Annotated in this window: 77 protein-coding genes, 2 tRNA genes and 1 pseudogene; 22 read left to right on the top strand and 58 right to left on the bottom strand. The window is 68.0% G+C overall.

The genetic code is table 11. The annotated features are described in order from the left end of the window. Positions 1–198: 198 nt before the first annotated feature. The 14 genes from D107_RS0112100 to rnr form a co-directional block, all read right to left on the bottom strand. Positions 199–1,041, bottom strand: a complete 843-nt coding sequence (locus tag D107_RS0112100) for a ferritin-like domain-containing protein (RefSeq protein WP_026280809.1) — start codon at positions 1,039–1,041, stop codon at positions 199–201. Between the two features lie 19 nt (positions 1,042–1,060). Next, a complete protein-coding gene (locus D107_RS0112095) occupies positions 1,061–3,565 on the bottom strand; it encodes a heavy metal translocating P-type ATPase (protein WP_018881570.1) in 2,505 nt (834 codons plus the stop codon). Between the two features lie 11 nt (positions 3,566–3,576). Next, positions 3,577–3,708, bottom strand: coding sequence for a hypothetical protein (locus D107_RS14240; protein WP_255349391.1), 132 nt, complete (start codon positions 3,706–3,708; stop codon positions 3,577–3,579). Between the two features lie 108 nt (positions 3,709–3,816). After that, positions 3,817–4,173, bottom strand: coding sequence for a hypothetical protein (locus D107_RS0112085; protein ID WP_018881568.1), 357 nt, complete (start codon positions 4,171–4,173; stop codon positions 3,817–3,819). 105 nt (positions 4,174–4,278) lie between these two features. Beyond that, complete coding sequence (gene cls, locus D107_RS0112080) at positions 4,279–5,751, bottom strand: cardiolipin synthase (RefSeq protein WP_018878329.1); 1,473 nt, start codon at positions 5,749–5,751, stop codon at positions 4,279–4,281. A gap of 27 nt (positions 5,752–5,778) precedes the next feature. Continuing rightward, positions 5,779–6,969, bottom strand: a complete 1,191-nt coding sequence (locus D107_RS0112075) for an O-succinylhomoserine sulfhydrylase (RefSeq protein ID WP_018877088.1) — start codon at positions 6,967–6,969, stop codon at positions 5,779–5,781. 40 nt (positions 6,970–7,009) lie between these two features. Next, complete coding sequence (gene alr / locus D107_RS0112070) at positions 7,010–8,119, bottom strand: alanine racemase (protein WP_018878328.1); 1,110 nt, start codon at positions 8,117–8,119, stop codon at positions 7,010–7,012. Between the two features lie 8 nt (positions 8,120–8,127). Next, on the bottom strand, positions 8,128–9,492 hold the full coding sequence (gene dnaB / locus D107_RS0112065) for a replicative DNA helicase (protein ID WP_018867241.1): 1,365 nt from the start codon (positions 9,490–9,492) through the stop codon (positions 8,128–8,130). Between the two features lie 79 nt (positions 9,493–9,571). Then, the gene (gene rplI, locus D107_RS0112060; protein WP_018867240.1) at positions 9,572–10,021 is read right to left on the bottom strand and encodes a 50S ribosomal protein L9; all 450 of its coding nucleotides are present in this window, start codon (positions 10,019–10,021) and stop codon (positions 9,572–9,574) included. Between the two features lie 67 nt (positions 10,022–10,088). Next, positions 10,089–11,024: a hypothetical protein gene (locus tag D107_RS0112055; RefSeq protein WP_018878326.1), complete on the bottom strand. Its 936-nt coding sequence runs from the start codon at positions 11,022–11,024 to the stop codon at positions 10,089–10,091. Positions 11,025–11,055: 31 nt separating this feature from the next. Next, on the bottom strand, positions 11,056–11,280 hold the full coding sequence (gene rpsR / locus D107_RS0112050; protein WP_017940974.1) for a 30S ribosomal protein S18: 225 nt from the start codon (positions 11,278–11,280) through the stop codon (positions 11,056–11,058). Between the two features lie 42 nt (positions 11,281–11,322). Beyond that, positions 11,323–11,727 carry a 30S ribosomal protein S6 gene (gene rpsF, locus D107_RS0112045; RefSeq protein WP_018867237.1) on the bottom strand — a complete coding sequence of 135 codons (405 nt, stop codon included), beginning with the start codon at positions 11,725–11,727 and terminating at the stop codon, positions 11,323–11,325. 149 nt (positions 11,728–11,876) lie between these two features. Further along, entirely contained in the window at positions 11,877–12,644 is a 768-nt protein-coding gene (gene rlmB / locus D107_RS0112040; protein ID WP_018867236.1) for a 23S rRNA (guanosine(2251)-2'-O)-methyltransferase RlmB, read from the bottom strand. Positions 12,645–12,747: 103 nt separating this feature from the next. After that, the gene (gene rnr, locus D107_RS0112035; RefSeq protein ID WP_018881567.1) at positions 12,748–15,399 is read right to left on the bottom strand and encodes a ribonuclease R; all 2,652 of its coding nucleotides are present in this window, start codon (positions 15,397–15,399) and stop codon (positions 12,748–12,750) included. 378 nt (positions 15,400–15,777) lie between these two features. On the opposite strand from rnr, the gene D107_RS0112030 reads away from it, so the two are divergent. Continuing rightward, positions 15,778–15,864, top strand: a tRNA-Leu gene (locus tag D107_RS0112030). Between the two features lie 262 nt (positions 15,865–16,126). Here the strand turns inward: D107_RS0112030 and D107_RS0112025 are convergent. The 18 genes from D107_RS0112025 to rpoE all read right to left on the bottom strand — a co-directional run bounded on the left by D107_RS0112025 (position 16,127) and on the right by rpoE (position 32,020). Then, positions 16,127–17,428 carry an adenylosuccinate synthase gene (locus D107_RS0112025; protein WP_018877083.1) on the bottom strand — a complete coding sequence of 434 codons (1,302 nt, stop codon included), beginning with the start codon at positions 17,426–17,428 and terminating at the stop codon, positions 16,127–16,129. Beyond that, a complete protein-coding gene (locus tag D107_RS0112020) occupies positions 17,428–18,612 on the bottom strand; it encodes an ATP phosphoribosyltransferase regulatory subunit (protein WP_018881566.1) in 1,185 nt (394 codons plus the stop codon). The genes D107_RS0112025 and D107_RS0112020 overlap by 1 nt, the downstream gene beginning before the upstream one ends. A 131-nt stretch (positions 18,613–18,743) precedes the next feature. Further along, positions 18,744–19,628: a protease modulator HflC gene (gene hflC, locus D107_RS0112015; RefSeq protein WP_018881565.1), complete on the bottom strand. Its 885-nt coding sequence runs from the start codon at positions 19,626–19,628 to the stop codon at positions 18,744–18,746. Next, positions 19,628–20,845, bottom strand: coding sequence for an FtsH protease activity modulator HflK (gene hflK, locus D107_RS0112010; protein ID WP_018881564.1), 1,218 nt, complete (start codon positions 20,843–20,845; stop codon positions 19,628–19,630). Before hflK ends, hflC begins: the two co-directional genes overlap by 1 nt. A gap of 126 nt (positions 20,846–20,971) precedes the next feature. Further along, positions 20,972–21,352 carry a holo-ACP synthase gene (acpS, locus tag D107_RS0112005; RefSeq protein ID WP_018878829.1) on the bottom strand — a complete coding sequence of 127 codons (381 nt, stop codon included), beginning with the start codon at positions 21,350–21,352 and terminating at the stop codon, positions 20,972–20,974. A 5-nt stretch (positions 21,353–21,357) separates the two neighbouring features. Beyond that, positions 21,358–22,125, bottom strand: a complete 768-nt coding sequence (gene pdxJ, locus D107_RS0112000) for a pyridoxine 5'-phosphate synthase (RefSeq protein WP_018881563.1) — start codon at positions 22,123–22,125, stop codon at positions 21,358–21,360. Between the two features lie 35 nt (positions 22,126–22,160). Next, positions 22,161–22,820: a DNA repair protein RecO gene (locus tag D107_RS0111995; RefSeq protein WP_018867228.1), complete on the bottom strand. Its 660-nt coding sequence runs from the start codon at positions 22,818–22,820 to the stop codon at positions 22,161–22,163. Between the two features lie 16 nt (positions 22,821–22,836). Continuing rightward, positions 22,837–23,760, bottom strand: a complete 924-nt coding sequence (gene era, locus D107_RS0111990; protein ID WP_018881562.1) for a GTPase Era — start codon at positions 23,758–23,760, stop codon at positions 22,837–22,839. Continuing rightward, a complete protein-coding gene (gene rnc, locus D107_RS0111985; RefSeq protein WP_018867226.1) occupies positions 23,757–24,434 on the bottom strand; it encodes a ribonuclease III in 678 nt (225 codons plus the stop codon). Before rnc ends, era begins: the two co-directional genes overlap by 4 nt. Before the next feature lie 43 nt (positions 24,435–24,477). Then, positions 24,478–24,834 (bottom strand): DUF4845 domain-containing protein, encoded by a 357-nt coding sequence (locus D107_RS0111980; protein ID WP_018867225.1) that lies wholly within the window; start codon positions 24,832–24,834, stop codon positions 24,478–24,480. Positions 24,835–24,897: 63 nt separating this feature from the next. Further along, entirely contained in the window at positions 24,898–25,668 is a 771-nt protein-coding gene (gene lepB, locus D107_RS0111975; protein ID WP_018878317.1) for a signal peptidase I, read from the bottom strand. Positions 25,669–25,735: 67 nt separating this feature from the next. Then, positions 25,736–27,544: a translation elongation factor 4 gene (lepA, locus tag D107_RS0111970; protein WP_018867223.1), complete on the bottom strand. Its 1,809-nt coding sequence runs from the start codon at positions 27,542–27,544 to the stop codon at positions 25,736–25,738. Then, positions 27,541–27,780, bottom strand: coding sequence for a glutaredoxin family protein (locus D107_RS0111965; protein ID WP_017940958.1), 240 nt, complete (start codon positions 27,778–27,780; stop codon positions 27,541–27,543). The genes lepA and D107_RS0111965 overlap by 4 nt, the downstream gene beginning before the upstream one ends. Positions 27,781–27,867: 87 nt before the next feature. After that, positions 27,868–29,292, bottom strand: a complete 1,425-nt coding sequence (locus D107_RS0111960; RefSeq protein WP_018867222.1) for a DegQ family serine endoprotease — start codon at positions 29,290–29,292, stop codon at positions 27,868–27,870. An 82-nt stretch (positions 29,293–29,374) separates the two neighbouring features. Next, the gene (locus tag D107_RS0111955) at positions 29,375–29,863 is read right to left on the bottom strand and encodes a SoxR reducing system RseC family protein (protein ID WP_018878315.1); all 489 of its coding nucleotides are present in this window, start codon (positions 29,861–29,863) and stop codon (positions 29,375–29,377) included. A gap of 18 nt (positions 29,864–29,881) precedes the next feature. Then, complete coding sequence (locus D107_RS0111950) at positions 29,882–30,856, bottom strand: MucB/RseB C-terminal domain-containing protein (RefSeq protein WP_081619385.1); 975 nt, start codon at positions 30,854–30,856, stop codon at positions 29,882–29,884. 6 nt (positions 30,857–30,862) lie between these two features. Next, positions 30,863–31,426, bottom strand: a complete 564-nt coding sequence (locus D107_RS0111945) for a sigma-E factor negative regulatory protein (protein ID WP_018881561.1) — start codon at positions 31,424–31,426, stop codon at positions 30,863–30,865. A gap of 12 nt (positions 31,427–31,438) precedes the next feature. Continuing rightward, complete coding sequence (gene rpoE, locus D107_RS0111940) at positions 31,439–32,020, bottom strand: RNA polymerase sigma factor RpoE (protein ID WP_018867218.1); 582 nt, start codon at positions 32,018–32,020, stop codon at positions 31,439–31,441. 144 nt (positions 32,021–32,164) lie between these two features. On the opposite strand from rpoE, the gene nadB reads away from it, so the two are divergent. After that, positions 32,165–33,805, top strand: a complete 1,641-nt coding sequence (gene nadB / locus D107_RS0111935; protein WP_019592816.1) for an L-aspartate oxidase — start codon at positions 32,165–32,167, stop codon at positions 33,803–33,805. A gap of 206 nt (positions 33,806–34,011) precedes the next feature. Here the strand turns inward: nadB and D107_RS0111930 are convergent, their stop codons facing one another. From D107_RS0111930 to D107_RS0111920, 3 genes are read right to left on the bottom strand one after another with little or no spacing between them, the layout of a single operon-like run. After that, positions 34,012–34,740: a ferredoxin--NADP reductase gene (locus D107_RS0111930; RefSeq protein ID WP_018867216.1), complete on the bottom strand. Its 729-nt coding sequence runs from the start codon at positions 34,738–34,740 to the stop codon at positions 34,012–34,014. After that, positions 34,737–35,669 (bottom strand): nucleoside triphosphate pyrophosphohydrolase, encoded by a 933-nt coding sequence (mazG, locus tag D107_RS0111925; protein WP_018881560.1) that lies wholly within the window; start codon positions 35,667–35,669, stop codon positions 34,737–34,739. Before mazG ends, D107_RS0111930 begins: the two co-directional genes overlap by 4 nt. A 43-nt stretch (positions 35,670–35,712) precedes the next feature. After that, positions 35,713–36,465, bottom strand: coding sequence for an MBL fold metallo-hydrolase (locus tag D107_RS0111920; RefSeq protein WP_018867214.1), 753 nt, complete (start codon positions 36,463–36,465; stop codon positions 35,713–35,715). Between the two features lie 228 nt (positions 36,466–36,693). On the opposite strand from D107_RS0111920, the gene D107_RS0111915 reads away from it, so the two are divergent. The 6 genes from D107_RS0111915 (at position 36,694) to lipA (ending at position 41,445) form a co-directional block, all read left to right on the top strand. Beyond that, positions 36,694–36,933, top strand: coding sequence for a BolA family protein (locus D107_RS0111915; RefSeq protein ID WP_018867213.1), 240 nt, complete (start codon positions 36,694–36,696; stop codon positions 36,931–36,933). Positions 36,934–36,951: 18 nt separating this feature from the next. Next, positions 36,952–37,356, top strand: coding sequence for a hypothetical protein (locus D107_RS0111910; protein ID WP_018877071.1), 405 nt, complete (start codon positions 36,952–36,954; stop codon positions 37,354–37,356). Then, positions 37,353–37,907: a hypothetical protein gene (locus D107_RS0111905; RefSeq protein ID WP_018877070.1), complete on the top strand. Its 555-nt coding sequence runs from the start codon at positions 37,353–37,355 to the stop codon at positions 37,905–37,907. The genes D107_RS0111910 and D107_RS0111905 overlap by 4 nt, the downstream gene beginning before the upstream one ends. Positions 37,908–37,994: 87 nt before the next feature. Continuing rightward, positions 37,995–39,206 (top strand): HDOD domain-containing protein, encoded by a 1,212-nt coding sequence (locus D107_RS0111900; RefSeq protein ID WP_018867210.1) that lies wholly within the window; start codon positions 37,995–37,997, stop codon positions 39,204–39,206. Positions 39,207–39,212: 6 nt separating this feature from the next. After that, positions 39,213–40,418: an HDOD domain-containing protein gene (locus tag D107_RS0111895; RefSeq protein WP_018867209.1), complete on the top strand. Its 1,206-nt coding sequence runs from the start codon at positions 39,213–39,215 to the stop codon at positions 40,416–40,418. Positions 40,419–40,488: 70 nt separating this feature from the next. Next, positions 40,489–41,445, top strand: coding sequence for a lipoyl synthase (gene lipA / locus D107_RS0111890; RefSeq protein ID WP_018877067.1), 957 nt, complete (start codon positions 40,489–40,491; stop codon positions 41,443–41,445). Positions 41,446–41,753: 308 nt separating this feature from the next. On the opposite strand, the gene D107_RS14205 is transcribed toward lipA, so the two are convergent. The 10 genes from D107_RS14205 to ppa form a co-directional block, all read right to left on the bottom strand. Beyond that, entirely contained in the window at positions 41,754–41,957 is a 204-nt protein-coding gene (locus D107_RS14205) for a hypothetical protein (protein WP_081619384.1), read from the bottom strand. Positions 41,958–42,347: 390 nt separating this feature from the next. Next, on the bottom strand, positions 42,348–43,058 hold the full coding sequence (lipB, locus tag D107_RS0111885) for a lipoyl(octanoyl) transferase LipB (protein ID WP_018881559.1): 711 nt from the start codon (positions 43,056–43,058) through the stop codon (positions 42,348–42,350). After that, the gene (locus tag D107_RS0111880; RefSeq protein ID WP_018877094.1) at positions 43,055–43,321 is read right to left on the bottom strand and encodes a YbeD family protein; all 267 of its coding nucleotides are present in this window, start codon (positions 43,319–43,321) and stop codon (positions 43,055–43,057) included. The genes lipB and D107_RS0111880 overlap by 4 nt, the downstream gene beginning before the upstream one ends. Next, entirely contained in the window at positions 43,318–44,205 is an 888-nt protein-coding gene (locus D107_RS0111875; RefSeq protein WP_018881558.1) for a D-amino acid aminotransferase, read from the bottom strand. Before D107_RS0111875 ends, D107_RS0111880 begins: the two co-directional genes overlap by 4 nt. Before the next feature lie 14 nt (positions 44,206–44,219). Then, positions 44,220–45,479, bottom strand: coding sequence for a D-alanyl-D-alanine carboxypeptidase family protein (locus D107_RS0111870; RefSeq protein ID WP_018881557.1), 1,260 nt, complete (start codon positions 45,477–45,479; stop codon positions 44,220–44,222). A gap of 83 nt (positions 45,480–45,562) precedes the next feature. Further along, on the bottom strand, positions 45,563–46,555 hold the full coding sequence (locus tag D107_RS0111865) for a septal ring lytic transglycosylase RlpA family protein (RefSeq protein WP_018881556.1): 993 nt from the start codon (positions 46,553–46,555) through the stop codon (positions 45,563–45,565). Continuing rightward, the gene (gene mltB, locus D107_RS0111860; RefSeq protein ID WP_018881555.1) at positions 46,512–47,543 is read right to left on the bottom strand and encodes a lytic murein transglycosylase B; all 1,032 of its coding nucleotides are present in this window, start codon (positions 47,541–47,543) and stop codon (positions 46,512–46,514) included. The genes D107_RS0111865 and mltB overlap by 44 nt, the downstream gene beginning before the upstream one ends. Continuing rightward, positions 47,540–48,658 (bottom strand): rod shape-determining protein RodA, encoded by a 1,119-nt coding sequence (gene rodA / locus D107_RS0111855; protein WP_018881554.1) that lies wholly within the window; start codon positions 48,656–48,658, stop codon positions 47,540–47,542. The genes mltB and rodA overlap by 4 nt, the downstream gene beginning before the upstream one ends. Beyond that, positions 48,655–50,526 (bottom strand): penicillin-binding protein 2, encoded by a 1,872-nt coding sequence (gene mrdA / locus D107_RS0111850; protein WP_018881553.1) that lies wholly within the window; start codon positions 50,524–50,526, stop codon positions 48,655–48,657. Before mrdA ends, rodA begins: the two co-directional genes overlap by 4 nt. 113 nt (positions 50,527–50,639) lie before the next feature. Then, positions 50,640–51,176, bottom strand: a complete 537-nt coding sequence (gene ppa / locus D107_RS0111845; RefSeq protein WP_018867199.1) for an inorganic diphosphatase — start codon at positions 51,174–51,176, stop codon at positions 50,640–50,642. Between the two features lie 271 nt (positions 51,177–51,447). Between ppa and D107_RS0111840 the strand changes: the two genes are divergently transcribed. From D107_RS0111840 to D107_RS14200, 9 genes are all read left to right on the top strand, one after another. Beyond that, positions 51,448–52,089, top strand: a complete 642-nt coding sequence (locus D107_RS0111840) for an adenylate kinase (protein WP_018880121.1) — start codon at positions 51,448–51,450, stop codon at positions 52,087–52,089. Positions 52,090–52,096: 7 nt separating this feature from the next. Then, positions 52,097–54,349 carry an LPS-assembly protein LptD gene (locus D107_RS0111835; RefSeq protein ID WP_018881552.1) on the top strand — a complete coding sequence of 751 codons (2,253 nt, stop codon included), beginning with the start codon at positions 52,097–52,099 and terminating at the stop codon, positions 54,347–54,349. Then, positions 54,333–55,772, top strand: coding sequence for a peptidylprolyl isomerase (locus D107_RS0111830; RefSeq protein ID WP_018881551.1), 1,440 nt, complete (start codon positions 54,333–54,335; stop codon positions 55,770–55,772). Before D107_RS0111835 ends, D107_RS0111830 begins: the two co-directional genes overlap by 17 nt. Further along, the gene (gene pdxA / locus D107_RS0111825; RefSeq protein WP_018867195.1) at positions 55,738–56,808 is read left to right on the top strand and encodes a 4-hydroxythreonine-4-phosphate dehydrogenase PdxA; all 1,071 of its coding nucleotides are present in this window, start codon (positions 55,738–55,740) and stop codon (positions 56,806–56,808) included. Before D107_RS0111830 ends, pdxA begins: the two co-directional genes overlap by 35 nt. Further along, complete coding sequence (rsmA, locus tag D107_RS0111820; RefSeq protein WP_018867194.1) at positions 56,805–57,608, top strand: 16S rRNA (adenine(1518)-N(6)/adenine(1519)-N(6))-dimethyltransferase RsmA; 804 nt, start codon at positions 56,805–56,807, stop codon at positions 57,606–57,608. Before pdxA ends, rsmA begins: the two co-directional genes overlap by 4 nt. A gap of 34 nt (positions 57,609–57,642) precedes the next feature. After that, complete coding sequence (locus tag D107_RS0111815; RefSeq protein WP_018867193.1) at positions 57,643–58,620, top strand: ROK family protein; 978 nt, start codon at positions 57,643–57,645, stop codon at positions 58,618–58,620. A 37-nt stretch (positions 58,621–58,657) separates the two neighbouring features. Next, positions 58,658–59,056: a Co2+/Mg2+ efflux protein ApaG gene (apaG, locus tag D107_RS0111810; protein WP_018867192.1), complete on the top strand. Its 399-nt coding sequence runs from the start codon at positions 58,658–58,660 to the stop codon at positions 59,054–59,056. A gap of 13 nt (positions 59,057–59,069) precedes the next feature. Next, on the top strand, positions 59,070–59,903 hold the full coding sequence (locus D107_RS0111805) for a symmetrical bis(5'-nucleosyl)-tetraphosphatase (RefSeq protein WP_018881550.1): 834 nt from the start codon (positions 59,070–59,072) through the stop codon (positions 59,901–59,903). Positions 59,904–60,297: 394 nt separating this feature from the next. Then, complete coding sequence (locus D107_RS14200; protein WP_018875836.1) at positions 60,298–60,504, top strand: hypothetical protein; 207 nt, start codon at positions 60,298–60,300, stop codon at positions 60,502–60,504. Positions 60,505–60,831: 327 nt separating this feature from the next. On the opposite strand, the gene ilvA is transcribed toward D107_RS14200, so the two are convergent. After that, positions 60,832–62,346, bottom strand: coding sequence for a threonine ammonia-lyase, biosynthetic (ilvA, locus tag D107_RS0111795; protein WP_018875837.1), 1,515 nt, complete (start codon positions 62,344–62,346; stop codon positions 60,832–60,834). 102 nt (positions 62,347–62,448) lie between these two features. Here ilvA and rpiA point away from each other — a divergent pair, with 102 nt between their 5' ends. Together rpiA and D107_RS0111785 are read left to right on the top strand one after the other, a co-directional pair. Then, positions 62,449–63,111: a ribose-5-phosphate isomerase RpiA gene (rpiA, locus tag D107_RS0111790; RefSeq protein WP_026279276.1), complete on the top strand. Its 663-nt coding sequence runs from the start codon at positions 62,449–62,451 to the stop codon at positions 63,109–63,111. 18 nt (positions 63,112–63,129) lie between these two features. Then, a complete protein-coding gene (locus tag D107_RS0111785) occupies positions 63,130–63,339 on the top strand; it encodes a DUF2905 domain-containing protein (RefSeq protein WP_018867188.1) in 210 nt (69 codons plus the stop codon). A 105-nt stretch (positions 63,340–63,444) separates the two neighbouring features. Here the strand turns inward: D107_RS0111785 and D107_RS0111780 are convergent, their stop codons facing one another. From D107_RS0111780 to D107_RS0111735, 10 genes are all read right to left on the bottom strand, one after another. After that, on the bottom strand, positions 63,445–64,278 hold the full coding sequence (locus tag D107_RS0111780; RefSeq protein ID WP_026279275.1) for a rhodanese-like domain-containing protein: 834 nt from the start codon (positions 64,276–64,278) through the stop codon (positions 63,445–63,447). Positions 64,279–64,447: 169 nt separating this feature from the next. Then, positions 64,448–68,290, bottom strand: coding sequence for a DUF3683 domain-containing protein (locus tag D107_RS0111775; protein ID WP_018881549.1), 3,843 nt, complete (start codon positions 68,288–68,290; stop codon positions 64,448–64,450). A 152-nt stretch (positions 68,291–68,442) separates the two neighbouring features. After that, positions 68,443–68,592, bottom strand: a complete 150-nt coding sequence (locus D107_RS13905) for a DUF3096 domain-containing protein (RefSeq protein WP_018867185.1) — start codon at positions 68,590–68,592, stop codon at positions 68,443–68,445. A 31-nt stretch (positions 68,593–68,623) separates the two neighbouring features. Next, positions 68,624–69,541 (bottom strand): MBL fold metallo-hydrolase, encoded by a 918-nt coding sequence (locus D107_RS0111765; RefSeq protein WP_018867184.1) that lies wholly within the window; start codon positions 69,539–69,541, stop codon positions 68,624–68,626. Positions 69,542–70,508: 967 nt separating this feature from the next. Next, positions 70,509–70,582 (bottom strand) — tRNA-Gln (locus tag D107_RS0111760). A 43-nt stretch (positions 70,583–70,625) separates the two neighbouring features. Then, the gene (rpsI, locus tag D107_RS0111755) at positions 70,626–71,018 is read right to left on the bottom strand and encodes a 30S ribosomal protein S9 (protein WP_018867174.1); all 393 of its coding nucleotides are present in this window, start codon (positions 71,016–71,018) and stop codon (positions 70,626–70,628) included. A gap of 31 nt (positions 71,019–71,049) precedes the next feature. Further along, positions 71,050–71,478: a 50S ribosomal protein L13 gene (rplM, locus tag D107_RS0111750; RefSeq protein ID WP_017940583.1), complete on the bottom strand. Its 429-nt coding sequence runs from the start codon at positions 71,476–71,478 to the stop codon at positions 71,050–71,052. Between the two features lie 238 nt (positions 71,479–71,716). Beyond that, the gene (locus D107_RS0111745; protein ID WP_018867173.1) at positions 71,717–72,238 is read right to left on the bottom strand and encodes a DUF4168 domain-containing protein; all 522 of its coding nucleotides are present in this window, start codon (positions 72,236–72,238) and stop codon (positions 71,717–71,719) included. Between the two features lie 297 nt (positions 72,239–72,535). Then, the gene (locus D107_RS0111740; protein WP_018875842.1) at positions 72,536–73,963 is read right to left on the bottom strand and encodes a sigma-54 dependent transcriptional regulator; all 1,428 of its coding nucleotides are present in this window, start codon (positions 73,961–73,963) and stop codon (positions 72,536–72,538) included. Then, positions 73,960–75,435: an ATP-binding protein gene (locus D107_RS0111735; protein ID WP_018880130.1), complete on the bottom strand. Its 1,476-nt coding sequence runs from the start codon at positions 75,433–75,435 to the stop codon at positions 73,960–73,962. Before D107_RS0111735 ends, D107_RS0111740 begins: the two co-directional genes overlap by 4 nt. 382 nt (positions 75,436–75,817) lie before the next feature. On the opposite strand from D107_RS0111735, the gene D107_RS0111730 reads away from it, so the two are divergent. Next, complete coding sequence (locus D107_RS0111730; protein WP_018875844.1) at positions 75,818–76,498, top strand: MBL fold metallo-hydrolase; 681 nt, start codon at positions 75,818–75,820, stop codon at positions 76,496–76,498. A 79-nt stretch (positions 76,499–76,577) separates the two neighbouring features. On the opposite strand, the gene htpX is transcribed toward D107_RS0111730, so the two are convergent. Both htpX and parC read right to left on the bottom strand, forming a co-directional pair. Continuing rightward, positions 76,578–77,465, bottom strand: a complete 888-nt coding sequence (gene htpX, locus D107_RS0111725) for a protease HtpX (RefSeq protein ID WP_018867169.1) — start codon at positions 77,463–77,465, stop codon at positions 76,578–76,580. 111 nt (positions 77,466–77,576) lie between these two features. Further along, positions 77,577–79,838, bottom strand: a complete 2,262-nt coding sequence (parC, locus tag D107_RS0111720; RefSeq protein WP_018881548.1) for a DNA topoisomerase IV subunit A — start codon at positions 79,836–79,838, stop codon at positions 77,577–77,579. A gap of 143 nt (positions 79,839–79,981) precedes the next feature. Between parC and D107_RS0111715 the strand changes: the two genes are divergently transcribed. Continuing rightward, on the top strand, positions 79,982–81,403 hold the full coding sequence (locus tag D107_RS0111715) for a phospholipase D-like domain-containing protein (RefSeq protein ID WP_018881547.1): 1,422 nt from the start codon (positions 79,982–79,984) through the stop codon (positions 81,401–81,403). A 196-nt stretch (positions 81,404–81,599) separates the two neighbouring features. Then, a pseudogene (locus D107_RS13900) lies at positions 81,600–81,842 on the top strand (hypothetical protein); the annotation flags it as partial. Positions 81,843–82,120: the final 278 nt, after the last annotated feature.

Below are 82,120 nucleotides of genomic sequence, written 5' to 3'. Positions count from 1 at the left end.
ACAGCGGGCCGGGGTCGCGGCAGTCGGGCGTGTTTCTTGGTGACTTCTTTGCACGAGCAAAGAAGTCACTCGGGGCGCGCTGGCGAGTCAGCGCCAGGCAGTATGCGGACCGAAGGCACCGTAAACACCGGATGCCGAACCAGGACCAGCCACTGCCAGGCCTGACCACAAAACGGCGCAGAGCCGATCCGCTCGAATCTATGGCGACGAATCGGTGGCGGCCTGGGCCTCCAGTTGCGCCATCTCGGAGTCGGTGAAACCGGCGGCGCGGCGGGCGGCGTGGGCGAAGGGCGGGCGTACGCGGCCCGGCATGTACTCTGCCAGCAGCTCGAGGAAGAGCGGCTCGGCATCGAGCCCGCGCGCGTGGGCCAACTCGCGGAACCAGCGCGTGCCGATCGCCACGTGGGCGACCTCCTCGCGCTGGATGATCTCGAGAAGCGCCACGGTCGCGTGATCGCCCGCTGCTGCCAGGCGCTCGATCATGCCCGGGGTCACGTCCAGCCCGCGCGCCTCCAGCACGCGCGGCACCAGGGCCATGCGGATCATCACGTCGTGGTCGGTCGCGAGTGCGGCCTCCCACAGCCCGTTGTGGGCCGGCAGCTCGCCGTAGTCCGCCCCCAGCTCGTTGAGCCGCGCGCGCAACAGCCGGAAATGGCGCGCCTCCTCGGCCGCCACCTGCAGCCAGTCGCTGACGAACGGCGCCGGCATGTCGCGAAAGCGATACACGGCATCCAGCGCCAGGTTGATCGCGTTGAACTCGATATGCGCGACGGCATGCACCAAGGCCACTCGCCCGGCCGTCGTGTGCAGCCCGCGCCGCGGCAGGTCCTTCGGGTGCACCAGCACCGGCCGTTCCGGACGCCCGGGCACCTCCAACCGTTCCGGCCCGGAGCTGGCGACAGCCTCCAGCTCATCGGCCCACCAGTCGTCCATCAGCGCCAGCACGCGCTCGCACTTGGTCTCGGGATCGCACTCGCGCAGCGCCATTTCGGCCGCTCGGTAGAGATCCGAGCTCACGGGATGGGTGATCGGCTGACTCATGGCGGCCAAGGATACCCGTTCAGCGCTCGTCGGTCGGCATGCTGCGACGCAGCAGGATGGAGTTGCCGATGACCGACAGCGAGCTGGCGGTCATGGCGATCACGCCAATCATCGGGTGCAGCAGGCCGACCGCGGCGATGGGGATGGCGGCACTGTTGTAGCCCCAGGCCCAGAACAGGTTCTGCACGATCTTGCGAAAGGTCAGGCGCGAGAGTTGCGCGGCCTCGACGACCTTGGTCAGCTCGCCGCGCACCAGGGTCACGTCGGCGGCCTCGATGGCCACGTCCGCGCCGGCCCCGATCGCGATGCCGACATTCGCCTGCTGCAGGGCCGGGGCGTCGTTGATGCCGTCGCCCACCATCGCCACGTGGTCGCCGTACTCGGCCTGCAGTTCGCGGATCGCCTCGACCTTGCCCTCCGGCAGCACGCCGGCGCGGACCTCGTCGATCCCGACCTGCGCGGCCACCGCGTTGGCGGTGCGCTCGTTGTCGCCGGTGACCATCACGCAGCGGATGCCGAGGGCATGCAGCTGTTCGATGGCGGCCTGCGACTCTTCCTTGAGCGTGTCGGCGACCGCGACGATGCCAGCCGGCTGATCACCAATGGCCACCAGCATCGCCGTCTTGCCGGCATCCTCGAGCCGCCGCAGCGATTCCAGCAGGCCGGACGGATCCAGGCCCTGCTCCTCCAGCAGCCGCTGGCTGCCGACCAGGACGCGTTCTCCGCCGAGGTGGGCCTCCACTCCGCGCGCGGTGTGCGACTGGAACCGGTCGACCTCGGCAATCTCCAGTTCACGGTCGCGCGCGCCCTGCACGATGGCCTCGGCCAGCGGGTGCGCGGAGCCGGCCTCCACGGCCGCGGCCGCTTGCAACACGCGAGCGTCATCGAAGCCCTCGGCCGCGATCACGTCGGTCAGTGCCGGCTGCCCGCGGGTGATGGTCCCGGTCTTGTCGAGCACGATCACGCGGATGTCCTTCAGCGTCTGGATCGCGGAGCCCGAGCGGATCAGCACCCCGCGCTCGGCCCCCATGCCGGAGCCGACCATCAGGGCGGTGGGCGTGGCCAGCCCCAGCGCGCAGGGGCAGGCGATAACCAGCACGGCAATGGCCCCGAGGATAGCCAGCACGATCGGCGGGCGCTCCGAGTCGACCCAGGGCAGGAAGCCCTCGCCCCAGATCAGGATCGGCTGCAGCGCCCCGGAGAACGCCAGCCAGGCCGCGAACGCCGCCAGCGCGATGACCAGCACCGCCGGCACGAAGCGCGCGGTGATGCGGTCCGCCAGCTCCTGCACCGGCACCCGCGAGCCCTGGGCCTCGTTCACCAGCCGGATCACCTGCGACAGGAAGGTGTCGGCCCCCACGCGGGTCGCACGCACCTTCAGCCGCCCCTGCTGGTTCAGGGTCGCGCCGAGCACGCTATCGCCCTCGCCCTTGTCCACCGGTACCGACTCGCCGGTGGCGATGGATTCGTCCACGGTGCTCTCGCCGGAGACCACCTCGCCATCGGTGGGGACCTTCTCGCCCGGGCGCACGATCATCACCTCACCCACCTGCAGCGATTTCACCGGCACCTCGATTTCTTCGCCATCGCGTTCGACCCGGGCCGTCTTCGCGCCCAGGTCCAGCAGCTTGCGGATCGCGGAGGAGGCCTCGCCCTTGGCGCGGTACTCCAGATACCGCCCGAGCATGTGGAAGGCCATGATGGTCGCGGCCATCTCGATGAACGAGGTCATCGGGTAGACGAAGCCGATCAGCCCCAGCAGATAGGGCGGCAGCGAGCCCATGGAGATCAGCACGTCCATGTTCAGGCTGCGGCTTTTCAGCGCCCGCCAGGACGAACGGTGAGTGGCCGCGCCCCCGGCCAGGAACACCACCGGGAAGGCCAGTACGGCGACGATCAGCAGGTAGCCGGGGATTTCCTGCCAGAACATGTGCGGCATCATCAGCACCATGATCGCGATGGTCGGGATCATCGCGAACCACAGCCGGCGCCAGGCCTGCTTCAGATAGGCCGCGTCAATCTCGGCATCGTCCGCCTCGCTGCCGGCCTCCTCGGTCTCCAACGCCGCCACGTCATAGCCGGCCCCCTCGACCGCGGCGCGCAGGGCCTCGGCGTCGGGGCCACCGGGACCGGGTTCTATGGTCACACGGTGATCACCGATGTTGGTGCGCACCGCCTGGATGCCCTCCAGCTTCTCGATCGCACCCCGCACGATCCCCGCGCAGTGGTCCGACCCCATGCCGGGTACCACCAGACGCACCGTACCGGCGGCGCCCGTTTCGCCCTCGACTTGGGCGACGTCGTAGCCAGCCCCCTCGACCGCGGCCCGCAACCCCTGCGGGCCCACCTGCTCGGGGTCGTATCCCACGGTCACCCGGTGGCGGGCGATATTGGTCCCCACCGAGGCCACGCCGGGGGTCTTCTCCAGCGCCGCGCGCACGATCCCCGCGCAGTGGTCCGACCCCATGCCGGGGACGATCACCACCGCCTCGCGGGTGTCCGCTGGCCTCGCTTCCGTCGTCATCGCGCGCCTCCTCAGCGATTGCCGAACGGGTACTTGATCAGGGCGGCGATCCCGAGGATCAGCAGCACCAGGACGAGCAGCCCGATCAGGCCCCCGCCAAGACCCATACCGCCCATCCAGCCAAAACCTTGTTCATTCATCATGATGTAGTCCTCCCCGGGACAGAGTGAAAGACGCAAAGCGCGGTAATGCGCAGTGCGTGGGTGATGCGCGATCACCCGGGGCCGGGTGGAACCCCGGCCAGGGAGGAATCAGAGGGGTGGGCGCAGATCCGGTGCCGCGGGGGTACCGGGGCCCATGGCGACGGGAAGGGAAACCAAAACGGGCGCGGCCGCCGTGACCGGCGTGCCGGCGGGTGAAGGCAAACCCGAGACCCCGCAGACGCCACAGACCGCGCAGGGCATCTCGCAGGCCGAAGGCTCGGCTGGGATCACGAAGTCTGCAGACAAGGACTCCGACGCCGATCCGGCACCCTCACCCGCGCAGTGGTCCGCCGCAGTCATGCTGTCCGCGGCATCGCCGTGCATCATCCCGGCACCGGCGATCGGCGCCAGCAGCAGGGCGGCGACGATCAGCAGGTTCAACAGATGGTGCAGGGCTCGCGACACGGGCTGGCCTCGAACAGGTATTCTGCCTGCAAGTCTAGCAGCCGCTCCGGCTTTCGGTGTGACACAGATCAAGCCGCCCGAGCGTGTACGTTGATCCGTGTTTCCCTACAACACCGGCGCCAGCAGATAGGCAGCCCTTGCGGCCACCCGTCGCCAAAGCGGCAGGTCGTCCACATCCTGCCGGGTCATCTCGCGCGAGCGGGCAAAGTCGGCTTCAAACATGCGCGCCGTCTCGCGAGCGAAGGCCGGATCCATCACCAGCGCGGTGACCTCGAAATTCAGCCGGAACGAGCGGTTGTCCAGGTTCACGGTCCCCACCGCCGCGCCCATGTCGTCCACCACGAAGGCCTTGCCGTGCAGGAAACCCTCCTGATAGCGGTAGATGCGCACGCCGGCATCCAGCAGCGGACCCAGAAAGGCATAGGCCGCATGCGTGGTCAGCGGGTTGTCGGTGACCTCGGGGATCAGCACCCGTACGTCGACGCCACTGAGCGCGGCCAGTTTGAGCATGCCCTGCACGCCCTCGTCCGGCACGAAGTACGGGCTGGCGATCCAGATACGCCGATCCGCCGCATGGATAACCTGTTGCATCATCAGGCTGGCGGTCTCGAATTCGTCCGCCGGGCCGGAGGGCAGGATCAGCACCGGGACGCCATCGTCCGCCATGATCGCCGGCTTCCATTCCAGCTCCGGGATGTCTTCGGTCGCCCAGTGCCAGTCCTCCAGGAACACCGACTGCAGGGCCAGGGCGGACGGCCCCTCGATGCGCAGGTGGGTATCGCGCCAGGGGCCGATCTTCGGGTCCCGCCCGAGGTACTCATCCCCCACGTTCAGTCCGCCGACCCAACCCTGTTCGCCATCGGCCACCACGATCTTGCGGTGATTGCGGAAGTTCAGCTGGAAGCGATTACCGCGCCCGCGGGTCGAGTGAAAGTGCTGCACATGCACCCCCGCCTCGCGCAGGGCGTCGAGATAGCTGCCGGGCAGGCGGTAGCTGCCGATCTCGTCGTAGAGAAAATAGACCTCGACCCCGTCCTGCGCCCGCTCCACCAGCCGCCGCTTGAGTTCGCGCCCGATCGCGTCGTCGCGCACGATATAGAACTGCACCAGCAGGTAGCGCTCGGCCTGCTCGATCCCCTCGAAGATACTGTCGAAGGTCGCCTCGCCATCCACCAGCAGCTCGACCTCGTTGCCGTGGAGAAACGGCCAGCGGGCCAGCCGCTGCACCCCGTCCAGGTGCTTGCTCGGCTCTTGCGCGATGTACTGGTGGGACCACAGCTCCTCTGTCTTCGGCTGCAGGGCCCGCGCCAGAGCGGAGTCTTCGTCACGGCGCGCGACCACGTAGCCGCGAAACTCGCTGGCGCCGAATACCCAGTAGGCCGGCACGGCCACATAGGGAACGGTGTTGAGCGACACGATCCAGGCCACCGCGCCCTGCGGCGTCCGCGTGGACATCAGCGCATCCAGCGACGACAGGAACCCCAGCAGGTGGAAGCCAATAACGACCGTCAGCAGTACGCGCCAGCGCGGACGCCGGCGCGGCTTCGGATGGACATCACCGGATGCGGGTCTGGACATATCCGTGCGGTCGACCCGGGAGCCGCGTCAGAGCGCGTCGAGCCCGCGGGCCAGGTCGCGCTGGATGTCGGCGACCGCCTCCAGCCCCACGGCGACCCGCACCAGGGCCTCGGTAATGCCCTGGGCCTCGCGCCTGTCCGGGTCCACGCGGCCGTGGGTAGTGGTGGCCGGATGGGTGATGGTGGTCTTGGTATCGCCCAGATTTGCGGTGATCGACAGGAATTTCGTGGCGTCAATCACCGACCAGGCGGCCTCACGCCCGCCGGCGACCTCGAAACTCAGCACCCCGCCGAAGCCGCTTTGCTGGCGCTTCGCGATTGCGTGCTGCGGGTGGGACTCGAGCCCCGGGTAATGCACGGCCGTGACCTGCGGGTGGGCCTGCAGCCACTGCGCCAGGGCCAGGGCGTTCTCGCTGTGGGCGCGCATGCGCAGGGCCAGGGTCTCCAGCCCCTTCAGGAACACCCAGGCGTTGAACGGCGACAGGGTCGGCCCGGCGGTGCGCAGGAAGCCGTAGACATCCTTGCCGACGCGCTCGGCGTCGCCGACCACCGCGCCGCCCAGACAGCGGCCCTGGCCGTCGAGAAACTTGGTCGCCGAGTGGATGATGATGTCGGCGCCCAGATCCAGCGGGCGCTGCAGGATCGGCGTGCAGAAGCAGTTGTCCACCGCGAGCAGGGCGTCGTGCCGATGCGCGATCTCCGCCAGCGCGGCAATGTCCACCACCTCGCCCAGCGGGTTGGACGGCGTCTCGCAGAAATACAACCGGGTATTCGGCTGGGTGGCGGCCTCCCAGGCCTCGAGGTTCGACAGCTCGACGTAGGTCACCTCGACACCGAAACGGCCGAGGTAGTTGTTGAAAAGCACCGTAGTCGTGCCGAACACCGAACGCGAGCAGACCACGTGATCGCCGGCCTTCAGCAGGCCCATCATGGTCGCGAGGATCGCCGACATCCCGGAGGCGGTGGCCACACAGGCCTCGCCCCCCTCCAGCGCGGCCAGGCGGTCCTGGAAGGTACGCACGGTCGGGTTGGTGAAGCGCGAGTAGATGTTGCCGGGCGACTCCCCGCCGAAGCGCGCGGCGGCCTCCGCGGCCGAGCCGAATACGAAGCTGGAGGTCGGGAAGATCGCCTCGGAGTGCTCGCCCTCGGGCGTACGCTGGTAACCGTGCCGGATGGCTACAGTCTGCGGGTCGTAATCAGCGGGGTCGAAATCGGTCATCGGGGCATCCTTGGCTGCGGGATGCCACAGTGTACCGGGCTCAGTGCGCCGGCTGCAGGCGATCCGCCACGCGGGTCAACAGCTCGTAGCTGATGGTGCCAGCCGCGCGCGCGACCCGCTCCACCGGGAGCCCCTCGCCCCACAGTGTCACCTGGTCGCCAACCTGCGCGGCAGGCACCTCGGTCAGATCCACCGCCAGCATGTCCATGGAGACGCGCCCGATCAGCGGGCAGATCCGGTCACCGACCCGCACCGGCGTGCCCGACGGGGCATGACGCGGATAGCCGTCGGCATAGCCCATCGCGACGATCCCGGCGCGACCCGGTCGATCGGCCGTCCAGGTGGCGCCATAACCCACGCGGCTGCCCGGCTCCAGCTGCTGGGTCGCGATGACCGGGGCCTGCACCGTCATCGCCGGGCGCAGCTCGCCCTCCGGCCCCTCGGGCGGACGATCCGCCGGCGCGGAGGCCGGGTGTGCCCCGTAGAGCATGATGCCGGGCCGCGCCCAGTAGTCGCCGGGCGCGGCCCCCTCACCGCCCGAGCCCCAGCCGGCGAACAATGCAGCGGAGTTAGCCACGCTGCGGTATCCCGGCCACGCCCCGACGGCGCCGGCAAAGCATTCCAGTTGGTGAGTATTCTGCGGGTGGCCGGGCGTGTCGGCGCAGGCCAGGTGTGTCATCCAGTGCAGCCCCTGCTGCCCGTGCCCGGCGGCCTGGAGGCGCATCGCCACCTCGCCCGCCTGGCGCGGCTCGAAGCCCAGGCGGTTCATGCCGGTGTTCAGCTTGACCCAGACCTCGGGGAGGCGGATGCCAGAGGCATCCAGATGATCGAGCTGAGCCGGGTCATGCAGGACCGGCTGCAGGGCGAACTCGGCACAGGCGCGTGCGTCGCTGGCATCGTGCGGACCCTGCAGGACCAGCACCGGACCGTCGAAGCCGGCCGCGCGCAGCGCCCGGGCCTCGCCGACCTGGGAGACGGCGAGCCCGTCGCTGGCCGCCGCCAGGGCCTCGGCGGCCCATAGCAGCCCATGGCCGTAGCCCTCGGCCTTGATCACCGACCACATCGGGACACCGGGCGCCAGGCGTCGCGCCACGGCCAGGTTGTGCCGCAGGGCCTCGGGGTCGAGCTGGATGGTCGCCGCTCGCTTCACGTCCCGGGTCAGGCCTCGTGGCCGATCTCGCCGTAGACGTCGGGGGCGTAGTTCTCGAAACGGGTGAACTGCCCGCGGAAGGTCAGGCGCACGGTGCCGATGGGGCCGTTACGCTGCTTGGCAATGATGATCTCCGCAGTACCCTTGTCCGGCGACTCGTCGTTGTAGACCTCGTCGCGATACACGAAGGCGATGATATCCGCGTCCTGCTCGATGGCCCCGGACTCGCGCAGGTCGGACATCACCGGGCGCTTGTTCGGGCGCTGTTCCAGCGAGCGGTTGAGCTGCGACAGCGCGATCATCGGGACACTCAGTTCCTTCGCCAGGGCCTTCAGCCCGCGCGAGATCTCGGAGATCTCGTGGGCCCGGCTCTCGCCACTGCCGGGAAACTGCATCAACTGCAGGTAGTCGACGACGATCAGACCCAGCCCCTTGTGTTCGCGCATCAGGCGGCGGGTGCGCGCCCGCAGTTCGGTGGGCGACAGCGCCGGTGTGTCGTCGATGAACAGGGGCGCCTCGGAGAGCATCTGCACCGCGCTCGTCAGACGCGGCCAGTCGCCGTCCTCCAGGCGCCCGGAGCGCAGCTTCTGCTGGTTAATCCGGCCCATGGAGGACAGCAGGCGCATGGCCAGCTGCTCGCCGGGCATCTCCATGGAGAAGATCGCGACCGGCTCGGAGTTCTTCATCGCCACGTACTCGGCGATGTTCATCGCGAACGAGGTCTTGCCCATGGACGGACGCCCGGCGACGATCACCAGATCGCCCGGGTTCAGTCCGGAGGTCAGGGCATCCAGATCCTGATAGCCGGTGGCCACCCCGGTAATCGGGTTCTGGCTTTCGTAGAGATACTCGATCTGGTCGACCGCCGCGGTCAGCAGCGGCTTCATCCCGCGAAAGCCCTGGGCCCCGCGCGCGCCCTGCTCGGCGATGCGGAACACCTTCTGCTCCGCCACGTCCAGCAGTTCCTTGGAGTCGCGGCCCTCGGGGGTATAGGCCGAATCGGCGATCTCGGTGCCCACCGAGATCAGCGACCGCAGGATGGAGCGCTCGCGGACGATATCGGCGTAGGCCACGATGTTCGCGGCACTGGGGGTTTCCGCTGCCAGGCGGCCGAGATAGGCCATGCCCCCCGCGGATTCCAGCTCCGCGGTACGGTCCAGCTGCTCCGACACGGTGACCATGTCGAACGGGGCATTGCGATCCGCCAGCGTGGACACCGCCCGGAAGATCAGGCGGTGGTCGTGGCGATAGAAGTCTTCTGCGGTAATGCGGTCCGCCACCCGGTCCCAGGCGGCGTTATCCAGCATCAGGCCTCCGAGGACTGCCTGTTCGGCCTCCTCGGAATGCGGGGGGACCCGCGGATTCGGGGTCATGGGCGAGTTCATGCGACGAACCCGCCCACCTGCCGGGTATCAGCGACCCGGTGGGGCCACCCTCCCGACATCCGACGGATCACTCTTCGCCGATCACAACGACGCGAATGTCCACATCCACGTCCGAGTGCAGGTGCAGCCCGACCTCGAATTCGCCGGCGGTACGCAGCGGGCCTTCCGGCATGCGCACTTCCTTCTTCTCGACTTCGGTGCCCTTGGCGCTCAGCGCGTCGGCGATGTCCGCCGGGCCGATGGAGCCGAACAGCTTGCCTTCGCCACCGGCCTTCGCGGTGATCTCGAGCACGGTGCCGTCCAGCTTTTCCTTGCGCGCCTCGGCGGCGGCGAGGGCCTCGGCGGCGGCCTTCTCCAGTTCGGCGCGACGCGCCTCGAACTCGGCGATGTTCTCGGCGGTGGCGAACGTGGCCTTGCCCTGCGGCAGCAGATAGTTCCGCGCGAAACCGGGACGCACGTTGACACGGTCACCCAGGGTGCCGAGGTTATCGATCTTTTCCAGCAGAATGACTTCCATCTTTGTATTCCTGTAACGTTTGATCAGCGCCCGAAGGCACGCATTCTACACCGGTCTCGGACCGGTCTCACGGATTGTTGTCGCCGCCCTGCCCACCCGATGCGGAGCCGGGGCCCAGCCGCGAGCGGATGTCCGCCCAGGCGTCGATGACGCCGATGGTGGCGAGCAGCAGGAACATCTGCGGCATCGCCAGCGCCAGCAGGACGTACATCCCCACCAGCCAGAAGCTGCTCATGCCCTGACGGAAGGTCAGCGCGTGCATCAGCGCGATCCCCTGCAGGAAGAACAGCACCGCGAGGATGAACGCCAGTTCGGTCGCCAGCGGCACCGGGCCCAGATGGCCGATCCCCGCCAGCAGCAGCGTGGCCGCGCTTGTGGCGCGCCCGAACTGCAGTGCCCGAAACTCCTCGCCGAACGCCCCCGGGTTGTACAGCAGCGCCTGCCAGTAGCGACCCAGGAGCACCGAGAGCGTGAGGCTCAGCAGCAGGATCCCGGCAAACAGCCCGGTCAGGTACGGGGCGGCGCGGCGCAACGCCGCCTCGAGTTCCTGCGGACCGGTCTCGCTACCTTCGACCAGGGGCCCCAGCAGTCTCATCCCGGCCTCGGCCCAGGTGGACTCGAGATCCGGGACGAGCATATGGACGGCCAGCACCCCGAACCCGGCGACCCCGGCGGCGGCCTGCAGCGTGCTGCGCCACGAGACGGTCCGTCGCAGCAGCTCCGCCAACAGCGCCACCGGCGCCCATTGCACCACCCCGGCCACCACCCCCGCGAACAGCGGGGCCTCGGGCATCAGGGCAAACATTGCGACCCCGAGCACGAGCGCGGACAGCGCGATCACCAGCAGTGCCTGCCCGAGGCCAATGCGCAGCCCGACCAGGGCGACCAGCGCGCTGCCAAGCAGCGCCACCGGCGGCAGAAACAGCCCCGCCACACCAAAACCGGAGACCGCGCCCACGGCGCGGCCCCGGCTCTTCATCGCGAATTCGGCCAGTGCGCGCATGGCGACGGCCCCCGGCGAACCGGTACGAGACTTAGTGGTTGTCGCTGTACGGCAGCAGGGCGAGGAAGCGCGCGCGCTTCACGGCGGTGGCCAGCTGACGCTGGTACTTCGCGCTGGTGCCGGTCACTCGGCTGGGGACGATCTTGCCGGTCTCGGTGACGAAACCCTTGAGCAGGTTCAGGTCCTTGTAATCGATGTAATCGATGCCTTCGGCGGTGAACTTGCAGTACTTGCGGCGACGCGGAAAACGGGCCATCTCAACTCTCCTTCAAAAATTCGGTCAACGAACGGGCGGGACTTATTCGGCAGCGGCCGAATCATCGGAGGCGGACTCGCCGCCCTCGTCGTCACGCTCGCGGCGACGGCCCTTGGAGCCTTCCTCTTCCTGGCCCTTGGCCAGCGGGGAGGTCTCGGTCACAGCCTCTTCCATGCGCATCGCCAGGTGTCGCAGCACGGCATCGTTGAACCGGAAGGCGCTGGCGAGCTCTTCCATCGCCTCTTCCGAGGCCTCGATGTTCATGAGCACGTAGTGGGCCTTCACCAGCTTCTGGATCGGGTAGGCCAGCTGACGGCGGCCCCAGTCTTCCAGGCGATGGATCTTGCCTTCGTGGCCTTCGACCAGGCCCTTGTAGCGCTCGATCATCGCCGGGACCTGCTCGCTCTGGTCCGGGTGGACCAGGAATACAACTTCGTAGTGACGCATCGGGAACTCCTTTCGGGTATCAGCCTCCCGTCCACGCGGTGAGGCAAGGGTTCAACCCCGCGGGCGCGCCCGCGGGGCAGAAAGGCGCGATACGATAACCGAAGCGGGCGACAACAACAAGCGACGAACAGGCCAGGCGGCCGACGCCCTCAGTCCGGCGCGCCGGCCTGGCGCTGGCGCACCGCCTCGAACAGGGTTACCCCGGTGGCCACGGAGACATTGAGGCTCTCCACCGTCCCGTGCATGGGCAAGGCGGCCAGGTGGTCGCAGGCCTCCCGGGTGAGCCGGCGCAGGCCCTCGCCCTCGGCCCCCATCACGATCGCGGTCGGCGGGCGCAGGTCCAGCGCGTAGAGGCTTTCCCCGGCCTCGCCCGCGAGGCCGACGGTCCACATACCGGCCTGCTTGAGCGAGGCGAGCGTCCGCGCGAGATTTCCGACCGTTACCACCGGCACGGTTTCGGCCGCGCCCGAGGCCACCTTGATGGCCGCCGGGGTCAGGGCGGCGCTGTGGTGGCGCGGCATGATCACCGCGCCGGCCCCCGCCGCATCGGCGGTGCGCAGGCAGGCGCCGAGGTTGTGGGGGTCGGTCACCCCATCGAGAATCAGCACGAGGTCCAGACCATCGCGCACCCGCTGGATCAGGGTCTTTTCATCCACCACCGGACGCGGGGTGCAGTGCACGATCACGCCCTGGTTCTGGAACCCCGGATGCTGCTGATCCAGGCGCTCGCGGCCCACCCGCTCCACCGCGAGACCGCAGGCGCGGGCACGATGCAGCAGGCGCTCCAGCGCGGGCTCGACCGGGTCGGTCGCGAGCTGCAGGCGCTTCACCCGTTCCGGGGCACGCTCCAGTACCGCCGCCACCGCATGAATACCGCCGAAGGTCTCCGCGCGGCTACCCTTGCCACCCTTGCTCACCGCCTCCCTCCACGGGACACAACCGGCGGCGAACCCGCCGCGCGCTTGCGCGGGGATGCCGCGCCTCGCGATGGATGGCCCTGCGCACTCACCGGGCGGTACCTCAGGACGAGGAGGGACGCCGGCGCCGGCTGCGGCGACGGCCGGAACCTGCGGGCTTCTTGCCCGCCCCCTGGGCTTGCGGCTCCGACTCGACGATGGTGTTGCCGTCCTTGTCGGCCTCCGGTCGCGGCGGCGGGACCGCCTCGTTGCCGGGTTCCGGGGCATCGGGAATACCCTCGTCAGGGTCGGACACCGGGGCCGCCTCGTTCCCCGGCTCGGGGGCCGGGTCCGGGGTCGTGTCACCGGAGGCCGAACCACGGCGGCGACCGCCGCGACGGCGACGCTTCTTCTTCGGTGCCGGGGCCTCGTCGTCGGCGGCGGGTGCCTGCGGCTCGGCCGGAGCCGGGTCCGCCGCAGCTTCGGCCGGCTGGGTCTCGTCCGCCGGGGTGGCGGCCGGGGCGGTCTCGGCATCCTTGCGGCGCTTGCTGCGGCGGCTGCGCTTCTTCGGTGGCGCGTCCGTCGGCTTCGGCTTGCCCGGTTCCCCGGCCAGCGCGAGGTCGATCTTGCGATCATCCAGACTCACCCGGGCCACCTGCACCTGCAGTTCGTCCCCAATACGGAACACCCGTCCGCCGCGCTCGCCGGTCAGGGTGTGACGGGTCGGGTCGAAGTGGTAGAAGTCATTGTCCAGGCTGGTCACGTGGACCAGGCCCTCGATGTAGACATCCTTGATCTCGACGAACAGGCCGAACCCGGTTACGCCGGAGACCACGCCGGTGAAGGTCTCCCCGACCTTGTCCTGCATGTACTCGGCCTTCAGCCAGGCCTCGGCATCGCGGGTGGCATCGTCGGCGCGCCGCTCCGCCATCGAGCAGTGCTCGCCCAGCGATTCCATGTCGCTGTGCGAATACGGGAACGCCTTGCCACTGCCCTTGCGCAGCACATGACGAATGCCACGATGCACCAGCAGGTCGGGATAGCGCCGGATCGGCGAGGTAAAGTGCGCGTAGTCGTCCAGCGCCAGACCAAAGTGCCCGTCCAGTTCCGGGGCGTACACCGCCTGGCTCAGCGAGCGCAGCAGCACCGTCTGGATCAGCTGCTGGTCCGAGCGCTGGCGGGCGGCCTTCAGCACGGCCGTGTAGTCGGCCGGTGTGGGTTCGGCCCCGCCGCCCAGGCTCAGGCCCGCGCCATTCAGGAACTCGCGCAGCTCCTCGACCTTCTCCGCCGGTGGCTGGTCGTGGATACGATAAAGCGCCGGCACCTTGTGCTTCTTCAGGAACCGCGCCGCCGCGACGTTCGCCATGATCATGCATTCCTCGACCAGGCGATGGGCATCGTTGCGCTCGGTCGGGACGATCTGCTCGATCTTGCGGTCCTCGCCGAAGACGATCTTGGTCTCGGTGGTGTCGAAGTCGATCGCGCCGCGGCGATTGCGGGCTGCGTGCAGGGACTTGAAGACCTTGTGCAGGGTCTCCAGATGCGGCATCACATGGGCGTTCTGCTCGCGCAGGGCCGTGTCGCCGTCGAGCATCGCCGCAACATCGTCGTAGATCAGACGCGCGTGCGAGCGGATCAGGCCCTCGTGGAAGCGATAGCTCTTCAGCGCCCCGCGCGCGCCGATCTCCATCTCGCAGACCATGCTCAACCGATCCACCTTCGGGTTCAGCGAGCACAGGCCGTTGGACAGGGCCTCCGGCAGCATCGGGATCACGTTGTCGGGGAAGTACACCGAGGTGCCGCGGGTACGGGCCTCGCGGTCCAGGGCCGCATCGCGTTCGACATAGTGGGACACATCGGCGATCGCGACCCACAGGCGCCAGCCCTTGCCCTCCGGCTCGCAGTACAAAGCGTCGTCGAAGTCGCGGGCATCACTGCCGTCGATGGTGACAAACGGCTTCTCGCGCAGATCCAGACGGCCCTTCTTGTCCTTCTCGGCGACCTCGGCACCCAGTGCGTCGGCGGCGGCCGTGACGTCGTCCGGCCACTCGTGCGGCAGGCCATGGGCACGGATCGCGATGTCGATCTCCATGCCCGGGGCCATGTGTTCGCCCAGGACCTCCAGCACATCGCCCTTCAGGCGTGCGGTGCGCGAGGCGGATTCGCGGATACGCACCACCACGATCTGGTCGTCCTGCGCCTCGCCCAGGCCGTCCGGCGGCACCAGGATGTCGTGGGTAATCCGCTTGTTGTCCGGGGTCAGGACACCGACCCCGTCCTCGATCTTCAGGCGCCCGACCACCTGGGTGGTGTTGCGCTCGAGGACCTCCACGATCCCGCCTTCACGGCGGCCGCGGCGATCCATGCCCATGACCCGGGCCAGCGCCCGGTCGCCATGGAATACGCCGCGCATCTGCTTGGGCGACAGGAACAGATCGTCGTCCTGCTCGTCCGGCACCAGGAAGCCGAAGCCGTCCGGATGCCCGATCACACGGCCGCGGATCAGATCTTCCTGGTTGACCGGCAGATAGGCCCCTCGGCGATTGCAAAGGGCCTGGCCGTCGCGCTCCATCGCCTTCAGGCGGCGGCGCAGGGCCTCGAGACGATCGTCATCGTCGATCTGCAGCCGCTCCGCGATCTCGTCGTAGGACAGCGGGTTGTCGGCTTCCTGCAGGAGCCCGAGGATGAACTCGCGGCTGGGGATGGGGTTGTCGTACTTCTGCGCCTCGCGCTCGAAGTTGGGATCGGCGGGGGTCTTGCGACGTTGTCTTGGCATTCAGTGAACTCTGTGGATGTTGCAATGGGCAGCCCTTCGCCGGGAACCGGCCGGGCGCGCAAGGGAAACGCTGATTCAGGTGCCCGCTCCCGCTCGAGCCGCTTTCCAGCGTGCGATCAAGGCGCGGTGAGTGCAGTGTAGCGGAGCGACACCAGCGGACCGCAACACCAGCGGGTACATGAATCGGCGCTTCCCGAAGCGCCCATTATGAGGCATGCAGAATTTTGTTGCGCAGCGCGGCTTCGCGCCGGCCCGCCGGCGCCCGTCCCGGACGGCGACTTTCGGCCCCCGGGGCGTTGACAGCCTCGCGGGCGCGCACTATATTGCGCGCTCCTGAAGCGCAGGACACTCGGTTTTCACCGCTGTGTCGTCCCTCGTGCCGAGGTGGCGGAATTGGTAGACGCGCTAGCTTCAGGTGCTAGTGGGGGTAACCCCGTGGAGGTTCAAGTCCTCTCCTCGGCACCATTTTTCTGCTTCAACACACTCCCTGAACCACCCCGTAACGCGCGACATCCACATGGATGGCGTGGGTTTTTTCGTGGGCGCTGCCTTCGCGGGCGCGGCCCGTGGAGCATTCACCCGGGCCATTCGCATACCACATGGGCAAACCTCGACGCCGCTTCATACGCACGCGTCATGCGCACCCGCGTGCACAGGCGCCGGACCCCCGGGCCGGGACATCACCGAAGCCCGCGCTTGGTGACGCCCCGACCGTCCGGGCGGGATATCAGCTGTCGAACGGGTCGCGCAGCACCAGGGTTTCGTCGCGATCCGGGCCGGTGGAGACCATATCCACCGGGACCCCGACGACCTCGCTCAGCCGCTCCAGATAGGCGCGCGCATTCGCCGGCAGCTTCGCGTACTCGCGGATCCCGACCGTGGACTCCGCCCAGCCCGGCATCTCTTCGTAGATCGGGGTGCAGGCCGCATAGGCCTCGGCCCCGGAGGGCGGCACCTCGCGGCGCTCGCCACCACAGTCATAGCCGACACAGATCTGCACACTCTCCAGCCCGTCCAGCACATCCAGCTTGGTCATGCACAGGCCGCTGATCGTGTTCACCTGGACCGCCCGCTTCAGCGCGACCGCGTCAAACCAGCCGCAGCGCCGCGCACGCCCGGTGGTCGAGCCGAATTCGTTGCCCTGGCGCGCAAGGTGCTCGCCCATGTTGTCGAACAGCTCGGTGGGGAACGGCCCCGCCCCCACGCGCGTGGTATAGGCCTTGGTAATCCCCAGCACGTAGTCGATGTCCCGCGGGCCCACCCCGGAGCCGGTGGAGGCGCCCCCCGCGGTGGTGTTCGACGAGGTCACAAACGGATACGTGCCGTGGTCGATGTCCAGCAGCGTGCCCTGGGCGCCCTCGAACATCACGTCCTTGCCCTGCTCGCGCAGCGCGTGCAGCCGCCCGGCCACGTCCGTGACCATCGGCTGCAGTCGTTCGGCGTGCGCCAGGCACTGCTCCAGCACTTCCTGCTGATCGACGGTCGGCGCCTTGAAGTAGTGCTTCAGCGCAAAGTTGTGATAGTCCATCACCTCGCCCAGCTTGGCCGCCAGGCGTTCGCGGTGGAACAGGTCGTCCAGACGCAGGCCGCGACGCGCCACCTTGTCCTCGTAGGCCGGCCCGATGCCGCGCCCGGTCGTCCCGATGGCCGCCTTGCCGCGTGCCTTCTCGCGCGCATGGTCCAGTGCCACGTGGTAGGGCAGGATCAGCTGGCAGGCATCCGACAGACGCAGGCGGTCGGCGACCGGCACCCCCTTGGCCTCCAGCTCCTCCATCTCCGTGATCAGGGCCTCGGGCGAGAGCACCACCCCGTTGCCGATCATGCATTCCACGCCTTCGCGCAGAATGCCGGACGGAATCAGGTGCAGAACGGTCTTCTCGCCGCCGATCACCAGGGTATGGCCGGCATTGTGCCCGCCCTGGAACCGAACCACCGCGGCCGCATCCTCGGTCAGACGATCGACGATCTTGCCCTTGCCCTCGTCCCCCCACTGGCTGCCCAGCACGACTACAAAACGTCCCATCGTCATCAATGCTCCACTACCGTCCATTCGCCGTCGCGCTGCTCCAGACGCGCGCCGGCGGGTGATTCATTGTCCTGGCCATCCAGCTCGCGCACCACGCGCACCCCGCGTGCGCGCAGGTCCGCGATCGCGGCCTCCAGCGCCGCATCGCCGCTGGCCGGCGCACGCACGCTTTCCCGGGCCGGGGCCGCCACCCCGCCTTCGCGACGCACGAAGGCGCGCAGATCGGTACTGAACCCGGTCGCCGCCCGCGCCCGGCCGAATACCCGCCCAATGTCGTTATACCGCCCCCCACGGGCGATGGCCTGGCCGGAACCCGGGACGAAGGCGGCGAACACCAGCCCCGTGTGATAGGCGTAGCCGCGCAGTTCCGCAAGGTCCAGGTGCAGGTCCAGCCCCGGCTCGCCCGCCTCTAGGCGCGCGACCACGGCCTGCAGGTGATCCAGCGCCGCCTGCACCTCGGTCGGTGCGCCGTCCAGGGCCCGGCGGGCCTCGTCCAGTACCGCGGCGTCCCCGTTCAGATCGACCAGCGCACGCAGGCGCGCGCAGGCGACCGGGTCCATGCCGGAGGCCTGCCAGGCCGCCAGGGTCTCGTCGATCTCGGGCACACTCTTGCGCTGGAGCTGGTCGAAGAAGTCCTGCTCCTGGCTTTCGTCGAGGCCGGCGTCGCGCGCCAGGGCGCGATAGATCCCGACATGGCCGAGATCCATGCTCGGGCGGTCCACGCCGCAGACGGTCAGGGTGGCCAGCATCAGACGGATGATCTCGAGATCGCTGTCGATCCCGTCGTGGCCGAACAGCTCGGCACCCGCCTGCAAGGGGCTGCGCGAGCCGGACCATTCGTCCGCGCGGGTACGCAGAGCGGTACCCACGTAACACAGGCGATTCGGCCCCTGCACCCGCAGGCGATGCGCGTCGATACGTGCCACCTGCGGGGTCAGGTCCGCGCGCACACCCATCATGCGCCCGGTGAGCTGATCGGTGAGCTTGAAGGTCTGCAGATCGAGGGCATGCCCGGCCCCGGTCAGGAGGGATTCCAGATACTCGGCCAGGGGCGGCATCACGAGGTCGTAGCCCCAGGTGTCGAACTGGTCCAGCACACGGCGCCGGAGCGCCTCCAGACGCCGCGCGGCATCCGGCAAGGCCTCCTCCAGGCCATCCGGCAGCAACCAGCGGTTGATATCGGTCATGTCATCCCTGTCCTTGTCCTGTCATCCACCACGCCCGGCCCGCCGTCCGGCAAAAGTCGGGCCCGGATACCTCCGGGCCCGTTCAAACGGCGACCTTCGGGGCGGCCGCAGCCACCCGGTTCCCGCCCCGCTCAGCGGGTCGGCAGCGGCGCCGGACGTTCGCCCCCGGGGGCATTGAAGTACTGGAAGAACTCGGAGTTCGGTTCCAGGATGAAGGTACTGTTATCGCCGCTCATGCTGTTGCGATAGGCAATCAGGCTGCGATAGAAGCGGAAGAACTCCTGGTCCTCGCCGAACGAACGCCCGAGGGTCTCGGTCGCCCGGGCGTCACCGGCACCGCGGATCTCCTCGGAGTCGCGATAGGCATTCGCCAGGATTACCGTGCGCTCGCGGTCGGCCCGCGACCGGATACGCTCGGCCTCTTCCTGCCCGCGGGCCCGGAAGTCCTGGGCCACGCGCTGACGCTCGGCCCGCATGCGCTCGTACACCGACTCGGATACCTCGTCGGGCAGGTCCATGCGGCGGATGCGCACATCCACCAGATTGATGCCCAGCTCCTGAGCGGTCTCCAGTGCCGTCTGACGCACCGCGCCCATGATCGTCAGGCGCTCGCCAGCGACCACATCCTGCAGTTCGAAGCGGGCGAACTCGTTACGCATCCCGTCGCGCAGGATCTGCGCCAGGCGCTCCTCGGCCAGACGCTCGTCGCCGCGCGTGGCGCGGTAGAACTGTCCGACATCGTCGATCCGCCACTTGGCGTAGAAATCGACGATGATGTTCTTCGCCTCGGAGGTCAGGAACCGATCCGGCGGGATATTCAGCGTCATGATCCGGGCGTCGAACTTCTCGACGTTCTGGATCAGCGGGAACTTGAAGTGCAGGCCCGGGGCCGGGTCGACCTCGCGGATCTCCCCCAGGGCAAACTTGATCACGCGTTCGCGTTCGTCAACGGTGTAGGTCGACAGGGCAACGACGATACCGAGCACGACCACGGCAATACCGGCTATGCGGAGCATTAGCGCACCTCCCGCGAACGCTGGGCGGCCGGGTCGCGATCACCCAGCCGGCTGCTCGTACCCGAGCCACTGTTGAAGACACTGCGGCTGGTATCCAGCGGCCGCGGTGTCGGTGTGTCGCCGGAGCTGTTCCCGCTGCGCGCGGCGCCCTGGAACAACTGATCCAGCGGCAGCATCATCAGGTTGTTGCTGCTGCCCACGTCCAGCATCAGCTTGCGCGAATCCTCGAGCACGGCCTCGACCGCCTCCAGGTAGAGACGATCCCGGGTCACATCCGGGGCCTGCTGGTATTCGGCCAGCAACTGGTCGAAGCGCGAGGCATCACCCTCGGCCCGGGCGATCACCTGATCGCGATAGCCCTCGGCCTCCTCGATGATGCGGGCGGCCTGACCACGGGCCCGCGGGATCACGCCATTGGCGTAGGCCTCGGCCTCGTTGCGGAAGCGCACCTCGTCCTCGCGGGCGCGGATCGCGTCGGCGAAGGACTCCTGCACCGGTTCCGGCGGCTGCGCCTGCTGCATGGACACGGCGGTGACGATGATGCCGGCACCGTAGGCGTCCAGGTTCTCCTGCATCACCACGCGCGAGGACGAGGCGATCTCGCCACGCCCCTCGCCGAGAATGAATTCGAGGTTGTTCTTGCCGATGCGCTCGCGGATCGCCGACTCCATCACCCGGTTCACCGTGGCGTTCGGGTTGCGGACATTGAAGAGATAGTCGACCAGGTCGAGGATGCGGTACTGCACCGCGATATCGACATCGATGATGTTCTCGTCGCCGGTCAGGATCAGCGCGCGATGCTCGAGCGTCCGGACGTTGTCGACGTTCTCGATCTCGATGCGCTCAATGGGATAGGGCAGATGCCAGCCCGGCCCCGGGTTCTTCACCTGCTGGAACTCGCCGAAGCGCAGCACCACGCCGCGCTCGCCTTCCGAGATGATGTGGAAGCCGGACGCCAGCCAGACCACCAGCGCGATAATCAGGCCGAGGCTGACCAGGGCCTGGGCACCCCGGCCCATGCCGCCACTGCCGGAACCGCCCGAGCCGCCGCTGCCGCCCCCGCCGAAGATACCATTCAGCTGACGCGACAGCTTGCGCATCATCTCCTCGAGGTCGGGGGGCTGATTGCCACCCCCGCCGCCACCGCTACCGCGCTGGCCGCCGCCACCCCCACTCCAGGGGTCGCGGTTGTTGTTTCCCGGTTCGTTCCAGGGCATTGACTGGACTCCGTCGCTCGCTCAGGGCTGGCCTGCCGCGGCATCCGCGGACACCGGCAGGCATAAGGAGCCACATTCTAGGGAGCCGCCCCAACCCGGGCAACCTCGCCCGGAGGGAAAGGCGGGTTACTCGCCACCTTCGAGGACCACGAAGGCCTGGGCGTATTCGCGTTCGTCGCTGATGCTGAGATGGATCGCGCGCACACCGAGGCGGTCTGCCGTGGCCCGGGCCCGCCCGGCCAGCACGAATTCGGGGCGCCCGCGAGCGTCATGGGTCACCCCCGCCTCCGCCAGCGCCATGTCAGCCCCGACCCCGCAGCCCAGCGCCTTGGCCAGCGCCTCCTTGGCGGCAAAGCGCCGGGCCAGAAACCCGGCCGGTTCATGGGATGGCAGATCGGCCTGCTCCAGCGGATGCAGGATGCGCTCGGCGAGGCGGCGGCCGTGGCGCTCCCACATGCCGCGCATGCGCGCGACCTGCACCAGATCGGTCCCGATCCCGAGGATCATCGCGCTCAGACCGGGTACTGCCCGGCCGGAAGCCCCTGGCGGGCAGCATCCATCAGCCCGCGCATGTGACTGACCGCCTCGGGCAGGCCGGTAAACAGGGCCCGCGCGACGATCGAATGCCCGATATTGAGCTCGTGGAAAACCGGGTTGGCCGCGATCGGGCGCACGTTGTCGTAGTCCAGCCCGTGGCCGGCGTTGATCACCAGCCCCATCTCCCGGCCGGCGGCAGCGGCCTCGTTAATGCCGGCGAGCAAGCGTTCGCGCTCGGCCGCATCACGGGCGTTGGCATAGGCACCGGTGTGCAGCTCCACCACCGGCGCGCCAATGGCCACCGCCGCCTCCAGCTGGCGCGCATCCGGCTCCACGAACAGCGAGACCTCGATCCCCGCGGCGGTCAGGGGCGCGACAAACTCGCGCAGGCGCTCCAGCTGCCCCACGGCATCCAGCCCACCCTCGGTAGTCAGCTCCTCGCGCTTCTCCGGCACGATGCAGCACGCCGCCGGACGCAGCTTCAGGGCAATCGCCTGCATACCCTCGGTGGCCGCCATCTCCAGGTTCATCGGGACCTTGAGCCGGGGCTTGATCCCGAAGACATCGTCGTCCTGGATATGGCGGCGGTCCTCGCGCAGGTGCAGGGTGATGGAGTCCGCGCCGCTGGCCTCGGCCAGGCGCACCGCCTGCATCAGGTCCGGATACGGCGTATGCCGCGCCTGGCGAATGGTGGCGATGTGATCGAGATTGACCCCGAGCTTGAGCGGAGCAGGATGCGACATGAGGCGGTGCCCTTGGTTGGATGCGGTCCCGAAGCCTACAGCAGACCCCGGGTGCGCAGGGGCCGGCCGGCCAGGTGGATGTCGATCAGCCGGCGCATGAAGTCGCGACTGACGCGGGCATGATTATCCGGCACGTCCTCCCCGGTGGCCAGCGCCCGCAGCGCCGAACCGGGGATCGCCTCGCCCCGTCCGGCGGCCACGGGCTCCAGTCCGGCCTCCGGGTCGTAGCGATACCAGCCATCCGGGTCCAGCTCGGCCGGCTCGACATGCTCCAGCCCGGAGTCCAGCGGGGCAAGCAGGGCCCATTCGGCACGACGCAGGGCGGTATCGGCGCGTTCGCCCGCGGCCAGCCGGGCGTAGGCGGACAGCAGCGCGGGCAGGGCCTCCGGGATCGGGGCCTCGCGCGGGTACAGGCGCAGGATCAGCTCGTTCAGGTACAGCCCGCAGACCAGGGACCGTCCGGTCAGCGGGAAGACCCGCTGCTGCTCGGCGACGCTGAGGGTGGGCAGTTCGCCGCGCCCGCGCCAGGCCAGATCCAGCAGCACGAACGGCTGGACAGACCCGGCCTTGCCGCGCACCACCGCCGACAGGCGGCCGCTCCCGGCGGTCAGCAGATCCAGCACGCGGCTGTTCTCGCGCAGCGGGCGGGCGTGCAGCACGACCCCCTGGGTGACCGCCGACCCCGCGCCACTCATGCCCGTCGCGGGGCCCTCATCGGGGTTCTTCGATGCCGAGTTCGCGCAGGGCCCGCGGGTTGCGGGTCCAGTCGGCCTCCACCCGCACGGTCAGACGCAGCATGACCTTGCGCTCCAGCAGTTCTTCCAGCTGGACGCGGGCCGCCTGGCCGATCCGCTTGAGGCGCTGGCCACCCTTGCCGATCACGATTCCCTTCTGGCTGTCGCGCTCGACCAGGATGACCGCGTCGATGTGTGTCGTGCGCGGCTCGTCCGACCAGTCCTCCACGCGCACCGCCACCGAGTACGGAACCTCCTGCCCCAGATGCTCGAGCATGGATTCGCGGATCATCTCCTCGGCGCGAAAACGCTGAGGACGATCCGAGAGCTGATCGGGGTCGTACAGGAACGGGCCCTGCGGGAGGTGCCCCCGGATCTCCGCGATCAGGCCCTCCAGATTGGAGCCGGTCTTCGCCGACAGCGGCACCACGCCGGCATAGTCGAAACTCGCGGCCCGGGCCTGGATGAACGGCAGCAGCTCCTCCTTCTCGCGGAACTGGTCGACCTTGTTGATCACCAGCAGCGCCGGGCGCCCGGAATGCCGAATGGTCTCTTCGATGCGTTCGTCGCCCGGGCCGAACTGGCCGGCCTCGACGATGAAGCAGACGAGGTCGGCATCCGCCAGCGCCTGGCTGGCCGTGCGGTTGAGGACGCGGTTCACGAGCTGGGTGCGCTCGGTGTCGATGCCGGGCGTATCCATCAGCACAATCTGGTCCTGCCCCTCGGTCACGATTCCGAGGATGCGGTTGCGCGTGGTGTGGGGCCGCCGGGTCGTCGCCGCCAGCTTCTCGCCGACCAGACGGTTCATCAGCGTGGTCTTGCCCACGTTGGGCCGGCCGATCAGCGCGATCAGACCACAGCGCGTGGATTCGCCCGCGGGGCGGTCATCGGTTTCGCTCATTGTTCCTGTACCTGTTGCAGGCGCTTCAGGGCGGCCTCGGCCGCGGCCTGCTCGGCGCGGCGCCGCGAGGAGCCCTGGCCGCGCTGCCCCCAGCCCTGGGTGGGAAGGTGCACCGCCACGGTGAACTGGCGCTTGTGATCGGGGCCGGCCACCTCCAGCACCTCGTAGACCGGAAGCTCCGCATTGCGGCCCTGCAGCTGTTCCTGAAGGCGGGTTTTCGGGTCCTTCAGCGACTCGGCCGACGGCAGATCCTGCAGGCGCTCGGCGTACAGCGCCAGGGTGAACTCGCGCGCGGCCTGCATGCCGGCCTCGCGATAGGTCACCCCGATCAGGGCCTCCACGGCATCCGCGAGGATGGAGTCGCGGCGCTGACCACCACTCTTGCGCTCGCCCTGGCCCAGGTTCAGCGTGCCCTCCAGTCCCGTCTCGCGCGCCAGCGCGGCCAGCGACTCGCGATTGACCAGCGCGGCACGCAGGCGGGTCAGGTCGCCCTCCGGGGCGTCCGGGAGCTGCTCGTACAGGGCGTCGGCGATCACCAGGCCCAGCACGGCATCCCCGAGGAATTCGAGACGCTCGTTGTTGCGCCCGCCGGCACTGCGGTGGGTCAGCGCCTGGCCCACACCCTCGCCATCGCGCACGGCCGGCGGCAGCAGGCTGCGAAAGTCACGACTCACGAAAACACCCCTGGAGGCATGCAACGGATCGACGCCGCCCTCCTCAAGGGGCGAGTGTCTCGCTGTTCGAGAAGCGTGCCACCACGTCCACGTTGCCGAGGAATTCGCGGCGCACCTCGTATTCCAGGTTCAGGCGGCGGCCCTCCCCGTGCTCGGTCACGCTGAAGTTGTCCTCGCCGATCCCGTCGTATACCGAATTGATCTGGAACCGGCGATTGATCTCGCGCCACAGCTCGCGCTCGCTCTTGTCGGCGGCGCCGGTCTGGGTGGCCACATCCTGCATGATCGAGCGCACAGTCAGGAACTGGGTGTACTGCGTACCCATCTTGATCACGAAGGTGCCGACCAGCAGCGCGAGGAAGATCAGCGCAAGAATCGTCACCGCGCCCGCGCCCTGCATCGAGTGTCTGGAATGTCGCATGAATACCCTGCCCCCTGGTTGCCTGCTCCCGCGGAATACGGCCTAGCGAATCGCCTGGCCGATCCGGGAAAAGTCCCGATGGCCTTCATTGTAATCCCAATGCAGCCAGATGAAGAGCGCCCGGCCCACCAGGTGTTCCTCGGCGACGAACCCCCAGACCCGGCTGTCGTTGGAGTTGTCGCGGTTGTCACCGACCATGAAGTAGTGACCGTCGGGGACCGTGACCGAACCGTCGAGGCTCGCCTGCTGCTCGCGCATCAGGGTGTTGTAGGTGCGTCCATCCAGGGTCTCCTCGAACATCGACGCGCCCGACATGACCTGCCCGGAGCCCTCGCCCTCGAAGGTTCCAACCCGCTCGGCCGGCTGCGGCTCGCCATTCACGTACAGCACGCGATCGCGGAACGCGATGGTATCGCCCGGCAGACCGATGACCCGCTTGATGTAGTCCTCGGCGGGGTTGCGGGGATACTTGAACACCACGACCTCGCCACGCTCCGGCTCGCCGGTATCGAGGATCTTGGTGCGGGTGACCGGCAGGCGGATCCCGTAGGAGAACTTGCTGACCATGATGAAGTCGCCCACCAGCAGGGTGGGCATCATCGACCCGGAGGGGATGCGGAAGGGCTCGGCCACGAACGAGCGCAGGATCAGCACGATCAGCAGCACCGGGAAGAACGAACGCGAGTAGTCCACGAACCAGGGCATCGCCCGCTGGCGCTCCGGGCTGCGACGCCGCCGCAGGATCACCCAGCCCAGCCAGATCAGGCCGGTCACGGCGGTTGCCAGCACCAGGATCAGTTCGAGATTTGCCATGCCGTGTCCTCTGTTCCCGGCCCGCCGGGGAGTGCCCGACGGCCCTTCCGGGCCGCAGGCCTGATTGTCACTTCTTGTCGTCGTCCACCGACAGCACCGCCAGGAAGGCCTCCTGCGGCACATCCACCTTGCCGATCGACTTCATGCGCTTCTTGCCGGCCTTCTGTTTCTCCAGGAGCTTGCGCTTGCGGGTTACGTCGCCGCCGTAGCACTTGGCCAGCACGTTCTTGCGCATCGCCTTGACCGTGGCGCGCGCGATAATCTTGGAACCGATCGCCGCCTGGATCGCCACCTCGTACATCTGACGCGGGATGATCTTGGCCATGCGCTCGATGATCTCGCGCCCGCGCGACTCGGCATGGTCGCGATGCACGATGGCCGACAGCGAGTCCACGCGGTCGCCATTGATCAGGATGTCCACGCGCACCAGCGGCGCCGCCTGGAAGCGCAGCGGCTGGTAGTCGAACGAGGCATAGCCGCGGGTCGCGGACTTCAGCCGATCGAAGAAGTCGAGCATCACCTCGGACATCGGCAGCTCGTAGGACAGCTGCACCTGGCGCCCGAGGTACTGCATCTTCGTCTGCACACCGCGCTTCTCGACACACAGAGTGATCACCGCCCCTACATACTCCTGCGGGACCAGGATATTCGCCTCGATGATCGGCTCGCGGATCTCGGCCACCTCGTTGTTCGCCGGCAGCTCGGAGGGGTTGTGCACCGAGACCACCTCGCCGTCGTTGCGCTCCACCTCGTAGACCACGGTGGGCGCGGTGGTGATCAGGTCCAGGTCGTATTCCCGCTCCAGGCGCTCCTGCACGATCTCCATGTGCAGCATGCCGAGGAAGCCGCAGCGAAAGCCGAACCCGAGCGCCTGCGAGGTCTCCGGCTCGAACGACAGCGCCGCATCGTTCAGGCGCAGCTTGTCCAGCGCCTCGCGCAGGTCGTTGAAGTCGTCCGCACTGACCGGGAACAGCCCGGCGAATACCCGCGGCTGGATCTCCTGGAAGCCCGGTACCGGCTCGTCCGCCGGGTTGTTGAAATCGGTGAAGGTGTCGCCCACCTTGGCCCCGGAGATGTCCTTGATGGTCGCGATCAGATAGCCGACCTCGCCAACCTCCAGCGTCTTGCGGTCCACCGGCTTGGGCGTGAATACGCCGACCCGGCTGACCTCGTGCGCCCGCCCCACCGACATCGCCTTGATCTTCTGGCCCGCGTAGAAGCGTCCGGCCTTGACCCGCACCAGCGCCACCACGCCCAGGTAGTTGTCGTACCAGGAGTCGATCACCAGCGCCTTGGGCGCGGCCTCGGCATCGCCCTCCGGTGGCGGGATCCGGCGCACGATCTCCTCCAGCAGCTCGGCGATACCCTCGCCAGTCTTGGCGGAGACGCGCAGGGCATCCGTGGCCTCGATACCGATCACGTCCTCGATCTCCGCGGCCACCCGGTCTGGCTCGGCGGCGGGCAGGTCGATCTTGTTCAGCACCGGGACGACCTCGAGCCCCTGATCGATCGCGGTGTAGCAGTTGGCGACGCTCTGCGCCTCGACGCCCTGCGAGGCATCCACCACCAGCAACGCACCCTCGCAGGCATACAGCGAGCGCGAGACCTCGTAGGAGAAGTCCACATGCCCCGGGGTGTCGATGAGATTCAGCTGATAGCGCTCACCGTCCTGGGCGTCGTAGTACAGCGAGACGCTCTGCGCCTTGATGGTGATCCCGCGCTCGCGCTCCAGATCCATCGAGTCCAGCACCTGCTCGGACATCTCGCGTTCGGTCAGGCCATGACAGCCCTGGATCAGGCGGTCCGCCAGCGTGGACTTGCCGTGGTCGATATGCGCGATGATGGAGAAATTGCGGGTAAGGCGGGTTTCGGTCATGCAGGGGCCAGTTGGTCCAGCAGTGCCTTTCGGTCGAGGAAATGGCAGCAGAGAATGTCGCCGTCGACCGCAAGCACCGGGACCTTGACGTTGAAACGCGCCTGCAGCTCCGGGTCCTCGTCGATGTCGACGACCGTAAGCGCGAAAGTATAACGGCTTTTGAGGGCCATAATCTCGGCCAGCATGTCATGGCAGAGACCGCAGCTCTCGCGGTGATAAAGCGTCAGTTCGGTCATCCGCAAACGATCGGGAGGGCTGCCGACCGGGCCGACAGCCCTCCCTTGCTCCATGGCGGCCCCGGGGCGTGCGCCCCGAAGGCGGTCTCAGTCCCGCGGGATGCGCAGGGCGATGTAGGTCGGGTTGTCGCCGCGATACACCAGGACCGGCACCGTCCGCCGGTCGCCGACCTCGGCGATCTGTTGCTCCAGCGTCTCCGCCGAGTCGATGGCATGGCCGCCGAACTGCACGATCACATCGCCGGGGCGCAGGCCGGCGGAACGCGCCGGGTTGTCGACGACCTCCCGCACGACCACGCCGGCGTCCACGTCCAGCTCCGCGGCGCGTTCGGCCTCCAGCGGCTCCAGGACCATCCCCAGCAGGCTCTGCGGCTCGGTCCGCTCCGGCGTCTGCCGCTGTGGCCCGCCACGCTGGGCCGAGATGTCGTCCGGCAGGCGCTCGATCTCGACCGTGATGGTGCGGGTCTCGTCGCCGCGGCGCACTTCCACCTCGGCCTCGGTACCCACCGGCGTGCGCCCGACGATCGGCGGCAGAGCGGAGGAGTTGGGCACCTCGATGCCGTTGAACGACAGGATCACGTCACCGGTCTCGAAGCCGGCCTTCTGCGCCGGGCTGTCGGCCTGCACCCGCGCGACCAGGGCGCCGGTGGGCTTGTCCATGCCGAAGGAGTCGGCCAGCTCGCGCGTAACCTCCTGGATCAGCACACCCAGCCAGCCGCGCGTCACCTCGCCGTGTTCCCGCAGCTGCTGCACCACGTCCTCCACCATCTCGATAGGCACGGCGAAGGACAGGCCCATGAAGCCGCCCGTGCGGCTGTAGATCTGGGCATTGATGCCAATGACCTCGCCATCCAGATTCAGAAGCGGCCCGCCCGAGTTGCCCGGATTGATCGCCACGTCGGTCTGGATGAACGGGACGTAGTTCTCGGTCGGCAGGTTGCGCCCCTTGGCGCTGACGATGCCGGCGGTGACGGAGTGATCGAAGCCGAACGGCGAACCGATCGCCAGCACCCATTCGCCGACCTTCAGGTCGGACGAAGAACCCAGCTTCAGGGTCGGCAGGTCCTCGGCGTCGATCTTCAGCAGGGCCACGTCACTCTGCGGGTCCTTGCCGACGATCTCGGCGTCGAACACGCGCCGGTCGGACAGATGGACGACGACCTCCGAGGCTCCGTCCACCACATGGTTCGCGGTGATGATGTAGCCATCCTCGGTGTAGATGAAGCCGGAACCCAGCGAGTTGCGTTCGAAGCTCTCCGGGGCGCGCTCGCCCGAGCCGCCCGGACCGCCAAAGAAACGCTCGAACAGGTCCTCGAAGGGCGTGCCCTCGAAGTCCGGCATCTGGCCGCGATGCGGATTCTCGCGCTCGCGGGTGGTGGCGATGTTCACCACCGCCGGGCTGTGTTCCTCCGCCAGCGGCACGAAGTCCGGCAGCATGCGCGCCGAGGCCGGCAGCGACAGGGCGAGAAAGGTCAGGGCCACCAGTGCCCATTGCATCGGTTTCATCATCATCTGATCCGCATTGGGAAGTCGAAGGTTCAACGCTCTAGAAAGCCGCACCCACCCGCAAGTTCCCGCGGGCGCACACAGACCCTCAGGGTCGCGGCGTGAGCACGGAGCCGGCGGAGCCATGCACCCCCGAGGCCGGATGACGCTCCAGCAGCACCGGCGCCAGATCCGGCGCCCGACGGCGCAGCCAGACGCGTACCGCATACAGGCCCGCGGCAAAGCCCAGGGCGCCGGCGAGCAGGTGTATTCCCTCGCCCAGCCCGGGCGCGACCAGCATCATCAGGCCGGGCGCCGCCACCAGCCCGGCCAGTGGCAGCAGGTACATTGCAAGGGCCCCTGAGACCAGGGCCTGGTCACGGATCCCCAGGGTCACGGTATCCCCGGGCTGCAGCGTTCCAGGATGCCCGACGGTCACCTCCACCGCCTTGCGGCCGAGAACCTCGGAGAGCACCCCGCTGCCGCAGCCCGAACGGGCCGAACAACTGCCGCAGGTCGACTGGCGCTCGATGCGCACGCGCGCCGCATAGCCCTCCACCGACAGCACAATGCCCTGTTCGCGGATCCATTCACTCATGCTGCGCCCCGCGAGGAATCATTCACCGGAGTGGTACACGATCGCATCCAGCACACCCTGAACCGTGGCCCGCGGGACGTCGCCCACCGCGGTTACCTGGTGCCCGGCAATCGAGCGGGCCGCGCCGTGCGTGGCGCCCGCGCGGGTCGTGCCCTCGAACATTCGCTCGCCACTGGTCTTTTCGATATACACCGAAACCGAGGCAAGGCCGTCGCTCAGCACGAAGTGGCGCAGACGGGCCTCGCCATCCCCGACCGGACGTTCGGTCGCGGCGATCGCGGTAAAACCGTCCGGCAGCGCATCGAAGTGCCAGCCGTCCATGCCCGTCTGTGCGTCCCATTCGGGCTTTTTGTGGCCACGATCGGCCCGCACTTCGACCCGCTCCGCGTCTTCCTGCGTGGGCTCGAGAGCACCCTCGGCGACCTCCTCCAGACGCTCGAGACTGGTGAACGCGAGACGTTCCAGCAGATGGCCATGCCCGTCGTACAGCTCGCTCAGCAGCGGGAGCGCGGTTTCCGTATGCAGGCAGTAGCGATGACTGTAGCGCAAGGTATCGCGCGCCCGCGCCAGGATCATGCGGCAGTCGAGACCGGCCACGCGGTCCGCGCCCATGTCCTTCAGTTCATAGTGATCGTGGCGCTCAAGCAGGAACACCGGCGCACCGGCCGGTCCGTGCGGGGGCTCACCCGCCGCCGCCCGGGCACCCTTCAGGGCACTCAGCCGGTCGACCGAACGCAGGATCTCGCGCGGGGCGCCGGTCAGGGTCTCCAGACGTTCACGGTAGCCACCGTTCTCGGCGGCGTGTACCACACGGATGGCGTCCAGCCGATCGTCGCGCTGGAGCACGAAGGTCCCCTGGTAACTCTCCGAGTGCAGGCTGCCGGTCATACGCTGCAACCAGTCGGCGGGGGACGCCTCCCCCGCCAGGACCGGCAAAGGCAGACAACAAAGCGCGGTAGCGGCAACCAGGGCGTACGCGAGGCTGCGGCGCATCACGCGTTACTCGTCACTCACCGAAAAGCGAACACGACCCAGGGCGGTGGACCCCGGCCCCATCAGTTCCGCATGGTTTTCGAGGTATCGGGCAAAGCGCGGATCCAGGCCTTCCGGCTCGGTGGCCGGCGCCTCGGAACCCGTGGTGCTGACCCGCTGGATACCGTCGGCCAGCTGCGCCGGCGTGCCCTCGCTGGCGACCGGCGTCGCCTCCGGCGCACCGGAGTCGGGGCCGATCATCTGCATCCCGACCAGGGTGACCATCGCGACCGCGGCGGCGACGCCAGTACCGGCCACCGGCTTCAGCCAGCGCGGCTGATCCGGCTTGCGCGCGACCGACAGCGGGGCCTCTTCGGCCAGGGCCGCCTGGACGCCGTCCATGAAGCTCGCGGGTGCGGTGCGACGCATCCCCCCGCGCAGACTGTCGCCGATCAGGTGATAGCGTTCCCAGCGGGCCCGATCCTCCTCGGACCGCACCAGTTCGTCCATCAGGCGACGCGTCTCGAAGTCATCCGTTTCTCCGTCCACCAGAGCCGACAGACGTTCGTTCTTGGAGACTTGTTCTTTCATGGCGCTACTCGTTCAGTTGTTGTCTAGCAACGGACGCAAGGTCCGGTCGATGGCCTCGCGGGCCCGGAAGATGCGCGAGCGGACCGTGCCGATCGGGCATCCCATCGTCTGCGCGATCTCCTCGTAACTCAGTCCCTCGATCTCGCGCAGCGTGATGGCCATCCGAAGGTCGTCGGGCAATTCCTCGATGGTGCTACGCACCGCCCCTTCAATCTCTTCGGACAACAGCTCCCCCTCCGGGGTTGCACTGTCCTTCAGGGCGGAGTCACCGCCCATCTGTTCCGCGTCCTGCGCATCGACCTCGGCCTCGGGCCGACGCCGTCCCTGGGAGACAAGGTGGTTCTTGGCCGTGTTGATGGCGATGCGGTAGAGCCACGTATAGAACGCACTCTCGCCGCGAAAGTTCGCCAGCCCCTTGTAGGCCTTGATAAAGGCCTCCTGGGACACATCCAGGGCCGCCGCATGGTCATGGACATAGCGCCCGACCAGGTTGACGATCTTGTGCTGATACTTCAGCACCAGGATGTCGAAAGCCGCCTTGTCGCCGTTCTGAACTCGCTTGACCAGGGCCTCGTCGGAAGCCTTCTCGCTCATGCGGGGACTCCCGCCAGCACACCGGTCTCCGGTAATCTATGGTGCATGGACCGCCTGACTCGCATTAAGTTCGCTTTGCGCACAACACTGTTGCGCAAGGGCCACATTTTGCTCTGGCAACAAGCGCAGCACGTTACCTGACCCATGGGGACAGTACAACAACCGCGCCTGGCGGACGTCCTCGTGATCGGAAGCGGCGCGGCGGGGCTCTCCGCGGCCCTGCACCTGGCCCCGCATCGACGCGTCACCGTGATCAGCAAGGGTCCGGTCGACGAGGGTTCCACCCGCTATGCCCAGGGCGGCATCTCCGCAGTACTCGACCGCACCGACTCCTTCGACGCCCATATCCAGGACACCCTGGACGCCGGTGCCGGCCTGTGCGACCCGGACGCCGTGCGCCGCACCGTGGCGGCCGGCCCTGAGGCCATCCACTGGCTGCTCAACCTGGGCGTGCCGTTCACCCGGGAACCCCTGGAAGGCCGCAGCCGCCTGCACCTCACCCGCGAGGGCGGGCACAGCGCGCGCCGCGTGGCACACGCCGCCGATGCCACCGGCCGCGCGATCGAGGAGGCACTGGTGCGCAACGCCTCGGGCCAGGGCAGCATCGAGGTCTTCGAACGCCATGTGGCGGTGGACCTGATCACCCAGCCGGTGGATGGCAGCCGCCGCGTGATCGGCGCCTACGTGCAGGACGCGAAGACCCGCGAGGTGGAGACCCTGCTGGCGCCGACCGTGATCCTGGCCACCGGCGGGGCCAGCAAGGTCTATCTGTACAGCTCCAACCCGGACGGCGCGACCGGCGACGGCATCGCCATGGCCTGGCGCGCCGGCTGTCGCATCGCGAACATGGAGTTCATGCAGTTCCACCCGACCTGCCTGTTCCACCCGAAGGCGAAGTCGTTCCTGATCTCCGAGGCGGTGCGCGGCGAGGGCGGGGTGCTGCTCCTGCCCGACGGCGAGCGCTTCATGCCGCGCTTCGACGAGCGCGCGGAACTGGCCCCGCGGGATATCGTCGCCCGCGCGGTCGATCACGAGATGAAACGCCTCGGCATCGACCACGTGAACCTCGACATCAGCCACAAGCCGGCCGAGTTCATTCGCGAGCATTTCCCCACGATCTACGAGCGCTGCCTGGAATTCGGCTTCGACATGACCCGGGAATCGCTGCCGGTTGTCCCGGCTGCCCACTACACCTGTGGCGGCGTGATGGTGAACCACTTCGGTCAGACCGACCTGCCCGGGCTGTACGCCGCCGGCGAGGTGTCCTACACGGGGCTGCACGGGGCCAACCGCATGGCCAGCAACTCGCTGCTGGAGTGCCTGGTCTACGCCCGTGCCGCGGCCGATCACATCCTGTCGCAGACCGATCTGCCCGCCCCCGAGCAGCTCCCGGTCCCACCGGCCTGGGACGAGTCCCGGGTCACCGAGTCACAGGAAGAGGTGGTGGTGGCCCACGACTGGGACGAACTGCGCCGCCTGATGTGGGACTACGTGGGCATCGTGCGCGCCCGCGAACGGCTGCACCGCGCCGAGCGGCGCATCCGCATCCTGCAGGAGGAGATCCACGAGTACTACAGCCACTTCCGCATCTCCCCGGACCTGCTGGAGCTGCGCAACCTGGCCATGGTCGCCGAGATCATCGTGAAGAGCGCGCTGTCGCGCCAGGAGAGCCGCGGCCTGCACTATATCCGCGACTACCCCGACACCGATCCGGCACTGGACGGACAGCCCACGATCCTCGCCCCCGACAACGCCCTGCGCCCGCGCGACACCCGCCGCCCGTAAGCCACCCCGTCATTGCGAGGCGCCACAGGCGACGTGGCAATCGATGTGCTCAGCCACCTGATCCCGGCGCACTGCCAGCGTTGGGAGATTACTCGCTCCGCTCGCCCTTCGGGCCGGCCTGCGGCCGTTCAACGCAGCTTCGCTGCTTTTGTGCTTCGTCGCCTGCGGCGACTCGCAATGACCAATTCAGACCGCCGCCTGGCTCACTACCACCACTTCTCGTATTTCAGCTGGGCCTCGGGGATGCCCCATTCCGCCAGCAGGGTGGCCATGTCCTCGATGAACTCGCGCGACCCGCAGAAATAGAACAGCGCATCGCGCGGCAGGTCCAGCGACTCCAGCAACGCATGACTGATGCGGCCGGTATGCCCCAGCCAGTCCTCCGCCTCGCGCGTGACCGTCAGGCTGACGTCGATGTTCGGTGCCGCGGCCATCGCCTCCAGCTCCTGCGGGAACAGCACCTCGTCCTGGTGGGCCACGCTGTAGACCAGGTGGGCATAGACGTCCGGCATCCCGGCATGGATCGCGCGCAGGATGCCGAACAGGGGCGTGACCCCGATGCCCGCCCCCAGCAGCACCACGTTCTGCGCCATGCCGGGCTCGAAGAAGAAGCTGCCCTGCCCCGGCGTGATGTACACCGTGTCGCCCTCGCCGGCCTCCGTGTGCAGGTAATGGGTGGCCGCATGATGGTCCGCGTACTTGATGGCCAGCTGCAGCCGCCCGTCGGCGCGCGGCGCGGAGACCACCGAGTACCCCCCGACGAAGGGCTTGCCCTCCGCCTGCGGGATCACCAGGTCCAGCCACTGGCCGGCCTTGCTGGAAAACCGCTGCGGGTCCGCCGCCAGGGTGAATACCTTGATCAGCGGGGTGACCTGCTCGATGGTCTCGATCCGGGCGGGCAGAAAGTGGTCGGGCAGCTCAACGGCTTCGGTCATGTCGGGTCCTTGGTATCGAATGTGTCCCGGGTCGCGCGTTCAAGACGCCGCGCCTCCTGGTAAAGGGTCTCCTGGCGGTCGAAATCGAGTCCGGCCAGGGTCTCGCCGCTGGCCGCGGCCAGCGCCTCCATCTGGCGGAAACGGGCCTCGAACTTGCGCGTGCTGCCGCGCAGCGCGCCCTCCGGGTCCACCCCCAGATGCCGCGCCCAGTTGCTGACCGCGAACAGCACGTCGCCGACCTCCTCGGCGATGCGCGCCGGCGGCTCGCCCTGGTCCACCGCCGCCTGCACCTCGGCCAGCTCCTCGTGAATCTTGGCGACCACCGGGGCCGGATCGTCCCAGTCGAAACCCAGGCGCGCGGCACGGCGCTGACTCTTCACCGCGCGCGACAGGGCCGGCAACGCCAGCGGGATATCGTCCATCGCGCTGGTCTGGGCGCGCGCCGCACGCTCGCGCGCCTTGTCCGCCTCCCAGGCGGCCTCGCGCTCGGCATCCGAGCCGTGCTCGGCATCGGCGAACACGTGCGGATGCCGGCGCACCAGCTTGTCGCCAATCGCGCGGGCGACATCATCCAGATCGAAGCGACCGGCCTCCTCGGCGATACGCGCCTGGAAGACCACCTGGAACAGCAGGTCCCCCAGCTCGTCACGCAGCTCCCGGGTCTCCGCATCCGCGCCCTGGTCGCGGGCGACCACGTCGGCCAGCTCATAGGCCTCTTCCAGGGTGAACGGGACGATACTGCCCGCAGTCTGCGCCCGGTCCCAGGCACAACCGGCCCCGGGATCGCGCAACCGCGCCATGATCGCGCGCAGACGTTCCAGCGGGTTCGGCGACGCGAGCGAGCCCGGCGCGTCAGCGGGTGTGTGGTCGGTCATCGCGGGAGTGTACGGGGTCCGGCAGGCGGTAAAAACCGCCCACCGGATGAACATTCGGAACCGGTGGCTCCTGGCGGGGCCACCGGAAGGGATCGGACTAACCCTGCTGATCGGTCTCGCAGAGGCGCTTCTTCTCGTCCGGCAGGTTGTCCGGACAGATGCCGCAGCCCTCGTTGCCGGGCAGCGCCCAGTCGATCTTCTTCGGGTACGGCAGGTCCATCTCGTCCATGATCTTCACGAACTCGGCCTCCGGCTTGCCCTTGCCCAGGCGCGGGTTGCGCATCTTCTCCTGACCAATGGTGGTGATCTGGCGCTCCTCGTAGTCGTGCGCGGGGTACACCAGGGTCTCGTCCGGCAGGGTGAAGAACTTGTCCTGGATCGAGTGGTACAGGGTCTTGGCATCCCCCGACTGAAAGTCCGTGCGGCCGCAGGCTTCGATCAGCAGGGCATCACCGGAGAACAGCATCTTCAGGCCGACGTGATCCATCAGATAGGCATGGTGCGCATCCGTGTGACCCGGGGTGTACAGCGGGTTGATCACCAGGTTGCCCACCTGGAAGGGCTCACCCTCGCGCAGGCCGAAATCCCGGCAGGGCAGTTCGTCCATCGCCGGACCGCCCAGCTTGCAGCCGGTCTTCTCGCGCAGCATCCGCGCACCGGTGATGTGATCGGCATGGATATGGGTCTCGATCACGTAGTCGAGACTCAGGCCCATCTCCTGCAGCACGCGCAGATCGCGGTCGACGGTCTCGATGACCGGGTCGATCAGGGCCGTCTTCCCGGTATCCGGGCAGCTGAGCAGATAGGTATAGGTGGACGACTCGTCCTCGAACAGTTGCTTGAAGATCATGGTCTTTGCCTCCGTGGCCCGGCGGGCCGGTCGATGATGGCCTGATGCTAGCGAGCCGGTTCGGGTCGGACCAAACCACCCCGACTTTCCATGCAGGTGTTCCGATGGGAACCCCACTCCGGGTTGGAGTTCCCCGTGTGGGGGCACTTCATGTCGGGCCAGACGCCCGGCTATCATCCGCGGCTGACATTCGCACTCATCACACGCACGCACGCAAGGGGACTCATCATGGAAGCCAGCCAAGTGGCCGAACTCATCCGCGCCGGCCTGCCGGAGGCCCAGAAGGTCGAGGTCACCGGGGGCGAGGGCAAATTCGAGGCCCTGGTCGTCAGCCCGCAGTTCGCCGGCATGAACGCGGTCAAGAAGCACCAGACCGTCTACGCCACCGTGCGCGATCAGATCGACTCCGGCGAGGTGCACGCGCTGTCCATCCGCGCCTTCACGCCGGAGGACGCACCGGACGCCTGAGGCGTACCGCATCCGCCCATGCTGTCACCCAAGGGCCGCGAGGAGATCGAGCGCCTGCTGGAAGGCGGACTGGTCCAGGACTGGGGCGAGGCGGAGACCACGCTGCGCAACGTCACGCGCATGCTGCTGACCACCCGCCCCGACCTGCTGCGCCTGTACTTCACCCCCGAGGCCTGGGAGCAGATCACCACCTGGCCACAGAAGAAGGCCGCCAACGCGATCATCGCGGCCCTGCGCACCGGGGTAGTCGACACCCTGGGACGCCCGGCCATCGTCAACCGCGAACAGGCCCGGTTCTACCTGCTGTGCTTTCAGGATGACCTCGCCGAGCGCGTCGACGCCTGGTGCCGCGAGCATCCCGAGGAGTGCCCCCGGCGCAGCCGCAAGCACAGCAGCGCCCTGCCCGGTCGGCCAGACGCATGAGCCCCTCCGCGATCCAGACCTGCGGCGACCCCGGCCTGCGGGAGGCCCTCGCGGACCTGCTGGCGCGCTACGGCCTGCGTCTGGTGACACATCCGGCCCGGGCCCCGCTGCCCGGCACCTGGTGGGGCGAACCCGAGGCCGGGATTATCGGCCTGGAGGTCCACGTGCGCCCCGACACCCCGATCCACTCGGCCCTGCACGAGGCCGGACACGTGATCTGCATGGACGCCACGCGGCGTGCCACCCTGCACACCAATGCCGGCGGCGACGACCTCGAGGAATGCGGTGTCTGCTACCTGCAGATCCTGCTGGCTGACGAGCTGCCCGGCGTCGGCCGCGAGCGGCTGATGCGGGACATGGACACCTGGGGCTACAGCTTCCGCCTGGGCAGCACCGCCGCATGGTTTTGCGAGGATGCCGCCGACGCGCGCCGCTTCCTGCAATCCCACGACCTGATCGACCACGACGACCGGCCGCGCTTCGCCTGCCGCGGGGCCGCGGCGGCGGTTCCTGTGGCGGGATCGGATGCTACACTGGCGTCCATTGACTAGATCGCGCACGCGCGCCCGCCCCGCTGCCCTTCCTGCGGCGTCGCGACGCGGGAATGGATTGGCACAGCACGGACCGGGAACCGCCCCATGGATAGCACCAGCATCGACACCCTGCTTCAGGACCTGGACCTCACCTCCGGCCTGTCGGACCAGGCCCGCAGCGAACTCGCCTCGGCCTGCCTGGCACGGGAGCTGGACGCCGGTCGGCGCCTGCGCCCGCAGGAGGTCGAGGACCGCTACCTGTTCCTGGTAAGCGGCCAGCTGGTCCGCGTCAGCGGCGGCAGCCCGGCGCGTATCACCCTGGATGCGGCCGACCCCGACAGCCCGCTGCAGATGTTCGACCAGAACATCGGCCAGCAGGACTTCCTGATCACCGAGAAGACCTGCCAGATGCTGGAGATCCCGACCGCGGCCCTCGAAAAGGCCCACAGCGCTTCGCTGGTCGTGCATGACACCGACCTGGACGATACCGAAGGCGCTTTCTTCGGCGAGCTCTACGACCTGATCACCAGCAACCGGCTGGAGTTGCCGACCATGCCGGAGATCGCGCTGCGTATTCAGGAACTGACCAACGACCCGGACGCCGACCTCGACAAGCTGACCGAGGTCATCCAGCGTGACGGCACCATCGCCGGGGCGTTGCTGCACGCGACCAACAGCCCGCTGTTCCGCGCCGCCAAACAGATCCAGTCCGTGCGGGACGCGGTCAATCGCCTCGGTTTTCGCAACACCCGCATGCTGGCGATGAACATGGCGCTGCGCCAGGCGTTCAAGGCCAAGCACGCTTCCACCCGCGACGCCATGGAAGCCAGCTGGAAGCATGGCGCCCTGCAATCCGCCTACAGCTACCTGATCGCGGACTCGCTCAAGCTGCTGGACCGCGAACGCGCCCTGCTGGCCGGGCTGGTCGCCGGGATCGGCGCGGTCCCGATCATCCAGTTCGTGGAACTGCGCGAGGACCACCCCGACACCGAGCGCGTGCAGTCGCTGGTCCGGCGCCTGCGCAACCTCGCCGGTGTCCTGGTGATCAACTACTGGGACCTCGGGGGCGATCTGGTCACGGTCGCGGAGCATGCCGGGGACTGGGGCTATCGCGCCGGCGAACCGGATTACGCCAGCATCGCGCTGGTCGCGGAATGGGCCGCCCGACGCGCCGAGGGCGAGACCGTGCCCGATGCGGCCGAGGTCGCCGCCTTCGGCGTCCTCGGGATCGAGCCGCCGGCGCCGGGGGAACCGATCGCGTTCCTCGAGGAACGCGCCGAGGACCTGGCCGAACTCCGCGCGATGTTCAACGTCTGAACCCCCGTGATCGAAAAACGCCTTCCACAGCTGCGCCCGTTCGCCGAACTGAGCGAGCGCGCCCGCGACAAGCTGTTGCAGCATGCCCGCACCATGACGGTGGATCCGGGGTTCAAGCTGCATGCGCGCGACGAATTCCGCAGCATGATCTTCCTGCTGGAGGGGCGGATGATCCTGGCCAGCGGGCGCAACTCGGTCATGCTCAACGGGGACTCCAGCGAGGCCCTCAACCCGCTGTTCGAACCCCACGACTATCACAGCCATGCGATCGCCGCGACCCGCGCCACCCTGGCGATGCTGGACCGCAAGGTCTACGAGACCCTGGTCGACGGCGGCGGGCAGGACAGCGTCGAGGTCAGCGAGATCGAGCTGTCCGACCTCGAGGGCGAGCTGTTCGGCAGCATCTACACGCATGCCTACTCGGGCGAGCTGGCCCTGCCCCAGCTCCCCGAGGTGGCGCTGCACCTGCAGCAGGCCCTGAAAGATCCGGACGTCTCCATTGCCGAGGCCACCCGCATCATCGAGGAAGATCCGAGCGTGGCGGGGCGCCTGTTGAGCGTGGCCAACAGCCCGGCCATGGGCAGCCGCCGCGAGGTGTCACGCCTGCAGGATGCCGTGGCCCGGCTGGGGCTCGAACGCACCCGCCAACTGGTGATGGCCCTGGCCATGCACCAGGTCTTCATCCATCGCGACAGCCCCTACCACGACCTCCTCGAACGCCTGTGGCGCCGCTCCGCGCGCATCGCGGCCATCAGCTGCGTGCTCGCCGACCAGTGCGAGGCAGTCGATCCGCAGACCGCCCTGCTGGCGGGTCTGCTGCACCGGGTGGGCGCCCTTCCAGTGATCGCCGAGGTCGCCCGCACCCACCCTGACCGAACGCCGGAAGAGGTCGAACGGGTGTTGTTTCGTCTCGAAGGCCTGATCGGCGAACTGGTTGCCCAGCAATGGGATCTGTCATCCGATATCATTGACGCCATTCGCGATTCCGGCGGCCCGGAGAACCCCGAGGCCCCTGTCCTGACGGACATCGTGCGGATCGCACGCGCCGCGTGCCCGCGAGATGCCGAGGACGACCCGCTTGCCGACCGCATCCCGCTCGCCGATCTGCGGGCCGTGGAACGGCTCGGCTTCATCCTCGACGAGGATGGCAGCCTGCCCGCGATCGAGACCGCGCGGCAGGAGGTCGAGGAACTGATTCGTCAGGTTGCCTGACCCGGTACCGCCCAGTCGCCCCACGTCGGCCGCCCACACACCGGCCGCCCGAGAGATTCAGGGAAGGTCCATGGACACACGCACCCGCCCCCAGCCCGGAGAAAAACAGCGCGCCGCCGACAAAGTCGCGCGCATCCCGGTCAAGATCAATCCCACCGAGCGCCCGCAGCGCAAGCCCAAGTGGATTCGTGCCCAGAGTCAGGCCCGCCCCGAGGTGCAGCGCATCAAGGGCATCCTGCGCGAACAGAAGCTGCACACCGTCTGCGAAGAGGCCAGTTGCCCCAACCTGGGCGAATGCTTCGCCCACGGCACCGCCACCTTCATGATCATGGGCGACATCTGCACCCGTCGCTGCCCGTTCTGCGATGTGGCCCACGGCCGCCCGGAGGCACTGGATGCCGACGAGCCGCGCCATCTGGCCGAGACCATCCAGGCGCTGGGCCTCAACTACGTGGTCATCACCTCGGTGGACCGCGACGACCTGCGCGACGGCGGGGCCGGGCACTTCGTGGACTGCATCCGCGAGGTGCGCAGCCTGAACCCGAACACCCGGATCGAGATCCTGGTGCCGGACTTCCGCGGGCGCATGGACCGCGCGCTGGAGATCATGCACCAGGCCCCGCCGGACGTCTTCAACCACAACCTGGAGACCGTTCCGCGCCTGTACCGCGAGGCGCGCCCCGGCGCCGACTATGCCTGGTCGCTGGACCTGCTCCGGCAGTTCCGCGAGCAGCACCCCGGCGTGCCGACCAAGTCCGGCCTGATGCTGGGGCTGGGCGAGACCCGCGAGGAGTTGCTGGAGGTCCTGCAGGACCTGCGCGAGCATGGCTGCGACATGCTGACCCTGGGCCAGTACCTGCAGCCGTCGCGCCACCATCTGCCGGTGACGCGCTTCCTGTCGCCGGAGGAGTTCGACGAGCTGGGCGAACGTGCCCGCGAGATGGGCTTCAAGCAGGTGGCCAGCGGCCCGATGGTCCGCTCGTCCTACCACGCCGACCTCCAGGCCCAGGGCCTCGAAACCGCCTGACCCGCCCTGCCGTTTCCAGCCTCTGGGCCATCATCCCGTGCCCCGAGGCTGGCGCTGGCGCTTCGAGCCCCGGTGATTGCGATGGCTTCGTCCGGCCGCCTGCCATGATGTGGCTGGGCCTGGTTCGTCCTCCGGTGTTTACGTGCCTTCGGTCCACGTACTGCCGAGCGCTGACTCGCCAGCGCGCCGCGAGGTCCTTTCTTGCTTGCCCAAGAAAGGACCCAAAGAAGGGCACCCGGATTTCGCCCGGGAACCTTGCTCCAGGGCCCTCGGGCCGGCGGCGCTGAACTCGCTACGCTGCGCTTCGCTCAGACATCCAGCGCCTTCTTCCGGCCCGAGGACCCTTCCGCAAGGGGCTCCATACGGGAGGGGAAGGTCAAAACAGAAGGCATCCCAACGCCACGACACGACAACGGCCCTGCCGCCTGAACCCCCCGGCGCCCGCTCGCGGGCGCGGCACGCAACGGCCAAAGGCCGAGCGTGCCCAAGATGTCCGAAAGCCTAGCAATTATCCATTAACTATATCGCTGGGATAGCCGTTGTTTGGACCTGCCTCCCCGTTGTCGTCGCGCCGAGTGGAGAGGGTTTTCGCGGGAGAAAAGGCGCTGGATGTCTGAGCGGAGCCGCAGGCGCAGCGAGTTCAGCGCCGCCCGCGAAAAGCCTCGGAGCGAGGGAAACCCCGGCCCGCACAGCGGGCCGGGGTCGCGGCAGTCGGGCGTGTTTCTTGGTGACTTCTTTGCACGAGCAAAGAAGGACCTCGCGGCGGGCTGGCGAGTCAGCGCACGGCAGTACGTGGACCGGAGGCACCGTAAACACCAGAGGACGAACCAGGCCCAGCCACATCTTGGCAGGCGGCCGGACAGCGCCACCGAAAACACTCGAGGTCGAACCAGGGGGAAGCCTCAGGGCGCGGGACAACGTCCCAGCGCAAGCACGCGGACCAACTCGGGCGGCAACGCTGGTTCATGCCGCATGCGCGCAACCTCAGCGGGAAACAGCTGCGCGGCGAGGTGGGCAAGCAACTGCTCCCGGACCCGGTTGCCGTCCAGCGGACCGAGCAGCTGCTGCATGGAGGTCGCCGCTAGCCCCGGATAGCCACAGGGATTCATGCGCTGGAACGGCGCCAGATCCGGGGCGACGTTCAGGGCCAGCCCATGGATGCTGCGCCCGTGCCGGATACGCAAACCCAGCGCCGCAATCTTGGCCCCATCGACATACACCCCCGGCGCCTTGTCTCGACGCTGCGCAAGGATCCCCCATTGCGCCAGCGTGTCGATCACCGCCTGCTCCAGACCCGCAACCAGACGCCGAACCCCGATCCCCAGTCGCGGCAGATCCACCAGCGTGTAGACGACCAGTTGTCCGGGGCCGTGCCAGGTCACCTGCCCCCCGCGATCGATCGCCACCACCGGCGTCGCGCCGGGGTCCAGCAGGTGCTCGCGGCGGCCATTGCGGCCCTGGGTAAAGACGGGCGGATGCTCGACGCACCAGAACGCATCCAGCCGGGCTGCATCGCGTTCCCGCGCCTGGAGCTGCATCGCCTGCCAGACCGGGACGTAGGGCTGCATACCCAGCAGGCGGACCACCGGCCCGGGCGGGAGCACGTCGGTCACAGGATCATGCGCACCCGGTCGCAACGACCCAGGGAACGGTAGAAGGCGTCCAGCTGTTCCTGGCTGGTCGCGGTAAAGGTGATGGTGATGCCGACGAAGCGGCCGGCGCGCGAGGCGCGCTGCTCGATCACTGCGTCCCCGGCATCCAGATGCTCAGCGACACAGCCCTCGACTGCCTCCATCAGCTCCGGGTGGGCGTCTCCCATCACCTTCACCGGGAATCGGCAGGGAAACTCGATCAGGGTCTCGCGGTCGTCGCTCATGCGGCACCTCCGGACTGCAGGGGTTCGCTCACCGGCGCCCCGGGCTTGGCCGCCTGGTAGGCGGCGTGCACGGCCTGCCAGACCGGTCCGGGGCGCCCCGTGCCCACGGTGCGATCATCCAGCCGCGTAACCGGCAGGATCTCGCGGGTCGAGCTGGTGAGCCAAATCTCCCCGGCCCGGGCCAGCTCGTCGGCGCTGACCCCGCGCTCCTCCACCGGGTAGCCCAGCTCGCGCGCCAGGTCGAGCACCCGCGAGCGGGTGACCCCCGGCAGTACCGAGGCATCCAGCGGCGGGGTGATCACCCGCCCGTCCAGGACCACGATGACATTGCTGGCCGCGCCTTCGGTCAACTGCCCGTCCCGCAACAACACGGCCTCGACGGCACCCCGCTCGGTCGCATCCTGGCGGTTCAGCACATTGGCCAGCAGGGTGGTGGCCTTGATATCGCAGTGGCCCCAGCGGCGGTCCTCGGCCGTCACAGCGGCCACGCCGTCCACGCGGATGGTCTCCGGGAGGGGCCGGATCGGACTGACCATCGCCAGGACGGTGGGTTGCGCATCCACCGGGAAGGCATGGTCGCGCGGGGCCACGCCACGGGTCACCTGAAGGTAGACCCCGAGATCGGGCGTCGCAGGGTCGGCATTGCGCGCCAGCAAGTCCGTCAGAAGCGCACGCCACCCCTCGCGGTCAAACGGGTTGCGGATGCGGATCGCCGCCAGGGATCGCGCCAGGCGCTCCAGGTGCTCGGAGAGCAGGAAGAATTCGCCGGAGTAGCTGGGGATCACCTCGTATACCGAGTCTCCAAACAGGAAGCCCCGGTCCAGCGGCGAGATCCGCACCTGGTCCAGCGGCAGGTAGTCCCCGTTGTAATAGGCAATGCTCACGGGCGAAACACGGCTCAGAATGGCCAGGCCGACTGAATGCCCAGGGCCGCACCATCCCACAGGCGGCGGATCAGACCGCCCTGTTCCACCGGCTGCAACGCAACCAGCGGCTGGGTGCGGAGCACCTCGCCGTTCAGACGCACCACGACTTCGCCCACCGGATCGCCCGCGGCCAGCGGGGCCTCCAGCGGCTGGTTGACCTCCATCGAGGCGTCCAGATCGTCCTCGCGCCCCGGCGGGACCATGACCCAGAAGTCCTCCGCCAGGCCCACGGCCACTTCGGTCTGCGCCCCGCGATAGACCCGCGGGGTCCCCAGTTCGTGCCCGCCCTCGAACAGCTTGCGGGTCGCGGTGAAGCGCATCCCCCAGTTCACCAGCGCCTGGGACTCGTTGGCGCGGCGAGTACCGCCCTGCTGATGATCCGACGCCTCGATCCCCATGACCACGGCCACCAACCGGCGGTCGTTACGCTTGGCGGACGAAACCAGGTTGTAGCCCGCGTTCGAGGTCCAGCCGGTCTTCAGGCCGTCGAATCCGGCATCGCGCCACAGCAGCATATTGCGGTTGCTCTGCGAGATGTCGTTGTACTCGAAGGAACGTTCGCTGTAGTAGCCGTAGAGATCCGGGAAGTCGCGGATCAGCGCCCGGGCGAGCAATGCCATGTCCTGGGCGGTGGTGTACTGCGACTCGTCGGAGGGCAGTCCGTGCGGGTTGGCGAAGTAGGACTGGCGCATCCCCAGCTCGCGCGCCTGGGCGTTCATCATGTCGACAAACGCCCCCTCCGAACCGGCAACATGCTCGGCCAGCGCGGTGGAGGCATCGTTGCCGGACTGGATGATCATCCCGCGCAGCAGATCCTCGACCGCAACCTCCTCGCCGACCTCGATGAACATGCGCGATGCCCCGCGCATACCGGTCCGCCAGGCACGCTCGCTGACCGTAACCTGGTCGTCCAGCGCCATGCGGCCATCGGTGATTTCGCCAAACACCACGTAGGCCGTCATCAGCTTGGTCAGGCTGGCCGGCTCGCGCTCCACCAGCGGATCGCGGCTGGCGAGCATCAGGCCGGAGTCGAAGTCCATCAGCGCATAGCTCGCCGCCGTCACGTCCGAGGGCGGCCGCGGGATGCCGCCGGGCACGTTCGCGCCCGACCCGGCCACGGGCAGCTCCGACTCCTGCGCCTGCGCTGGAACCAGCGCCAGCAGGAGCGCCAGGATGACCGGCAGGCAGGCCGCCAACAGCGGCAGAAACGGGGTGCGGACGGACGAATTCATGATTGCGAAGGGCCTCCTGAAGGACCGAAATACGATAGCAGAATTGGGGCCCCGTACGGGCCGGAAATACCGGGAACGAGGGCTTACGGCGCGTCGGTCACTACGCGATAGTCCACGTGCGCCGCACCCTGCAGGCGATCGGTAATGGTGCGGACCGCATCGCTATCGGCCAGTGGGCCGATACGCACGCGGTGCAGTTGCGCACCGTTGTCCCGTTCGACGCTGGAGATCCGCACCGGCTCCAAGCCGAGCGCGCGCAGATCCTCGCGCACCTGCTCGGCCGAATGGCGCTCGGCGAACGCCCCGACCTGGACGAAACGCCCGGGACTCGCCGCCTCGCCATTGGTGCTGGCCGCGGCCGGCGCCGTTTCCTGCGGTTCGGGCGCGATGTCCGGCTGAGCTGCGGCGGCCACCTCGAGCGGCTCGGGCTCCGGTGCCTCCGCCACCCGGGCCGGCGTCGTGTCGCCCGGCCCCACCGCCCGGATGCGGACACGCGCGACCCCGGCATCGGTCATGTCGATGCGATGGGCGGCGGCGTAGGAGAGATCGATGATGCGTCCGTCCACGAACGGGCCGCGATCATTCACCCGTACGATCACCTGTTTGCCGTTTTCCAGATTGGTGACCTCGACGAAGCTCGGCAGCGGCAGGGACTTGTGCGCCGCGGTTATCGCGTACATGTCGTAGGGCTCGCCGCTGGAAGTGCGCCGTCCGTGGAACTTGGTTCCATACCAGGACGCGTAACCCTCTTCCTCGAAGCCGTCGCTCGTGCGCAGTGTGCGATAGCGCTGACCGAACACCTCGTACTCGGACGGATTGCCATAGCGGCTGGGCGGCTCGTCACGCGGCTCCGGTTCCGGGATCAGCGCCAGATCCTGCGGCACATCCGCGGGATCGGGGTAGCTGTCATACGCGGCATCGCCCAGCGGGCGGTCCGGGTCGGCCTTGTGGTCGGGGGTGGACGAACAGCCCGCCAGGACCAGCGCCAGCAAGACCGCCAGCGCGGCCCCGCCGGCGCCCGCGCGGCGCGGTTTACTCGGCCAGCGCCTCGGCCAGCTGGTGGACGGCCATCGCATACAGCGGGCTCCGGTTGTAGCGGGTAATCACGTAGAAGTTCGGATACCCGAGATAGTACTCGTAGCCATCCTCGCCCTCGAGGCGGATGAACGAGTACTGGCCGTCCTCGTCCACGGCCTCGTCGGGGTAGATCCCGTGTGCGGCCAGTTCTTCGAGGTCAAAGCGCGCCTGATAGTTGCGGCTGATCAGCGCCTCGTGGGCATCGCCCTCGACCCGGGCCCTGGCCACCACCGGCTCGCCGTGGTTCCAGTGGTGCGCGCGGAAATAGTTGGCCACCGACCCGATCGCATCCGGCCAGGAGTTCAGCAGGTCACGCTGGCCGGAGCCATCGAAATCCACCGCGTAGTGGCGATAGCTGGACGAGATGAACTGGCCACGCCCCATGGCCCCGGCGTAGGAGCCACGGGTCTCGCGCGGGTCGAGGCCCTCTTCATCCACCAGCGTCAGGAACTCGCCCAGCTCGCGGCGGAAGAAGTCGGACCGGGGCGGATAGTCGAAGCCCAGGGTCACCAGGGCATCGAACACGCGGAAACCACCGGTGTTGCGGCCGTAGTAGGTCTCGACCCCGATGATGGCGGCAATGATCTTCGGCTCGACGTCAAAGCGGTCCGCGGCGCGCTGGAGCCAGCGCTCATGCTCCTGCATGAACTCGCGCCCACGCTCGATGCGCTCATCGGTGATGAAGATCGGGCGGTAATCCTTCCACGGCCTGGCCTCGGCGGGGCTGGAGATCAGGTCAAGGATGCGCTGTTGCGGATCGGCTGCCGCGAACATCGCCTCCAGGGTCTCGCGGTCACGGCCAGCCTCCACCTGCTCGTCGATGAAGGCCTGGACCTCGTCGCGCTCGAGATACGGCGGGTCACCGGCGCGGAATTCACTTTCCGCCGCGGCCGGAAGGGAGGCGAACGCCAGGATCAGGGCCAGCCCGACCGGCATCAGGAGGGGACGGGCAAGGCGGGCCCACACGGGGCGCAGGGTCAGGGTCATCGATTCACCAGGCGTTTCTGGGAGGCTATGCTCATGAGAATACCGAAGGCGACCATCAGGGTCACCAGCGACGTTCCCCCGTAACTGACCAGGGGCAGCGGCACACCGACTACCGGCAACAGGCCGGTCACCATGCCGATATTGACCACCATATAGACCGCGAAGGTCAGGCTGATACTCCCGCCCAGCAGCCGGGCATAGCGGTCCTGCGCCAGCGCGGCGATCCACAGCCCGCGGGCGACAATCGCAAAATACAGCAGCAGCAAGAGTGCGACACCAATAAAGCCGAATTCCTCGGCGTAGACCGCAAAAATGAAGTCGGTGGAGCGCTCCGGCAGGAACTCCAGCTGCGACTGGGTCCCGTTCAGCCAGCCCTTGCCGTACAACCCCCCGGACCCGATCGCGATCTTCGACTGGATGATGTGATAGCCGGCCCCCAGCGGATCGGATTCCGGGTTGAACAGCGTGAGTACCCGCTGGCGCTGGTAGTCCAGCATCTGCGACCACAGGATGGGCACGGCGGCGGCCATCACGACGCCCAGGCCGACGAACCAGCGCCAGCCCAGCCCCGCGAGAAATACCACCAGTGCGCCGGCGGCCGCGACCAGCATCGAGGTCCCCAGGTCCGGCTGCTGCATGATCAGATACACCGGCACCAGGATCAGCACGCCGGTCACGAGGAGATCGCGAAAACGCGGCCGCCCACTGCGCAGCGAGAGGTACCAGGCCACCATCATCGGCACGGCGAGCTTCATGATCTCCGAGGGCTGGAAACGCATGAAACCGAGATCCAGCCAGCGCTGGGCCCCCTTGCCGACGTCCCCGACCCACATCACCGCCAACAACAGCAGGATGCCCGCCGCGAACAGCCACGGGGAGATCGCGCGCAGACCGTGCAGTGATACCTGCGCGACCAGCAGCATCGCGGCCACGCCCAGGCCGATGCGCATCAGTTGCCTCTCCACGGCCACCACGCTCTGCCCGGAGGCGCTGAACAGAACGGCCAGCCCGAGCAGCAGCAGGATCGACAGCAGGACCAGCAGCACACTGTCCAGGCGCAGGCTGCGCAGCACCCACTGGCTGACGGACATCTCACGGCCGGTTACGCTGATCATTCGTCCTCCGGCAGAGTCATGCCCGACCCTTCCAGCAGATAGGCGTCCATCACTTCGCGCGCCACCGGTGCGGCCACCCGGCCACCGGACCCTCCGTGTTCGACCAGGACCGCCACCGCGATCTGCGGATCCTCTGCCGGGGCATAGCCCACGAACAGGGCGTGGTCCCACAGACGCCGGGCCAGCTCCTCTTCGTCGTACTCTTCATCCTCGCCGAGGCTGAACACCTGCGAAGTGCCGGTCTTGCCGGCAATGGTGTAGGCCGGGCGGGTACTGCCCACGCTGCCCCAGGCGGTCCCGTGGCGGGCATGCACCGCCTCCACCAGCGAGCCGTGGATCGCATCCCAGTGCTGGTCGTCCACGACCACCGGCTCGCGCGTCACCGGTAGCGGATACTCCGGCTCCCCGGTCCCGTTGTCCATGGCGCGCAGCAGGTGCGGCTGATAGCGCACACCGCGCGTGGCCAGCGCCGCCGTAAAGTCGGCCATCTGCAGAGGCGTGGACAGCATGTACCCCTGGCCGATCGCGGTGATCAGGGTCTCCCCCGGGAACCACACCTCGTTGTGGGTGGCCCGCTTCCAGTCGCGGCTGGGCAGGATCCCCGCTCGCTCGCCGGTGGAATCGATCCCGGTGCGCTGACCGATCCCGAAGGCGCCAAGAATGGGCACCATGCGATCGATGCCCATGGTGTGGGCCAGATCGTAGAAGTAGACATCCGAGGACACCGCGATCGCGCGCGACATGTCCACCCGGCCATGGCCCTCGCGGCGCCAGTCACGATAGCGCCGTTCATGCCCCGGGAGCTGGTAGTACCCGCGTGCGAACATCTCGCGCTCGGCGGTCGTAACATCTTCGTCGAGGGCTGCCAGCGCGACCAGTGGCTTGACCGTCGAGCCCGGCGGGTACTGCCCGCTCAGGGCACGATTGAACAGCGGCCGGCGCTTGTCATCGCGCACCGCGGCGAAATCGGCCTGCGAGATTCCGTGGACAAAGGCCTCGGGATCAAAACCGGGGGCGCTGACCAGCGCCAGCACCTCGCCGTTATTCGGATCGATGGCCACGATCGCGCCATCCCGCCCGGCCAGCGCCCGGTAGGCCGCCTGCTGCAGGTTCACATCCAGGGTCAGGGTCAGGTCCGTGCCCGGCTGCGGCGGGGTCACCGACAGCTCGCGGATCACCCGCCCCTGGGCGTTCACCTCCACCTGGCGATAGCCTGGCCGGCCGTGCAGCAACTCCTCGTAGTAGCGTTCGACCCCGCTCTTGCCGATATGCGAGGTCCCGGCATAGGCCCGCCCGTCCACCCGGCGCAGATCCTGCTGGTTGATGCGCCCGACATAACCGACCGCGTGCGAGAATTTGGAACCCAGGGGATAGAAACGCAGCGGACGGGCCTCGATCTCGACCCCCGGCAACTCGTGGCGCGAGACCGCGATACGGGCCACAGTCTCGTCATCCAGCCCGGCCTTCAACAGCACCGGCTGGAACGGGCGCCGCTGCCGAACTCCGCGGTGGAAGCGCTCGATATCGGCCTCGCTCAGTTCCAGATAGCCGCGCAGGCGGCTCAGCAGGGAATCCAGATTACCGGCCTGCTCGACCGTGATCTCCAACTGGTAGGACGCCCGGTTGCCCGCCAGCAGGATGCCATTGCGGTCGCGAATCACGCCCCGGGTGGGAGCGATCGGCTCGACCCGTAACCGGTTGTTCTCGGAGAGAGTGGTGAAATGCGAGTGCGCGCCGACTTGCAGCCCCGAGAGCCGCCAGCCCAGCGCCAGCAGGATGGCGGCCAGGATGACCAGTGCCAGCAGGATGCGCACGACAAAGCGCTCGCGGTCCTGCTGTTCCTCGCCGTAGGCATCGCGCTCGGCCATCTCAGCGGGTCACGGCGTCACGACCAGGTCCGTGGCCCGCGCACGCAAACGCCGCACCGACCCTGCGGGACGGCGCGGCGCTGACCGACCGCTGCATGCAGCGGGGCGCGGCGTCAGATCTTGCTCTTCTGGTAACGCTTGTAGCTGGCAACAATCTCCGCCTTGGCTTCGTCGGCGCCAACCCAGCCTTCCACCTTGACCCACTTGCCCTTCTCCAGCTCCTTGTAGCGTTCGAAGAAGTGCTTGATCGAGTCCAGGAGCTCCTTCGGCACGTCGTCCGGGCTCTGGAACCGCGCGGACTGCGTGCACAGCTTGTCCACCGGCACCGCCAGGATCTTCGCGTCTACCCCGGCCTCGTCGGTCATCTTCAGCATGCCGATCGGGCGCGAGCGCACAACCGAGCCCGGCAGCAGCGGCACCGGGGTGATCACCAGCACGTCCACCGGGTCGTTGTCTTCCGACTCCGTGTTCGGGATGAATCCGTAGTTGCACGGATAGAACATCGCGACCGCCATAAAGCGATCAACCACCAGAGCCCCGCTGTCCTTGTCCATCTCGTACTTCACGGGCTGACCCTGGGTGGGGATCTCGATGACCACGTTGATGTCGTTGGGGAGATCCTTGCCGGCTTCGATCTGGTTGAGGTCCATGCTTGAGTAGTTTCCGATTGCTTTGAAGAGCGGGGGATTATACAGGGGAGACACCCCGCAAGGGCACCCATCAACAGTCGCATCAGGGAGACTCGAACGGCCGCGCGCGGTTGCGGCGCATCGGCCTCAGGCGGTATAAGACCGCGCTCGGGAAACGGTTTGCGGCCCGCCCTCGCCCCGGGCCGGCTGCCCGTTTCACCACCGCAATCACCGTGCCGTCCCGTTCCCGGCTAGTCCTGCGGTCCGGTACGGCACCCGGCAGGAGTCAGCTATGCGTATCGTCCTGATGGGCGCACCGGGGTCCGGCAAGGGCACCCAGGCCAAGAAGATGGTCGCCACCTTCGGCATCCCCCAGATCTCCACCGGCGACCTGCTGCGCGCCGCGGTCGCGGCCCGGACCGAACTCGGCAAGCAGGTCGAGAACGCGATGGAATCCGGCAATCTGGTCCCGGATGATCTGGTCCTGGGCCTGATCCGCGATCGCCTGCAGGAACCCGATGCGCAGAAGGGCTTCATCCTCGACGGCTTCCCGCGCAATGTCGCCCAGGCCGAGGCGCTGGACAGCATGCTGGCCGACATCGAGTCGCCGCTGGACCGCGCCATCCAGATCGACGTCCCGTTCGAGGAACTCAAGCAGCGCCTGACCGGCCGCGTCTCCTGCGGGGACTGCGGCGCGGTATTCAACACCCATACCTTCCCGCCACAGAAGGAAGGCGTGTGCGACCTGTGCGGCGGCGATCTGATCCACCGCGCGGACGACAACGAGGAAACCGTGGTCAATCGCCTCAAGGTCTACGAGGAGCAGACCCGGCCGCTGATCGAGTACTACGATCGCCACGGTCTGCTCAAGCACATCAACGGCACCCGCGACATCGAGCTGATCTTCGACGAGATCCGCCAGCTGCTGTCCTGACGTCGGGATGAGCCGCCGGCCCGCCAACCCCGCGCCGCGCCATCGCCCGATCGCGCGGCCGGTCGCGTGCGGGATCGGCCTGGTGACCGCGGCACTGCTCCCGCTCGCGCTGCCCGCGGAAGAACGCCCACAGGGGTGCGAGTTCGCGCCGGGGGTCGAGTGGCCCGAGCTGCGCACCCTCGAGGGCGGCCTCACCGAGATCGACGCCGACCAGGTGCGCCGGGACGGCGAACGCATCTCGGCCTCGGGCAACGTCCAGCTGTTCGAAGGCGGACAGCGCCTGGACACCGAGTTCCTCGAATACGACCGCGCCACCGGCACCGCCCGCACCGAAGGTGACACCCGCCTGTTCGACGGCGACCTGCTGTTGCACACCGAGGGCGGGGAATACCGCCTGGACGCGGAGACCGGCGAGTTCCGCAGGATCGACTTCCTGGTGCAGTCCATCCCGGCCCGGGGCAGTGCCGCCCTGGGCGTCCAGCACGCCCCGCACCGCCACGACTTCGAGGAGGCCGAATACACCACCTGCCCGGTCGGCAACGACTCCTGGTGGCTGCGCACCCGGGATCTGGAGCTCGATCGCGAGACCGGCGTGGGCGTGGCCCGCAATGCGACCATCCGTTTCAAGGGTGTACCCATCGCCTACACCCCGTATATCAACTTCCCGCTGGACGACCGCCGCAAGAGCGGCTTCCTGCTGCCCAGCGCGGGCACCGGCGGCCGCACCGGCTTCGATCTCGCGACACCCTGGTACTGGAACATCGCGCCCAACTACGACGCGACCTTCACGCCTCGCATCATGGCCGATCGCGGCGTCATGCTCGGCACCGAGTTCCGCTACCTCCAGCCCCGGCACAATGGCGTACTCGACGTGCGCTACCTGCCGGACGACCGCGAGACTGGCGAAGACCGCCACTTCGCCCAGTGGCGCCACCAGACCCGCATCACCTCCAATCTGAACCTGCGCGTCGACGCCGCGGATGTCTCCGACCGGGAATACTTCTTCGACTTCGGCAACTCGGACCGCTACGAGGGCGCCACACCCTATCTGCGCCGATCCGCCGACCTGACCTGGAACCAGCCGGCCTATCGCCTGCGCACCCGCATCGAGGACTACCAGATCGTCGACCCCGAGCTGAGCGCCGCCGGTGAGCCCTACCAGCGGCTGCCGCAGATCACGCTGGAGGCCGGGGAATACCTGGGCCACGGCCTCTCCTGGGATCTGGATACCGAACTGGTGCGCTTCGAGCGCAGCGAGGACCAGTCCGGGCGCCCCGTGGGTACCCGCCTCGACCTGAATCCCGAGGTGCGCTGGCGCCATGACACCGGCGGCTTCTTCTTCGAACCCGCCGCCGGTGTCCGCCACACCCGCTACGAACTGGACCGCCGCGACCAGACCAGCGGTCCGGAATCGATCAGCCGGACGGTACCACGCGCCTCGATCGACACCGGGCTGATCTTCGAACGTTCCATCGCCAACGGCCGCCGCCTGCAGACCCTGGAACCGCGCATCTTCTACGGCTACGTGCCCTACCGCGACCAGGACGACATCCCGATCTTCGACACCGGAGAGGCCGACTTCAGCTTCGACAACCTGTTCAGCCTGGACCGCTTTGTCGGCGCCGACCGCGTGGGTGATACCCATCAGGTCACCACCGCCCTGACCAGCCGCATCCTCGACCAGCAGACCGGGCGCGAGCGCCTGAGCCTGTCCGCCGGTCAGATCCACTACCTCGAGGACCGCGAGGTCCGCCGCGGCACCGGACAGGACCCGCTGACGGACTCGCGTTCGGACCTGGCCCTGGAAGGTCGCGTGCGCATCGGCGATGCCTGGAGCGGCCGCGGCTCCATCCTCTACAACGAGGACGCGCGCGAAACCACCCTGGCCGCGGTCTCGGTCGGCTACCATCCCTCCGAGCGCGCGCGGATCAACGTCGGCTACCGCCAGCGCGAGGCCGGCGCCCGCTCCATCGACCAGACCGACGTCTCCGTGATGTGGCCGGTCACCGATCGCATCGACGCGATCGGCCGCTGGAACTACAGCCTGCAGGAAGAACGCGACCTCGAACTTCTGGCCGGGCTTCAGTATCGTAGTTGCTGCTATGGTATCCGCGTGGTGGCGCGCCGCGCGTACAGCTTCGACGAGACCTACGACAACTCGATCTACTTCCAACTCACGCTGGACGGCCTGGCAAGGTTCGATTCCGGCGTGGATTCGCTATTGCGCGAGGGTATTGCCGGATATGACGCACGTCCCTGAACAACGCCGTGGCGGGGTCCGCACCCTGCTGCCCCTGCTGGCCGTCCTGGTCTACGGCCTCGGCCTGCCGGCCATGGCCCAGACGCCCGGGTCGGCACCCGGCGGGCTCTCGCAGGGCGCGGTCGAGGCACCGGTCACGCCCGGGGCCGCCCGTGACGGCGGCACCCCGGCGGCGCCCATCACGCCCGAGGGCGACCGCTTCACCGACCGCATCCTGGCGGTGGTGGGCGACGACGTGATCACCCAGCGCGAGCTGGTGGAGCGCATGAACCTGGTCGCCCAGCAGATGATCGAGCGCGGCAACCGTCCGCCCGACCAGGACACCCTGGCGCGCCAGGTCATGGAGCGCCTGATCGTCGAGCGCGTGCAGCTGCAGGAGGCCGAGCGCGTCGGCATCAACATCGACGAGATGACCCTGAACCGCGCGATGGAGAACATCGCCCGCGAGAACCGCATGACCCTGCCGCAGCTGCGCCGGGCTCTGATGCAGGACGGCGTGGACTTCAACGCCTTCCGCGAGCAGATCCGCCACGAGCTGACCGTCAACCAGCTGCAGCGCCGCCAGGTCGACCAGCGCGTCCGCGTCTCCGACCAGGAGATCGCCGACCTCATCGCCTCCGAAAGCGGCGCCATCGACCGCGGCGTGCGCTATCGCATCGCCCAGATCATGGTCGCCCTGCCCCAGGGCGCCGACGCCCGGCAGATCGCCGAGGCGCGCCAAAAGGCCGAGTCGCTGCGCGACCGCGTGCGCGAGGGCGAGGACTTCGCCACCGTCGCCATCAGCGAATCCGAAGGGCCGCAGGCCCTGGACGGCGGCGATCTGGGCTGGCGCTCCGCCGGCGAGATCCCCACCGTGTTCGCCCGCGAGGCCGTGCTGATGCGGACCGGCGAGGTCAGCGATGTCCTGCGTTCCCCCAGCGGTTTCCACATCATGAAGCTGCTGGACCGCGAGGGCGGTGACCAGACCCGCGTGCAGCAGACCCGGGTACGCCACATCCTGATCAGCCCGGACCAGGTGCGCAGCGAAGAGGACGCGCGCCGCCAGGCGCAGTCCCTGTACAACCGCATCCGCGAGGGCGCCAGCTTCGAGGACCTCGCCCGCGCCAACTCCGACGACCCCGGCTCGGCCGCCCAGGGCGGCACCCTCGGGTGGGTCAGCCCGGGCGAACTGGTTCCCGCCTTCGAGGAGGCCATGCAGGCACTGGAACCGGGCGTGGTCAGCGAGCCGGTGGAGAGCCAGTTCGGCTGGCACATCATCGAGGTCCTGGAACGCCGCGAGGTGGACACCTCGCGCGAACAGATCCGGGCCCGCGCCCGCGAGATCCTGCAGAACCGCAAGCGCGACGAAGAACTCGAGCTGTGGCTGCGCCGCCTGCGGGACGAGGCCTATGTCGAATACCGGGTCGACGGCTTCGGCTCCTGATCCGCGCGGGGCCCACCCGGTCCCGCGTCTGGCCCTGACCGCCGGCGATCCCGCCGGGATCGGGCCCGATCTCCTGATCGCCATGGCGCGGCAGCGCGGCCAGGCGCAGCGCGTCGCCATCGCTGATCCTGACGTGCTGGAGGCGCGCGCCCGCCAGCTGGGCGAGTCCCTGCGCCTGGTGCCCTTCGACCCGCAACGCCCGCGCGAGCCCACCCCGGCCCACACCCTGGAGATCCTGCCGGTACCGGTCGCCGCCCCGGTGGTCGCCGGCACCCTGAACCCCGCCAACGCCGAACACGTACTGGCCCTGCTGGCCAGAGCCGCCGACGGCTGCCTGGACGGCACCTTCGAGGCCATGGTCACCGGCCCGGTCCACAAGGGCGTGATCAACCGCGCCGGTATCGCCTTCAGTGGTCACACCGAGTGGCTGGCCGAACGCGCCGGGGCACCGACGCCGGTGATGATGCTGGCCACCGAGACGCTGCGAGTCGCGCTGGTGACCACCCATCTGCCCCTGCGCGCGGTCCCCGACGCCATCACGGCCGAACGCCTGGAGGCCGTGACCCGCGTGCTGCACCACGACCTGCGCCGTGACTTCGGCATCGACGAACCCGTGATCGCGGTCTGCGGCCTGAACCCGCACGCCGGCGAGGACGGCGTCCTCGGACGCGAGGAGATCGAGATCATCACCCCTACCCTGGATCGCCTGCGAGAGGCCGGCATGCATCTGCGCGGCCCACTCCCGGCCGACACCGCGTTCACCCCGCGCGCGCTCGAAGGCGTCGACGCGGTGCTGGCCATGTATCACGATCAGGGCCTGCCGGTCCTCAAGCACGCCGGCTTTGGCGGGGCCATCAACGTGACCCTGGGCCTGCCCTTCATCCGCACCTCGGTGGATCACGGCACCGCACTGGACCTGGCCGGCACCGGGCGCGCGGAGGTCGGCAGCTTCCAGGCCGCCGAACGTCTGGCGGAAACCCTCGCGGCCCGTGCCGCGGCCCGTGCCGCCGCCAGCAGGAGCATCTCGGGGACATGACCCGCCTCAAGACCTCGTCGCCGATCCGCAAGCGCTTCGGCCAGAACTTCCTGCACGATGCCGGCATCCTCGCGCGCATTGTCGCGGCGATCGACCCGCAGCCGGGAGACGCCGTACTCGAGATCGGGCCCGGCCGCGGCGCCTTGACCGCGGCGCTGCTGGAGCGCCTGGACCATCTGGTCGCCGTGGAGATCGACCGCGACCTGGCCGCCGGGCTGCGCGCCGGTTTCCCTCCGGAGCGCCTGGACCTGCACGTGGGCGACGCCCTGGACATGCGGCTGGCCGATCTCGGCCCCCTGCCCGAACGCGGCTGGCGCGTGGTCGGCAACCTGCCCTACAACATCTCCACCCCGCTGATGTTCCATCTCCTCGAACAGGTCGGCGCAATCCGCGACATGCACTTCCTGCTGCAGCGCGAGGTGGTGGAACGCATGACCGCCGCGCCCGGCAGCAAGCGCTACGGCCGCCTGACCGTCATGCTGGCCGCCCGGGCCTCGGCCACGGCCCTGTTCACGGTGCCGCCCGGGGCCTTTCACCCGCCGCCCAAGGTCTACTCCAGCGTGGTGCGCATCACGCCCCTGGCCGAGCCGCGGGTCGCACCGGCGCTGTACCCGACCTTCGCGCGGGTGGTGAACCAGGCCTTTTCCAGCCGCCGCAAGACGCTGCGCCGCGGGCTGTCCGGTCTGGCCACGATCGCGGACCTGGAGGCCGCCGGGCTGGACCCCGGGGAACGGCCGGAGAACGTCGACATCAGCGGGTTCGAGGCCCTGGCCCGGCAGATCCACGCAGGCGCGCACTGAGCCACCGGTCACCACGATCCGCTACCATGAACCCATGGACCTGATCGTTGCCGATGTCGGCGGAACCAACACCCGTGTCGCGCGCGCCCGCCGCGAGGCGGATGGCTGGTCCCTGCACGAGGCGCAACGCTACCCGAGCCGCGAGCATCCGGACCTCGCCAGCATCCTTGAGCACTGGCGCCACGAATACGCCACAGTGGATACGTTCGCCGCCGCCGGACTCGCGGTGGCCGGCCCGGTCCATCAGGGCCGGGCACGCGTGACCAACCTGGACTGGCCCGCCCTGGAGGCCGCCAGCCTCGGCGAACGCCTGGGTATGCCGGTCACGCTCCTCAACGACTTCGCCGCCATCGGCGCGAGCCTCGACGCGCTGCAACCCGGCGACTGCGAGACCCTCCAGCACGCGACACCCGATCCGGCGGGCCTGCGCCTGGTCGCGGGGGCCGGCACCGGGCTGGGCACCTGTCTGGTGGGTCCGCCCGGCCGGCCCGCCATCTATCCCGGCGAGGGCGGACACGCGCGCTTCTCGCCCGCCGGGCCCGAAGAGGCCGCGCTGGGCGATTTCGTAAGCCGCGAACTGGGCTACTGCACGCGCGAACACCTGCTGAGCGGGCGCGGGATCGCCCGCATCGGCCAGTTCGAGCTCGACCGGCAAGCGGATCCCGAGCTGGCGGAGGCCCTTGCCGCGCGGGACCCGGCAGCCGCTATCGGCGAACTGGCCCGGGCGGGCCACCCGGCCGCCGAGAACGTGATCGACCGCTTCGTCGGGCTGTATGCCGGACAGCTGGCCGACATGGCCCTGACCGCGCTCCCCACCGGCGGCATTTACCTGGCCGGCGGGATCGCGCCCCGCTGGGTCGACGCCTTCCGTGGCCCGCGCTTTCGCTGTGCCTTCCGGAATCGCCCACCGATGACCCACTTGCTTGAGCAATTGCCCGTGGCCCTTATCATGCACCCCGAACCGGGCCTGCTGGGCGCCGCCGTCTGCGCCAGCCGGTCCGCGACCCCCTGATGCCGGGTCTCCCGCTCAAACCTGGAGCCACAACCGCATGAACCCGCCCCAAGAGCACGACGCCGAAGCCCATACCATCGAGATCGAGGTGTCCACCGCCTACGTGGAGGACCAGTCCGAGCCGGATGACGACCGCTACGTGTTCGCCTATCACGTGGTCATTCGCAACGCCGGCGCGCTGACCGTGCAACTGCTCAACCGCCACTGGATCATCCGCGACGGCCGCGACCAGACGCAGGAGGTCCGTGGCGAGGGGGTGGTCGGCGAACAGCCGAGCATCGCGCCCGGCGACAGCTTCGAATACACCAGCGGCACGGTCATCGAGACCCCGGTCGGCACCATGGAGGGCTCCTACGGCATGCGCGACGAACGCGGCAACACCTTCGACGCGCCGATCCCGCCGTTCACCCTCTCCGTCCCGCGCACCCTGCACTAGGCCGGGCGGAACGATGGCGCTGTACGCCGTTGGGGATCTCCAAGGCTGTCTGGACCCGCTGGATCGACTCCTGGAACAGGTGCGGTTCGATCCGGCGGAGGACCACCTGTGGCTGGTCGGCGACCTGGTCAACCGCGGCCCGGACTCGCTGGGCTGCCTGCGCCGGGTCATGGACCTGGGCGATGCTGCCACGACGGTCCTCGGCAACCACGACCTCCACCTGCTCGCCACCGCACAGGGCGTCCGCACGCCCGGTGGCAAGGACACCCTGCGCCCGGTGCTGGATGCCCCGGATGCCGCGGACCTGCTCGACTGGCTGGCCCAGCGCCCGTTGCTGCACCGCGACACCGCCAGCGGCTGGACCCTGGTGCATGCCGGACTCCCGCCCGCCTGGGACCCGGAGACGGCCGCGCGCGAGACCCGGCGCGTGGAGGCCGAGCTGCGCGACCCGGCACGACGCCACGCACTGTTCGAGGTCATGTACGGCGACGAACCCAGCCACTGGAGCCCGGATCTCGAAGGATACGAGCGCCTGCGCTACACCATCAATGCCTGTACCCGCATGCGCTATCTCACCGCGGACGGCGGCCTGGAGTTCGCCGGCAATGGGCCGCCCGAGGAAGCGCCCTCCGATCTCCGGCCCTGGTTCCGGATGCCGGGGCGAGCCGCCGCCGGGCACCCGATCGTGTTCGGGCACTGGGCCGCGCTCGGACATCGGGTGGGGGCGGACTGGCTGGCGCTGGACAGTGGCTGCGTCTGGGGCAACTGCATGACGCTTGCCCGCCTCGATCACACCGACGGCGACCCGGCCCGCGTCACCACCTGGCAGACGCCCTGCCCCGCCTGACCCGCCCGCTACCGCACACCGCATTCCCAGCACTCGCCGCAGTCATCCAGCCGCCTGCCTTGCAGTGGCTGGTCCTGGCTCGGCCCCGGGCGTTTACGGTGCCTTCGGTCCGCCGCCTGCCCGGCGCTGACTCGCCAGCGCGCCGCGAGGTACTTCTTTGCTCGTGCAAAGAAGTACCCAAGAAACACGCCCGACTGCCGCGACCCCGGCCCGCTGCGCGGGCCGGGGTTTCCCTCGCTCCGAGGATTTTCGCGGGCGGCGCTGAACTCGCTGCGCCTTCGGCTCCGCTCAGACATCCAGCGCCTCTGATCCCGCGAAAACCCTCTCCACTCGGCGCGACGACAACGGGGGGTCAAGGTCAAGACAACGGCGGTTCCGACGAGATTGCTAATGGATGAAGGCTGGGTCTTCGCACATCTCGGGCACGCTCGGCCTGCGGCCGTTGCGTGCCGCGCCCGCGCAGCGGGCGCCAGGGGCTTTCGAGCGGCATTGCCTATGGTTAGGCGCAAACATGGTGATGCGTTCGGTTTTGACCTTCGCCTCCCGTATGGAGCCCCTCGCGGAGGGCGTGATGGGCCGGAAGAAGGCGCTGGATGTCTGAGCGGAGCGCAGCGCAGCGAGTTCAGCGCCGCCGGCCCAGCACGTCCGGAGCGAGGTTCCCGGGCGAAATCCGGGTGCCCTTCTTTGGGTCCTTTCTTGGGCAAGCAAGAAAGGACCTCGCGGCGCGCTGGCGAGTCAGCGCACGGCAGTACGTGGACCGAAGCCACCGTAAACACCAGAGGACGAACCAGGCCTAGCCAAAAATCGGCAGGTTGCGGACCGACGGCACCGTAAACACCGGAGGACGAACCAGGACCAGCCACCACGAGGCAGACAGCCAGACGAAGGACCTGCCTGCGCTGACGAACAAGCGCCTGGTGAGATGCGGTCAGCGGAGGAAGAGGGAGTAGGCCGGGTTACTGGTCTCCTCGTGCCACGGATACCCGACCTCCTTCAGGAACTCGCGGAACCGGGCCCGATCCTCGGACGGGATCTGCATACCGACCAGCACACGCCCGTAGGCCGCCCCATGATTGCGGTAATGGAACAGGCTGATATTCCAGGTCTGCCCCATATGCGTCAGGAAATTGAGCAACGCCCCGGGTCGCTCCGGAAACTCGAAGCGATAGATCCGCTCGTTGCGGACCTCGCCCCCATGGCCGCCGACCATATGCCGCAGGTGCAGCTTGGCGACCTCGTTCTCGGTCATATCGAGCACCTCGTACCCCGCCCCCTCCAGGGCCTCCAGGATCTCCCGGCGCTCGCGATCACCGCCCTCCAGCTTGATCCCGGCGAACACCTGCGCGTGCTCGTCGTCAGCATAGCGGTAGTTGAACTCGGTGATCCCGCGCTTGCCGATAGCCTGGCAAAACTGGCGGAAACTCCCCGGGCGCTCCGGGATGGTGACCGCGAACAGGGCCTCGCGATGCTCGCCGATCTCGGCGCGTTCGGCCACATGGCGCAGCCGGTCGAAATTGATGTTGGCGCCGCTTAAGACCGCGGCGAAGTTTCCGCCCTGCACGCCCTCGCGCTGGAGGTACTGTTTCATACCGGCCACCGCCAGGGCACCGGCCGGCTCGGCGACCACGCGGGTATCGTCGAAGACATCCTTGATCGCCGCACAGATGGAGTCGGTATCCACCAGCAGGACCTCGTCGACCAGATCGCGGCACAGGCGGAAGGTCTCCTTGCCGACCTGGCGCACCGCCGCGCCGTCGGCAAAGATACCGACCTGCTTGAGGTTGACCCGGCGGTTCTGCTGCAGCGCCTTGTACATCGAGGGCGCGTCGTCCGGCTCCACGCCAATGACCTTGATCTCCGGGCGCAGGCGCTTGATATAGGCCGCCATGCCAGCGGCGAGCCCACCGCCTCCGATACAGACGAACACAGCATCGAGTTCGCCCGGATGCTGACGCAGCAGCTCCATGGCCACCGTGCCCTGCCCGGCAATCACGTCGGGGTCGTCGAACGGATGGATGAAAGTGTAGCCGTGCTTGGCTTCCAGCTCGCGGGCGTGGGCGGCGGCCTCGTCGAAGGAATCCCCGTGGAGTACGGCCTTGCCGCCGAAACGACGCACCGCGGCGATCTTGATCGAGGGCGTGGTCACCGGCATCACGATCACGGCCTTGATGCCGAGGTGGTTCGCCCCCAGCGCGACCCCCTGGGCATGATTGCCCGCGGAGGCCGCCACCACGCCCTTGGCGCGCTGTTCCGGGGTCAACTGGGCGATCTTGTTGTAGGCGCCGCGCAGCTTGAACGAGAACACCGGCTGCAGGTCCTCGCGCTTGAGCCAGAGCGTCGAGCCCAGGCGCTGCGACAGGGTCGGCATCGAGTCCAGGGGTGTCTCGCGGGCCACGTCGTAGACGCGCGCCGTCAGGATCTTCTCGAGATAGGGGATTTGCATGGCGAAACCATAGCATGCGAGCGGTTCACGGTTCCGCTTGTCCCGGGGCCGGAGCAGTCGGTATCCTCAATGGGTTATGGATCGTACATGCGAGAGATGTTGATGAATCAGGACGAAATGAAGAAGGCCGTGGCCGAGGCGGCGCTGGAACGGATCGAGAGCGGCTGGATCGTGGGTGTGGGTACCGGGTCTACCGCGAACTACTTCATCGACGCCCTGGCGGGCATCAAGGGCAAGATCGACGGGGCCGTCGCCTCCAGCGAGGCCAGCGCCGAGCGCCTGCGCGGACATGGCATCGAGGTGCTGGACCTGAACTCCGCCGGCCCGCTGCCGATCTACGTGGACGGCGCCGACGAGGCCACCCGGCACCTGCACCTGACCAAGGGCGGGGGCGGGGCCCTGACCCGCGAGAAGATCGTCGCGGCCGCATCGAAGACCTTCGTCTGCGTGGTCGACGAGACCAAGGTCGTGGACTACCTGGGCGCCTACCCGCTGCCGGTCGAGGTGATCCCGATGGCCCGCAGCCATGTCGCCCGCGCCCTGTCGAAGCTGGGCGGCAACCCGGAGCTGCGCGAGGGCTTCAAGACCGACAACGGCAACGTGATCCTCGACGTGCACAACCTGCGCATCATGAACCCGGTGGAGCTGGAGTCCGAGCTGGACCACATCGCCGGTGTCGTGACCAACGGCCTGTTCGCTCGGCGGCCGGCGGACGTGATGCTGGTGGGTTCGTCCACGGGCGTCGAGGAGATGACCGCCAAGTAATCGGTCGGGGCGACCGCCATGACCGACACGGGCAAGTGGCTGATCGTCATCGGCGGGCTGATCGTGGTGATCGGCCTGCTCTGGCCCTGGCTGGGCAAAATCCCCTGGGGCCGCTTGCCCGGGGATATCGTGATCGAGGGGGAAAACAGCCGGTTCTATTTCCCGATCACCACCATGATCATCGTCAGCGTGGTGATCTCGATCCTGCTGGCGCTTTTCCGGCGCTGACCCGCCGCCAGCGCACGCGCTGTCAAACAAAAGGGCCGGGATCGCATGATCCCGGCCCTTTTTCAGTGCGAAAAACGCGGATGCAGGAAACGCTCCGGGCCTCGCCTAGCGCGCCATCACCTCGTCGTAGAAGCGCTGCAGGCCGCCCTCGAGGAAGCGGTAGTCCTCGACCCCCCGCTCCTCCAGGTGATACTGCAGCCAGCGCACCTGCTGCCCGTTCTGGTCGAAGATCAGCAGCGGGGCACCGTCCCGGCGGGCCTGGTCGACGATCCGATTGAGCGTGTCGATATTCTCCAGCGGCGCGGAGATCTCGCGCCCGGCGAACAGCGAAATCTCGTCGCGTTCCTCGTTGCCACGCACATCCACCACCACGGCATCGTCGTTCTCGCGGACGCGACGGGCAAAGGTGTCGGCCTCCAGCAGACGCGCCTCGAAGGCGTCGTCGGCAATCAACTGCGTCTCGGGGTCCTCGATGGGCTCACCGCGCAGGAGTGCCAGTCCGGGATAGCGTTCCGCCCAGTCCTTGACGCCGGCATCATACGCCTGGGTCGGGCCCAGCCCCGCGGAGTTGGCACGCGCCGCGGCGCGATACGACAGATAGCTCTCACGACCGTTGCAGTAGAACACCAGCGGGCCACCGTGCTGCTCCTCCAGTGCACGGACCTGGTCCTCGAAATCCGGGGCCCCGAGCGGGACGTGATGCGCCCCCTCGATGTGCAGGATGTCGTATTCCAGGCGCGGGCGGACGTCGATCACCGTGGAACGCGACAGCTGACCGCGCAGATCGAACAGGTCCACGGCATCCACACCAAAGCGCTCGTACAGGCTGCGTCCGGGGAACTCGACAAAGGCCTGGGCACTGGCCACGACAGGGGCACCGGCCAGCCCGACACAGAGGGCCATGACGGCAAGGCGGGGACTCAAAGAGCGAAAGGTCATGCGAACTCCCTTGCATGGACGGGTGAACATGCCGCACGCACTGCCGCGGCCCTGTTGGGGCGTATTCGACGCCCGTTGGGCGACGCGGCGAGACGGGGCTTTATTCCCCGGCCCGGCCGCTCGCCTCGCCCGATTGTAGCCAACCCGCACCCTTTGTGTGCAACGGAAACTACAGCAGCACCTTCTCAATCCCGCCCTCTCGCGCGCGGTCGATGAAGTTCTTCTGCCAGCCGTCGCCCATCAGGCGGTTGGCCATCTCGACCACGATGTAGTCGGTATCCAGCCCGGTGTCCTCGCGATAGCGCGACAGCCCCTGCTGGCAGGCCGGGCAGGAGGTCAGCATCTTCACGTTGCCGTTCTCTGCCTTCTCCTCGCCGGTCAGCTCCTTGATGCCCTTGTGCAGCTCTTCCTGCTTGCGGAAGCGCACCTGGGTGGCAATATCCGGGCGACTCACCGCGAACGTGCCGGCCTCGCCGCAGCAACGATCCGACTTCAGGACGTCCTGTCCCATCAGTTTGGAGGCGACGTCGGTCGGCTTGTGCGACTTCATCGGCGAGTGGCAGGGGTCGTGGTACATGTACTGCACGCCCTTGAGCCCCTCGAGCTTCACGCCCTTCTCCATCAGGTATTCGTGGATGTCGAGCAGGCGGCAGCCCGGGAAGATCCGCTCGAACTCGTACTTCAGCAGCTGATCCATGCAGGTCCCGCAGGACACCACGACGGTCTTGATGTCGAGGTAGTTGAGCGTGGTCGCCAGCCGGTGGAACAGCACGCGATTCTCGGTACTGATCTGCTGGCCCTTCTCGAAGTCGCCGCCGGCGTTCTGCGGATACCCGCAGCACAGGTAGCCCGGGGGCAGCACGGTCTGCGCGCCGACGTCGTAGAGCATGGCCAGCGTCGCCAGCCCCACCTGGCTGAACAGGCGCTCGGAGCCGCAGCCGGGGAAGTAGAACACCGCATCCGAATCCAGATCGGTCTTCACCGGGTCGCGCAGGATCGGCACATAGCGCGAATCCTCCAGCCCCAGCATCTGCCGCGTGGTCTGGCTCGGCAGGCCGGCGGGCATCGGCTTCTTCACGAAGTGCACCACCTGCTCGTGCACCGGCGCCTTGCCGGTGGTCGAGCGCGGGGTCTTGCCCTCGCCGGTCAGGTTCAGCTTCTTGAACGCGAAGTGCCCCAGACGCTGGGCGGCATAGCCCATCTGGATCGCGCCCTTGCGGATGCCCTTGATGGTGGCCGGATCCTTCGCGTTGAGGAAGGCCATGGACATCATCGTGGCCGGCGTCGCCTTGCGCTTGCCCTTCTTGTTGAGGATCGAACGCATGTGCATGGTCACGTCGCCAAAGTCGATGTCGACCGGGCACGGATTCAGGCACTTGTGGCAGATCGTGCAGTGATCCGCGACGTCGTTCATCTCCTCGAAGTGATTGAGCGACAGCCCGCGGCGGGTCTGCTCCTCGTAGAGGAAGGCCTCGACGATCAGTCCGGTGGCCAAGATCTTGTTGCGCGGCGAGTAGAGCAGATTGGCGCGCGGGACATGCGTATTGCACTCCGGCTTGCACTTGCCGCAACGCAGGCAGTCCTTGATCTCGTCGTTGAGATCGCCCAGTTCGCTCTGCTCCAGGATCAGCGCCTCCTGCTTCACCAGACGCAGCGAAGGGGTGTAGGCATTGGACAGCCCGGAGCCCTCGAGCAGCTTGCCGGCGTTGAACACGCCGTTCGGGTCGACCTGCTTCTTGTACTTCGCGAACGACTCGATGCGTTCGGGTTCCAGGTACTGCATCTTGGTCAGGCCGATCCCGTGCTCGCCGGAGATCACCCCGTTCAGCTCGCGCGCGAGGCGCATCACGTCGTCCACCAGACGCTCGGCCTGGTGCATCATCTGGTAGTCGTTGGAGTTGACCGGGATGTTGGTGTGCACGTTGCCGTCGCCCGCATGCATATGCAGGGCGATGAACAGCCGGCTGGTCAGCACGCGGTCGTGGATCCCGGCCAGGCGCTTGCGCACCGGCTCCAGCTGGTGGCCACCGAAGATCTCGAACAGCGGGCGCTCGACCTCGGCCCGGTAGGAGATCCGCAGGCTGCGCCGCAGCAGCAGGTTCATCAGCTTGTCGTGGTCGCGACGGTCAGCGCGGGCCGACTCGTCGAGCAGCTCGTCGCACTCCGACGCGAGCGTGAAGAAGTTCTCCGAGATCGCCTCCCAGCGCTTCTTCACCTCCTGCAGGACCTCCACGGCGCGCTCGCGCTTGGACTCGAACCACTGCTGGCCCTCGCCGCCGGTGTCCTCCAGCAGCTCGCGCAGCTCGGGATGGTCGCCGCGCATGCACTCCAGCACCTCGTCGACCATGGTCAGCTTGTTCTTCAGCGACTCGCGCACGTTCAGGGATTCGATCCCCTCGGTGTACTCCGCCAGACGCTCCAGCGGGATCACCACGTCCTCGTTGATCTTGAAGGCGTTGGTGTGGTGGGCGATCGCCGCGGTTCGGGCGCGATCCGCCCAGAAGCGCTTGCGCGCCTCGGGGCTGACCGCAATGAAGCCCTCGCCGTTTCGGGCATTGGCCGCGCGCACCATCTGGGCGGCCAGCCGACCCAGTGCATCCTCGTCGTCGGAGACGATATCGGCGACCAGCACCATCTTCGGCAGATCGCCGCGCGCGCCTTTCGGCGTGTACTTGACCGCGCGTACATAGCGCTCGTCCAGGTGCTCGAGGCCGGCCAGCAGGACGTCGTCCTCGGCATCCACCGCGTCCTTGATCTCGACAATCGCCGGGACGGCCTGGTGCAGGTCGGTCCCGTAGAACTCGAGACACACGGTGCGGATGTTGTCGGGCATGCGGTGCAGGATGAACTCGGCCGAGGTGATCAGGCCGTCACAGCCTTCCTTCTGGATGCCCGGCACGCCCATCAGGGCCTTGTCGGTCACGTCCTTGCCCAGGCCCAGCTTGCGGAAGCGCTGCCCCGGCATCTCGAGGATCTCGGGCTCGCCCTTCGGGGTCTTGCCATCCGGCTGATAGCGCGTCACGCGGAAGCGCACCGTCTCGGCGTCGTGGATCTTGCCCAGGTTGTGATCGAGGCGCTCGATGTACATCCACTCCGCCTCGGGCGTGACCATCGTCCAGGCCGCCAGGTTGTCCAGCGCGGTACCCCACAGCACGGCCTTCTTGCCACCGGCGTTCATCGCCACGTTGCCGCCGATGGTCGAGGCATCCTGCGAGGTCGGATCGACCGCGAACACCAGGCCATTGCGATCGGCCAGTTCGGAGACGCGCTTGGTGACCACGCCGGCCTCCACGCGCACCACCGGCACGTCGTGCTCCACGCCCGGCAACGGTCGCCGCTTGACCTCGCCGAGGCCCTCCAGCTTCTCCGTGTTGATCACCGCGGAACGCTTGGACAGCGGGACCGCGCTGCCGGTGTAGCCAGTGCCGCCACCGCGCGGGATCACCGTCAGGCCCAGCTCGATGCAGGCCGCGACCAGCGGCCCCATCTCTTCCTCTGAATCAGGGGTCAGCACCACGAACGGCAGTTCCACGCGCCAGTCGGTCGCGTCGGTCACGTGGGACACCCGCGCCAGCCCGCCGAACTGGATATTGTCCTTGTGCGTGAGGCCCTTCATGCGCTTGCGCACCTGGTCGCGCAGCGCCGCGGTGTCGGTGAATTCCTTGGCAAAGGCGGACACCGCCGCCTGTGCACGCTGGGCGAGCTTCAATGCCTTTTCGTTGCCATCGGCCCGGGCCGTGATCTGGTCCAGGCGATGCTGCATGGCGTCGATCAGCGCCTTGCGGCGCTTCTTGTCCTCCAGCAGGTCGTCCTGGATATACGGGTTGCGGGTGACCACCCACATGTCCCCCAGGACCTCGAACAGCATGCGCGCGGACACGCCCGTCCGACGCTCCCCACGCAGCTCGTTGAGGAGATCCCAGGTATCGGACCCCAGGAAACGGATGACGATTTCGCGGTCGGAGAAGGAGGTGTAGTTATAGGGTATTTCTCGAACGCGTTCGGCGGTCATTGAGGCGTGGCCCCCCGATCAAAGTGAGGCCAAAGAGTAACGGGTCCGCGCGCCCTGCGCATGAAGTCGCACTGTTGGTCCATGCTTTTGGGCACCAAACTATCCCCCGGGAACCACCCGGGCTCGCGGCCCGGGCGGTCCCGCAGTGTGCCCTACCAGTGGGCCAGGAGCCCCAGCACCCCGATCACGATCAGGTAGATCGCGACGATGTAATTGAGGAGCCGGGGACGGATCAGGATCAGAATCCCCGCCACCAGCGACAGGATGGCCATCAGCAGGCTCGGGTCAATATGCAGCGTCATGCAGCGACTCCCTTGCCGAACGCCGGCGCGTTCAGAACAGTTTTTCTTCCATCTCGAGATAGACCGCGTTGGCATTGCTGCGGTTGGTCTGCTCGAAGGCCGGGAGATCCTCGTAGTCGCTCCAGTCCATGGCCGCGTAGGCCTCGTCGAAGGTCTCCATGTTCTCCACGGCCGCGCCCATGTGCTCACGCAGCTTCACCAGGTAGTCACGCGTAAACTTCACCGCGCGGCTTGCCTGATCGGTGGCCTCGCCATGCCCCGGGACCAGGAATTTCAGGTCCATCTCCATCAGTTCTTCCAGACGATTGACCCAGTTCTCCGAATCCAGCGCGTCGTCCCCCAGAAACGGGATACGGCCGTCAAAGACGATGTCGCCGGCAAACACCACGCCCGTCTCCTCCACCACCATGATGATGTCGTCGGGTGAATGGGCCGGGCCGGCGTGCACGCAGCGAAAGGTCTTGCCGCCAAGACGGATGGTGTACTCGTCATCGAAGAACTCGTCCGGCGGGATGATCTGCGTGTCCTCGTCCACCCATGGGCTCAGCACTCCGCGACGCTGTTCCAGCCGCGCTACCGCGCCCGGCCCGCCGAGGTAGTCGCGTGCCCGTGCCTGGCCGATGATCTTCGCGTCGGTATGGTCGGCGAATGCCTGCAGGCCGTAGATGTGGTCCGCATGGTAATGCCCGGCGATCACGTACTTGATCGGCTGGTCGGTCACCTCGCGAATCCGGCGGATCATCTCGAAGCCCAGCGGCGGGGTCCCCAGGGCGTCGTAGACCACCACCCCTTCGTCGGTCACAACGAATCCGGCGTTCGATGTGTGCCCCTGGTTGTCGGGGTCCGGGATGCCGGAGATCCCGATCATGTACCAGGTGTCCGCGCCCTCCACTTCGTGGGCGGTGGTATCGACGGTCACGGGCTCGTAGGGGTTATCGGGTACCGACATCTTTGCTCCACTCCTCTTCTTGATGCGTATCCATTCGGCCCGTGGACGGGCTCTGGGTTATTGGACGGAGAAAAGACCGGAGAATTCCCTGCAATTCCCGATCCCCGCCCGGGGATTGTAGCGGAGCCGGGGACAACGATGAGAAGCCACTCGAGGAGCACAATCCAGAGGAGGACGAGCCAACAGCCCTCCACCTCCGGCAGGACGCAGATTGACGCCGCAGGGCCTGAGGGAGTCATTGCCACTCACGGGCGCGATCGTGCCTGACCCGTGCCAGAAGCACCGCATGGTTGGTTGCCCGTCAATGCTGAAATGCGGACATGCCAAACCGAGGGGCACACCGCCATGGCTGAGGGACCAGGATGATTCGACGGCTGCGCCGCCTCACCCCTTCGGGGCTGCACGCGCGGCGCGCGCGCAGTGCTTCGCTGCGCTTCGCCGAACCTTCCAGGTTCGAACCCTGGACTCGCTCAAATATCCATAGAAAAGGGCCCCACGAGGGGGCCTTTTCCGAAGGTAGCGACCAGTTTGAGGCAAATGGCGGGGAGCCCCATTGAGGGGCACACCGCCATGGCTGGGGGACCAGGATGATTCGGCGGCTGCGCCGCCTCACCCCTTCGGGGCTGCACGCGCGGCGCGCGCGCAGTGCTTCGCTACGCTTCGCCGAACCTTCCAGGTTCGAACCCTGGACTCGCTCAAATATCCATAGAAAAGGGCCCCGCGAAGGGGCTTCACCTGAAGGAGTGACCATTCTGAAGCAAATGACGGTGAGCCCCATCGAGGGGCACACCGCCATGGCTGGGGGACCAGGATGATTCGGCGGCTACGCCGCCTCACCCCTTCGGGGCTGCACGCGCGGCGCGCGTGCAGTGCTCCGCTGCGCTTCGCCGAACCTTCCAGGTTCGAACCCTGGGCTCGCTCATATATCCATAGAAAAAGGCCCCACGAGGGGGCCCTTTTCTATGGATGGCTGGGGGACCAGGATTCGAACCTGGGTTGACGGAGTCAGAGTCCGTAGTCCTACCGCTAGACGATCCCCCAGTAAACCGGATCGCGTGCGTCCCGCAGAAACTCGAGGCGAATTTTAACGCTTCGAGTACTGGGTTGCACGACGGGCCTTGCGCAGGCCGATCTTCTTCCGCTCCACCTCGCGGGCATCGCGGGTCAGATGACCACCACGACGCAGCGGCGAGCGCAGCTCTTCGTTGTACTGCACCAGGGCGCGGGCAATGCCCAGGCGGATCGCACCGGCCTGGCCGTTACCACCACCGCCCTCGACGGTTGCGATCACGTCGAAGTTTTCGGTGGACTCGGTCGCCTCCAGCGGCTGGCGCACGACCATGCGCGAGGTCTGGCGGCCGAAGAACTCGTCCAGCGGCTTCTGGTTAACCGTGATGTTGCCCGTACCCGGGCGCAGGAAGACGCGCGCAGCGGCGGTCTTGCGGCGGCCGGTGCCGTAATACTGATTGGTAGCCATTCGGATCGATTCCCTTGCTGATTCTGGCGGCTCAGACTTCGAGCGGCTGCGGCTGCTGGGCCGTATGCCGGTGTTCGGTGCCGGCGTAGACCTTGAGCTTCTTGAACATGGCCCGGCCAAGCGGGTTGCGCGGCAGCATGCCCTTCACGGCAAGCTCCAGCACCTTCTCCGGATGACGCTCGATCATCTGGGTGAAGTTGGCTTCCTTGATGCCACCCGGATAACCGGTGTGGTGGAAGTACTTCTTGTCCATGGCCTTGTTGCCGGAGACGCGAATCTTCTCCGCGTTGATCACGACGATGTAGTCGCCGGTATCGACATGCGGCGTGTACACGGGCTTGTGCTTCCCGCGCAGACGGCGTGCGATCTCCGTGGCGAGTCGGCCGAGGGTCTTGCCGTCGGCGTCGACGAGAAACCAGTCGCGTTCGACTTCGGCCGGCTTGGCGCTGATGGTACTCATGATGTTCGATGCTCCGAGGTCGGGGCGATTCAGAAAGCGCGCAAGAATAACGCTTCCCTTCACCCGATTCAAGCAAAAGGGACAATTCGCGAGACGGGCCACGCTCGACGTCCACCGGAGGCGAGGTGGCGGGCCGGGGCCTGCGCGAGCGCCCTCCGCACATAATAAAGGGGCCGCCCCGAAGGGCGGCCCCCCTTTCAGGCCCCGGGCGCAAGGCCCGGGGCGGCACGCAACCCGTTTACAGCTGGGCTTCGGCGCGCTCCTGCACTTCCTGCATCAGCTCGGGGTCGTTCTGCAGGGCCATGGCGACTTCGTTGTATTCCTCGACGCTCATGCCCGCATCTTCCACGGCGCTGACCATTTCGTCCTGCGCTTCCTGCTGCATGGACTGCGCCTCGGTCTCGTCCTCGGCGTTCTGCAGGCGGTCGGCGAAGTCCTCGCGCACTTCCTGCACCGCGACAAAGGCGGTCACGAAGGTGTCGATGTCCCCTTCGCTCAGGTCCACCTCGGGGGCTTCCTGCATCGGGGCACCGCCCTGGGCCGCGCCACCCTGGGCGCCACCCTGCGGCGGCTGGCCGCCCTGGGCACCGCCACCGGCGCCGGCACCGCCTTCCTGGGCCGGGGGCTGGCCACCCTGGGCGCCGCCCATGTCGCCACCGCCGGCGCCGCCTTCGGCACCACCATACTGCGCGGAGGCCGCGCCACCCACGGCAAACAGGGAGGTCAGGGCCATTGCGAGGATCGTCTTGCGCATATTCATCATGTTGCTCCTTATTCCTTTGGTTCGATCGGATCTTGCGGCCGACCGGGACCCGCCTAAAGCGGAACCCCCGTCCAGCCGCACCGCAACCGTGTGAGGAGGAATGAGCCCGTGCGGGCTGCGCTTCCCCGATTGCTGCCTGAGGAGGAGCAGGCATCGTGCCAACAATGGGAACCGGGACGATATTGATTAATAATCAGATGCTTAGCGATAGTTCGGCCGGCGGAGCCGCCGCCGGCTGCGGGTTTGCGTCCGAGTCATAATGACACATGGGTCAGCTCGACCCGGGTCAGGATGTCACGACGGGTCGGATTCACCGAGCTTGCGGTAGAGCGTCTTGCGTCCGATGCCGAGGATACGCGCGGCCCGCTGCTTGTTGCCGTCCACGTGCTCCAGGACCCGCTGAATGTAGTCGCGCTCGCGCTCTTCCAGCGTCGGCCATTGGGTGTCGTCGCCGACTCCCGCTACGGGTAACACCTCTGCGCCGGCACCACCGGCGGCCACACCCGCATCTTCGCCGCCGATCGCGAACACGCGTTCCGGCAGGTCCCGGGTCTCGATCACCTCGCCCGTGGCCAGGGTGGCGGCGCGCTCGATGAGGCTGGCCAGTTCGCGTACGTTCCCGGGGAAGGGGTAGCGCACCAGCGCGCGCAGGGCCTCCGGGCTCAGACGCCGCTCGGGCAGGCCTCGGGCCAGGGCTTGCTGGCGCAGGAACTGCAGGGCCAGGTACTCGACATCGTCACCGCGTTCTCGCAGCGGCGGGATCTCGATGCGGAAGGTCTCCAGGCGATAGTAGAGATCCTCGCGGAAACGGCCGTCGGCCATGTGCGCCTGCAGGTCCTGGTGGGTGGCCGCGACGATACGCACATCCGTCTCGATCTCCTCGTTGGCGCCCACCGGGCGCACCCGTCCGTCCTGCAGCAGGCGCAGCAGCTTGCTTTGCATCGCCACCGGCATCTCGGCGATCTCGTCCAGGAACAGGGTTCCCCCATGTGCCTCGGTGAACAATCCTCGACGGGCACCCTTGGCCCCACTGAAGGCACCCGCAACATGCCCCAGCAGCTCCGACTCCAGCAGGGCCTCGGGGATGCCGGCGCAGTTGAGCGCGACGAACGGCCCGTGCGCCCGGTCACTTTCCGCGTGCAGCGCCCGCGCCACGAGTTCCTTGCCGGTCCCGGACTCGCCGGTAATCAGGACGCTGCCGTCGGCGGCCGCGATCCGCCGGATCAGGTCGAACATCTGCAGCATGGCCGGACTGTGTCCCTGCATGCCATGAAACCCGTCGGCCCGGGCGAGCACCTCGCGATAGCGCCGCACCTCGTCCTTCAGGCGACGCGCCTCGGTTACCCGGTCCGCAGCCAGGCGCAGATGATCGAGGTCCACCGGCTTGGTCAGAAAGTCGTCCGCCCCCGCCTTCAGCGCGGCCACGGCCTGGTCGATGGTCCCGAAGCCCGTCAGCATGATGAAGCCCGGCGCCGGCACCCGGGCGCGCGCGTCCTCGAGCACCTGAAACCCGTCGGCGCCCGGCAGACGCAGGTCACTGACCACCAGACTGAAGGCCTGCTGTGCCAGTGCCCGCGCGGCGTCCTCGGCGCTGCCTACCGCGGTGACCGCGTAGCCGGCCTCGGCCAGCTCCTCGTGCAGCAATTCGCGATGTCCGCGGTCGTCTTCGACGACAAGGACCGATTCCGGGGGCGCGGCGGGTGTTTGTGGCGCGGCGCTCATAGGCGCGTCTCCTGCGGTTCGTCAGTGGCCAGCGGCAGATGCACGACAAAGCGGGTCTCCCCGGGCACGCTGCGATCCAGCGCGACCGTGCCGCGATGATCTTCCAGTGCCACCTGGACAACAGCCAGCCCCAGTCCGGTTCCCTCGCCCGTGGGTTTGGTGGTGAAGAAGGGCTCGAACAGGCGCGCCGCCTGTTCGTCGTCGATCCCGCGCCCGGCGGTCGGACCGTCATCGGCCACCACCAGGGTTACCCGGTCGGCCTCCGCCCGCCAGTGGACCCGCACCTCACCGGCGGCCGCCTGGGCCGCGTTCTCCAGCAGGTTCTCCAGCGCCTGTCCGAGGCGCAGACGATCGGCCGCGACGACCAGCGCCTCCCCGTCCACCTGGAACCGGATCGCGTCGGGCGCGTGCCGCGCGCGCACCCGCTCGACCAGGTCGCCGACCAGTTGCGCGAGGTCCAGGGGGCGTTCCTGCAGGGGATTGCGACGGGCAAAGTCCAGCAACTGCCGCACGATGGTCTCCACCCGCTCGAGTTCGGCCTGCAACGCCTCCATCTCCTTGCGCGCAGGATCCGGCTCCGGCAGGCGGCGAATGGCCCGCTGCACCCGCCCGGCAATAATCCCGAGCGGTGTCCCCAGCTCATGCGCCACACCGGCCGCGAGCTGGCCGATCGCCGCCAGCTTCTCCGAGTGCCGCAGCTTTTCCTCGAGCCGCACCTGCTCGTGGCGCTGCGCCTCCAGTTCCGCCTCCGAGGCCTCGCGGCGCTCCATCATGCGGTTCATCGAGACCGCCAGCCCGCGCAGTTCGGCCGGCCCGTCCTCCGGCGCCCGCAGGCCGCGCTGGCCATCGCCGATCGCGCGCATCGCGGCCATCAGGCGCGACACATGCCGGCCGACGGCCCGGTGGTAGCCGAACAGTACGACCAGCAGGAACAGCGCACTGACCGCCAGCATCAGCAACCCGCCCTGCCACTGCAGCTGCGTGACGAAGGCCCGGAACGGGGTCACATCGCGGGTCACCTGCAGCAGGCCCACGATCCGCCCGGCCGGATCCGACAACGGCAGGAAGAAGGAGAAGGTCTCGCGCCCCTGGTGCTCGCCGAAGGCCCCGAGACTGCCGGTCTCGCTGATGACCCGGGCCTCGCCGCGGCGTTGCAGGGTCGGGCTGGGCGGCCCACTGGCCGCGACCATGCGGCCCTCGGCGTCGTAGACGTAGACCCCGAACACCTCCTCGATCTGGAACAGCGAATCCAGCGACTGCTGCACCCCGGACACGTCGTCCTGCAGCATGGCGCTCGACACCGGGAGCCGGATCGAACGCGCCACCAGTTCGATATCCTCCTGCATGCGGTTTTCCATCTGGACCTGGAATTCGCGCAGGCCGAGCGCCACCACCGCGGCCATCAGCAGCAGCAGCGGCAGCAGCACGAAGGACAACACCGCGGTGCGCAGGCTGTTCAGGCTTCGGATCATGGGCGTTGGGTCATCATCGACGGGCCATCCGCGGCACGGGCCGGACTCAATGGTAGACACGCCCGGCAACAGGAGGCGAATTACAGGCAAAAAAAAGCGCGGGTCGAAGCCCGCGCCAAGAAAACCACCAAAGGAGGATGGAGGAGTCCACTAACCACTGACAGGGGGGACAGCGATTAGCGTATGCAAATCTTCTAATATGGCGATGTTCTTGTCAACCGGTGAAATACGCAGGGGGTCGTCCTTCACCGTTTCGTCATATCACGTACCCTTGAAGACCTGCATACCCCGTAAGACGCAGGTCCGCCCGATCTATTCCCGGGCATGAAAGCCACCCGCCGGGAATGCACCAAAAATCGACTTCGTTCACGGATCCCGCATCATGCTTCGTCACCTGAGCCACCCCGTCACCTCGCTTGCCCAGAACGCCACGCTGATCTGGTGCGATGCCACCGGGGCCGCGGCCTGGGTCGACCCCGGCGCGGATGCCGCGACCCTCGAACAGATCGCCCGCGAGCACGGCGTGCACCTGGAGAAGATCCTCCTGACCCACGGCCACCTGGACCATGTCGGGGCCACCGCCGAACTGGCCGCCCGTGCCAATGTGCCGGTGATCGGGCCGCATCGCGACGACGCCTTCTGGCTGGACCAGCTCCCGGCGCAGGCACAGATCTTCGGCTTCCCCGAGACCGCGCCACTGGTGCCCGACCAGTGGCTGGAGGATGGCGACACCATCGCGCTGGGCCAGACCACACTCCGGGTGCTCCACTGCCCCGGCCATACCCCGGGGCACGTGGTCTTCCACGACTCCGAGAGCGGCCTGGCCCTGGTCGGCGACGTGCTGTTCCACGGGGCAATCGGCCGCAGCGACTTCCCGCGCGGCAACGGGCGCGAGCTGATCGCCTCGATCACCGACAAGCTCTGGCCGCTGGGCGACGAGACCCGGTTCGTGCCCGGCCACGGCCCCGAGTCCACCTTTGGCGAGGAACGCCGCAGCAACCCCTTCGTCGGCGACGCGGCCCTTGCCGCCGGCGGACAGCCCGGCCGCGGCCGCTACTACTGAGCCCCGCGAAGCAGCATCTCTCAAATGAAACGGGCCGCCCCGAGGGGCGGCCCGTGTACGCACGGCGCCAGGCGTCTTCTCAGCCGTTGGCGCGCAGCGCGGCGATGCGCTGTTCGATCGGCGGGTGGCTCATGAACAACTTCTTCAGGCCCTGGGCCATGCCGCCACGGATCCCGAAGGCCGCCATCTGGTCCGGCATGTCCACCGGCCGCCCGGAGGCCCGGGCCAGCGACTCCAGCGCGCCGATCATCTTCTCGCGCCCGGCAAAGCGGGCCCCCGCCTCGTCGGCGCGGAACTCGCGCTGACGCGAGAACCAGAACACGATGATGGAGGCCAGGATCGCGAGGATGATCTCGGTCACGATGGCGGTAATCCAGAAGGCCGGTCCGTGACCCGACTCGTTCTTGAAGATCACCCGATCGACGAAGTGGCCGATCACGCGCGACAGGAAGATCACAAAGGTGTTCACCACGCCCTGGATCAGTGCCAGGGTCACCATGTCGCCGTTCGCCACGTGGCCGACCTCGTGCCCCAGCACGGCCTCGACCTCACCCTGCCCCATGTTCTGCATCAGTCCGGTGCTTACGGCCACCAGGGCGTTGTTCTTGCTCATCCCGGTGGCAAAGGCGTTCGGGTCGGGCGAATCGTAGATTCCCACCTCGGGCATGCCGATACCGGCCTGTTTGGCCTGGCGCTGCACCGTCTCCAGCAACCACTGCTCGGTGGCGTTGCGCGGCTTGTCGATCACGTGGACCTTCATCGTCTTCTTCGCCATCCACTTGGAGATGGCCAGCGAGATGAACGACCCGCCGAATCCGAACACGGCGGCGAAGATCAGCAAAGCGGTCAGGTCGAGATCGACCCCCTGTTCATCGAGGATGCTCTCCACACCCAGGATACGCAGGGTGATGCTGAGCACGATCAGGATGGCGAAGTTGGTCGCCAGAAACAGCAGAACACGTTTCATGAAGTTTTCCTGTACTCCATCAATCCATTTACGGGGATGTCGCAATCATCGGGGCGCACCGCGCGAATTCAAGCGCCACCCCGATCAGTGACCACCGGAGCGCCCCGGGGTTCAGGCCGGGCGCACTTCCAGGCGGTCCGCATTCTGGTAGCCGCGTGGCAGCTGGCGCCCGCGCCGGGCGCGCTCGCCCACGTACTCCGCCCACTCGGCCGGGGCCAGTGCCTTGAAGCGCTTGCCGGCGTGCACGACCAGGGTGTCCTGCGGCCCCAGCACGGCCACGTCGAGCACCCGCTCGGAGCCGTCCTTGAGGGCCGCGGACGGGATGCCGATCAGCTTGTTGCCCTTGCCGCGCGCCAGCTCCGGCAGCTCGGTGGCCGGGAACAGCAGCAGATAGCCGCGGGTGGTGACGACCGCGATGTGGTCCTCGTGCGGGTTGCGCACCGGGGCCGGCTGCAGAACGGCCGCCCCGTCGGGCACGGTCAGCACGTTCTTGCCGGCCTTCTGCCGCCCCAGCAGATCGCCCAGTTTGGCGACGAAGCCGTAGCCGTGATCCGAGCCCAGCAGCCAGCGGTCTTCCTCCGCGCCCGTTGCCATGCCGACAAAGCGCGCGCCCTCCGGCGGGTTCACGCGGCCGGACAGCGGCTCGCCCTGCCCGCGCGCCGACGGCAGGGTATGGGCGGGGATGGTATAGGTGCGGCCGGTGGAGTCGATGAACGCGACCGGCTGGTTGCTGCGCCCGGTGACCGCGGCCTGGAAGGCATCCCCGGCCTTGTAGCTGAGCCCCTGGGCATCCACGTCGTGGCCCTTGGCCGCGCGTGCCCAGCCCTTTTCCGACAGCACAATGGTCAGCGGCTCGGTGGGCACCAGCGCGGACTCGTCCAGTGCCTGCGCGGCGGCGCGCTGGACCAGCGGCGAGCGGCGCTCGTCGCCGTAGTCCGCGGCGTCCTTCTCGATCTCGCGGCGGACCTGGGTGCGCAGGCGGCGCTCGGACCCCAGGGTCTTCTCCAGCTGATCGCGCTCCTTGGCCAGTTCGTCCTGCTCGCCGCGGATCTTCATCTCCTCGAGCTTGGCCAGGTGGCGCAGCTTCAGCTCCAGGATCGCCTCGGCCTGGATATCGGACAGGCCAAAGCGGCTCATCAGTTCGGGCTTGGGCTGGTCGTACTCGCGGATGATCGCGATCACCTCGTCGATATTGAGATAGGCGATCAGCAGGCCTTCCAGCACATGCAGTCGCGCCTGCACCTTCTCCAGACGCCACTGCAGGCGCCGGCGCACGGTCTCGATGCGGAAGCTCAGCCATTCGCTCAGCAGCCCGGCCAGGTCGCGTACCTGCGGGCGCCCGTCCAGGCCGATCACGTTCATGTTCACGCGGTAGGTCTTTTCCAGATCCGTGGTCGCGAACAGGTGGGCCATCAGTGCCTCGACATCGACGCGGTTCGAGCGCGGGGTGATCACCAGGCGGGTCGGGTGCTCGTGGTCGGACTCGTCGCGCAGGTCCTCGACCATCGGCAGCTTCTTCGCGCGGATCTGGCTGGCGATCTGCTCCAGCAGCTTGGCCCCGGAGACCTGGTGCGGCAGCGCGGTGACCACGATGTCGTCGCCTTCGCGTTCATAGCGCGCCCGCGCGCGGATCGAACCCTGCCCGGTCTCGTAGACCTTTCGCAGCTCCGCAGGCGGGGAAATGATCTCCGCCTCGGTGGGAAAGTCCGGCGCCGGCAGGTGCTCGCACAGCTCGGCGACGGTCGCCTTCGGGTGCTCCAGCAGGTGTACGCAGGCCGCGGCCACCTCGCGCAGGTTGTGCGGCGGGATGTCGGTGGCCATGCCCACGGCAATCCCGGAACCGCCGTTCAGCAGCACGTTCGGCAGCCGGGCCGGCAGCACCTTCGGCTCGTCCAGCGCGCCGTCGAAGTTCGGCACCCAGTCCACCGTGCCCTGCCCCAGCTCCGAGAGCAGCAGCTGCGCGTAGCGCGAGAGGCGCGACTCGGTATAGCGCATCGCGGCGAAGGACTTGGGATCGTCCGGCGAGCCCCAGTTGCCCTGCCCGTCGACGAACGGGTAGCGGTAGGAGAAGGGCTGCGCCATCAGCACCATCGCCTCGTAGCACGCCGAGTCGCCATGCGGATGGAATTTGCCGAGCACGTCACCCACGGTGCGCGCGGACTTCTTGTACTTGGCCGTGGCCGAGAGCCCCAGCTCGCTCATGGCGTAGATGATGCGGCGCTGCACGGGCTTGAGCCCGTCGCCGATGTGCGGCAGCGCACGGTCCAGGATCACGTACATGGAGTAGTCCAGGTACGCCTTCTCGGTGAAGTCCTTCAGCGGCAGCTGCTCGCCGCTGTTGGCGAACAGGCTGGGGGTCTCGATATCGCTCATCGGCGCTCTCGCGAATGATGGGTGGCGCGGGCTTTTACCCCGGACCGGGCCCGCGTACTGTAGCGGGCACGCGCCCGCCATTCCACGGGGTCACGGGAAAACCGCCGAACCGGGGAGCGGAGAAGCCCCGGAGGAGTCCATTCGTGCTGGATACAGGCTGGATCGCCAGTATCGCTGCCGTCGCCGTGTTTGCCCTTGCGGCGATCAGCGTGGTGCACGCCCTGCTGCAGCGCCGCGACACCGGGACCATCATCGCCTGGGTCGGGTTGATCGTGCTGCTGCCGCTGGGCGGCTCGGTCCTGTACTGGCTGTTCGGGGTCAACCGCATCCGCCGGCGCGCCCACGCCCTGCGCGAGGGCTATCTGATCGCCGACCCGAGCGCCGGGGGCGCCACCCTGAGCGAGCCGCCGGAACGCTGGCAACGCCTGCTGCACTCCGGCGACCGACTGAGCCCTTTCCGCCTGGTCGGCGGCAACGCGATCGAACCGCTGTTCGACGGCGACCGCACCTATGCCCGCATGCTGGACGCCATCGACAGCGCCCGTCACAGCATCACCCTGGCCACCTATATCTTCGACTACGACCGGGTCGGGGAACGCTTCGTGGACCGCCTGCAGCAGGCCCAGGACCGTGGCGTGCAGGTGCGCGTGCTGATCGACGCCATCGGCGCCCGCTACAGCCGCCGCAACACCCTGCGCCGGCTGCGCCGAGCGGGGATCCCGGCCACCACCTTCATGCCGGTGCACCTGCCACGCAGTCTGGCCGCCTTCAACCTGCGTAACCACCGCAAAATGCTGGTGGTCGACGGCCGCCAGGCCTTCACCGGGGGCATGAACATCCGTCGCGGCCACAGCCACGCCGATCCGGGCCCCCACCCGATACACGACCTCCACTTCGAGCTGCGCGGCCCCGCCTGCACGCAACTGCAGCGGGTGTTCACGGAGGACTGGCAATTCGCCACCGGGGAACGTCTGGACGGCCCGCGCTGGTTCCCGGACACCGTTGACCCGGCCGGGGCCCGCGCCTGTCGCGGCCTGCCGGACGGCCCGGACGAGGACTTCGAGGTCCTGAACTTCACGCTGCAGTCGGCCCTGGCCGAGGCCCGCGAGCAGGTCACCATCATCACCCCGTATTTCCTGCCGGACGTGGCGCTGACCGGCGCGCTCAAGGCCGCCGCCCTGCGGGGCGTGCGGGTCGACATCCTGATCCCGGCCCGGAGCAACCTGCGGCTGGTGGAATGGGCCAGCCGCCCGCAACAGGGCGAGCTGCTGGAGCGCGGCTGCCGCCTGTGGCTCACCCCGCCGCCCTTCAATCACGCCAAGCTGATGCTGGTGGATCGCGAGTGGGCCCTGGTCGGCTCCGCCAACTGGGATCCGCGCAGCCTGCGCCTGAATTTCGAGTTCAATCTGGAATGCCTGGATGCCGGCCTGGGCGGCGAACTGGCCACCTGGGCCGACGGCCTGCGCGCGCAGTCGCACCCCCTGACCCTCGACGAGGTCCGCGCCCGTCCGCTCCCCGCGCAGCTACGCGACGGAGCCGCCCGCCTCCTCACTCCCTACCTGTAACGCGGGGCGACACTCCCCGGCCGGCGTGCAGACAGCGTTAGCCGGCCCCCATGCACCGCCCCCCCGAATGGGGGCGGCGGCCTGCGGTCTTTTGTACTGTAGGCGATGTCACGCGAATACCCGACGGGGCCCGATTCGCTTCGCCGCAGGGGAGTAAAGGGATGTTACGACGCGCGGAAACCGCAAAGGGACATCGATGAACGGGGTCCTGGTGCCGTCGCTCTATCTGGCCGCCGGCCTGGCCGCCTACGCCAGTCTGAGCCACCTGCTGCACAGCCGCCAGAGTGCGCGGCGCACCGAGCACCGCCTGTTCGCCACGATGTGCGCCCTGATGGTGGTGGTCGCCATCGGATCGGCCCAGACCTACCAGGCCGACAGCGTCGCGGCCTACACCCGCGCCCTTACCCTCAACATCTACCTGCTGGCCCCGTTCTACGTCAGTAGTGTGCTGAGTTATGTGCAGAAGCTGGCAGGAGGTGAGCGGCCATGGTATTCGGGTTGGTTAGCGACCACCGGAACCCCTCAAGGAGGGCGAGACCATGACCACTCACAAGAGCCAGGCTACTGCGGATCGCACGTCACTGCGAGCGCTTTTGGGGACAGACGAGGAACTGATGCGCACGCTGGTGCGCGAGGCGGTCCAGCAGGTTCTGGAAGCCGAGATGAGCGACCAGCTCCAGGCGGCACCGGGCGAGCGCACCGAGGGCCGCCTGGGCT

Origin of the sequence: Thioalkalivibrio sp. ALE30 (assembly GCF_000377465.1) — a bacterium.
Classification (GTDB): domain Bacteria; phylum Pseudomonadota; class Gammaproteobacteria; order Ectothiorhodospirales; family Ectothiorhodospiraceae; genus Thioalkalivibrio.
Note: the sequence above shows the minus strand (reverse complement) of the source record. Positions and strands in the feature narration are given on the sequence as shown.

Coding starts and splice junctions, on each gene's coding strand:
- D107_RS0112100 (WP_026280809.1), bottom strand. CDS start 1,041: ATGAGTCAGCCGATCACCCATCCCGTGAGCTCGGATCTCTACCGAGCG.
- D107_RS0112095 (WP_018881570.1), bottom strand. CDS start 3,565: ATGACGACGGAAGCGAGGCCAGCGGACACCCGCGAGGCGGTGGTGATC.
- D107_RS14240 (WP_255349391.1), bottom strand. CDS start 3,708: ATGATGAATGAACAAGGTTTTGGCTGGATGGGCGGTATGGGTCTTGGC.
- cls (WP_018878329.1), bottom strand. CDS start 5,751: ATGTCCAGACCCGCATCCGGTGATGTCCATCCGAAGCCGCGCCGGCGT.
- D107_RS0112075 (WP_018877088.1), bottom strand. CDS start 6,969: ATGACCGATTTCGACCCCGCTGATTACGACCCGCAGACTGTAGCCATC.
- dnaB (WP_018867241.1), bottom strand. CDS start 9,492: ATGACCCCGAATCCGCGGGTCCCCCCGCATTCCGAGGAGGCCGAACAG.
- rplI (WP_018867240.1), bottom strand. CDS start 10,021: ATGGAAGTCATTCTGCTGGAAAAGATCGATAACCTCGGCACCCTGGGT.
- D107_RS0112055 (WP_018878326.1), bottom strand. CDS start 11,024: ATGCGCGCACTGGCCGAATTCGCGATGAAGAGCCGGGGCCGCGCCGTG.
- rpsR (WP_017940974.1), bottom strand. CDS start 11,280: ATGGCCCGTTTTCCGCGTCGCCGCAAGTACTGCAAGTTCACCGCCGAA.
- rpsF (WP_018867237.1), bottom strand. CDS start 11,727: ATGCGTCACTACGAAGTTGTATTCCTGGTCCACCCGGACCAGAGCGAG.
- rnr (WP_018881567.1), bottom strand. CDS start 15,399: ATGCCAAGACAACGTCGCAAGACCCCCGCCGATCCCAACTTCGAGCGC.
- D107_RS0112025 (WP_018877083.1), bottom strand. CDS start 17,428: ATGACGATGGGACGTTTTGTAGTCGTGCTGGGCAGCCAGTGGGGGGAC.
- D107_RS0112020 (WP_018881566.1), bottom strand. CDS start 18,612: ATGACCGATATCAACCGCTGGTTGCTGCCGGATGGCCTGGAGGAGGCC.
- hflC (WP_018881565.1), bottom strand. CDS start 19,628: ATGCTCCGCATAGCCGGTATTGCCGTGGTCGTGCTCGGTATCGTCGTT.
- hflK (WP_018881564.1), bottom strand. CDS start 20,845: ATGCCCTGGAACGAACCGGGAAACAACAACCGCGACCCCTGGAGTGGG.
- acpS (WP_018878829.1), bottom strand. CDS start 21,352: ATGATCCTCGGGATCGGGACCGATCTGGTGCAGGTCGCGCGCATGCGC.
- pdxJ (WP_018881563.1), bottom strand. CDS start 22,125: ATGTCGCATCCTGCTCCGCTCAAGCTCGGGGTCAATCTCGATCACATC.
- D107_RS0111995 (WP_018867228.1), bottom strand. CDS start 22,820: ATGAGTGGCGCGGGGTCGGCGGTCACCCAGGGGGTCGTGCTGCACGCC.
- era (WP_018881562.1), bottom strand. CDS start 23,760: ATGAGCGAAACCGATGACCGCCCCGCGGGCGAATCCACGCGCTGTGGT.
- D107_RS0111980 (WP_018867225.1), bottom strand. CDS start 24,834: ATGCAGGGCGCGGGCGCGGTGACGATTCTTGCGCTGATCTTCCTCGCG.
- lepB (WP_018878317.1), bottom strand. CDS start 25,668: ATGGCAAATCTCGAACTGATCCTGGTGCTGGCAACCGCCGTGACCGGC.
- lepA (WP_018867223.1), bottom strand. CDS start 27,544: ATGACCGAAACCCGCCTTACCCGCAATTTCTCCATCATCGCGCATATC.
- D107_RS0111965 (WP_017940958.1), bottom strand. CDS start 27,780: ATGACCGAACTGACGCTTTATCACCGCGAGAGCTGCGGTCTCTGCCAT.
- D107_RS0111960 (WP_018867222.1), bottom strand. CDS start 29,292: ATGATGATGAAACCGATGCAATGGGCACTGGTGGCCCTGACCTTTCTC.
- D107_RS0111955 (WP_018878315.1), bottom strand. CDS start 29,863: ATGAGTGAATGGATCCGCGAACAGGGCATTGTGCTGTCGGTGGAGGGC.
- D107_RS0111950 (WP_081619385.1), bottom strand. CDS start 30,856: ATGCGCCGCAGCCTCGCGTACGCCCTGGTTGCCGCTACCGCGCTTTGT.
- D107_RS0111945 (WP_018881561.1), bottom strand. CDS start 31,426: ATGAAAGAACAAGTCTCCAAGAACGAACGTCTGTCGGCTCTGGTGGAC.
- rpoE (WP_018867218.1), bottom strand. CDS start 32,020: ATGAGCGAGAAGGCTTCCGACGAGGCCCTGGTCAAGCGAGTTCAGAAC.
- nadB (WP_019592816.1), top strand. CDS start 32,165: ATGGGGACAGTACAACAACCGCGCCTGGCGGACGTCCTCGTGATCGGA.
- D107_RS0111930 (WP_018867216.1), bottom strand. CDS start 34,740: ATGACCGAAGCCGTTGAGCTGCCCGACCACTTTCTGCCCGCCCGGATC.
- mazG (WP_018881560.1), bottom strand. CDS start 35,669: ATGTTCATCCGGTGGGCGGTTTTTACCGCCTGCCGGACCCCGTACACT.
- D107_RS0111920 (WP_018867214.1), bottom strand. CDS start 36,465: ATGATCTTCAAGCAACTGTTCGAGGACGAGTCGTCCACCTATACCTAT.
- D107_RS0111915 (WP_018867213.1), top strand. CDS start 36,694: ATGGAAGCCAGCCAAGTGGCCGAACTCATCCGCGCCGGCCTGCCGGAG.
- D107_RS0111910 (WP_018877071.1), top strand. CDS start 36,952: ATGCTGTCACCCAAGGGCCGCGAGGAGATCGAGCGCCTGCTGGAAGGC.
- D107_RS0111905 (WP_018877070.1), top strand. CDS start 37,353: ATGAGCCCCTCCGCGATCCAGACCTGCGGCGACCCCGGCCTGCGGGAG.
- D107_RS0111900 (WP_018867210.1), top strand. CDS start 37,995: ATGGATAGCACCAGCATCGACACCCTGCTTCAGGACCTGGACCTCACC.
- lipA (WP_018877067.1), top strand. CDS start 40,489: ATGGACACACGCACCCGCCCCCAGCCCGGAGAAAAACAGCGCGCCGCC.
- D107_RS0111880 (WP_018877094.1), bottom strand. CDS start 43,321: ATGAGCGACGACCGCGAGACCCTGATCGAGTTTCCCTGCCGATTCCCG.
- D107_RS0111870 (WP_018881557.1), bottom strand. CDS start 45,479: ATGAATTCGTCCGTCCGCACCCCGTTTCTGCCGCTGTTGGCGGCCTGC.
- D107_RS0111865 (WP_018881556.1), bottom strand. CDS start 46,555: ATGCGATGGCCGTCCACCAGCTGGCCGAGGCGCTGGCCGAGTAAACCG.
- mltB (WP_018881555.1), bottom strand. CDS start 47,543: ATGACCCTGACCCTGCGCCCCGTGTGGGCCCGCCTTGCCCGTCCCCTC.
- rodA (WP_018881554.1), bottom strand. CDS start 48,658: ATGATCAGCGTAACCGGCCGTGAGATGTCCGTCAGCCAGTGGGTGCTG.
- mrdA (WP_018881553.1), bottom strand. CDS start 50,526: ATGGCCGAGCGCGATGCCTACGGCGAGGAACAGCAGGACCGCGAGCGC.
- ppa (WP_018867199.1), bottom strand. CDS start 51,176: ATGGACCTCAACCAGATCGAAGCCGGCAAGGATCTCCCCAACGACATC.
- D107_RS0111840 (WP_018880121.1), top strand. CDS start 51,448: ATGCGTATCGTCCTGATGGGCGCACCGGGGTCCGGCAAGGGCACCCAG.
- D107_RS0111835 (WP_018881552.1), top strand. CDS start 52,097: ATGAGCCGCCGGCCCGCCAACCCCGCGCCGCGCCATCGCCCGATCGCG.
- D107_RS0111830 (WP_018881551.1), top strand. CDS start 54,333: ATGACGCACGTCCCTGAACAACGCCGTGGCGGGGTCCGCACCCTGCTG.
- pdxA (WP_018867195.1), top strand. CDS start 55,738: ATGTCGAATACCGGGTCGACGGCTTCGGCTCCTGATCCGCGCGGGGCC.
- rsmA (WP_018867194.1), top strand. CDS start 56,805: ATGACCCGCCTCAAGACCTCGTCGCCGATCCGCAAGCGCTTCGGCCAG.
- D107_RS0111815 (WP_018867193.1), top strand. CDS start 57,643: ATGGACCTGATCGTTGCCGATGTCGGCGGAACCAACACCCGTGTCGCG.
- apaG (WP_018867192.1), top strand. CDS start 58,658: ATGAACCCGCCCCAAGAGCACGACGCCGAAGCCCATACCATCGAGATC.
- D107_RS0111805 (WP_018881550.1), top strand. CDS start 59,070: ATGGCGCTGTACGCCGTTGGGGATCTCCAAGGCTGTCTGGACCCGCTG.
- D107_RS14200 (WP_018875836.1), top strand. CDS start 60,298: ATGAAGGCTGGGTCTTCGCACATCTCGGGCACGCTCGGCCTGCGGCCG.
- ilvA (WP_018875837.1), bottom strand. CDS start 62,346: ATGCAAATCCCCTATCTCGAGAAGATCCTGACGGCGCGCGTCTACGAC.
- rpiA (WP_026279276.1), top strand. CDS start 62,449: ATGAATCAGGACGAAATGAAGAAGGCCGTGGCCGAGGCGGCGCTGGAA.
- D107_RS0111785 (WP_018867188.1), top strand. CDS start 63,130: ATGACCGACACGGGCAAGTGGCTGATCGTCATCGGCGGGCTGATCGTG.
- D107_RS0111780 (WP_026279275.1), bottom strand. CDS start 64,278: ATGACCTTTCGCTCTTTGAGTCCCCGCCTTGCCGTCATGGCCCTCTGT.
- D107_RS0111775 (WP_018881549.1), bottom strand. CDS start 68,290: ATGACCGCCGAACGCGTTCGAGAAATACCCTATAACTACACCTCCTTC.
- D107_RS13905 (WP_018867185.1), bottom strand. CDS start 68,592: ATGACGCTGCATATTGACCCGAGCCTGCTGATGGCCATCCTGTCGCTG.
- D107_RS0111765 (WP_018867184.1), bottom strand. CDS start 69,541: ATGTCGGTACCCGATAACCCCTACGAGCCCGTGACCGTCGATACCACC.
- rpsI (WP_018867174.1), bottom strand. CDS start 71,018: ATGGCTACCAATCAGTATTACGGCACCGGCCGCCGCAAGACCGCCGCT.
- rplM (WP_017940583.1), bottom strand. CDS start 71,478: ATGAGTACCATCAGCGCCAAGCCGGCCGAAGTCGAACGCGACTGGTTT.
- D107_RS0111745 (WP_018867173.1), bottom strand. CDS start 72,238: ATGAATATGCGCAAGACGATCCTCGCAATGGCCCTGACCTCCCTGTTT.
- D107_RS0111740 (WP_018875842.1), bottom strand. CDS start 73,963: ATGAGCGCCGCGCCACAAACACCCGCCGCGCCCCCGGAATCGGTCCTT.
- D107_RS0111735 (WP_018880130.1), bottom strand. CDS start 75,435: ATGATCCGAAGCCTGAACAGCCTGCGCACCGCGGTGTTGTCCTTCGTG.
- D107_RS0111730 (WP_018875844.1), top strand. CDS start 75,818: ATGCTTCGTCACCTGAGCCACCCCGTCACCTCGCTTGCCCAGAACGCC.
- htpX (WP_018867169.1), bottom strand. CDS start 77,465: ATGAAACGTGTTCTGCTGTTTCTGGCGACCAACTTCGCCATCCTGATC.
- parC (WP_018881548.1), bottom strand. CDS start 79,838: ATGAGCGATATCGAGACCCCCAGCCTGTTCGCCAACAGCGGCGAGCAG.